The organism is Streptomyces sp. NPDC006384, assembly GCF_042870695.1.
Taxonomy (GTDB): Bacteria; Actinomycetota; Actinomycetes; order Streptomycetales; family Streptomycetaceae; genus Streptomyces.
The window spans coordinates 57,672-160,196 of the sequence record NZ_JBIAHR010000019.1; the positions used below are offsets into that span (position 1 = coordinate 57,672).

Annotated in this window: 80 protein-coding genes and 4 pseudogenes (1 of these 84 cut by a window edge); 32 read left to right on the forward strand and 52 right to left on the reverse strand. The window is 67.4% G+C overall.

The features are described from left to right. The 3 genes from ACFYOJ_RS24650 to ACFYOJ_RS24660 form a co-directional block, all read right to left on the reverse strand. Positions 1–13,906: the 5' portion of a hypothetical protein gene (locus ACFYOJ_RS24650; protein ID WP_356558225.1), read on the reverse strand. The gene continues 18,368 nt to the left of window position 1, outside the view; 13,906 of the gene's 32,274 nt are visible here — the first part of the coding sequence; its start codon is at positions 13,904–13,906; the stop codon falls past the left edge of the window. Between the two features lie 25 nt (positions 13,907–13,931). After that, positions 13,932–14,429, reverse strand: coding sequence for a hypothetical protein (locus ACFYOJ_RS24655; protein WP_356558224.1), 498 nt, complete (start codon positions 14,427–14,429; stop codon positions 13,932–13,934). Positions 14,430–14,585: 156 nt separating this feature from the next. Then, entirely contained in the window at positions 14,586–15,863 is a 1,278-nt protein-coding gene (locus ACFYOJ_RS24660) for an MFS transporter (RefSeq protein WP_356558223.1), read from the reverse strand. A gap of 1,319 nt (positions 15,864–17,182) precedes the next feature. Between ACFYOJ_RS24660 and ACFYOJ_RS24665 the strand changes: the two genes are divergently transcribed. Next, positions 17,183–17,971: a helix-turn-helix domain-containing protein gene (locus ACFYOJ_RS24665; RefSeq protein WP_356558222.1), complete on the forward strand. Its 789-nt coding sequence runs from the start codon at positions 17,183–17,185 to the stop codon at positions 17,969–17,971. A gap of 66 nt (positions 17,972–18,037) precedes the next feature. Here the strand turns inward: ACFYOJ_RS24665 and ACFYOJ_RS24670 are convergent, their stop codons facing one another. After that, the gene (locus ACFYOJ_RS24670) at positions 18,038–19,024 is read right to left on the reverse strand and encodes a helix-turn-helix domain-containing protein (RefSeq protein WP_356558221.1); all 987 of its coding nucleotides are present in this window, start codon (positions 19,022–19,024) and stop codon (positions 18,038–18,040) included. Between the two features lie 649 nt (positions 19,025–19,673). Between ACFYOJ_RS24670 and ACFYOJ_RS24675 the strand changes: the two genes are divergently transcribed. The 5 genes from ACFYOJ_RS24675 (at position 19,674) to ACFYOJ_RS24695 (ending at position 24,857) form a co-directional block, all read left to right on the forward strand. Next, positions 19,674–20,444: a helix-turn-helix transcriptional regulator gene (locus tag ACFYOJ_RS24675; RefSeq protein WP_356558220.1), complete on the forward strand. Its 771-nt coding sequence runs from the start codon at positions 19,674–19,676 to the stop codon at positions 20,442–20,444. Positions 20,445–20,630: 186 nt separating this feature from the next. Beyond that, positions 20,631–21,170, forward strand: coding sequence for a ParH-like protein (locus ACFYOJ_RS24680; RefSeq protein WP_356558219.1), 540 nt, complete (start codon positions 20,631–20,633; stop codon positions 21,168–21,170). After that, the gene (locus ACFYOJ_RS24685) at positions 21,171–22,496 is read left to right on the forward strand and encodes an MAB_1171c family putative transporter (RefSeq protein ID WP_356558218.1); all 1,326 of its coding nucleotides are present in this window, start codon (positions 21,171–21,173) and stop codon (positions 22,494–22,496) included. Beyond that, on the forward strand, positions 22,493–23,698 hold the full coding sequence (locus tag ACFYOJ_RS24690) for a cytochrome P450 (protein WP_356558217.1): 1,206 nt from the start codon (positions 22,493–22,495) through the stop codon (positions 23,696–23,698). The genes ACFYOJ_RS24685 and ACFYOJ_RS24690 overlap by 4 nt, the downstream gene beginning before the upstream one ends. Positions 23,699–23,873: 175 nt before the next feature. After that, a complete protein-coding gene (locus ACFYOJ_RS24695) occupies positions 23,874–24,857 on the forward strand; it encodes an ATP-dependent DNA ligase (protein ID WP_356558216.1) in 984 nt (327 codons plus the stop codon). Between the two features lie 11 nt (positions 24,858–24,868). Here ACFYOJ_RS24695 and ACFYOJ_RS24700 read toward each other — a convergent pair whose 3' ends face one another. The 5 genes from ACFYOJ_RS24700 to ACFYOJ_RS24720 all read right to left on the reverse strand — a co-directional run bounded on the left by ACFYOJ_RS24700 (position 24,869) and on the right by ACFYOJ_RS24720 (position 29,288). Continuing rightward, positions 24,869–25,102: a hypothetical protein gene (locus tag ACFYOJ_RS24700; protein ID WP_388597858.1), complete on the reverse strand. Its 234-nt coding sequence runs from the start codon at positions 25,100–25,102 to the stop codon at positions 24,869–24,871. A 77-nt stretch (positions 25,103–25,179) separates the two neighbouring features. After that, positions 25,180–26,100 (reverse strand): hypothetical protein, encoded by a 921-nt coding sequence (locus ACFYOJ_RS24705; protein ID WP_356559280.1) that lies wholly within the window; start codon positions 26,098–26,100, stop codon positions 25,180–25,182. A 103-nt stretch (positions 26,101–26,203) separates the two neighbouring features. Then, positions 26,204–27,679: a hypothetical protein gene (locus ACFYOJ_RS24710; RefSeq protein WP_356559282.1), complete on the reverse strand. Its 1,476-nt coding sequence runs from the start codon at positions 27,677–27,679 to the stop codon at positions 26,204–26,206. 114 nt (positions 27,680–27,793) lie between these two features. After that, entirely contained in the window at positions 27,794–28,120 is a 327-nt protein-coding gene (locus ACFYOJ_RS24715) for a WhiB family transcriptional regulator (protein ID WP_356559284.1), read from the reverse strand. Between the two features lie 160 nt (positions 28,121–28,280). Next, the gene (locus tag ACFYOJ_RS24720; RefSeq protein ID WP_356559286.1) at positions 28,281–29,288 is read right to left on the reverse strand and encodes a hypothetical protein; all 1,008 of its coding nucleotides are present in this window, start codon (positions 29,286–29,288) and stop codon (positions 28,281–28,283) included. Positions 29,289–29,649: 361 nt separating this feature from the next. On the opposite strand from ACFYOJ_RS24720, the gene lexA (ACFYOJ_RS24725) reads away from it, so the two are divergent. Both lexA (ACFYOJ_RS24725) and ACFYOJ_RS24730 read left to right on the forward strand, forming a co-directional pair. Beyond that, entirely contained in the window at positions 29,650–30,354 is a 705-nt protein-coding gene (gene lexA / locus ACFYOJ_RS24725) for a transcriptional repressor LexA (protein ID WP_356559288.1), read from the forward strand. An 83-nt stretch (positions 30,355–30,437) separates the two neighbouring features. After that, positions 30,438–30,746 carry a hypothetical protein gene (locus tag ACFYOJ_RS24730; protein ID WP_356559290.1) on the forward strand — a complete coding sequence of 103 codons (309 nt, stop codon included), beginning with the start codon at positions 30,438–30,440 and terminating at the stop codon, positions 30,744–30,746. 502 nt (positions 30,747–31,248) lie between these two features. Here ACFYOJ_RS24730 and ACFYOJ_RS24735 read toward each other — a convergent pair. The 3 genes and pseudogenes from ACFYOJ_RS24735 to ACFYOJ_RS24745 form a co-directional block, all read right to left on the reverse strand. After that, positions 31,249–32,256, reverse strand: coding sequence for a hypothetical protein (locus tag ACFYOJ_RS24735; protein ID WP_388597862.1), 1,008 nt, complete (start codon positions 32,254–32,256; stop codon positions 31,249–31,251). Positions 32,257–32,274: 18 nt separating this feature from the next. After that, positions 32,275–32,589 (reverse strand): annotated as a pseudogene (locus ACFYOJ_RS24740) (hypothetical protein); the annotation flags it as partial. 179 nt (positions 32,590–32,768) lie between these two features. Beyond that, on the reverse strand, positions 32,769–33,314 hold the full coding sequence (locus ACFYOJ_RS24745) for a hypothetical protein (protein ID WP_356557424.1): 546 nt from the start codon (positions 33,312–33,314) through the stop codon (positions 32,769–32,771). A 431-nt stretch (positions 33,315–33,745) separates the two neighbouring features. Here ACFYOJ_RS24745 and ACFYOJ_RS24750 point away from each other — a divergent pair, with 431 nt between their 5' ends. Together ACFYOJ_RS24750 and ACFYOJ_RS24755 are read left to right on the forward strand one after the other, a co-directional pair. After that, positions 33,746–34,774, forward strand: a complete 1,029-nt coding sequence (locus ACFYOJ_RS24750; RefSeq protein ID WP_356557425.1) for a helix-turn-helix domain-containing protein — start codon at positions 33,746–33,748, stop codon at positions 34,772–34,774. A 1,476-nt stretch (positions 34,775–36,250) separates the two neighbouring features. Beyond that, a complete protein-coding gene (locus ACFYOJ_RS24755) occupies positions 36,251–36,448 on the forward strand; it encodes a hypothetical protein (protein ID WP_356557426.1) in 198 nt (65 codons plus the stop codon). An 843-nt stretch (positions 36,449–37,291) separates the two neighbouring features. Here the strand turns inward: ACFYOJ_RS24755 and ACFYOJ_RS24760 are convergent. After that, positions 37,292–37,648: a hypothetical protein gene (locus ACFYOJ_RS24760; RefSeq protein WP_388597866.1), complete on the reverse strand. Its 357-nt coding sequence runs from the start codon at positions 37,646–37,648 to the stop codon at positions 37,292–37,294. A gap of 1,991 nt (positions 37,649–39,639) precedes the next feature. Between ACFYOJ_RS24760 and ACFYOJ_RS24765 the strand changes: the two genes are divergently transcribed. Then, on the forward strand, positions 39,640–41,115 hold the full coding sequence (locus tag ACFYOJ_RS24765) for a hypothetical protein (RefSeq protein ID WP_356557428.1): 1,476 nt from the start codon (positions 39,640–39,642) through the stop codon (positions 41,113–41,115). Positions 41,116–41,210: 95 nt separating this feature from the next. Next, entirely contained in the window at positions 41,211–42,146 is a 936-nt protein-coding gene (locus tag ACFYOJ_RS24770; RefSeq protein ID WP_356557429.1) for a ParA family protein, read from the forward strand. 269 nt (positions 42,147–42,415) lie between these two features. On the opposite strand, the gene ACFYOJ_RS24775 is transcribed toward ACFYOJ_RS24770, so the two are convergent. After that, a complete protein-coding gene (locus tag ACFYOJ_RS24775; protein WP_356557430.1) occupies positions 42,416–43,711 on the reverse strand; it encodes a DUF2637 domain-containing protein in 1,296 nt (431 codons plus the stop codon). A gap of 711 nt (positions 43,712–44,422) precedes the next feature. On the opposite strand from ACFYOJ_RS24775, the gene ACFYOJ_RS24780 reads away from it, so the two are divergent. The 5 genes and pseudogenes from ACFYOJ_RS24780 (at position 44,423) to ACFYOJ_RS24800 (ending at position 48,295) form a co-directional block, all read left to right on the forward strand. Continuing rightward, positions 44,423–44,653 carry a hypothetical protein gene (locus ACFYOJ_RS24780; protein WP_356557431.1) on the forward strand — a complete coding sequence of 77 codons (231 nt, stop codon included), beginning with the start codon at positions 44,423–44,425 and terminating at the stop codon, positions 44,651–44,653. A gap of 247 nt (positions 44,654–44,900) precedes the next feature. Beyond that, positions 44,901–45,572, forward strand: a pseudogene (locus tag ACFYOJ_RS24785) (bifunctional DNA primase/polymerase); the annotation flags it as partial. Positions 45,573–45,821: 249 nt separating this feature from the next. Further along, positions 45,822–45,980: a hypothetical protein gene (locus ACFYOJ_RS24790; protein ID WP_356557483.1), complete on the forward strand. Its 159-nt coding sequence runs from the start codon at positions 45,822–45,824 to the stop codon at positions 45,978–45,980. Continuing rightward, the gene (locus ACFYOJ_RS24795; protein WP_356557432.1) at positions 45,980–47,512 is read left to right on the forward strand and encodes a phage/plasmid primase, P4 family; all 1,533 of its coding nucleotides are present in this window, start codon (positions 45,980–45,982) and stop codon (positions 47,510–47,512) included. The genes ACFYOJ_RS24790 and ACFYOJ_RS24795 overlap by 1 nt, the downstream gene beginning before the upstream one ends. A gap of 321 nt (positions 47,513–47,833) precedes the next feature. Further along, a complete protein-coding gene (locus ACFYOJ_RS24800) occupies positions 47,834–48,295 on the forward strand; it encodes a DUF6009 family protein (RefSeq protein ID WP_356557433.1) in 462 nt (153 codons plus the stop codon). A 236-nt stretch (positions 48,296–48,531) separates the two neighbouring features. Here ACFYOJ_RS24800 and lexA (ACFYOJ_RS24805) read toward each other — a convergent pair whose 3' ends face one another. The 22 genes from lexA (ACFYOJ_RS24805) to ACFYOJ_RS24910 form a co-directional block, all read right to left on the reverse strand. Next, complete coding sequence (gene lexA / locus ACFYOJ_RS24805) at positions 48,532–49,239, reverse strand: transcriptional repressor LexA (RefSeq protein WP_356557434.1); 708 nt, start codon at positions 49,237–49,239, stop codon at positions 48,532–48,534. A 97-nt stretch (positions 49,240–49,336) separates the two neighbouring features. Next, positions 49,337–49,831, reverse strand: coding sequence for an ATP-binding protein (locus ACFYOJ_RS24810; RefSeq protein WP_356557435.1), 495 nt, complete (start codon positions 49,829–49,831; stop codon positions 49,337–49,339). A gap of 160 nt (positions 49,832–49,991) precedes the next feature. Beyond that, positions 49,992–50,465, reverse strand: a complete 474-nt coding sequence (locus tag ACFYOJ_RS24815) for a hypothetical protein (RefSeq protein WP_356557436.1) — start codon at positions 50,463–50,465, stop codon at positions 49,992–49,994. A gap of 1,576 nt (positions 50,466–52,041) precedes the next feature. Further along, a complete protein-coding gene (locus ACFYOJ_RS24820) occupies positions 52,042–52,842 on the reverse strand; it encodes a hypothetical protein (RefSeq protein ID WP_356557437.1) in 801 nt (266 codons plus the stop codon). A 53-nt stretch (positions 52,843–52,895) separates the two neighbouring features. Then, positions 52,896–53,360, reverse strand: coding sequence for a hypothetical protein (locus ACFYOJ_RS24825; RefSeq protein WP_356557438.1), 465 nt, complete (start codon positions 53,358–53,360; stop codon positions 52,896–52,898). Positions 53,361–53,416: 56 nt separating this feature from the next. Continuing rightward, positions 53,417–53,674, reverse strand: coding sequence for a hypothetical protein (locus ACFYOJ_RS24830; RefSeq protein WP_356557439.1), 258 nt, complete (start codon positions 53,672–53,674; stop codon positions 53,417–53,419). 350 nt (positions 53,675–54,024) lie between these two features. Next, the gene (locus tag ACFYOJ_RS24835) at positions 54,025–54,762 is read right to left on the reverse strand and encodes a hypothetical protein (protein ID WP_356557440.1); all 738 of its coding nucleotides are present in this window, start codon (positions 54,760–54,762) and stop codon (positions 54,025–54,027) included. Further along, the gene (locus ACFYOJ_RS24840; protein WP_356557441.1) at positions 54,755–55,114 is read right to left on the reverse strand and encodes a hypothetical protein; all 360 of its coding nucleotides are present in this window, start codon (positions 55,112–55,114) and stop codon (positions 54,755–54,757) included. Before ACFYOJ_RS24840 ends, ACFYOJ_RS24835 begins: the two co-directional genes overlap by 8 nt. A gap of 74 nt (positions 55,115–55,188) precedes the next feature. Then, entirely contained in the window at positions 55,189–56,379 is a 1,191-nt protein-coding gene (locus ACFYOJ_RS24845) for a hypothetical protein (protein WP_356557442.1), read from the reverse strand. Further along, positions 56,379–56,579: a hypothetical protein gene (locus ACFYOJ_RS24850; RefSeq protein ID WP_356557443.1), complete on the reverse strand. Its 201-nt coding sequence runs from the start codon at positions 56,577–56,579 to the stop codon at positions 56,379–56,381. Before ACFYOJ_RS24850 ends, ACFYOJ_RS24845 begins: the two co-directional genes overlap by 1 nt. Before the next feature lie 103 nt (positions 56,580–56,682). Further along, positions 56,683–57,288 (reverse strand): hypothetical protein, encoded by a 606-nt coding sequence (locus ACFYOJ_RS24855; protein WP_356557444.1) that lies wholly within the window; start codon positions 57,286–57,288, stop codon positions 56,683–56,685. 103 nt (positions 57,289–57,391) lie between these two features. Continuing rightward, the gene (locus tag ACFYOJ_RS24860; RefSeq protein ID WP_356557445.1) at positions 57,392–59,482 is read right to left on the reverse strand and encodes a winged helix-turn-helix domain-containing protein; all 2,091 of its coding nucleotides are present in this window, start codon (positions 59,480–59,482) and stop codon (positions 57,392–57,394) included. 110 nt (positions 59,483–59,592) lie between these two features. After that, positions 59,593–59,727, reverse strand: a complete 135-nt coding sequence (locus tag ACFYOJ_RS24865) for a hypothetical protein (protein WP_356557446.1) — start codon at positions 59,725–59,727, stop codon at positions 59,593–59,595. Positions 59,728–59,823: 96 nt separating this feature from the next. Further along, positions 59,824–60,351, reverse strand: a complete 528-nt coding sequence (locus tag ACFYOJ_RS24870; RefSeq protein WP_356557447.1) for a hypothetical protein — start codon at positions 60,349–60,351, stop codon at positions 59,824–59,826. Between the two features lie 83 nt (positions 60,352–60,434). Beyond that, positions 60,435–61,022 carry a hypothetical protein gene (locus ACFYOJ_RS24875; protein ID WP_356557448.1) on the reverse strand — a complete coding sequence of 196 codons (588 nt, stop codon included), beginning with the start codon at positions 61,020–61,022 and terminating at the stop codon, positions 60,435–60,437. Between the two features lie 155 nt (positions 61,023–61,177). Continuing rightward, positions 61,178–61,576, reverse strand: coding sequence for a hypothetical protein (locus tag ACFYOJ_RS24880; RefSeq protein ID WP_356557449.1), 399 nt, complete (start codon positions 61,574–61,576; stop codon positions 61,178–61,180). Positions 61,577–61,590: 14 nt separating this feature from the next. After that, positions 61,591–62,091 (reverse strand): hypothetical protein, encoded by a 501-nt coding sequence (locus ACFYOJ_RS24885; protein WP_356557450.1) that lies wholly within the window; start codon positions 62,089–62,091, stop codon positions 61,591–61,593. A gap of 969 nt (positions 62,092–63,060) precedes the next feature. Then, a complete protein-coding gene (locus tag ACFYOJ_RS24890; RefSeq protein ID WP_356557451.1) occupies positions 63,061–63,504 on the reverse strand; it encodes a hypothetical protein in 444 nt (147 codons plus the stop codon). A 139-nt stretch (positions 63,505–63,643) separates the two neighbouring features. Continuing rightward, positions 63,644–63,973: a hypothetical protein gene (locus tag ACFYOJ_RS24895; RefSeq protein WP_356557452.1), complete on the reverse strand. Its 330-nt coding sequence runs from the start codon at positions 63,971–63,973 to the stop codon at positions 63,644–63,646. A 349-nt stretch (positions 63,974–64,322) separates the two neighbouring features. Further along, positions 64,323–65,966 carry a hypothetical protein gene (locus tag ACFYOJ_RS24900; protein ID WP_356557453.1) on the reverse strand — a complete coding sequence of 548 codons (1,644 nt, stop codon included), beginning with the start codon at positions 65,964–65,966 and terminating at the stop codon, positions 64,323–64,325. Positions 65,967–66,139: 173 nt separating this feature from the next. Then, positions 66,140–66,550, reverse strand: coding sequence for a hypothetical protein (locus ACFYOJ_RS24905; RefSeq protein WP_356557454.1), 411 nt, complete (start codon positions 66,548–66,550; stop codon positions 66,140–66,142). A gap of 143 nt (positions 66,551–66,693) precedes the next feature. Then, positions 66,694–66,951: a WhiB family transcriptional regulator gene (locus ACFYOJ_RS24910; RefSeq protein WP_356557455.1), complete on the reverse strand. Its 258-nt coding sequence runs from the start codon at positions 66,949–66,951 to the stop codon at positions 66,694–66,696. Positions 66,952–67,984: 1,033 nt separating this feature from the next. On the opposite strand from ACFYOJ_RS24910, the gene ACFYOJ_RS24915 reads away from it, so the two are divergent. From ACFYOJ_RS24915 to ACFYOJ_RS24935, 5 genes are all read left to right on the forward strand, one after another. Further along, positions 67,985–68,449 (forward strand): winged helix-turn-helix domain-containing protein, encoded by a 465-nt coding sequence (locus tag ACFYOJ_RS24915; RefSeq protein WP_356557456.1) that lies wholly within the window; start codon positions 67,985–67,987, stop codon positions 68,447–68,449. Positions 68,450–68,479: 30 nt separating this feature from the next. Then, positions 68,480–69,328 (forward strand): DUF5919 domain-containing protein, encoded by an 849-nt coding sequence (locus ACFYOJ_RS24920; protein WP_356557457.1) that lies wholly within the window; start codon positions 68,480–68,482, stop codon positions 69,326–69,328. Beyond that, on the forward strand, positions 69,325–70,152 hold the full coding sequence (locus ACFYOJ_RS24925; RefSeq protein WP_356557458.1) for an inositol monophosphatase family protein: 828 nt from the start codon (positions 69,325–69,327) through the stop codon (positions 70,150–70,152). The genes ACFYOJ_RS24920 and ACFYOJ_RS24925 overlap by 4 nt, the downstream gene beginning before the upstream one ends. 1,716 nt (positions 70,153–71,868) lie before the next feature. Next, positions 71,869–72,405, forward strand: a complete 537-nt coding sequence (locus ACFYOJ_RS24930) for a hypothetical protein (protein ID WP_356557459.1) — start codon at positions 71,869–71,871, stop codon at positions 72,403–72,405. Continuing rightward, on the forward strand, positions 72,402–73,247 hold the full coding sequence (locus tag ACFYOJ_RS24935) for a DUF721 domain-containing protein (protein ID WP_356557460.1): 846 nt from the start codon (positions 72,402–72,404) through the stop codon (positions 73,245–73,247). Before ACFYOJ_RS24930 ends, ACFYOJ_RS24935 begins: the two co-directional genes overlap by 4 nt. A gap of 46 nt (positions 73,248–73,293) precedes the next feature. Here the strand turns inward: ACFYOJ_RS24935 and ACFYOJ_RS24940 are convergent, their stop codons facing one another. From ACFYOJ_RS24940 to ACFYOJ_RS24950, 3 genes and pseudogenes are all read right to left on the reverse strand, one after another. Then, positions 73,294–73,653: a hypothetical protein gene (locus ACFYOJ_RS24940; protein WP_356557484.1), complete on the reverse strand. Its 360-nt coding sequence runs from the start codon at positions 73,651–73,653 to the stop codon at positions 73,294–73,296. Positions 73,654–73,697: 44 nt separating this feature from the next. Beyond that, a pseudogene (locus ACFYOJ_RS24945) lies at positions 73,698–74,105 on the reverse strand (hypothetical protein); the annotation flags it as partial. After that, positions 74,026–74,484: pseudogene (locus tag ACFYOJ_RS24950) on the reverse strand (hypothetical protein); the annotation flags it as partial. The pseudogenes ACFYOJ_RS24950 and ACFYOJ_RS24945, both read right to left, overlap by 80 nt. 203 nt (positions 74,485–74,687) lie before the next feature. On the opposite strand from ACFYOJ_RS24950, the gene ACFYOJ_RS24955 reads away from it, so the two are divergent. After that, the gene (locus ACFYOJ_RS24955; protein WP_356557461.1) at positions 74,688–74,927 is read left to right on the forward strand and encodes a hypothetical protein; all 240 of its coding nucleotides are present in this window, start codon (positions 74,688–74,690) and stop codon (positions 74,925–74,927) included. Then, positions 74,927–75,304 (forward strand): fic family toxin-antitoxin system, toxin component, encoded by a 378-nt coding sequence (locus tag ACFYOJ_RS24960; protein WP_356557462.1) that lies wholly within the window; start codon positions 74,927–74,929, stop codon positions 75,302–75,304. Before ACFYOJ_RS24955 ends, ACFYOJ_RS24960 begins: the two co-directional genes overlap by 1 nt. A gap of 299 nt (positions 75,305–75,603) precedes the next feature. Here the strand turns inward: ACFYOJ_RS24960 and ACFYOJ_RS24965 are convergent, their stop codons facing one another. Continuing rightward, positions 75,604–76,707, reverse strand: coding sequence for a hypothetical protein (locus ACFYOJ_RS24965; RefSeq protein WP_356557463.1), 1,104 nt, complete (start codon positions 76,705–76,707; stop codon positions 75,604–75,606). A gap of 252 nt (positions 76,708–76,959) precedes the next feature. Here ACFYOJ_RS24965 and ACFYOJ_RS24970 point away from each other — a divergent pair, with 252 nt between their 5' ends. From ACFYOJ_RS24970 to ACFYOJ_RS24980, 3 genes are all read left to right on the forward strand, one after another. After that, positions 76,960–77,403, forward strand: coding sequence for a hypothetical protein (locus ACFYOJ_RS24970; RefSeq protein ID WP_356557464.1), 444 nt, complete (start codon positions 76,960–76,962; stop codon positions 77,401–77,403). Continuing rightward, positions 77,400–78,413, forward strand: a complete 1,014-nt coding sequence (locus ACFYOJ_RS24975) for a hypothetical protein (protein ID WP_356557465.1) — start codon at positions 77,400–77,402, stop codon at positions 78,411–78,413. Before ACFYOJ_RS24970 ends, ACFYOJ_RS24975 begins: the two co-directional genes overlap by 4 nt. A gap of 724 nt (positions 78,414–79,137) precedes the next feature. Then, positions 79,138–79,899 carry a hypothetical protein gene (locus ACFYOJ_RS24980; RefSeq protein WP_356557466.1) on the forward strand — a complete coding sequence of 254 codons (762 nt, stop codon included), beginning with the start codon at positions 79,138–79,140 and terminating at the stop codon, positions 79,897–79,899. Between the two features lie 89 nt (positions 79,900–79,988). Here the strand turns inward: ACFYOJ_RS24980 and ACFYOJ_RS24985 are convergent, their stop codons facing one another. The 4 genes from ACFYOJ_RS24985 to ACFYOJ_RS25000 all read right to left on the reverse strand — a co-directional run bounded on the left by ACFYOJ_RS24985 (position 79,989) and on the right by ACFYOJ_RS25000 (position 84,048). Next, positions 79,989–81,272: a GNAT family N-acetyltransferase gene (locus ACFYOJ_RS24985; protein ID WP_356557467.1), complete on the reverse strand. Its 1,284-nt coding sequence runs from the start codon at positions 81,270–81,272 to the stop codon at positions 79,989–79,991. Then, positions 81,269–81,679 carry a hypothetical protein gene (locus ACFYOJ_RS24990; protein WP_356557468.1) on the reverse strand — a complete coding sequence of 137 codons (411 nt, stop codon included), beginning with the start codon at positions 81,677–81,679 and terminating at the stop codon, positions 81,269–81,271. The genes ACFYOJ_RS24985 and ACFYOJ_RS24990 overlap by 4 nt, the downstream gene beginning before the upstream one ends. Positions 81,680–82,626: 947 nt before the next feature. Next, a complete protein-coding gene (locus ACFYOJ_RS24995; protein ID WP_356557469.1) occupies positions 82,627–83,601 on the reverse strand; it encodes a hypothetical protein in 975 nt (324 codons plus the stop codon). A 6-nt stretch (positions 83,602–83,607) separates the two neighbouring features. Continuing rightward, the gene (locus tag ACFYOJ_RS25000; protein WP_356557470.1) at positions 83,608–84,048 is read right to left on the reverse strand and encodes a hypothetical protein; all 441 of its coding nucleotides are present in this window, start codon (positions 84,046–84,048) and stop codon (positions 83,608–83,610) included. A 527-nt stretch (positions 84,049–84,575) separates the two neighbouring features. On the opposite strand from ACFYOJ_RS25000, the gene ACFYOJ_RS25005 reads away from it, so the two are divergent. Beyond that, entirely contained in the window at positions 84,576–84,872 is a 297-nt protein-coding gene (locus ACFYOJ_RS25005) for a hypothetical protein (RefSeq protein WP_355933343.1), read from the forward strand. Between the two features lie 57 nt (positions 84,873–84,929). Here ACFYOJ_RS25005 and istB read toward each other — a convergent pair whose 3' ends face one another. Both istB and istA read right to left on the reverse strand, forming a co-directional pair. Beyond that, the gene (gene istB / locus ACFYOJ_RS25010) at positions 84,930–85,727 is read right to left on the reverse strand and encodes an IS21-like element helper ATPase IstB (RefSeq protein WP_356557471.1); all 798 of its coding nucleotides are present in this window, start codon (positions 85,725–85,727) and stop codon (positions 84,930–84,932) included. After that, on the reverse strand, positions 85,724–87,346 hold the full coding sequence (istA, locus tag ACFYOJ_RS25015; RefSeq protein WP_356557482.1) for an IS21 family transposase: 1,623 nt from the start codon (positions 87,344–87,346) through the stop codon (positions 85,724–85,726). The genes istB and istA overlap by 4 nt, the downstream gene beginning before the upstream one ends. Before the next feature lie 517 nt (positions 87,347–87,863). Between istA and ACFYOJ_RS25020 the strand changes: the two genes are divergently transcribed. After that, positions 87,864–88,373 (forward strand): hypothetical protein, encoded by a 510-nt coding sequence (locus ACFYOJ_RS25020; RefSeq protein WP_356557472.1) that lies wholly within the window; start codon positions 87,864–87,866, stop codon positions 88,371–88,373. Between the two features lie 86 nt (positions 88,374–88,459). On the opposite strand, the gene ACFYOJ_RS25025 is transcribed toward ACFYOJ_RS25020, so the two are convergent. After that, a complete protein-coding gene (locus tag ACFYOJ_RS25025) occupies positions 88,460–89,842 on the reverse strand; it encodes a hypothetical protein (RefSeq protein ID WP_356557473.1) in 1,383 nt (460 codons plus the stop codon). Positions 89,843–90,646: 804 nt separating this feature from the next. Then, positions 90,647–90,928 carry an HU family DNA-binding protein gene (locus ACFYOJ_RS25030; RefSeq protein ID WP_356557474.1) on the reverse strand — a complete coding sequence of 94 codons (282 nt, stop codon included), beginning with the start codon at positions 90,926–90,928 and terminating at the stop codon, positions 90,647–90,649. A gap of 411 nt (positions 90,929–91,339) precedes the next feature. Here ACFYOJ_RS25030 and ACFYOJ_RS25035 point away from each other — a divergent pair, with 411 nt between their 5' ends. Beyond that, a complete protein-coding gene (locus ACFYOJ_RS25035) occupies positions 91,340–92,062 on the forward strand; it encodes a hypothetical protein (RefSeq protein WP_356557475.1) in 723 nt (240 codons plus the stop codon). A 300-nt stretch (positions 92,063–92,362) separates the two neighbouring features. On the opposite strand, the gene ACFYOJ_RS25040 is transcribed toward ACFYOJ_RS25035, so the two are convergent. The 3 genes from ACFYOJ_RS25040 to ACFYOJ_RS25050 form a co-directional block, all read right to left on the reverse strand. Beyond that, positions 92,363–92,983, reverse strand: a complete 621-nt coding sequence (locus ACFYOJ_RS25040) for a hypothetical protein (protein WP_356557476.1) — start codon at positions 92,981–92,983, stop codon at positions 92,363–92,365. Positions 92,984–92,994: 11 nt separating this feature from the next. Further along, positions 92,995–95,223, reverse strand: coding sequence for a type II toxin-antitoxin system prevent-host-death family antitoxin (locus ACFYOJ_RS25045; protein ID WP_356557477.1), 2,229 nt, complete (start codon positions 95,221–95,223; stop codon positions 92,995–92,997). A 523-nt stretch (positions 95,224–95,746) separates the two neighbouring features. Next, the gene (locus tag ACFYOJ_RS25050) at positions 95,747–98,578 is read right to left on the reverse strand and encodes a hypothetical protein (RefSeq protein WP_356557478.1); all 2,832 of its coding nucleotides are present in this window, start codon (positions 98,576–98,578) and stop codon (positions 95,747–95,749) included. An 876-nt stretch (positions 98,579–99,454) separates the two neighbouring features. Between ACFYOJ_RS25050 and ACFYOJ_RS25055 the strand changes: the two genes are divergently transcribed. Together ACFYOJ_RS25055 and ACFYOJ_RS25060 are read left to right on the forward strand one after the other, a co-directional pair. Next, a complete protein-coding gene (locus ACFYOJ_RS25055) occupies positions 99,455–99,802 on the forward strand; it encodes a hypothetical protein (protein WP_356557479.1) in 348 nt (115 codons plus the stop codon). A 35-nt stretch (positions 99,803–99,837) separates the two neighbouring features. Next, positions 99,838–101,475 (forward strand): hypothetical protein, encoded by a 1,638-nt coding sequence (locus ACFYOJ_RS25060; RefSeq protein WP_356557480.1) that lies wholly within the window; start codon positions 99,838–99,840, stop codon positions 101,473–101,475. A gap of 362 nt (positions 101,476–101,837) precedes the next feature. Here ACFYOJ_RS25060 and ACFYOJ_RS25065 read toward each other — a convergent pair whose 3' ends face one another. After that, positions 101,838–102,203, reverse strand: coding sequence for a MazG-like family protein (locus ACFYOJ_RS25065; protein ID WP_356557481.1), 366 nt, complete (start codon positions 102,201–102,203; stop codon positions 101,838–101,840). Positions 102,204–102,525 lie beyond the last annotated feature (322 nt).

Genomic DNA, 102,525 nt, shown 5'->3' on the forward strand with positions numbered 1-102,525 from the left:
CTTGCCAGTGCCGGGCGGCTCGGCGGGCTGCGGCTTCGGGCGTGGGACCGGTCAGGGTGGCGTTGCCCATGTGGATCGCCCAGGAGCGGTCGCCCGCGCTCCCGGTGGCGATGATGGTGCTCTGGAAGCCGACAGTGAGTGTCTCGCGTCTCCAGGAGTAGTCGGCGCCGGGGCTGTCATCGCTCGTCACGCGGGTGGTCCACCAGAAGCCGGGCATCCCTTGGACAGCTGCGGCGCCCTTGGGAGCCTCCTCCGGTACGCCAGTCGTGGGCAGAACCGATGGTTCGACAGAGACCTGGTGTTCACCCTGTGGGGTCGGCGCGTCATCCGTGGCGAGTGAGGATGGGACGTGCCGTCCGCGGCTGGCCAGCAGTCCGGTCAGCCTCTCCACAGCCGCCTGGCGCTCTTCTTCGGATCCGGGGAAGTCCCAGTACAGGAACGGGCCCTTGCTCGCGCGGCCGCGCTTCTTGCCGGTCGGGGGGCCGTAGACAGGCCGAGCATGGCCAGCGATCTCGATTGCGCCTCGCGCCTCGAAATCATCCTGGCTGGTTCCGTATAGATGCGTGTGCTCGGGGGTGTGTTCGAGGCGCAGGGTATTTGTGGTGGGCGGCTGGGCCGGCCGGGTCAGATAGTGGTGGACGGTAGCGATGTGGGCGGCAGCGGCGCTGTCTGACCACTTCTGGGTGAGTTGGTCGTCTCCGAGGTAGCAGCGGAATCGAGTCTTGTCGCGTGCGGTGATGTAGCGCTCGGCGCGCCCGATGGGCTGGCCTTCGTGGTAGACGATGACGGTGTCGTCGCTGAGGTGCCATTGGTAACCGGGCAGATCAGCGATGGATGAGGCACCCGCGGGCTGTGTGGGCAGGTTCGGGGGCGTGTCCCATCGCGGGAGGTCCAGGTCCGCGGCGTCGGGCGTGGTGGCAGGCGCAGGTGTAGCGGGCATCGTGCGTGACGCGTCTGAGGTGGGAGGGGGTTGTTCTGTCTCGTCGGCGTCAGCCTGTGTCTCGGCAGGAGCGGGGACGGGGGGCAGAGCGGGCTGGTGGTCGGAGGGCGTCGGTGGCCCTGCCGGCTCGGTGGGGGCGACTGCGGAAGTGGCTGACGGCGTGACGGTGTGCCGTGGCTGGTCGGACTGTGAGTTGTCCGGGCTGTGGTCGGGGGGCAGGGTGCTGCGGGGCACCATGTGTGTGAAGGGTTGCTCCGGTGCGGGCTGTGACGCTGCTGCGTTCGTTGGGAGGACTTGGAGCAAGTCGGGGTCGGTGACAGTGGTGGCTTGAAGGGGCCTGGGCGCGGTGCGGGGGGGATTGCGTCGCTGGCCGGTTGCCATCTGGTGGTAGCTGCCGATGTGGCGCTCCAGTGCTTCCAGGCCGGCAGTATCGATGTCTTCCGGCAGGCTGGCCCGCAAGTCGGCGCAGATCTGTGCGAGGCGCACCATCGGGTAGAAGTACTGCTGTCGGGCGAGAGGCAGTGTCAGGTCTTCGGAGTCTGCGAGGCTGTCGCCAGTCCAGGAGGCCAGGAAGCTCTCGGCACGCAGTCGGGCGGGGTGGGTGAATGGCAGGCGCTGCAGCAGGCGGCTGAGGTCTTCGTCGGCGACCAGCATCGGGATCTGGGCGCGCAGGGTTGCCAGGTCGACGGCGGTGGCCGGCGCATCGGCAAGTGACGTCTCGTGGAGCTGGCTGCGCAGGGCGTCGAGCGTAGGGGCGCTGTTGTCAGGATTACGGACGGTGGCCAGGGCGCGCAGGGCGTGGTAGCGGGCGAGCTGAGCAAGTGCGGTCGCTTCGTCCGCAAGGCCCACATGGTGAGCCGCGAGGCGCTCGGCCGCCTCGTATAGATGCGACAGTGCATCGATCGTGGCGGGAAGCCTGAGAAGAATGTCGCGGGAGTATGCGTAGGCCGCGGTCACGTCTGTGAAGAGAGCCACGTGGACGGAGTGGTCGAGCAAGCCGGGCTGGGTGGCCGCGTGATGAAGTTGCATCCAGCCGGCGTGCAGTTCTGTCAGGGCTTCCCGTAGCTCGCTTGCCCGGCGGTAGGGCATGACGCCGTCGAGAGGAGCCTTCGTCAGAGGCGACGCACTGGTGGTGAATGTGTTCGCGCTGGCTGCCCAGCGCTTCTGCTGATACGCCGCCACGCCTTCGAGTGTCCTGAGGTCAGCCGAGAGCTGGCGGTTGCCCGGGCGGAAGCTTTGGGACAGCGTGCCGTGGAGCTTCTGAGTAGCCCGGATTGCGGAGGACAGGGCCTTGGCGTCTTCGGTCCGCCTGCTTGAGATATAGGGCGAGAACGCAGCCCACTTTCTCGAGAAGTCCCGGTAGTCCCATGCCGGGCTCTTCGGATCGCGTGCGCGAAGCGCACTTCGGGCCGCACCCTGCAGGAACTCGACCGCTGCCCGGTGCTCGGCATAGCTCCGGTACGGCTCGCTGGAGGCGTTCAGCGTATGGCGGATCCCCGCCCGCAGTGCGGCGACCGGGCCGGGCAGGGCTTCACCGATTCGCGCCGCGAGGTGTGTTGCCGGCACGAGCGGACTGGGCATCTGTACCGAGCTGGTCAGCCAGGTGTCGAGGGTTTCGTCCCAAGTGTCGCTGTCACGAGCGCGTCGGAGGTTGTCCTCGGCCAGAGCGTGCTTCTGGATCGAGGCGAGTGTTGCCCGAGATGGAGCGGGTCCGGGCGTTTCGTGGCGGACGGATCGGATCAGGTGGGCGGTGTAGGTCCTTGTGACGCGAGTAAGTACTTCGGCCGCATCCAGGATGGTGCGGTGTGCCTGGCCCACATCCGTGGAGTAGCGGTGCGCAATGCGATGCGCCGTGCTAGCCAGAGAAGCCAGGCGGTTGAGGTGTTCGGGGGTGGAGCGAGGCTGCGTGAGAGCCCAGGCCGCCAAGTCGAGATCAAGGCGCAGGTCGGCATCGGCAGTTGGGTGCGCCAAGGCCTGCTGGCAGGCATGCAGGGCGGTCGACAGTTCTTGCTCGGTCACGGGGGCCGGATTCTGTGCAGCCTGCTCTGCGATGGCCGCCAGTTCGGTGTTCAGGTTGAGATCGGTCCCGCGAGAGGCCTCCAGCCGCTGGAGGTGGCGGTCGAGATGGGACTGGAGGGTGCCGAGGCCCTGCTGAAGTTCCCTATGGCGGGCGTCGGGGCCTTCCTGATTGTCCAGCCAGCGCCTCATGGCTCGTACTCGGTCAACCAGTTCGATGTAGTGGACGTGGAGGGCGCCCCCATCGGGGTCCGTGGCGTACCACGGTGCCGTGCGGGCTGTCTCCCATCCCTTCTTGAATCTGCTCCAGGCGGTCGAGCGTTCGTTTACATAGCCCTTGGCCTGCTGATTCCACTGGTCAGCAAGAGCGCCAAGGTGAGCGCGCGCGTCGGCAAGCGCCTGATGACTGTTGTACGCGATGTGGCCTGGAGGCGGCTGCGGAACGGACTGGTCAAGCAGGGTGAGCAGTTCCTTCTCACCGAGGCCGATGAAGTCACTCCGATAGCGAGGGTGGGCTATCCAGTCAGCGCGCAGGTCGGGGTGCATGTGGGGGTGACCGATGCGGGCTTGCCGGCTGAGCCAGGTGGCGAACGGGGCCGCGCCGCCTTGCGCAACGTGGCTTCGCACTTCGGGGTCGGTGGCGGCAAGAAGGACAAGGGCCTGTTGGTTAGCCGCCTCCGCAATGCTTTTCGCGTCGTGGACCTTCATCCACATGCCCGGGTCGATCTCGGTGGCCGAGGACGGTTCGGTGTAGTCGGGGTGGAAGACGAGCGGGTCACGATCACCGGCCATGGCCCGCGCGTAGTGGACTTCCAGCGTGCCGTCGTCGCGCCAGGTCGCTCGGTTGTCAAGGCGGCTTCGAGGTCCGTCACGTCCGGTCAGCAGGGCTTGGTGCGCGAAGCGGAAGACGGTAGAGGGGGCGAAGATGCGTCCGGCGCGGTCTCCCTCGAACCGGAACGTTCGTACCGCGTGCTGGCTCGTAGCAGTAGCGCTGGTGCCCGGCTGAGGCGTTGGTGCATCGAAGGCGGCCTCGGCCGTGCCGGGGAAAGCCAGGGCCGGGTGAAGCGTCGCGGGCAGCTGCTCGATGAGCTGGCCCTCGGGCAGGAAGAGTTCGGCAGGGCCTTCCGCTGTATCGACGCGCAGTAGCGTGCCGCGTTGGTGGGTACCGTCCAGCACGCGCACGTGATAGGTGGCGCTGCGAAGGGCTCCCGTGGCGGTGAGTGCTTCGTCGCCGTCCGGGAGGTTGCCGGTGGCTACGACGGTGGTGCCGGCGTCGGCCTGCCACGGGTGGAGGCGTACTCCGCCGAGGGGCCCTGTGGCGAGCGGCGATGGAGGGATGTCTTCGTCGGGGTGAAGGCGATGGTCCGCGATGGTCGAATCATGCGCTGGGGAGCGGAGGTTTTGCAGGAGCTTCTCGCGCAGGATCCGTGCCTTGGCCGAGGCGTCGGCGAAGGTAGCGCTTTTCGGGTGGTCCTCCCCGCGGTCGTAGGCGGCGGCCAGAAGTTGGAGATCACTGGCGATGCGGAGGAAGTCTTCACGAACGCTGCCGCTTTGGCACTGTCCATCTTGGAGGGACTTCATCGCGGTGCGGGCGCGCTTGAAGATGTCGGCGGCGCGGGGCTCCCCTGCGGGTCGACCTGTGTCGACGCCGCTCGGTGGCTTGGGCCAGGTCTCGTTGTAGTAGAAGGTCCGGGCCAGGTCCCTAGCGTTCGGAGGGACATCCGGTTGGCTGCGGAAGTTTCTCGGCAGCGGAAGCCGTGGGGCGTCGCGGCCGTCTATGGAACTGCTGTCGTCGAACGTGCCACTACGCCCGTCGTCTGCATGCCAGGTCGCCAACTGGACGATGATGCGGTGGGAAAGAACGGGTGCCTGACCGTCGCCGGGGTCGTACTCGTACAGGTCGTTGGCGTCCACACGCGTGAAGGCGGTTCCGCGGACTGTGATCTGCTGTTGAAGGAGGTCCGCGTTGTCGGGGCCCATGGCCTCGGCCAGGGCGCGCGTGACCTGGAGCGGAAAGGAGACCTGTGGGTGCCGGCGGGCCTCGTCGCTGTAGAAGGCTCGACGGGCCGGTTCCAGGAGGTAGCCGTCTGCCAGGTCTCGTTCCCGCAGGACCTGTTCGCGGGCTTTGGCATGGAGCCGTTCGTCGGCCGCCCTTCGGTGGTGGCCCTGGGGGTCGCACGCTGGATTTGAGGCGAGGGCATGTTCGACGGCGTCCTCGAGGCTCCGGTGATCGTGTGCGCGCCACAGGCGGGAGAGGGGGCCGGCGAGGGGAGCGTCCCAGGGGAAGGGGTGTCCGTCCCGGTCGATAATCTGCTGCACAGTTCGTGCGGCCTCGCGAGCTTGGTCCTGGGTCGCGAATCCCTCAGTGTGCTGGCCCGGCAGCGGGGTGAGGTTTCCGGGGTAGTAGAGGTGCCAACGAGTGCTATCGGCTGCTCGCACGAGCAGGATGCGCTCCTGCAGCAGGAGTTCGCCGTCGGTGAGCAGGCGCTCCAGGCGCGCACGGTGTGCGTCGGCGGCCTGCTCGTCGTCTTGTGGACTGGCCAGTTCGAGCGAGCCTGAGCGGGCATGGGCGGCGATGGAATCGGTGTCGGGAAAGCGTGGATGCCGTGGGTCAACCGGAGTCGGTGCCGTGGCGTAGTGCGGCAGTTGTGCGAAGTAGGCGAGCGCTGCTTCACCCGTGAGGCGGGTCAGGTGGATGGGGTAGCCGTCGGCCTTGGTGTGCAGGACCAGTGATCCGTCGGCTTCTTCAGCCACGAGGGAGCCGGCTGCAACCAGTCCTCTCAGTCGGCGGGATACCTCATCGCCGGTGAGGATGTCGTTGTTGTAGAGCTGGTAGGCAGTCCAGGGGTCGAAGCGCAGGGTTCGTGCGCGCTCCGCGGCCCGAGCGAACCGCGCCGGGCGATTCTGGCGTTCTTCGCTGCGCCGTAGCCCGCGGTCGCGTTCCTGGCGTACCGGCTCCCAGCTCCCCGGGACGCGGGCGAGGATCTTCAGGTAGCGGTTCAGGTGGTGCAGTGTCGAGGTGGCTCGCTCGACGGTGGCGGTGAATTCCTCTGCCCACTGGCTCTGCTCGGTGAAGTCAGCGAGCACGCGGGCTGCTTGCAGCACGCCTTCGCACTGCAGGACCAGGCCTTCCGGCGTGCCGCTGGCCCAGTCGGCCCGCAGCAGTGACTTGTCTGCTCGCTCCAGGGTGGCCCACTCCAGTGGGTGGCTCTGCCTGAAGGCGGACTTCCACGCCTGTTCCGTCTTGGGCGTGGAGGCTTTGCGGTATCCGTCGGTGATCCCTCCGCGCAGCGGGATGACGAAGTTGTCGAGGGCGCGCTCCCTTGCGGACCGCCGCTCGCTGCGTCGGGGACTGCGATGGTCCTCGCCGATCGCAGCGTCCCATATCTGGTTGAAGAAGTTCGTGAGGGCCGGCCCAGGTGTGGTGACGGACAATGAGTGCAGGGCGTGTTCGCGCAGCGCCGCGCTGTCGTCGCCTGCGGAGAGGAGCCCGCCCCCAACGAGCCAGTCAATGACTCCTGAGGTGACCAGTGCGGTGGGGATGTCATCGGGATCTGTGGCGGGCATCGCCTCGCGGACCGTGGTCAGGAGGTCGCTGTCCTGTAGGGCTCGCTGGGCCGCACGTGCGTAGAGGGCGTTGAGAGCTTCCGCCTGCGGGTCGTCGGTCGGGGCGGGCACGGCGTCCGCCTGAAGTGACGGTGTGAGGGTCGGAGTGCCGAGGGTGGGGTCCTGCCCCGCCCGGATCAGGGCCTCGTAGGCGTGTACGCGGAATGCCTGGCGGAACTCCTTCTGGATGCGCGGGTTGCTCGCAAGAACATCACGCAGGCCTGCGGAGGCGTCGGCAAGGTGTTCGGTGAGCCACTGGTTGATCGCCTCTTTCTGACCGAATCCTCCGTGTTCGCCGCTGCGGAGCATGGCGTTCAGGAGGCCCGCGACTTCCTCGATGTGGGGCTCGATGAGAGCCGGGAAGCGCTCATTCAGCGGGGTGGCGACGATGGTGCTGCGTGAGCCGGTGATGCGGAAGCCGCCGTCGGGCTCGTTGCGCACGATTACCCGCTGCGGGCCGTTCTCGGTGGCCTGTTTCACCATGGCCAGCAGCTTGTTGAGGTCCGATCCGAGCAAGTCGGCGACGCCGCCGCCAGCCTTAGTGTGCTCGTACCAGGTGTTCGCCTCGAACGGGTAGGGCGACAGGTTCTCAGCCATTTCATGGTGGCGAGCCCAGATGTTCTGTTCGATGCCGGCCGGGCGAGGGCTGGTGGAGGCCGCCAGCATCCAGCCGTAGTCGGTGAGGATCGCTTCGGCTCGGGTACGGTCACGGCCGTCGGTGGCATCGCCCAGTTGTTTGATACGGAAGAAGGCGCGGCGCAGGAGTTCGCTGGTACCGCTCTGTTCGATGTCGTTGGTGGCGAGCTGGTCGAGGACCTGGTGCAGGGAGCGGTACTCGGCGGTGTGTCGCAGCGTACTCGTGGGTTCGATGTCCCACTGGCTGACGAGCTGGTGCAGGATGTGTCCGGCTTCACGGGGGCGCATGCTGGCGCGGGCACGGTGGAATGCCTGCTGGGTGATCAGCTCGACGGCCGCCGACATCGTGGTGGTGGACTTTTCGGCCCGAAGGCCGGTAAGGGCGTCGAAGGCGTCAGGGTGTACGGCGAGCCATGCAGCGGTCTCGCGGCGGAAGTCTGTGTGACTGGCCAGGTGAGCGGCACGCCGCAGATTGGCGTCGTCAGCGAGTCGGTGCGCGATGTCGTGTGTGGCTTGGCGGGCAGCCTGGAGTTGCTGCACCTGGCCGGGTGCGAGTTCGATCTCAAGCTGGGTCCACGTATGTGATGTAGGGGTCAGAGCGCGGATGCGGGGGTTGTCGGCGTCGTGGCGCCTGACGCGGCCGCCGTTCTCTTTGAGGGCGAGGAGGGCGTAGTGCAGTTCGGCGCCGGTCAGCGCCTGTGTGTCGGTGACTCCGGTCAGGAGATAGACGCGATGGATCTTGTCGGTGTCGCCTCCCCAGGGGTTGCCGCGCATCGGCTCCGGCAGGCCGGCCAGAGGGCTGGGGCGGCTGTCGTTCCAGCGCTCGTGAAGGCTCTCGTCGCTCATCAGGCGGCCGAGGCGTTCCAGGTGGGTCTGCGCCTCGTCGAGGATGTGCTCGGCAAGTGCCGCAGTTCCAGGATCCGGGTGCCCGGCAACGGCACGCGCGAGGCGGGCGAGTTCCTGGAAGTAGGTGGCGCGCGCGGCGACCTGCTCGAGGGTCGGGCCGCGGTCGCGGAGGTCGTAGCGCTCGGTTGTGAGCGTAGTGAGTGACGTTGTCCAGGCGTGAAGGGCCTGCTCCTCCGTAGTGCCCGGGTGCGGGGCTGCAAGCTTCCACTGGGCGTAGCGGATCAGAACGGCGTCTTCGCCGAGGTAGGTGTCGGCGAGGCTGTCGTACGGCAGCGCCCGTGCGGGCACATCCGGCTGCGGCGTGAGGGTGGTGCGGGTGCCGCGGGATCCGGTGATGGTCCAGCTACCGTCGGCACCGCGCTCGGCGATGAGCTGGGCGGCGCGCATCGTCGCGGCTTGATGTGCCCATTGGGGGGAGTACTGGGCGAAGTTCTGCACTTCCTTGCTGACGGCGGCGCTGGCTTCCTCGTAGCCCCGGTCCAGAAGGGCCGCGATCTCCCGGCCTGTGCTCTGGCCGATGTGCTGGCCGCCGCGCGAGAGCTTGTAAACAAGGTTGGCGCCGAGTTCGGCAAGAGCGGGTGGCCTGGGCAGGTCGGGGACGATGTTGTCGTCTTCGCTGGGGATGTCGAGCTCGTCCTCCTCGGCGCGATGGTCGGGCTCGCCGGTCCTTGGTCCCCCTCCCCCGCCAGTGCGGGTGCTGCCCCGGCTGGTGGAAGTCTCCTGCTCGTCCTCATCAGCAAGCAGGGAGTCGACCAGGTCCTGCATCTCCTGGTCGGTCGCTTCCTTGGTGTCCCTGGGATCGTCGTCGCGGTCGGGGGTGTTCGCGGCGGCCTCAGCGGCGATCAGGTCGGCCAAGCGCGCCTGCTCGGCGCGGGCGGAGGTCAGCGCCTCTGCCTGGTCAAAGGGCAGGTCTACCAGTCGGTGGGCGCGCTCGACACTCGTCTTACGTCCGGCCAGCTCGTCATGCGCGGCCTGCAACGCGCCATCGAGCGTGCCCAGCATCTTGGTCAGCCGTGCGTTCCAGGTTCCGGTCGGCGCGGGGTGTTCCTTCGTGCCGAGGGTCACAAGAACCTCTTCGCCGGGAACGCCCTCCATGGTGAACACCGCGGTGCCGGCTTCGGGAAGCATGCTGACGCTGAGGGGCACCCCGTCGAGGGTGGCGATGTTGCGGCGCTCCAGGCCGCCGGCGTCAAGCAGGAGATCACGCAGCTGTGTCGCGGTGGCGGGTGCCTTCGTGTCACTGAGACGCAGACCTCGCAGGGTGCTGTTGTCCCGACGGTTGAGCAGGTCGTTCACGTGGTCGACGCTGCGCTGGCCAGCGGCGATGACCTGATCGGCGTTGGCGATGATGCTGCGCTGGTGCTCGCGGGTCCGCCGCCACCGGGACTCGGCGGCCTCCAGACGGCGGACCTTCTTGTCGATGCGGTGCTTGTCGAGGAGCATCTGCTGGCCGGCTGCCATCGCCTTGAGCTCGGCGATGTCGAAGGTGCTCTTGTTGAGGTCGAGCTCCATCTCGTCGATCTGATTCATGTCGATGTGGCCGGTTTTGTACTGGGCGATGAAGCGGGCCTTGCGCTCGCAGTGCTGCAGACGCAGCGCCATCGCCGACATGTCCTTGACGTACTGGTGGATCTGGATGACGCGGTGCTGGTTGCCGGGACGCCAGACGCGCCACTGCTCTTGTTCGATCTCGTCCGGGCGCCATCCGAAGGTGACCTGGTGCGCGGCGATGGCCCGGTCGGGTGCGTCGACTGCGACACCGGCGGTACCGCTGGAGCCGATCAGGACGCGGATCTCACCGGTGCGGAACTTTTCGAGGAGTGCTTCCTTCTTTGCCGCGTTGTCGCCGGCGTCCTGCATGTAGGCGATCTTCTCTGCCGGCATGCCTCCGGCGATGAGGCGATCGCGCATGTAGTCGTAGGCGGTCCACTTGCCCTTGCGGCGGTTGTCGGCGTTGCTGACGCCGAGGCTGCAGAAGATGAACTGGCCGGCCCCGGGGTTGGGGTGGAGAGGTGAATCCGGGTCACTGCTGTCGGTGCGGTAGCGGCGGTCCTTGTAGGCATGGTCGATGCGCAGGACGTTGTCGACGACCGCGTCCAGGACTGTGGGACCATCGGCTTCCTCACCGACCAACTTGGGGTGAATGGCGTGCATCACCGCGTCGCTGATGATGCTCGGCATGATGTCGCCCTCGTCGGGCTCGCCTGCCTCGAAGCGCTCAATGCGACCGAGCCAGTTGGTGCTCATCCATTCGGATTCGCCCTCAGTACGCGGTATGACGTGGATCTGCGGTTTGCCGCCAGCGATGACCGGGCGGCCCTTGATCTTCACGTCGTGCTGGGTCCGTACGTCGGCCATGACGTGGTGCAGGCGCACGTAGGTGTTGAGGTTCGTTTCTCGGAAGGCTCCGGGGCGTTCCTTGAAGCGGATCTCGCGATTGGGTGCGATCTCGGGTTCCAGAGTCGTTTCGATGAACGCGCCGCGGAAGCTGTCGAGGTCGTTGATGGCGGCTTGAGGAAGCAGGTCGGGCTTGAAGAGGTCGAAGAGTCGGTACGACTGGGCGAGGTTGTTGCGGATCGGGGTGCCGGACGCACCGATGATGACGGCGGTCTCGGGGTGGGCCCGTCGTACGGCCCATGCCTTCATCTCGAGGTCGTAGGCGCGGGCAGCGGGAGCAAGACCGAGTTCGCGCAGGCGCGTGGGGTAGGCAATGCCGAGGAAGTTCTGCACTTCGTCGATGAAGAGCCCGTCGATGCCAATGCGTTCGAAGGGCAGGCCCACGTCGCGATGGATGAGGGCGTTCTTGCGGAGCTGCTCCACGAGCTTGGTCAGCAGGGTGCGCAGCCGCTTGACCGTGCGGGCACTGGGGCGATCGTCGGTGATGTCGCCCATGCCGGCCAGAGCGAGGTCGTCCCCGAGGATCTCGGCGACGAGGGGGTCGCGCAGGTCGTCGAGCAGTTCCTGCTCAAGGACGTCGCGCTCGGGGCTGCGGCCGCGGCTCTGCAGTTCGACAAAGGCCCTCAGGCGGGCGGAGGCCGCTTCCAGGTAGAGCTGCTGGGACTCGGCTGAAAGCGGGATCCGCTCGAAGACCGTGTACGGGACGATGACCGCGTCGAAGCTGCCGTTGGCGATCTTTCCGATGAACGCTTGGCGGCGCGCCCGGGTCTCGGCTGCGCCGCCTTGGCTGTTGAAGTCCTCTTGCGAGCAGACGAGGATCTTGGCGTCCTTGTACGCCCAACGTGCTGCCCGCTCCCACTGTCCCAGGGCATTGTTGGGCACGACGATCATGGGTTTGCGCGACAAGCCGAGCTGCTTGCGCTTCATGACGGTCATGAGGATCGACAGCGTCTTGCCGAAGCCGCCGTCGTGCTCCATGAGGTAGGACTCGACCAGGCCGCGGGCGACGGCGTCTTTCTGGTAGTCGCGGGGCGTGACCTCAGGGTTGAGGCCGGGGAAGGTCAGGTGGGCGCCGCTGGGCCGGTAGGTGACGTGCGAGCGGTAGTACCAGTTGTAGAGGCGAACGAGTTCCTCGCCGCGGGCGGGTTCTTCCCACATGTAGTCGGCGAAGAGCCTGTTGATCTCATCGGCGCGGGCCTGGACGTCCTCGGTCGCCGATGCGCTGGGAGTCTTGCCGTCACCGGTTTTGGTGGGGGTTTCCTCTTCGTCCTTGGTGGGGGGAACGAGGAGGCTGGCGCGTCGCAGCATCCGTTCGACGATGGTGATGGCGTCCCACCGCGGCGTGCCGTAGGTTTCGCGGTTGGTGCTGAGCTTGCGGGCATCGGAGGATGCCTCGATGCGCCAGTCCCCACCGACGGCCCGGCTGACGTAGATCTCCCGGTGGCCGACGAGGGTGCGCAGGAAGCCTTCAACCCATTCGGGCCGCAGCATGGGGTCGCCGAGTTCGACGTCGATGTCGCCGGCTTCGGCATCGGAGGGGACGGCCGCCTTGAGGGCTTCGATGTTCGCCCGGAAACGGTCGTCGCCTGCGTCCCGGTTCGCGCTCTCGGCGATGTGGAGCTTTCCGCGAACGTGACCGGACAGGTAGCGGTCAGCCGGGATGAGGTCGCCGGTCTTCGGGTCGTCGAAGGCAAGGGTTCCGAGCTGGGTCCGGGCCTGGTCTGCGGGGATGTCGAGGAGTTCGGCGATGTAGGCGAGGTCGGCGGTGCCGCGCTGGTTCAGGCTGATGGCCAGGGCTTCGGCCGGTGTGCTTGCGCGGGTGGGTGTGTCGCTGAGCCGCTCCTCGTGCTCGAAGATATTGCTCTTGCTGGCGGTGCCCTTCTTGCGGTCGTAGACCTCCAGCGCCATGACGGCTGGTCCGAGCGGGTCGAGCCGGAAGTGCCAGCGGGCGCTGCGCGGCTTCATTGCCCGGTTGAGCGGGCCGTGGTAAGCGACGTAGTGGTCGTAGGCGTCGTTGAGCTGCGCCCTGGCCGCTTCCAGTGCCTCGGGTTGCGCTTCGTCGGTGGCCTGGAGATCAACGAGCGTGCGGTACTGGTCGCGCAGTGCGAGGAGGTCCTGGAGTTCGGCGCGCTCGGCCGGATCGTGCTCGAAGGGCACTATTTGTCCGCCGCGCAGTGTCAGGAAGGCGTCGTTCTCCTGGATGATGGAGCCCTCGTGGGCGCTGAGGTCGGCGCCGAACCGCTCGATGGCCTGCTGGATCCGCTCGGCTTCGGCATCCACGGCGGCCCGCTGAGCTGGGTCGGCGGGCTGGTAGGTCAGCTGGGACGCCTGGGCCTGTTCGATGATGCGCTGGGCAGCCTCAGTGACCTTTCGGGGTGTGTGGGCGAGGTCATCGGGGATGACACTGAGTTCAGGGCCGTACTGGCCCGAGACCATCGCGTGGGTGCCCAGGACTTGCTCGGGATGCCGGGCGAAGTAGCTGCTGATCCTGGCGCTGCCGCCCTCCAGGGGCACGATCTGTGTCGGAACGGGGTCCCAGCCGGCCGTTTCCGTGCCCGGTTCCCGGACGCGGAGGAAGAGGATGTCGCCGACGGCCTGGGTCCCCGCGCTGCCGGCGAAGGCCCCGGCGGGCAGCCGGATGGCGCCGAGGAAGTCGGCGCGCCTGACCATCTCGCGGCGGGCTTCGTCCTTGAGGCTGTCGAGAGTCCACCGCGAGGTGATGACGGCGATGATGCCGCCGGGACGGACGTGGGCGAGCAGCCAGTTCAGAGCGTGGTTATGGATCGACAGGCCGAGGGGGTTGAGGGCCGGGTCGGTCAGTGTGTAGTCGCCGAAGGGCAGGTTGCCGAGCGCGCCGTCGGCGTAGTCGCGGGGCAGCCGGACGTCCACGAAGGAGGAGGGGTGGACGGTCGATTGCGGGTTCAGGAGCTGGGCGATGCGCGCGCTGGTCGGTTCGAGTTCGATGCCGACCATTCCGGGGGACAGGAAGGTGCCGGTGCCACAGCCGAGTTCGAGGAGGCGGGCGTCATTGGGTACGCCGAGGGCGTTGGCCGCGGCGCGTATCGCGTCGGCGATCGCCGGGTCGGTGAAGTGGGCGTTGGGGGTCGAGGCGGCCGCGGAGTCGTACTCGTCTGCGCTGAGCAGCTTGCGCAGTTCAGTGCGGACTCCTTGGTGCTCGGGCTTGGCTTCGTTGAAGACCTCCGAGACGCCGGTCGCGCCCCAGGAGGTGTATCCCGCAAGGACCTGCTGCTGTTTCTCAGTCAGCGGCTGATCGTCGGGGAGCTGAGAGAGGAGGCGCAGCGCGTCCAGGTTGCGGGCGATGCGTAGATGCGCCGGGACCGGCTGCTGGAGGGGGCGGTGTGGGGTGCCCTGGGGCTGGTCGTCGAGGACGGAGTTGGTAGGCAACCCTGCGCTCCTTTCCAGGGTGTCGTCAGAGGGCGCGGCCGAGGACGCGGAGTTCGTCCAGTGAGGTGCCGAGCGCGGCAAGAAGTTCCGGCATGAGCTGGAGGGCCTGGAGGAGTTCGGTGTCGCTGGTCTCGCTGATGGTGCGGTCGCCGTCGAGAAGGGTGCGGATGGTTTCCTGCTGCTGCGCGAGGCGGGTGTCGAAGTCGGTCAGGCGTGCCTGGTGTGCGGTGGGCTCGGCGTGGGGCTGCGCGGTGTCCGCTTCGGGGGGCATCTGGACCAAGGCCTGCATCACGGTGTGCTCGGCTTCCCGGCGCAGGAGTTGGAGGAGGCCGGCTCGCTTGGAGTGGTCGGTGATGTCCGGGGTGAGGTGAATCTCAATGAGGGCGTCCCAGACGGTGATGACGCGGTCCTGTACGTCCTCGCCGAGCTGTTGGTAGAAGGTGTCGGGGTCGGCGAAATTGGCGTGGGTGTGCGGGAGCCAGCGGCGCCAGTAGGCCTGGGCTTCGAGTGCGTAGTTGCTCACGGCTGTGGCTCCTCTGGGCTGCGTGGTGATGTGAGGGTGTCAGGGTTCGTCATCTGATTCCCGGGTGCTTCCCGTGGGGCGGGAGGAACGCGGTTTTTTCTTCTGAGTGGGTCGCCAGGCGGGAAGGGCGCCTGGCTGCGCAGTTGTGGGGGTGGGTCACACGGGTTCGGGGGTGCGGGCTTGGTTCTTGTCCCGTGCTGACGTGAGCACTGGGGCTGAGAGTTTCGGTGCCGGTGCGGGGTGGTCGGCCTGGGCGGGATGCTGGTGCCAGTACCGCGCAAGCTGTCGGCCGCCGAGAACGATGACCAGGCCCATGGTGATGCCGCAGACGGCGAATACGGCGGGTAGGACGGTCAGCGGGACGACGGCCACGACCAGTCCGGCCAGAGGGTAGGGGAGCAGGCCGATGACCCACAGCACGCTGACCGTGGCGCCGAGGGCGTGTCCGGGGATGACGAGCGTTCTCATCGTGCGCAAGACGACGTTGGCCGCGCACTCCCCCGCCACGATGGCGGTAGCGGCTACCGCGAAGGCGGCGAAGGTCCCGACCGTAGCGGCCATAACGGAGGCAGCGGCGAGGAGGAGACCGCTGGGGATGAGTAGCGGGGCCATCCCCCAGCGGTCGATTCCTCGGCGGGTGACGGATGTCGCCAGGAGGGTTACCACCGCTGCCGCGGTCCACATAGTGCCCAGGTCGGTCTCGGCCTTCTGGTACTGGTGAAGGGCGACGCCGGGCGCGGCGGCGAGCAGCAGGGCGACCAGGATCTGGACAGCGCCCATGACGACCGCGATCCAGGCGACGACGGGTGTGCGCAGCATGCGCCACCCCACGGCCATCGACTTCAGCGGGCTCTGCGGTGGCTTCTCCGCGTCGAGCTGGGGACGCCCGACCGTGAGCAGGGGCGCACCGCACGTGGTGGCCAAGGAGAGGAATGCGACCGCCACGAGAGCGGCAACTGGGTGCTGGGCGACGAGAGCGGCGGCGCAGAGGGGGCCTATGAGCAGAGCCGCTTGGTCGATCTGCATCTGGCGTGCCTGAACGCGGTGGACATCATGGCCGGGTTGCACCTGAGTACCGATGACCTCGCAGGACAGGAAGGAGAACTCGGCAAGGACTCCCCCGACTGCCCCGAAGACGATTACGGTCCACCACTGCTGCGGGTACAGCAGGAGGAGCCCCACGGCCCCCAGGGTAAGAACGGCCCGAAGCAGTGAGGCGATAAGGAGGACGATGCGTCCTCCGATGCGGTCGACCAGCGCGCCGGCCACGGGGAGGATCGCGATGCGGGGCAGCCACTCGGCGATAAATGCGATGCCGGAGTGGCTCACGCTGCCGGTGATGGCGAGAACGATCAAGGGCAGCGCGTACTGGGCGATGGCGGTGCCGAGCGCGTCAGTGGCGCGGAGCAGGTTGGTGCGGTGGAGTTCACGCATGGTGTGACGCGTACGGCCGGGACGGGCGCACGCTCGTCCCTTTCTGTGGACGGGAGGGTTGCAGATGCCGGGAGGGGTGGTGGGGCAGCTGGCGTCAGCCGCTTCAGCGTTTGCGGGCCTCTCGGGACGTGGGACGTGCGGGTTCAGCTGCGGTGCTAGGCGGAGGCGGCGTGCCAGTCGCGGCCTGCGTGGTGACGGCGGCTCTCGTGGGCCTGAGGGTGTCTCCAAACGCGGACGTGTAGAACCATCGGCCGGCGCTCATGTGGGTTTGCCTCCTGGGGTCAGCGGCCCGCGGCGGGGCTGGGCGGATTCACCGTCTTCAGCACGTGAGCTGCAGGCAACCGTGTGCGGGGCAATCTGTGCTGGCTTCCCGCCTGGCGAGCAGAGAGTTTCTCTGTGTCTCGCTGGGCGGGACAGCGCGTCGACGAGTGTGCGCCGAGATGAGTGTCAAGGCTGCCAATAGTTGATCTTGAAGATCCCCGCGGCCGGACTCGCCGCCCGCCCGCCTGCGGTCGCCGCTGACCATCGAGGACCATGGGCAGGGATTTCCGACTCGGGCGCCGAGGCCGCGAGTGAGTGGGCGAGACTGGCCCCCGCCCGGCGGCCGGGTCCGTGTCCGGCCCACGCTGCCGCCGGGCATCCACCACTCCCAGATGTGGACTTAACCGCTGGTCGCGGGTTCTCCTGGAGACACACCCCGTCCGCATCGCTGACGGGGGGCACCGTGTACGACACGCTCCGCGTCGCAGTGGACCCGACCGGGCCCGGTGGCTGCCGGATGACTGTGGTCGGGGATCTCGACGTGGTCAGCGCCTGCTGGCGGAGTTGGTCCTCACATCCACCCCGAGAAAGGGGCACAGGGGCAGGGGCGGCGAGCCCACCCCCACGTGGCGGTGCAGGAAACGACGTGGTTGGGTGTGCTGGCCGACGGTGAGCGGCAAGGATGGTCCCAGGACGGGAAGCGCATGGGGGCGTATCCCGCCCACCGGGCCCGGTGCGTATTCGCTGAGGCAGGTGGCGCCTGCTCGCTTCCCTTCTGGCGGGAAGCTGAGACGAAGTTGACCGCCAGGCGGTAACCTCCGTGGCGAATCTTCGAGCAGCGACAGGTGCCGTCCGTTGCGCTCCGTGTCCACACAGAGGGCACCTCCCGCCGTTGACGTGCAGGAATGAACAACCAGTCAGCCGACGTTGGCAGTTCTTCGAGATAGTCGACTACTAAGCGTGTCCGGAAATTTGACCTCCGGTGCCCATTTCTTCTAGATCCACGGTCGAGATGCGACAACGATGGAGGGCACACAGCGAGCCGCTCGCATATGCAGGTGGCCGTGTTCTCGGGGAGGCTGACAGTGAAGGAAGCGGTCGATCGCGCGACAGGTGCCTCGGCTCACGCGAAGGTGTTCCGAGTTCTCACCGCCCTGGAGGAACTCGGACCCGGCGCTCACGAGTTGCGGCGGATCACATCTAAGTCAGGCCTTCCCCGCTCCACCGTCCAGCGCATCCTCGCCTGCGGAGTTGAGGAAGGGCAGATCGAACTTCGCGGCCAGGGTCTGTACAGCATCACCCCGCACAGTGGGGCGCTTCGGGGTCTGAGGCTGCCGCAGGTTGCTTCCCAGGGCGCCGATCCCGACCTGACCCAGCTGCAGCGGCAAACCGCGCAGGTTGTCCTGCTGTTCGTTACCGTTCCGCTGGCACGCCGCCTGTGGGTGGACACTGTCTACGGGCGGCGCTACGACTTCGTGGAGGCCCTGACCTCCGAGGACAGCGCGGCGCTCGAGCTCTCTGCCCTGTCGGCCGACGCTGCTGGACTGGTGATCAGCGCGCACAGCGAGGACGAGACGGTCAGCAGCCGCTTCCGGGAGATCCAGGAACTGGGGACGTGCTTCACCCGGTCCCCGCTGCCGGGCTGGTCAATGATCGCTGCCCCGGTGTACGGGAGGGCGGGCCATGTCGAAGGGGCGCTGGCCCTGCTCGGCCAGCACCCCAGGATGTTTTCGGAGAAGACCCGTTTCTCCTACGAAGTGCTGCGTACAGCTGCCCGGGTCAGCCGACGCTCGGAGAACGCACTACGGCCCGTTCGCTCGTCATCGCAGCTTGCGCCGGTCGCCTGAGCAAAGAACGGCCGGGGGAGCTGCAACCCGACACGATCCACGCCCCGAAGCGAGTAGCCGCCCCGGTCACCAACCGTGGTGGGAGTGCTGGCGGACCGCTCTGATGTCATGGGACTCGGTGTCGGCCGCACCGCCGCGAGCGATGACCGACATGGTCACAGCGCGGAAGCCATGGTCCCGCGCGTGGGAAGGAATGGCAGTGGTCAGCAGGACGGACGCGTAGCCCTCCACCCCCACGAGGATCTCTCGCACGACTCCATCCTCATCATCTGGGTACTCAGTCGGCTGCGCCAGGAGGTCAGGGACCTTGCGCAGATATGCCTCCTCAAAGCCCGGGTGGCGTGCAACCTCCTCACGGATGCGTCGCAGCTGCGGATCGGCCTGATTGTTCTGGAAGGCCAGAGCGAACTGCGAGAGAGTCGGCAGCATCCAGGAGTCACGCCAGTTCCCCAGCATGTGCGGAGCGTCCGGGTGGAACAGCGTCCATCGCAGGGTGTTCACCGTCGGATGGTTGAGTGGGTGCGGCGACACGGTTTCGAACAGACGGAAGTACGCATCGTTGGCGGCGATCACGTTCCATGCGCCGTCAGTAAGGCAAGCCGGGTCGCTCTGGCGGTGGATGTGAACGTTCGCCCACCGCTCAGTCAGTTCCAGCAGGCGGGCATTGCCCGAGAGCGCACCAGGCAGGGGTACCAAGTGACCGGTCAGTCGGTAGAGCTGCCGGCGACCGACCTCGTCGAGGCGCAGAGCCCGAGCGAGATCGTCCAGGCGATTCTGCGGAATCGCCTGCCGCGCGCTCTCCCAGACCCTGTACTGGCGGTCGCTCATGTTCAGTTCGAGCGCAGTCTCCTCCTGCCCCATGCCGCGCGCGTCCCGCGCATTCACCAAGAACGCGGTAAGGCCGGGAGCCAGCGGCAGCTCGTTCTGTTCTTCCCGGCGCTCGTCGGAGCTGCGGGGCGTGCACCGGCCGGCTGCGGAGCGCATCATCGGGACGCGCACAGCCGATGCTGCGCGCGGTGATTGGCTTTTGGTGAGAACTGAACTTGAAGACATGCTTCCCCCTGTGCTGGTGCCGCATCACGGCGGCGTGGCGACTCGGCGCAACGTGTGCGTCAAGCGCCGATGTCGGCGGCTGCTCCGTCCACGTGGTCATGGCGGGACCGTGATGCACCGGGGTACTCAGAGCAACCGCGCGCCCGTCGGAGATTGCTACATCTCCAACGGCCGTCAATGGCCGGATGACCATGGCGGCTTTCGTTCCTGAGCCAGATGCCCCGGTGCTCCTGGGCCTCGGCTGGCAGTGAAGTGGACCGAGCAACTCCGTAGGCGAAGCTGCGAAAGCCGCATCGGCTGATGGCTGGCGGGGCGGCTGCCCCGGCAGCCGTGCTACGGCACTCCCCCGCGGTCCCGGAGCCAGTCTGACCGTGAGCCTTCTGGCTCTGTCGACTACTCCAACCGCTTGGGTAGCTCCGTGCCACCTGTATCGCGTCCTTCGGTCCTCACTGGGCTAGAGGGCCACCCGCCGCACGGGGGCACCTCATCAAGTCCATTGGATGGGGCGAGTTTGACCTTATGCGGACCCATCCCAAGCTTGTCAAGTACGTTAGATGGCGAAGGGCGTTGGTGATCCGACGTCTAACCAAGTAGATTTGTGTGGGGCACAACGGCTGCTGTCCCTGGCAAGGAGTAGTGATCCAACGAGATGGGTGACGCACCCACCAGCCGCAGCTCACTTGCTGAGCGGCTAACTTGGCTGTTCGAGACTCGGCATCCGGACGGCGAGGGTCCCAAAACTTATGAAGCGGTCGCGGAGCGCAGCAAGGAGCTTGCGTCGGGCGAGGTGACGGGTGTCAGTCATCAGACTGTCCTGAACATCGCATCCGGCGCGGTCCGCAACCCGGGCATGAACACGATCCTGTCACTGGCCCGAGTCTTCCGGGTCCGCCCCAGTTACCTCATGGGCGAGACGGACGAGTTGAAGGTCGTACCCCTCCCCGGCGAGCCGGACGAGCCGGCCTCTGATCACGGCGTCCAGAGCCCGGGGCGGGCCTCCGACACACAAGTGTCGGTGGAGCACGTGGCGCGGCAACTCGACCGGCTCTTCATCTCAGTCGTCCCCAGAGGCCGCGGGCCTTTCAGCGAGGCGGAGGTGGCAGACGCCCTGACGAAGGGCGGCTGCCCCGTCACGGCATCCGAGATCGCGGCACTGCGGACCGGCCAGGGCACGGCCGTTCCCTCGCGCGATCTCTTGGAGGCACTCGCCAAGTTCTTCATGATGCCTGTTGCATACTTCGAGGACGCGGCCGTCGGCAAGGTCTCTGAAGAGGATCTGAAGGTCTTGGACGCGCTCAGAAGCGTCGGAGCCCGCGAGATCGCGATGCGTGCCATGGCCGAGCTGCCCGAAGAAGCATGCCAGGCTCTCGTTCCGATGATCGAGCACCTGAGCCGGGCCGGCCGACGGCAGCGGATGTAACGCCGAAGGGCTGGGCGGTTACCTCAAACCGCCTGCCCTCTTCCAGCCATCACGGCTGATATAGGCTCTCCTGTCTCGTGTTTCCCAGCGCGCTGACGGCAAGAGCCACCGCAGCCGGAAGACAACGGGGACGACATGGAATTTGTGCGCTGGCAGTGGTCGGCTACGCGCCCGGGGGGAGCGGGGATGGACGACAAGGCACTTCTGCGTTACTGCGCTGAGGTGGTCGAACAAGTCGAGATCCCCGCACCGTACGACGCGAACGCCATGGTCGACGCGCTCGAGCGGATCCGGCAGCGCGAGATCTCGCTGGTGCCGATGGCCATGCCGACACGGCCCGGCAGTCCGTGCGGGCTGTGGATCGCCACTGACGACGTGGACTACATCCTGTACCAGGCGAACACCAGCAAAGCTCACAGTGCCCACATCGTGCGGCACGAAGGCGGTCACATGCTGCTCGGACACACCTCGACGCCGGCCCACCAGGACGAGGTGGCGCAGCTCCTGATGCCCAGTCTCAACCCAGCTCTCGTACGTACGGTCCTGGGGCGCACGATCTATACGAGCGAAGAAGAGCGGGCCGCGGAGATGGTGGCCTCGGTGCTGTCCATCAACGCCAGCAAGGGCGCCAATCAGGCAGCCCGCCGCCGAGACCTCTCCCCCGCCGAGTCAAACTTGGTAAGCCATCTGGAGCGCTCCCTGGAGCGCAACGCCCGGAGGATATAGGTGCTCCACAACGTCGTCTACGGCATCTTGGCTGTCATCACATGGAGCGCCTTCGTCTACAAGGCCAAGGATCTGCGCAAGGACTGGCGCAACCCTGAGTTGCAGCTGCTCTGTCTGGCCATCGCCTCCTTCGCCACCCCGTTCGTCCTGGCCGCGCCCTGGCTCTACGTCCGGCTCGACGCCTGGTTGGGCTACCCGAATTTGATGACCCTCCCGGTCTATGTGTCTGTCGCCACGTGCCTCACTTCGTTTCTGGCCTTGCTCGTCAGCTGGTCCTCCGCCCAGTCGAAGGTGCGCCTGCGGCACAGGCTCCTCGTCGGCTACGCGGTCCTATCGGTCATCGCCATGATCGTCCTGTTCCTGAAGGGCGACGTCAGCGATGGTGAGCACCCCGTCGACTTCGACGCCTACTACGCCCACACGCCGTACATCTCAGAGTTCCTGCTCGTATATGCCCTGCTCTTTGCTGTCAGCATGTCGGGGCTACTGCGCCTGTGCTGGCAGTACGCCAAGGCCGTGGACAAGCCTTGGCTGCGTCGAGGCCTGCGGGTGGTTGCAGTAGGAGCGGGGTTCGGCCTCGGCTACGCGGTGCCGAAAATGATCTCGCTGTTGTGGGACTCCGGGCTCACCGATGTGCTCAACAGCTACGTGGCTCCCATGTCCGCCAGCATCGCCGCCGCTCTGTTCGCTGTGGGGTTCACGATGCCGGCTTGGGGCGTTGGGCTGGACCGAGCCCGCCAGTTCAAGGCCGACGCCTATGCCTATCGCACGCTCTATCCGCTGTGGAGTGCTGTGGCAGAAGCGTTTCCGCAGTCGGTGCTCATCAAGCCCCCAGCGCCGCGTACCAGGCACTGGAGCCTGCGCAATCTGCATTGCCTCTTCGGGCGTCTGGTCATCGAGGTCCGCGACGGTTGCCTCGCCCTGAGACGGCACGATGATCCCGAAGTGGCGCATACATCCAGTGATCTCAAGCTGCTTGTCAGCCGCCAGATCACCGAGATCCGTGACGGGCAGCTCCTCCTTCTCCCTTACTACCAGTCGCAGGTCGCAGCTGAGGCTCGCGCCCGTGCACAGGCCGCAGGGCTCAAGACCGACGACGAGCTGGCCGTTGTGGAGGCGGCTCAGATCGCGGCCGCACTGCAGGCATTTACCTCCGGCCGTCCGCGCCCAGCACAGGCCCCAGAAACACCGATGGATCCGGCAGACGGGGACATCGAAGCAGAACAGGCATGGCTCATGCGGGTAGCGTCGGCATACCTCTCCTCCCCGATCGTCAAGGACTTCCGATCTTCTGACGGCCGCTCCGCGGACCCTGCTGCGGCATGAGCGTCGCCAGTCTGTTCAGCGACGCCCTGATGTCGAGCCCCCACGAGGAGTTCCGCCGGCTACGCGCCGCCGCAGCGGTACACGAAGACCGGACCCCGGACGGCGAGCCAGTGTGGGTGATCACCCGCTACGCCGAAGCCCGCGACGCGCTGGCGGACCAGCGGCTGTCGCTGAACAAGGCAAACGCACGTACTAGCGGCCAGTACCAGTCCTCCATGCCGCCGGAGCTTGACGCCCACCTCCTCAACATGGACGCCCCGGACCACACGCGACTGCGGCGACTGGTCTCGAAGGCCTTCACACCACGTCGGGTCGACGGGCTGCGCTTCCGCATCCAGCAGCGCGTGGATGAGCTTCTCGACGCGTGTCCTCGGCCTGCTTTCGACCTCATGTCGGCACTGGCCGAACCGCTTCCCATGACGGTGATCTGCGACCTTCTCGGAATCCCTGCCGAAGATCGGCGTGACTTTCGTGCTTGGACCAGTTCCCTCATGTCCCCGCGTCCGGGCGCAGCCGCTGAGTCACGGGCCGCCATGCGGGACATGTATGAATTCCTCCTTGGCATTCTGGCGCACAAGCGGCTCCATCCCACAGACGATCTGCTGTCCGACCTACTGGCTTCCCACGACGAGCACGACCGGCTCACTGAAGCGGAACTCGTTTCGTTGAGCTTCCTTCTCCTGTTCGCCGGCTACGACAACGCCGTCCACCTCATCGGCAATGCGGTCCTCGGACTCCTACTGCAGCCGGAACACTGGAAGGCTTTGGGGTGCGGGGGCCTCCCTCCCCGCCTCGTCATCGAGGAAACACTGCGCTGGAACCCACCCTTCCCGCTGGCAGTACGGCGCTTCGCCCTGCAGGACCTCGCGATCGATGGAGTCTCCATACCTGCGGGAGGACGAATCTGGGTGGCTCTGATCTCTGCAAATCGAGATGAGGCACAGTTTGAGTCGCCAGACGAATTCAACCCATACCGGACCGCAGCACATCTCAGCTTCGGCCACGGCGCCCACTACTGCCTTGGCGCTCCCCTGGCACGTCTTGAAGCGGAGATCGCCCTCACCACGCTCGTGCGCCGCCGTCCCGACCTGGCCCTCGCCGCACATCCGGACGAGCTCAGGTGGTGGCCGTCATTTCACAAGCGGGGGCTACAGGAGCTTCCCGCCCGCTGGTCATGCTCGCCACGCCGGCAGCGTCGCTAAGGAAACGAGGGGCCAGGAGGACGCCGTCGGGCTGGAGACCGCTCCACGATGACCTACGACCGGCTCAACCGGCCGCTGTCGGCGCAAACCGTGGGCGGCGCGAGGGCGTCTGCGCGACTCGGGACCGTCCGATCCGTGTGGTGAGAGGGCGGCTGGTTGGTGGAAGGCATCCGCCATGCCGTGGACGCTGCCGGAGCCGATGCTGACCACTGCCGTGCCCCAGCCTGATCTACCACCGGGCTTCGCGGGCGAGCCCAAGTGGGACGGGTTCCGCGCGCTGGTCTCCGTCGATGCGGGTCGGGTGGTGCTGCGCTCGCGGCGGGGCAGCGACATGGGCCCGGCGTTCCCGGAGATCGTGGCCGGGACCGTGCAGCTGCCGGGTCGGACCGCGCTCGACGGTGAGCTGGTCGTGTGGGACGCCGCAGGGCGGCTCGCGTTCGAGCGACTGCAGAACCGACTCACCCGGCGTGGCGCGGGAGCAGCGCGGGCGGCGGGCGAGTGGCCAGCGCACTTCGTGGCGTTCGATGTGCTGCGGCAGTCCGGGACGGATACGACCGGGTGGCCGTACCGGCGGCGTAGGGCGGCGTTGGAGTCGTTGTTCGCTGAACGCGGGTTGTCGGCGCCGTGGGCGCTGTGCCCGTCGACCACCGACCCGGACACCGTGCGCGAGTGGCTGACCTGGGGATCGGTCGGCCTGGAGGGCGTGGTCTTCAAACGGCTCGATGACGTCTACCGGCCCGCCGCCCGGGGCGGCTGGCTCAAGTACAAGGTGAGGGAGACGACAGAGGCGATTGTCGGCGGGGTCGCCGGCTCGCTGGCCGGTCCCCGCACGCTGCTGCTCGGCCGGTACGACAGCACCGACAACCTGCAGTACGTCGGCCGCACCACCACTCTGGCCCGGATTGCGGGCGCCGCGGTCGCCGGGCTGCTCACCGAGGCGGCGGCCGGTCATCCGTGGACGGGCTGGTTGTTCTCCGCAGGATGGGGCAGTCGCGAGACGCTGCACGTGACGCTCGTGGAGCCCGAGCTGGTGGTGGAGGTCGGCGTCGACGTCGCGCGGGACGCCTCCGGCCGGTGGCGCCACCCCGCACGCTGGCATCGTGCTCGCCCCGACCTGACCCCCAGCGATGTTTCCCGCCTGAGCCCGTCGCCGCTCTGACGCGGCCGGTGCTACGAGGCGCGGGGGAAGGCCGCGGCGGGGCCGATGATGTAGGGGCCGAACTTGTCCCGGACGCGGTCGACCGCCTGCTCCGCGACGAGCCGGGCCTCGCGGCCGATATCAAGGCTGATCTGCTCGGCGACCTGGTCCGCGTCGATCAGGTCCTCGCCCCGCAGGGTGATGCCGGTCAGGCGGCCGCGCTGGAGTCCTGCGGCGTCCATGAGCTGGTAGGCGAGTATGCGCAAGTCCTCCTCGTGCGCGGAGGACTCGGCCAGGCGGCGGGTCTTGCGAGGGCTTGCTGATGGCGCCGTCTGTCGTCGCGTCAGCCGGCCGGGCCGGCCAGCCACAACATGGGGGCGCGGCCGGTGTCCTGGGCCTTGGCAGGCGGCCAGTCGGCCGTGGGCTCGGTCCCGGCCAAGACGGCTGCGTCGAACGTCGTGGGGCGATCGGAGGCCAGCCAGTCGGCTGCCGCCACCCAGAAGGCGTTCTTCTTGGCGATCATCCTGGCTGCATCGTCGACGGCGCTGCCCGGCGAGATATCGGGGAGCGTCTCGGTGCCGAGGACGGTGTCGACGCCGGCCTGGAATGACAGCACGGTTCGGCGGGCGGCCTCGGTCACGGTGCCGCCTTCAAGGTGCAAGGGTTGAACAGGGATACGGTCGAGGGAGGCAGTGGGGGCGGTATCCGGGGCGATGCGCAGTTCGGCGCGCTGCTCGATTTCGTTCCACTCGAGGTGGAGGAAGGCGCCCAAGGCTCCGTTGGGTGCCTCAGAGACGACATAGAGGCCATGCAGGGGCCAGCGCTGAGGGATGTCCGAGGGCATCCGGTCGCCCGCCTCCCGCAGCTCGAGAATTGTGCGGTCGTGGATGTTGACCATGTGTCGTCCGGCAGATCGCCATGCTCCGATCGCCTGCAGCCTGGCTGCGTCGCCGGCCGCCATGACGGCGAGTCCTTGGCGGATCGCGCCGGAAGCTCGGGTGGTGCGGTGGGCGTAGTGGTCGGCAAGAACCTGCTGGACCTGGGCCACTGGCAGCCAGCACCAAGTCGGGATGGTGTCGCCGGCGGCGTCGCGCTCCTGCTCCAGGCGGTCGAAGACGCCGGGGAACTGTCGTTCGGCCTGCCGCTCCAGCTTCTCCAGCCGTGACGCTGCGGCCCGGTACATCCTGGGCACCCACCGGAACATCTCGGCCCACTCGCCGTCTCGGCGCTTGGTGAAGCTCTTGGCGTAGGTGTCGCGATCCATCACTGCCCTCGTGCTCGGTGTGGGACGGAGTCAGAACGGCTCCGCTCCGCCACTGTGCCGTACGCCACTGACACCGGAGGTACCTTCCCGCCAGTTCGCGCCGTCAGTCGGAGGTCGGGTACTCAGCTCGCAGGTCGGCGATCAGCTGGGCGCGCTGCTCGGTCAGCGGCATCCGCCGGGCGATGAAGCGGCCGAAGTTGTTCGCGGACCAGTTGTCGCCGTCGGCCCCGTTGTAGCGAAGGAACCAGGCAGTGCCTGACTGCTCGTCGACGTGTAGCTCGTCGTCGGGCCAGTGCTGGTGCAGGGAGCGTCGGGCACCGAAGTCGATCAGGACGGTGCCGGTTAGATCGACCGTGTCGGGGATGTCGCTGTCGTCGGGGTGCTCGAACAGATGGCGGCGTCGCTCGGCCAGGGCGGCTCGGCGGCGCGCGGTGTCCTCCTCGGCCAGGATGTCCGCGGCCTCCTCGGCGGTGGCCGGACGTACGAGGATCCGGAAGAACCAGCCGTCGTCTCCGATGAGGCAGCTGGGGTTGTTCCCGTCCTCGTCGCGGCAGTACTCGGGAGTCCGTTCCCGCACGGTCGCGACGATGGCGCTGACCTCTCCCGTACGCAGGCGTCGGAAGCCCGGCGCGTCCGTGGGGAACGGTCGGTCGTGGTCGTAGACGGTGCTGCGCAGCACGGTGCCGGGTGCGGCCCAGCGGTCGGGGCGGGGGTGGAAGCGGCCGGGCTCGCCGCGGGTGATCTCCCACAGCTCCTCGTTGGACGGGCAGGTGCCCTCGGGATGCCGGACCTGCCAGACCGGGCCGTGGCGTTCCAGGAGTCCGGCGCCCGCGGGGACCAGGTTCCCGCAGAGCCGGCAGTCCTGTTCGCGCGCGTTCGCGCGCGGCGTCGGCGGTGGCGGGGCGAGGCGTTCCTCGGGAGGAGGGCAGTCCTGGGCGTGGCGTGCCTTGAGCAGGGGCTTGCCGTACGCGCCGAGGGCGGGTACGGCCGTGTACAGCACGCCCTGACCGGCTTCGAGCCAGCCGCCGCACAGACCGCAGACCTGGGCGTAGTCGTTGGTGCGCGGGGGCGGTGGCGGGCACTGACCAGGACGGTGGCGCGGGTCCATGTAACCGCGGTGGTTGCGTTCGAGGATGCCCGCGCGGGCCGGAAGCGGCTGGTGGCACTGTGAGCAGGTGCCGTCGCGGTCGTTGACGCGCGGCGCAGCCGCGGTGATCTGGCGCGCCGCTGCTTTCTGCGGTGGGTGCTGGCTGATCAGGCGCCGCAGCGTACCCCGCACCGAGGTTCCGAAGGCGTTCGACGACCCGAGCGTGGAGTCCCGCTCCTCCTTGATCGTGCCGTCCTTCTTGACCCGCCAGATCCGGACCCTCTTCCTGGCGCCCCCGGGCAGCGGGTCGCACAGGACAACCAGCGTCCCCACCGGCAGCTGGTACATGGCACCGGCCTCCAGCCAGTCCCCTTCGCAACTCATCGCACCCGGCTGGGACTCGTCCAGGCCCGTCAGCCGCTTGCGCCAGGGTTTGACCGCTCCCTCGTCCGGCGCGGGGATCTCGACGGCGCACTCCGGCGCGTTGCTCATGGTCTTGCTCCTGACCGTGACAGAGCCGTTGAAGTCTCATCGCCAGCATCGCGCACAGCACTGACAACGCGGCCGCCCCGGCGGTGACCCTCCTCTCGGGGCGGCTGCGGACGGTCATCCGGTGGCGTCCCAAGCCTGGTCTTCGTCGGTACTGGTGAGCCGCTGGTGTTCCGATCGGGCGGCTTCGAGCAGGCGGCGCCATGACGTGACCAACGGGCGCCTCCGTAGCAGAGCCCGCCGTTCCCGCTCGGTCATCCCGCCCCAGATGCCGTGCTCGATGCGGTGATCGAGCGCATGAGCCAGGCACTCGGTGCGCACCGGACAGCCCGTGCACACGGCCTTGGCCTTGTTCTGTGCCGCGCCCTCGACGAACAGCTCGTCTGGGTCAGCGGTGCGGCAGGCCGCTCTCTGACCCCAGATCTCCTGGTCATCCCCGACCACCCCGATGCCGTCCTCTCCCCGGTCCGGCAGTCTGCCCTCCCCCGGGCAGATGCAGTCCCGAAACGGTACGGCACGAACACGGGGAGTTGGAGATCGCCGAGTGACGGCAATCCGTTCGGGTGATGGGGACTTGACGGCGGTCTCGGTGGGGTGTGGCGTCTTAGCCGGTGGCCGAGCAGCCGGGCATCGCCGGGAGCGGGGCCTCGCCCGTCACGGCGCTGATCCGCCGCCGGATCGCGGCGAACATCTCGGCCCGCTCGGGCTTGACCGGGTAGTCGAAACGGTCGTAGCGCAGCTGGAGGGTGGCGGTGTCGTCCGGGGACTTCAGGAGGACCAGGCCGAAGCTCCCACCGGGTGTCAGGTCCCGGTGTCCGCGCAGTTCCAGCGGCAGACCGTGCTCAGGGTCGGTGAGGGCCTGGACCAACTCGGCACGGCGCAGGCCGGTATCGGCGTCATGGTCCAGCTGCAAAATCCACCACTCCCCCAGCCGGGCCTCGTGGCCGGTGACGACCTGGGGCACGGCGACGGTGTGCAGGAGGCCGAGGCGGCGCAGCAGCCCACTGGGGAGCCAGGCCGCGTCACGCCAGGTGGATTCGTAGGGCAGCGGCTGGCGCTCGTCTTCCCACCGGCGTTCATGGGCGGTCCAGGTGTCGCCGGCGAGCCAACTGGCCTCGCCTCCGTGGTCGCGGATGCGCTCGGCGAGAGTGGCTTCGGCCTTCTGGAAGGCGCGGCGGGAAGGGCCGGTGAGCCGGATGCTGGTCGGCTGCCCGAGGCGGCGGAGCTCGATGCCGCGGTCGCTACGTGCCATGATCCGGCACCCATTGAGCCCGTGGATCTCGCCGTCACCGCTGCCTACGAGCACGCGTCCGGGCAGCACGCCGGCCAGGAGGCTGTCGAGGCTCGCGTTGCTCTCCAGATGGAGCCTGATGCCCTCCGTGGTGGGCTGCACGTACTGGATACCGAAGGGGAATTCGGAGAAGTTCCGCTGCGAGCTGAGGACCCAGTAGAACAACTCGGATTCGAGCAGGAGCTGCTCATGGTGGACGGGGGCCGGGATGAGGGGGGCGTTCCGGGGAAGGCCGGCGACGACCTCACAGGCGAGTTGGTGGGGAGCACCGGTGTACAGCGCGTACGTCCGGGCGCGGCTGCTGGTCTTGGTGGTCGGCATGGCAAGCACCTTTCACTCCACTCCGTCGGCCCGCGGAGCGTGAGGAACAGGCACTGGTGTGCGGCATCGCGTGTGGGTGAGTTGGGTCGGGCCGGAGCCGAGCTTCTTCACCTCCGCCTTGAACCAGTGGGCCGAGGTTCGCGCAGGAGCAGCAGGCCGATGCCGCGGCGACACTATAGCGGCGAGGTGGAGGCATGGCGGCGCGCCGCGCCGGGCCCTTCGTGCAGTCCTCGGTTGTGGTGTCGGCCGGACGCGGAACGGGCTCCCCTCCTTGATCACGAGATGAAGGTCGAATACCTGTGCCGATTTCCGGAATCCCGGTTTACGGTGCGAGTCTGTACGAGCACCGAGGGGGGACATCATGGAGGCCATCGCATCGTCCCGGTTCGTCGGACGCCCGCCGGGCATCGTGACCCGAGAAAACGGACTGACCGACCGGCAGCACCGGATCGTCGACGCCATCCGGTCCAGCATCCGGGAGCGTGGCTACCCGCCGTCGATGCGGGAACTCGGGCAAGCCGCCGGGCTCGCCAGCACCTCGTCCGTCGCGCATCAGATCGGCGCCCTAGTGAAGAAGGGTGTCCTGAGGCAGGACCCAAAGCGCCCTCGTGCCTACGTTCCCACCACATCCGTCGGCCCCGAGGCCGACCTCGCCGTGCCCCAGGACCTGGGCGATGCCGCGTCCGACGCCTCGGTGGTGCCCACCCCGCTTGTCGGGCGTATCGCCGCCGGCGTTCCCATCACAGCCGAGAAGCAGGTCGAGGACGTGCTCGCGCTGCCGAAGCAGCTCGTCGGCAACGGGCGGATGTTCGCGCTCACGGTCTGCGGTGATTCGATGATCGAGGCGCACATCATGGACGGCGACACGGTCGCCGTCAGGGTGCAGCCGGACGCCGAGAACGGCGAGATCGTCGCGGCCATGATCGATGGCGAGGCGACGGTGAAGCGTCTCAAGCGGGATGGCTCGACGGTATGGCTCATGCCGGAAAACGAGGCTTACGAGCCGATCCGTGGCGATGCGGCCTCCATCCTCGGCAAGGTCGTGGCGGTCATGCGCCGCCTGTGAGCACACGTGTTGGGGATTTCGGCGGGTCAGCGAGCGGCCGGCTGCTGTGGTTGACTCCTGCTCTCACTGAAATGGGGGAATGCATGAGCGATGAGGCTGACGTGACGTGGGAAGAGATCACGGCCAGCTGGCGGCTGGACGAGCTGGTCGAGGGCCATATGCAGCCCACCACGGGCGAAGACGTTCTGACGCTGATGACGATCGGAGCGCTGCGTCCTCGGCAGCCGCTGAATGAGGCCGCGCGGCGAAGGGCCCTCGACGCCATGTTGGCGCGTGAGGGCGGCGCGGAGGCTGCGGAGGACCACACTTCACGAGATCCGGCCCGGATCGAGCAGACTCTCCAGGCCACGCTGCAGGCCTTCGAGAAGGCCCGGCAGCAACGCGCGGAGTGACCAGGCCCAGGCGCCCAGCCGCAGAACCGCCACGAGGCGCGAACAAGGGTGCCTTCGAGTCGAGCACCATCGTTGACGCTGGCATGAGCGTTCGAAACCTCCTCGATACCGCCTTCGCGCGGCCGGCTGCCCATGACACACGTGAGGGAGGCTTCACCTTCACTGCTCTGACCTCGAGCCCTTGGAAGGAGTTCCTTCTCGGTCCCGGTACCGGGCCGGGCAGATCAGGGTCTTGGGACGAACACCTGGCGGTGCTGTGGAAGCGGGTGGTCGAAGAATGCGGCGAGGCACAGCGACTCGCGGATCCGAGCTGACGTCGCAAGTCGCTTGGTCTTGATGGCAGCCCGGCCAGCAGGCCGTACGGAGAGCTCACCGCGGCCAATCAGAGGACCCTCTTGTATGCCGGGCGGTCGATGTCGGTCCGGGAAATCACCACGGCCCCTGGGACGACCCCCAGCGATGTTTCCCGCCTGAGCCCGTCGCCGCTCTGACGCGGCCGGTGCTACGAGGCGCGGGGGAAGGCCGCGGCGGGGCCGATGATGTCGGGGCCGAACTTGTCCCGGACGCGGTCGACCGCCTGCTCCGCGACGAGCCGGGCCTCGCGGCCGATATCAAGGCTGATCTGCTCGGCGACCTGGTCCGCGTCGATCAGGTCCTCGCCCCGCAGGGTGATGCCGGTCAGGCGGCCGCGCTGGAGTCCTGCGGCGTCCATGAGCTGGTAGGCGAGTATGCGCAAGTCCTCCTCGTGCGCGGAGGACTCGGCCAGGCGGCGGGTCTTCTCCCACTGGCCGCCTCCGGCGAAGGCGAGCTGGAGGGTGAGGGCGCGGGCGGCCTGGCCGCGGCGACGCAGCAGCAGACCGAGGTCGACGACGAGGATGAGGAGGGCGGCGCGGACGTCGGCGCCGTCCAGGACATGCCGCTCGAAGCGGTGCCGGACGCTGGCGGAGGCGGGGAGGGCGCGAGGGACGACGGGCCGTAGGTCAATGCCGCGGGCGCGGTCGGAGGCCATGCGGCCAGCGCGGCCGCCCAGCAGCCGCTGCACCGTCGCCCGGGACACTGCGGCGAGCAGCCCGACCGAGTGGATGCCGTAGTCGTGCAGCACGGCCGCCTGGACGGGGCCGATGCCGTGCAGGGCCTCCACCGGCAGCCCGCTTAGCCAGTCCACGGACTGGTCGGGCGCGACGGCGATGACCCCGCCGGGCTCGCTGATCTGGGCGGAGGCTGTGGCAGCGACGGTGATCGACGGGCCGACACCAATGCGGACATCGACGCCGAGGCGGGAGAGCGCGCGCACCCGCAGCATCTCCCCCAGGTGGCGGGCGTCCGTGCCGTGGTAGCGCAAGGCCCCTTTCAGCTCGACCAGGGCCGCGGTGGGCGGCAGGGCCTGCACCACCGGGGAGAGACCGGCGAGCAGCTCCAGCAGGTGCCGGTAAGTCTCCTCCGGCAACCGATCTGGGCCTCGCACGTGCATCACCGTCGCCACCTGCCGCACCTGATCCCTGCTGGTCATTGCCGTCACCTCCCACCCTCACCGTACTCGAACTAAAATCGAACACGCGAGAGCGCGACAAGCGCGACCGAGTGCTGGTGTGGGGTGGTCGAGGAGCGGGGCGTAGGGCCGGGTGCCCCAGCCGGGGGCGCCGGGGGGACAGACCAGCACCCAGCACGCGGTCCTCACTGGCCCCGACCTCGCCGCCAACCACCTCGCCGCCGCGCCTCCACGCCGCCGTCGGTCGGGCCGGGTGGGGCTGAGGATGAGCAGAGTCGGCTGGTGGCCCATTTCGTCGAGGCGCCACAGAACCGTGGTCGGTGGCGTGTCCGGTGGGAGGCGGGGGAAGGCGGCTTCGACGGCGGCGCAGCGCCGCTGTCGGAGTGAACACCTGCTGGCTCCCGCGGTTCTGCCTTACTGGATCCTGCGCGCTCTCACGGCCAAGGCGTTACGCGAGGCAGTGCTCGAGGTCAAGCAGCGACCGATCGGTAACCAGTCGGACCGTTCGGATACCCGGCAACGGACCCGCACTGTCAGCGGCGACGATGAACGGCGGACGCCGGTGAGAGAGGAAGGCCTACGTCCATCAGCACTCCGTCCGGGACGCCGTGCCGCATCCACGCCTCGGTCGTTGCTGACACCAGGCCCTCCGCCGCGAACAGCACCGACCACGTCCCGTTGTCGTCCATGAACGACTGGGCGGCTTCCGGCTGGAGGGGAAGACCGATGTAAGCCAGGCCGACTGGGTCCCAAGTGCGGTCGATCACCCTGGCATCTGTCCGGGAACACCATGCATGCGGAGTCCGCGCGGCGAAGAGATCGTCGGCGAACCCTTCCACGTAGGCGACCTCATGAGGGCGTTGCTTGAGAGCCCAGGTCACAGAGTCTCGGTAGCACTTCCCAGGCTCCCCTGGCGCTACGTCGGACGGCAAGGGGTGGGGGGTGAACCATCGTCCGTGCGCCAGCAGCAATGCATCAAGGTTCGCGTACTGCCAGCCCTCACGTACCGCCTCGCGCCTGGGGAGCAGCCACCCCAAGTCGAATTGCTTCTTGTGAAAGTGCTCTTGCTGCATGGGCATGCCTGGAGCCTACTGACTCACTGTTCGTCGCGGACCAACTCGGTCAGCGATGACGGGAGGTGAGGCGCGCAGTCCGGGCACTGACCTTGCGCCTCACCACCTGACGGCTGCTGACCAACTCCTGGCGCCGGGCCTGGAGTCGTCTGGCTTCTTGAGCCTGGCTCAGTCGTCCTGATCTTTCTACCGTCCGCTTCCGGAACTTCCGGATGCTGGTGTAGGGGGTAATGCGACATATTGAGGTGGATAACATACTTAAAGGGGCTCGTGCGAGGACGCTCCAGGTGACCCGAAGGCCGGAAGTGCAGTGGGCTAGACCTCTGGGAGCCGGGTTGAGCTGGCCGCAGTTGTGCCGCACCCGCAGCGCCATCTGCTTCTGACCTGGGATGTCGCCTCCGTGAGGGGCTCGCCAGGTGGGCTCTACGCGTGACGATGTGTCGACATTCGTGCTGGAAAATTTCAAGTCGGTACACACCCGCTCGCAGCTACCGTTTATGCAGGTCAGAGGCACTCAGGCCATGAACTTGCCTCTGAGACAAAGCGTCGCAGGCCCCCACCGGAAGTTGAACTTCCTGGTCATCTGCCATCGACCTCAGGTACTGATCAGTTATCAGGCAGTTACGGGGTATGACGGGCACAACCTCCGCACCGCCACAGGATCTAGTGTCAGGGGGTTGCATTCGATGTCCGTCGGCCAGCTGGTCTCCTCTCAGCACAGCGCCGTCGAGCGAACTTACGGGGTTCTGCGTGCCCTGATCCGGCTCGGTCACGGCCCACACCAGCCACGGGACATCGTGGAAGTGTGCGGTCTGCCGCGCCGGCTGGTGTACCGACGCCTGCAGCAGCTCATCGAGGCTGGCCTCGTCCGCCGCTCCCCCGGTTTGTACGGCCATTACGAACTGGTGCCGTTGGCTCTGCAGATCCACCGTGGCCAGAGCCTGATCGCGCCGGTCTCCGGCACTGCCGAGGTGCAGAGCGTTTTGGAGTCACTCCACGAAGCGACCGGCGAAGTGGTCATGTTCCACGCGTTCTTGTCGCTCGGCGCGACCCGCGTCTGCACAGACCTGGTGGGCGAGTCAATGGCTCTTCGCCGCGCTGTGCTGCGCGATCCAGCCGGGGCCTCCGCACTGCGGGAGGCGCCTCTTGAGTCGGATGCACCTGGACGCGTCATCTTGGCCCACATGGCTGGGACCGATGCTGACCAGCCGGAGCTCACGATGATCCAGCAGACCGGTGTTGCGCGGTCCGCCGCGCCGCTACCGGGCTGGAACTGGGTCTCTGCCGCGGTCCCTCCGCAATCGGGAACGACGCCCGAAGTTGTGAGCCCCATCCTCGGTGCGGTCAGTCTGCTGCTGCCCGCAAACAGTCCTCGGAACGTGTCCTACGGGCGGCTTCTGCGTGAAGCCACCCAGCCCCTCGCTTCGGCATCTCCTCAGCGCCACCTGGAGCTGGCATGCGCATGAGTTCGCGCCTAGCACCTGGGCTCCACAATCAGGGTGTGTTCACCGAACCGCCTCGCGATGCGGTCGCTCAGGCTGAGATCTTCCAGCCCTGCTTGATGACGCCCCTCAGGTCAGGCAGCGAGATGTCCCCGACTGGTGCGGGGATCACGGGAGTCTTCCTCGTAGCTGTTGGGAGGTGGCGGATCATGTAACCGCTGTATGGCGGCGGGCGTTTGCGAGACGCTCGATCCGCCGGCCTGCACCCTCACATCGGTGTTGCGAGCACCTCTTGTGAGATCACAGGCCCGGTGCCATCGCCCGGTTTGCCGACCGTGCGAGTCCTGACGTCCGGGTGCGAACCGGACGATCAGGCGAACTTCCCCTCAAATGCAGTACGCGCCCGGCGGGGCTTCGTGCTGCCCTGATCACGACTCGAATCAGGTGAACATCACTATGCAGCAGAGTGCTGCCCCTTGTCACCCTTTCCCTGCCCAACTTCATGAAATTCGGAAGGCAACTGGGACGCCAGGTGTCACAGTTCCCCACACCAGCCCTGAACACGGCATCGCCGAGCCTGCCCAATGGCTCGCGCAGAGCCCGTGCCGAGATGCCCGCTCGCCCTACGCGTGGATGCAGGCTGTTCTCTGGGCTAGGACCGTACGTCTTCACCCCCGCTTCAACGACATCACCGTGCAACTTGCAGCGGTGCTGGCCGAGCTGACTCCTTGCCGACCTGGCGTGGAGTACCTGATGCGCCGGCTAAGCCGTTCACGTCGCTGCGTCCAGTACCACCTCAACTGCCTCCGCGAGACCGGTCTCCTTGTCTACGTGATCAAGGGGACCCGTCGACGCGGGATGTCGCCGTTGGCGTCGGAGTTCCGCCGGTCCATCCCTCCTGCCTTCGATCGCGCTGTGGGTGTCATAACGAGCGGATTCGGGTTCGAGAGGCGGGTGACCGGCTGCCCGGCGCCTGGGCGCAAGCTCCTGGGCAAGCTGGGCACGAAGGCCAAGCGCTGGCTCCGACGTCGCCGCAGGCCGTGCACCCCAATGGGAGGTACTACAGGTAGATCTTTTACTGCGGGACTTACTAGTACCCCTCTGAAGGGAACCAGCTCCACCACACCACCGAACTCTCCCCGCCTCTCAGGCTCCCCAGTACGCCGACGATTCCGGCTGGCGACACAGCTCATCGAGCGCGTCCCCTGGCTCCACCGTGCTGCTCTCCCCCGCATCGCCTGGGTTGTCAGCGCAGTTGCAGATGCTGGCTGGACAGTCGACGAAGTCGTAGCGTGGCTCAATCTCCAGACCTCTCCAGAACGCGTCACCCGCCCATCTGGCTTTCTCGCCCGTCGGCTGGAGGGCGCCACTGTCATCTGGCCGACGGAGGCCGGTCGTCAACGCGCTGTCGAGGCAGACCGTGACTCCGCGAGGTCCAGGCGTAACCGTCAGGCCGACTATGGCTACCGCCACGACACGCATCATCTACCGAGCACGCTCGTGTCACTCGTAGCCGACGGCATCCGCCAAGGCCGGGCCAAGCTCGCCCAGCAGCAGGCTCATAACGGGTTGGACGTGCTCGATCTCGACATCTTGTCGGCCACGCGCCTTAACCTGCCGGTCCCTGAGGGCGACTGGGGTGCCACTGCCCTTGCCTTCGAGGCGGCACTTGCCCTCAAAGGGGCAGAGGTCTCATGACGGGAGCAGCGACCTCGCCGGTTGCCCTGGACAGCGACGCGGCCAGCCACTCCCCCGCGGGCACATCAGGCGCGTGGCACAACGAACAGGGCAGCACGACCTCCAGTCCCGACCTAGCCCGAATAGCACTGCGCCAATGGATCGCCACCGCCCGCTCCGCGCCACCCACCGCTACACGCCGGCGACCTCCGCGGTCATCGGAAGCCGCTAGCGGACGTGACCCAGTGGGGTTGGGCGCAGCGGTGGGCTCCTTGGCAACCAGTCATGGCTGGTTGGATGGCCTTACTGGTGAGAGAGTCCGGAATCTCTGGACCGAGCTGTTCCCCGGGCTCCGAGAGCATGCCGTGGTTGCAGGCTTCGACGTGCAACAACGCCTCCTGATTCTGCGGCCCCTGACGCGGGCCGCAGCGGCGCACATACGGTTGCATGAGCGGCGACTACTGGATGTTCTTGCCGAGGCTGCGGGCGATCAGGTGAGAGGGCTGAAAGTGCTTCTGCCGGACGCTCGAGCAACAGCCAGCGGGGAGACGCCTCAACTAGCGGCTGCTTCGGAGGCCGAGCCCACCGTGACTACGGCATCCGTGCGACGACCCGGGTCCGAAGAGTATCTCCGTACCCGAGAAGCGCTGCGCGCACTTCGGTTGCCGCAGGCCGACATGGACGACGTGGGACCTGACCCATTCGCCTCGACTCGCAACACGCTCCGGGCGCCAGAGCCGCAGGAGCCTCCTCAGCGGAGCCCAGAGGCGCTGCGGCGGCGGCAGGCGGAACGGACACACCGCCTTGCTCTTGCCCGCGCCCGGGCCGAGCGCCAGCAGACGAGGGAAGCCATGTGATTCCACTTCAGGGATCGTTTCGGCGTCTATACCCGCCGATCAGGCGACGCACGGTCTTTAGCGCCACTCTGGCTTCGGGGGTACGTGCAGGCATCTCGTCGACCTCCTCGGCAACGCGATCGATCTCCTCCACAGCGAAGCGGAGATGGGTGATGATGCCTGCCTCGCAGGTCGGGCTTACTGGTTCATCGAGCAGCTCCCCTAGGTCATTGAGCCACTCGTCGGCCTCATCGTCGGCCGTTAGCCCTTCTCGGTGGCGAAGAAGTTCAGTGGAGGCGCGGCGGACGCGTTCATGGTTCAGAGCGACCCAGCTGCTGCGGCTGTCCTCAGCCTCGGCTTCGCCTCTCTCGTGTGCTCGCAGCACGTACGGTGCTCGCAGGGCTGCCGGCCCGAGCTCCACGGCGACCCGTAGCCGTTGCATCCCGCTGGACGGTGCCGTTCTTCGTGGTAATACCCAAGGGATCACCCATCTGCCGCCAGGTGGCTCCGGCTTCGCTTCCCTCCAGGAGCGCAGCTAGCTCTTCGCGATCGAGTAGGAGTCGGAGCTGTTGAATGAGGACCAGGCGGTCGATGGCCTCTGCACGCCGGGCAAGGCGTGGGAGGGCCTTCCTATGGTTACGTGCGAAGAAGACGACAGCGAGCTCGGCCCCTGGGGCCTCGAGATCGGGGAACTCATCCCGTCGAGGATTATCGGCTGTTCTGTGCCGCTTCTCGAAACGTGCCATGACGCGCCTGGTGTCTGCAGGCGTGGGCCGGAGCCGCTTGGGAGTCTTCTTCTGCCCCATGAGGGTCCTTGAGAATGGGCGACACTCTGTTGCCGGGGGGCTACGGCTACTCCCCCAAACTTCTCTCACCTCTCCCCCTCTCTCACGCTAAAACCGCAGGTCAATGGCTCTTTCTGCTCAGTTGCTCCTGGAGTCGGACGGCCTAGCTGCCCCTCCCACCTCCGCGTGTTCCAGGAAGCAGAACAGCCACGGCTTCGTCGGCGAAACCAACCGCTCTCGTCAAATGAGAGGACAGGGCAGCAAGACCCGCATCATTGGCATCCGTTCGTTGGTGCGCTTGGTGTTTCGTTGACGAAACTCCAAGCGCATCTCGGAAGCCACTCGCAGGACATTCAGCGACAGCTGTCCTGTCTCATCGGACTTTGATTTACTTCAGCTTCGATGACGAGGCTGGACCGCTCGGTCTGAGCCCGCCGTGTTGCTGCGCCTATGTCCGGTTGCACCGAGATGGAGAGATGCTCCCGGATGGACCTGGGGAACTTCAAGGGAGCATCGATGACCACCGGGAGAGCGTGCCCGTCCGGCGACGCGACCGCGCGACCTGAGCGCTTGTCTCGCTCCAGCCGGACTGCCATCCGGGGCGCGGTGCTGGCCCGACTCGTAGTGCTCTTCCAGGGGACCGTACTGCGGCCTGCCTGGTCAGAGGGTACTAAGCTGATCCGCTCGGCCCCCTTTTCTGCGCAGCCCTGAGCAGCTCTCGCTGGCCGGCGCCTCCGTCACGGACCTGCATTGGCGAGCTGTCCGCCAGCCAAGAGCGCACAAGCTGTTGTGCGGAGAGCGGTTAGACATAGCTGTCAACGGTCAACTTTCGGTGAGACGGGACAGTAGCGACACCTCCGCGCATTGAGCGGCCTCTCTTGGCTCACACACCTGGGACCCGCTGAAGCACGTCACTGCGATAGGGCGGTGAGGCGACGATGCACTCCGTGGGCGCGACCTGGATCCAGCCGCGATCTCGACCGCTTCTTGGCAGGCCCTCGTGCACCTCTACCCGCACAGCCCTGCTTAGGCCCATGCCGCATAGGTGTCGAGACAACACGAACACCGCACCTCCCTTCTAGCCAGCCAATCGACCTGCAGCGGGTCAGTGACAGCGTCACCAAGGGGCGAGTTTCGTCGCCGAAACCTTGCCAGCCTTCCGACCTCGCAGCCTGTCCTCGCGGTCATTTCGCTCCCGGGAGAGTCCACGCAGCCCTCCGATCTCGGGCGTGTCCACGCTCCCTGGGGTCGGGTTTCATCAACGAAACCCAGTCCCAGGCATCGAGACTCTCCTGCTGTTTCCAGCCAGTGCAAGGTGGTGCTTCGCCCTCGCTCAGGCGAGTTTCGTCGGCGAAACCCGACAGCCCTGGCTGCCCTCCTTAGTCGACCCGGTAGCAACCGGTATGCGAAGTTCGCGAGGCCAAGCCAGGGCGGTTTGCCGCAGACGTCGTGATCAACACGCTATGGTTCTGGCGAACCGCATCACGTCGAGCTTGGAGTCTGCATGCCACGCGACAGGAAGAACAAGGTCCCCGCAGCACCCCCGCCGCGGCCAGCAGCGGCAGGAGCACCTGCCTCAGGTAACCCCTCCATGGCTCCCCGCGGACAGTTCAACCGGCGACAGGAAGGTCAGCGATTCCTCACTCCCCTGGAGTCGATTGCTGCGAATCCTCGCAACCTGCGTGAGGAGTGGGAGTACGAGACTGACGAGTTTGAGGAGTTCAAGAACAACGTCGCGAACACCGAGCTCATCCAGGACCCGGCGGTCTGCTCGGTGGACGCCTTTACCGCGAAGTACCCGGAGCACGCGAACGCTTTCGGCCCGAAGGTCGAGTGGGTCCTGCTGGCTGGTGAGCGGCGCTACAGGGCTCTCCTCGGCAATAAGAGCCTCACCGAGACCGTGCCTGTCGTGCTGCGCGACACACTCCTGGAGAAGGGAGACTTCGTCCTTCTCAGCGAGAACAACTTCCGCAAGGGGTGGGACCCGATTCAGGAGGCGATGCTTCTTGATCGGATCCGGCGGGAGGAGAATCTCACCTACGACGAGATCTTGGCGAAGCTCGGGGGAGAGCAGAGCACTCAGAGCGGCATCAAGCGGCGTTCCGACATCTCAAAGCGCATCAAGCTCCTCGAGCTGCAGGACGGTCCTCTGCGGCGGGCGATCCGCGAAGGCAAGATCGGTTTGGAGCCGGCCTACACGTTGGTGAGCCGCTTGAAGGAACCCGAGCTGATCGAACGAGGCTGGACCTTGATGCAGGAGGACGAGGTCACGGCGAAGGTCGCATGTGACACCCTTCTGGGTAAATCCCAGACGGTGGCCCCTGACCCGAGTGCGACCGACGTCAAGAAGATCGCCGAACTCCCGGAAGGGGGCCCGGTGTCATCTGCTCCTGCTGAAGGTGATGACACCCCAGAACAGCCTGCGGAGCGGAGCACAGAGACCGCACCGGATGATGGAGAGCAGCAGTCGGCTGACGAGCGCGAGATCGCGCCGCCGCCTGCGGCTCTCGAGCCGGCGACCCCCGCGAGTTTCGCCGACGAAACTGTTCGTACCGACGACGTCAGAGTGCCGGCTCAGCAGAGTTCCGACAGCGGTCTACCGCCTGCACATGGTTCACCTTCGTCTGCGGACGCCGACAAGCCCGTCGGTAATGCTGATGCGGTCGACGAGCAGGACGTCAACGCGCGATTGCAGGCTTGCACGAAGGTGTTGTCTTCTGCCACGTGGTCCACCCCAGATGCCGCCACGCGGAGGATCGCTGTGCACACGCTCTTGGAGACACCACAGCAGGCCTTGGACCTCGCTACACAAATCGCTGAGCAGGTCGGGCTGACGGACGGCGACCGCTTCCGGTATGTTGCAGCTCTTGAAGCGGCAGACGACAGCGACGTCCTCACGATGGCGTACGCGGTCGCGCTCGCGACCGACGAGCTGCACCTGCGCAGCGTCGGGGACCACCTTGACGCCCGTGCCGCCGACTACCTGAAGCACCTTCATGACAGTGCTGGTTACGACGTCACGGGATACCAGTCAGCCCTTGAGGCGATTTCGTCAGCGAAACTTTGAGCTCTGGAGCGTCCGTGACTCAACCGTCCCGCCCACCCATCGATCTGCCTCCGCAGCTGCCACTCACTCGGCGTCTCTACCCGGACGGCCCGCTCGTGGTCGACTACGCCAACGAGGGAGGTGGAACGAGGAAGACCACCGACGTCGTGAACACTGCGGTCAGCTTGGGCAAAGAAGGGCTCAAGGTAGGCATCGCAGACTGCGACCAGACGATGGCCGCTTCCACCTACCTCGGATACGGCGTCACCAACAGGAAGTACTACCCCCAGCGCACGGAGCTGACCTACTCGCGCCTTGCCCAGATGCCCAACATCTACGGGGTTCTCACAGGCGAGTGTGAGCTCAAGGACGCTATGGTTCCCGCGCGCACGCGCATCGTGCCCGTCACGCGCGGCGACAACAATGAGCTCCTGGACGACGAGCGCTGGGACACCGATGAGTGCTTCGAAGTCATTCCGAACGTCAGTTTGATCCTCGGATCTCGTGACATGGCGATCGCCTCTGAGGACATTCGCAACGCGGGCCGCCCTGGATCGCGATCGAAGGCAGGACTCCACTGGCTCAGGAAGTCTATCGAGGCCTTGCCTGCAGGCACTCTCGATGTTCTCCTCATCGACAGTCGGGGTACCTTCGACACACTCGAACTCACTGAGCTCGGCGCATCTGACTATGTCGTCGGCTGCGTCAAGCCGGACACCAAGGACGACGACACCCTGCATGGCCTGAAGGCACTGATCGCCACGGCGCAGGAGCAGTTCGAGTTCTCAGGTGGAGCTGCGGATCTCCGCTACATTCTCTTCAACGGCTACGTGAAGAACCGCGGCAAGTTCTACATGGAGATGTACGAGGAGCTCAAAGCCTTCTACGGCGACATGCTCCTCCCGTACGTCTCTGAGAATGTGCAGGTCGCCGAGAGCGTCAAGGCGCAGGAGCCCATCCACTACTGGATGCAGGGGCAGGATCCGCTGATCGTGGAGCAGTTCGACGCGATTGGGAGGGTCATCGCACGCGACATGCGCCTCGCTGCGTAGGGGTTTCGTCGACGAAACCCGGCACATCTCGCTGGGCCTGGTCCATTGGTGGACCAGGCCCAGCGAGCTTTCCGGCACCTGCTGTCGTTGGGTGCCGATGGCGGCGCTGCTGGATGAAGTGGACGACAGAGAGCGCGCTTGCTGCCCAGCCTCTGCTGGCTCTGAACTGCTATGTCAGTAGGCCTGAAAACAACAGGTTTCACAAACGCACTATGTGCTCGCGGGCGTTATGGCCGGGGCGGGACCTACCGGGGCGCACTCCTCACGGCCTAGGAGGCCACGCCTACCGTCTCCCTCTCATAGCGGGAGATCCATTCGGGGCGATACCTCCGCAAGCTCTCCGCACTCATCGGCCGTCCCTTCCTCCCCGTGATGCCATGCTCCTCAAACAGGACCTTCGATAGAACGGGCATGCTGGGATACTTTCCGGCCCGGTCTGTAAGGCCGGCGAACACGGCATAGATGGCCTCGGCCCGCGTCGCACCCGTGCTACCGACGATGCTGCCTTCTCTCCGCGCCCGCGCCTTCGGTCCTGTCTCCGCCTTCGGGGTTGCTACGGCCCCAAGCCCTCGCTCGAGCTCGGGCTGAACCGCAGGCTCCGTCATGAGCGGCGAGGGACCAGCAGCGGACGTCGCGATGGCTGGTTCCACTGGCGTCCTCGTGCCGAAGAAGGGCGGTGCCCCGCCTACCCCCTCTGCTTCGCCGACCGGCGGCCCTGCGGCGATGGCATGATCAGAGGTCAGCGGTGGCATCGGCGCTCGGGCATCACGCGCAGGAGGAGGGGAGTCGCTCCTGGGGTTAGCGGAATGCTCAGGCCGCGCCATCGGAGGAAGCCGCTTGACTGCCAGGTCGTGGCGTGGTGGCTGTGGCGCGGCTGGGGGAGCGGTCTCCGGCTTCGCTGGCTCGGAGTTCTGGGGGAGTGGTACCCCGAGGGCCGCTAGTCGGAGGGGGAGGAGTTCCTCGACTGGCGCCTTGAAACGCCAGAAGGAACCGTGCCGTCGCTTGAGTTTGGCGATGTAGACGAGACGGTTCTGCTCTGCGGTGAGGGCTGTCTGGTAGGAGCGGCGGTTCCACAGTTGCATGCCGCGCCAGAGCCTGAAAGTGGGTACGGGGGAGAGGAGCCAGCGGGACAGACGGACGCTCTCGAAGGGTCTCGCCTCACTAAGGTCAGCGAGTCTGCCGACAGCATGGCGGGCGGCTTCCACCGAGACGGTGAAAATCACAGGGAGGGCGGCATGCATGGCGGTCCCCAACGGGTCCGGCCAGAGGAGTGCCGCGTTGAAGGCGATGGTCGCGGCTGTCAGAAGCCATGCGGTGTAGCGCAGCAGTGGGAAAGGGCACCGAAGCCAGGTTAGGAGGACGTCCAGGGCGAGAACGACGAGGATGCCGCAGTCGATGCCGATGGGGAACACGACCGAGAACGCCCCGAAGCCCTTGGCCTTCGCAAGCTGGTGAACTGCAGCGTAGGAGCCGACGAATGCGATGCCGGCGACAAGCAGGGCACCCACGACCACGAATGCGATGAGCAGGCGTTGGAGGGGAGTGGGTGATATCTGCTTGTGCACAGGTTGGTACCCCCTTGCGATGAGGTCGGCCTGGGCCGAGACGCAGCTGAAGGGGTACTCCAATGCCGAGTTCTCGGGCCTCCACGACGTACGACAGCGGTGATCGTGGACCGAAGTCTAGGCCGGGCCTGAGCTTAACTGGGTAGTGCTGGCCGAGGGTCACCCACATCGAAGGGGCAGACCTGTCGGGGCGGGTGGCAGGACTGCGTACCTGGGGCTCCGTGGGTACCTTGGGGGGCTCTTCCTGACCTGGGGATTTAGTGTGAAGCGGCCACTAGTCTGCTCGTCTGCGGCGTGTCGGGTGGGGCGTGTTTGACCAAGGTGCCGGGACTGGAGTTAAGTGTGGTCGCGGCTCCGGTGGTCGAGGCTCGTCCACCCGGGTCGCGGCCCGCACCTGTGCGGGGATTGTTGAGAGGTTCCCCAAGGGATTCTGGGAGCCGGCCCGCTTTCGAGTACCAGGGATAGTTGATGATCGATGTGGCGGCGCTGCGGCAGCCCCGGTCGCAGCACTGGGTGGCCGCGCAATCTGGCGTCGGTCGGCAGACTCTTCGGAATCTTTCCCGGATCGGCTTGTTGCCGCCGGCACGGCAGCTCACTGGGGCAGACGTTGTAATTGCCCGATGTGCTCATGCTCTTGGTGCTACGCGCTCGACCAATCGTCGGGCTCAGACTGGTGAGTGGACTGCGGCAGCACAGGAGCGCGATCGGAAGTTGATCGAGACGGTGCGGGGCCTTCTGAACTCAGGCGAGTTCGATGCCCGAACCACCGTCGTCGTGTACCCGGACAAGTGTGAAGCCACCGCGGCCCTTGAGGCGGTTTCCGAGTGGATGCACACGGGAGGGGCCACCGAGCATCTGGTGCTGCTGCCGCTGGGGAAGTGGGCACTGGCGGTGCCGGGTGCCGCAGACGAGGCGCCAGACCGGGGGGTGCTCGTGGCATAAAAAAAGCACCCTCATCTGCCGGAAACAGTGAGGGTGCCTTCACGCAGGCTGGGCCTCCGCTTGGTGCCGTTGAGGTTACCAGCCAGATCACGGACTGACCGGTTTCGCCAGGTCGACTATCCGTCCTTCTCTCTATCCTCGACATTCGTGAGCTGGTGATCATGACGGCGATCCGCCTCATTCAGTGGCCAAGCGAGCCTGCCGTGTCCCGCTTTCAACTCCGTGGCATGGCAGGGCTCTCACTTCGATGAAAGCTGCCGAACCCATCGACATCGCACGCTGGTGTGCGCGCCAGGGATGGCCTGTGCACCCGCTGCAGCCCATGGGCAAGATTCCGATGCCCGGGTGCTCCCGCTGCCGCGTCAGTCACCCCGATCACGTACCGCATGAGGTGCGAGAGTGTGAGTGCCTGGCTCGGGGACTGTGGTGCCACGGCTTCCACGCGGCAACACGAGAGCCCGCACTGATTGAGCAGTGGTGGGGGAGCAACCCGCGCATGGGCGTCGGGATCTCTACCGGGCCGGCCGAGCTGCTGGTGGTGGACCTGGACTGTCACACGGACACACCGCCCTCCGAGCTCTCACACGTGCTGCCTGCCTTCTCCGTACCCAAGGAACACCTCAGGGCGGTGCGCAATGGTCTGGACGCCTTCCGCGTCCTGAGCCAGTCTCTCGAAGGCGAGGACTTCAGTGACGGAGAGCGCACATTGGCCGTACGCACACCCAGCGGCGGGATGCACCTCTACTTCCGCACGCCGCGGCAGACTACGTGGCGGTGCTCCACGGGAGGCAACCGCAAGGGCGTCGCGCTGGGGTGGCAGTTGGACGTACGTGCTCACGGCGGCTACATCATCGCGCCAGGAACCCGTGTCGCTGCTGGAGGATACGAGCCGGTGGGGTCCTGCAGGCAGCCTGCTCGGTTGCCTGGATGGCTAGCGGGTGCGCTTGAGCGAACAGGGCATCTCCTTACGACCAGACCGCCGGCTCAGCGACATCCGCGCGTGCCCAATCGGGCTCGGATGGCCACGACTTCTCCTGCGACAACTAGCGCGTGGGCGGCGAGGGTTACTGCGACCTGCTTGGGGGACGTGGCAGACTGCGCTTCACTCAGTGAGGGCAGCGGCTGGCACTCCAAGGTGAATCGGGCCGCTTACACACTCGGTGGGTTGGTGGCTGCAGGGTTCATCGCCAGCCAGGCCGACGCCGAGGCCGCGCTCCTGGAGGCCGCGCTGCACGCCCGCCCAGAGCGCGAACGACAGGCACTGAGCATCATTCAATCTGGACTGGTCGCGGGACAGCGCCAGCCCCTCACTCCGAAAGACCGCTGATGAGCACCACGAGCAGGTCTGTGCCAACGAGCCGGGCTCCGGAGACCTACAGCGCCACAGCTGCGGCTCATGCACTCATCGGGCCCGACACCCCCGTCGAGGCCGCGCCCGTTGAAGTGCTCCTTCCGTCCTCGCTGACGGACTGGGGCATGGCCAACCTCTTCCTCAAGGTCTTCGGCGACGAGTACCGGTTCGTTCCCGAGCATGGCTGGTACAAGTGGGCGGGGCACCGCTGGCAACTGGATGCGAAGGCGAAAGCGATCCAGAACTCGGTGTTTCAGATGGCTGAGAGGATGCCCTATCCGGACCCTCGGGAGAATTCCCTTGTCCGGTTCCCGGACAGAGATCTGGCAAAGCACAGGAGGAAGTCACTCAGTATTGCGGGAGTGCGCGCACTCATCGCGACTGCGGAGAGTCTGCCGGATCTCATGCTCGAGTCTGATGAGCTCGATGCCGACCCTTATGCCCTGTGCACGCCGGCAGGGATCGCGAACCTGCGGACAGGTGGGTTCATCGAGCCGAGCCGCGATCAGGCCCACACGCGCTCCACGACGGTGGGGCCGCGGCGGATGCCCACGCCGATGTGGGACAAGTTCCTCGTCGACACGTTCGGGGACGACGCCGAGGGCCGCGAGATGATCGCCTACCTGCAGCGCCTGTGCGGCTACAGCATCTCCGGGGATGTCGACGCGCAGATCATGCCCTTCTTGTTCGGTGAGGGGCAGAACGGTAAGTCCGTGCTCGTTGCCGTGTTGCTGGCGATCCTCGGGGAGTACGCGGATACGGCCCCGCCTAACTTCCTCATGGCTCCGCTATACCCGGACCATCCCACAGAGATGGCGGATCTGCAGGGGCGCCGGCTGGTGTTCTGCAGTGAGATTGACCCGGGAGCGAAGTTCGACGAGGCCAAGATGAAGCTCCTCACTGGCGGGGATCAGATCAAGGCTCGGAGGATGCGGCAGAACTTCTTCACCTTCAGCCCGACTCACAAGCTCTGGCTGATCGGTAATCACCGACCCACGGTGGAGACCGGTGGTTTCTCCTTCTGGCGCCGTATGCGGATCATCCTATTCGCGCGCACGGTTCGAGACGAGGACGTGGTGGAGAACCTCGCGGCCAAGATGATCTCCAAGGAGGGGCCGGGCATTCTTCAGTGGCTCATCGATGGCGCCGTCGCGTACTTCGACGGCGATGACCGTAACTTGAAAGGCCCTGGCTCTGTCCGGCTGGCAACACAGGACTACGAGGAGAGCGAGGACAGTGTTGGCCAGTTCGTCCGCGATTGCTGTGTGGTTGGCCCTCACAACACCTACCGGGCCGAGCAGGCCCAGCTGCGGCGGGCCTACGAGGCGTGGTGCACCACCGCAGGCATGCGGCCCGTTCCGGTTCGGGAGTTCGGCAACGCCATCAGGCGCTTGGCCAAGATGAAGAGCGCGAAGGACATGCCGAAGAGCAACGGCCGGCGGTACTACGTGGGTATTGGTCTCATTGAGGGGTCCCAAGAAGAAGCCGAGAGGGCAGGGGCACAGTGATGAGCCAGGGACAAACGTCCTGCGTCGCTTCACGAGCGAAAAATACCTGGTCAGAGGCACTGTGGCCGCCGGATCAGGGACACACAGGGACACGCTTCCCCTATATGTCTTCGTTCTGGAACGCCTTCCTGTTCTCCCGACAAGCTAGAGAATCTGTCCCTAAGAGTCCCTGTGAGTCCCTCAATGCCTGCTGACATGCCGTCTGACCTGGTCTTTTCTGAGCAGGGACAGAGTTTCGCGTCCAGGGGCACACAGTGTCCCTCCACGCTGCCTGTCCCCAAGCCCCGTCATCACGCCCTGACCGAGGAAGGGGTCTCGTCGATGTCCGACACCTTGGCGCAAAAGATCACCGACGAGGTGGAGATCGTCTGGGTAGAGGGGGAGGAGGCCGTCATGGCGAGGTACGACTACGTGCGCCAGGATCTGGTGAAGACCGCGAAGAAGCGCGGTGTGCCCCGGATCACCTGGGATGCTCGGATCGTTGGATACGCCAACCTGCGTCCCGAAGCGGAGCCTCCTGCCCGCCTTGGTTCTGGTCGGTGGGAACGGCGGGTCTTCTATGTGACCCCGAGAGACCGTAGCGAGAGCGAGGCTGCTGGTGAGCGGGTTCTGTTCCAGGAGTCGACGCCGACGGAGGCTGTCGACCCGCGAACGGTGAGGCCTCGGGTGGTAGGGACCTTGACAGATCGCGCCCGCGGCAGGGCCTTGCCGCCAGAGGACACTGCTGCCCAGGCGAAGGAGGGGCCGACCCAGTCAGCGGAGGAGAACGGGATGCTCTTCTGAGCAAGGCTCCCCCCGAGCCCAGTCCCTTGCGAATACTGGGAACTCTGCCCCTGTCTGTCCCTAGGAAGGTGAACAGCAGAGCCCACCGGGTTTCTGACCTGCGGTTTTTCTTCACTGGGTGTGCAGGGACACTGTCCCTGCACACCCAGTGAAGGGCCTCTGAAGTAGCCGCGGCGCACAGCGCCTCGAGCATCTGGGCCCCAGAGTCCGGTTGTCGCCGCTCGCCGGGTGGCTCTCTACAAGCTGCGCACCACAGCGACGACCTTTCCCAGAATCGTCGCCTGGTCAGCTCGAATGGGAGCGAAGGCACTATTCTCCGGCATCAGCCAGGCGCTCTCACGGTCCAGCTTCAGGCGCTTCACCGTGGCCTCGTTGTCGAGCATTGCAGCGACGATCTCGCCGTTCTCCGCAGTTTGCTGGGCCCTGATGATGACCTGGTCCCCGCTGGTGATGTGAGCCCCAACCATCGAGTCGCCGACGACGGTGAGGGCGAAGAGGTCGCCATGCCCCACGAGCTGCCGGGGCAACGGCAGAAGGGCGTCCACATGTTCCACTGCGCTGATCGGGACGCCGGCGGCGATACGGCCGATGAGAGGAACCTCAGTCACAGCCGCAGCGCGTTCAGCCTCTGCCGCCCGGGCAGTGAGCTCGGCGTCGCTCGGATCGGGTTCAGGTGCCTGAACAGGGGCGTAGCAGCGCGGCCGGTGCGGGTCGCGTCGGAGCAGGCCTTTCTTCTCCAACGTCATCAGCTGATGAGCAACCGATGAGGTGCTCGAGAGGCCAGTTGCCTGGCCGATCTCCCTCATCGACGGAGGGTACCCCCGCCGTCGGACTGAGTCTGTGATGCAGGCAAGGACATCTCGCTGTCGGTCGGTAAGGCCGTCGGTTCCTGTGCGGATCCCGGGCGGCCGCCCGATGTGCTTGTGCTTGGCGATGGCCCCCATGCGGCCCCCCTCGTTCAGGTGCTTGGGGGCACGGTATCCCGCCTAGAGACCATCTCGCACTGGCATTCGATCAGCGAGTTTCGTGTGTTCTTTGAGGTCAGGAGGCTAGAGCGCGGGGTTCACTAACGGCCTCAGGAATGGTCAGGGTGAACCAGACACCGTTGTGGGGGTCAGCGCCCCAGGCCGCCGCCAGGGCTTGAACGAGGATCAGTCCTCGGCCGGATTCAGCGGTGGGCCTCGGGCAGCGCCTGGCGTCTCGGGTCGGGAGCGCCTTGGTCTGGCCAGTGATGGAGAACCGCACGGCGCGTCCGCTGGTGGCCAGGGTGAGGGTGAGAGCGGGTGCCTCGCCGTGCACGAGGACGTTGGTCGCGACTTCGGTGATGAGTAACTTGGCGTCGCCCTCCATGAGGTCGTAGGCGTGCGGGTCTGGGAGACAGGCCTCGAGGAGCTTTGCCCCCCTGTAGCGCAGTTCGCTGATCTGAGAGGTCTCGGCAGGGCAGGAAACAGAACTGTGCGGTGTCCACCGATGGTGGAGGTCGAGGTCGCCGGTTTCTGTAACCGGGTTCGTGATCTGGTGCGAGAACCTGGGCATGGGCGTCCTTACTGCCGATGATGGTGTCCGGTGGGGCAGAGGCCATGAATCTCGGACCGGGCGCTGACGTGGATGCAGCGGTGGTGCGGGCCGGGCTGGGGAGCGGGATAAGCCTCACCGGTGTGTCCCGGAGGGCTCGTCCAGCCCGAGATCTGCGGTCTTACGACCGGAGCTGCTGACTGCGGAGAGCGATGAGTCCTTCCGCAGTCAGCGCGGCGTTTGTGTCTGTGGGCAGGACGATCCACCCGTCGACGGCCAAGCGCTCCAGGGCTGCGGCTGTGTCGCCCATTCCCGAGGCCGGTTCAGCGCAGTGGCTGAGGCTAGGACCGTCCGCAGTCGCTTTGACGGCACCGTCGCGGACCAGGACTACGAGCCGGAGTTGATTGGGGGTCAGTCGCTCGGCAAGTCGGGCGGTGGCGTGGGCGTGCCCCTGGACCTCGTGCATGTGCTGGTCGAACGACTCGAGGTGGACGCGGAGCTCCCAGGGTTTGTCGTTGTGCCAGTGCCCGCAGGAACACATGGCTGTCATCAGCTGTGTGGGCCAACCAAGAAGGCTGGTGGACTGCCCAGCCGGCGTGGTCTTGAGCTGGTGGGCGGTGACATCGACCAAGGGGTCGTCGAAGTAATAGGTCATGGTTCTCGGCGGGTTCAGGTGAGCATGTAGAGCTCACGGATGTTGTTGAGGACCGACCCCGGTGGGGTCCACCAGCCTTGGGCTCCCTGGCCCTCTGCTCGCGTCGGAGGCGTGGTCAGGCAGTTCCTGGGCGGGCCGCGACAAGCCGGCTGCGTCCGGCGGAGGTCCTGGCGGCCGCCCGTGCCCGGGATGGTGAGGTTCGGCGGGGAGGTGTGCGCCGTCCGGGTTGGTGGGCAAACTATTGTCGCCGGAGGCCCCATTCAATGGCTGGGCCTCGGTGCTCCGTGGTCCCGTAGAAGAGGTGGCTGGCCCGGGGAGGAGGCCGAGCGTGGGCCGCCCGGCGTGGCGCGTGTACTGGCTGCGAATCCCTGCGATCCGCTGGAGGTAGCTGTCGTGCTGGTTAGTCAGCAGTGCCAGAAGCAACGGGGCGTCGATGACCGCGCGCCGGGCGTGCGGCCGCTTCGCCACGCTGAAGAGGACCTCGGCGTCCGCAGGCTCGGCCACCAGGAGGCCCCATCCGCTGGGGATCTCGTCCGCCGTCGTAATGCCTGGGCTGGCGGTGACGAACCAGCAGCGGGTGGCGTACGACACCCAGTCCTCGGGGGTTAGGGTGCGCTCGTGCGCCAGCCAGTCCGCCCTGTCAGCAGCCAGAAGGTAGACGTCAATCGTGGCGGCCGCGTCACTGCGGGATGACGCGGTGAAGTACACCGCATCCACTGCGGGCCCTTGCCCGCCGGGTGGCGCCACCCGGGTGAAGTAGAAGCTGGTCGCAGATGCGGCGCGCCCGGAGCGGAGATGGTCCTCGAGCCGTAGGGACAGGGCTTCGCGGTTCATGAGCTGTGCGGGCGCGCGGCCCACTCCTTTCGTGCGACGGACGAGGCGCGATTCTGTCGGCCAGGGCCCGGGGCGATGCGAGGTCGGGGCGTGCTTTACGCAGCCGAGCGGGTCGGTGCTCCCGGTCAAGCCGTTGTGGCGGTGGCCGACGGTGAGGCCCTCGGCAGACGGAGATCCCAGGCACGGGCGACAGCTTGGGCGCGTGTGTCGGCGTCGAGCGTTGCGTACAGGAGACGGGCTGCGGTCTTCACGGTGGCGGTCGCCAGGCGCAGCCGGTGAGCGATTTTCTCGTCGCTCCATCCGTGGGCGATGCCGATGAGCATTGGCGCGCGCCGGGAGCGGTGGCTCGGTTCGGCGTAGCGTGCTGAAGTCCTCGGTGGCGACGAGGTCGGGCGAGGCGGCGCCGATGGTGGCGCCCATCAGGTCCACGACCGCGCCGCGCGGCGCACCGCGACGACCTCACCGGCCTGCCCCAGCGCCGCGGCTTCGACCGCACCGCCCCCGGATACCAACGCAGCCCATGGCGGGCCGCCCTGTGGCGATGCGGTGGTATCGGTAGCAGGACAGGTCAATGGCCATCACCAACCGGGCCGCCCTCGTCGAAGACGATGGTGGTCGGCGGATCTTCGACCGGCGCTCCGCCGAGGGGCGCAGCTATCCGCTGCTGTACCAGGGCGACGGCCTGTCCTAGGCCGGCGGCCGGGGTGATGCCGGGGCTGGACATGGCTTCTCCCTCGGGTGATCAGGTGGCGGGCGAGGCGCTGGTCTGGGGTGCGGGGAGCGGCTCGTCGGCCGGTTCACTTGCCGGTGCGGGCGCCTCCTGGCCGCCGACGGTGTCGGAGGGCAGCTCGATCTCGCGCGGCGAGGAGTCGATCCCCAGCGCTTCGGCGGTCTCGGCCTCCGTGACGGACGTAGTGGCGGGCTCCGTGGTGTCCGCGTCGGCCGGGCCTTTGTGGGCCTCCTCGATGAGGTCCACCAGCCGGGCCATGGTGTGCACCTCGGTCGGTTCGTCCGTGCCCGGGCGTGTCAGCAGGTAGGTGTGGCGCACGTAGTTGTGCTCGGGGACCGTGACCGGACGGTAGGTGAGGGTGGTGCCTCCGGGCAGTTCAGCGGTGGCGGTCCCGTCCGGGTGCCCCTGCCACAGCTGCTCATTGGTGAGCAGCTTCCTGCCGGAGTCGAGGCTCGCGGCATGCATGGCGGCGTCCCCGCGGGCCGCGTGAACAGCGGCCGACCGCAGGCGGGCTAGCATCTGCGCGTCGGTGGTGGGAAGTGCCGCACCCCGGTTGGGGCTTGTGCAGCTGGCCCGCCGGAGCTCGCTCCTACGGGCGTCGACCAGGGTCTCAACCACACCATAGGTGGTGATGGCCGCGCCCAGTCCGGCCGCGAGCGCGAGGGGGGAGCGGCCACAGTGGTCGTGGACGACGCGGAAGGCCGCGGTGCCCCCGAAGATGGCGCTGATGACGGGGATGCCGTCGAGGATGCTTCCGGCGGTGGCGGCGCCCAGGGAACGCAGCTCGGTCCGGGAAGGGCGGGTCGTGTTCATGAATGGAGGTCTCCTTGAGAGGAGGTGCGGCGGGAGGCTTGGGCTGGCCGGGCTTAGTGGGTGATCGGCTCCATGCCCATGGCGTCGGCGTGGCCCTTGAGGAAGGCGTCGAGCTCCTCGGGAGCGTCGTCGCGCAGCTCGTGGAGTTCGGCGGCGACGGCTTCGGCACCGCTGGGGTCGAGGCGCAGGGCCAATTCCAGGAGGCGCAGCACGGCGCAGCTGAGGAACGTCGTCGTGGAGTGGGCGAGCAGGTCCTCGGCAGCCTTGGGCTGACAGCTGCGGGTGGCGATCACCTCGGCCTTGCGGTGCAGGGCGGAGCTTCCCAGCTCCAGGACCAGGCGACGCAGTTCCGCGGTTTCCGGTTCGGCGGCGCAGGCGCTGCACAGGTCGACCATGAGGTTGTTGGCGACCCATACGCAGCCTCCTGGGCAGGGCGCGTTGTCGGTGCATCCGCAGCGCGTGCACACCGCCTCAGCACTGTCGGAGGCCAGTTCGGGGCCGAAGTCGGTGACGGTCACAATGGGAGTCCTCAATCGATCTGTTGGGGTTTGGGTCAGTTACACGACTGCGCCGCTCATGCGCTGCGGCGCCGGCCAGCCTTCCGTGTGGCGAGCCAGGTGGTGACGGCCGCAGCGCCGACGCCGATGATCCGGTGCAGGGCGATCAGGACATCGGCCCAGGCCAACTGCAGGTCCTCGTCCCGCTTGGACATGTCGGGCCGCCCGTGGTACTCCACGAGCACGCCCAGGCCGCGGTCGTCGGCGAAGAGGCGATCCGTCTGCTGGAGCAACCTGTCCCGGGTGCCCGGGTGATGGGAGGTGGTGGCAAGCATGGCCACGTTCGACCTTCCGGGGGCGTTGAATTCAGTGCAGGCCTGGTGCCTCGGTGGTTGTGCTCCCGGATTCAGTGGCGCCAGGGCTGCGGGGGAAGCAGCCGGCGTGCCGGGCCGTGCGGCAACGCACAGGGGCCGGACCGAGGAGGGTACGCATCACCCGCCGTCTCGGTCCGGCCCCTGGTGTCGGTGTCGTGGTCAGATCCGGTGATACCCGGACCCGGTCCAGGCCGCATTCGTTCTTGGCGGCCTGGAAGCATTCCTCGATCGCCCAACGGCTGCCGGCGATGCGGGCGAGTTCGGGTAGTCCGATGTCGACGGCGCACTGGCGGATGGGTGGGCGCGCGGGGTTACGTCCGGGCGGGCTCCGGCGTGCCGACGGCGATACGGGCGCCGACCAACTGCCCGGCCTGGGCGGCGCTGCGCAGTGCCCTGGCGGTGGCCTTGCCGTTGTGGGCGCGAGGGTCGAGCCCGCCGACGTTGCCGACATAGAGCACGGCCCAGCCGTAGCGGGCGGCCTGGGCGAGCCAGCCGTCGGGGAGGTCGACGGACCCGGCGTAGAACTGCCCGCCTTCGGGGTCGAGAACCAGCAGGCCGTCCTCGCCCGCCGGACCGTGACCGAGCAGCAGCACGCCGATCCAGTCGGCGGCCTGCGGCGGGGCCTGGCGCAGCCGGGAGACCAGGTGGAAGCCGTTGCCCAGCAGGTGACTGGCGACCACGTTGGTCAGCTCGCCGGAGCCTTCGCTGACCACGTACGCCTTTCCGACGGTCTCGGCGACCAGGACGGGGAGGTCGGCGCCGCCGTGGTCGAGGACGGCGGCGGTCATCGTCATGGCGTAGCCGTCGGCGGGCGCGGCCGGGGTGAAGTCCTCGCCCATATGGATCACCTGGGAGGGTCCGCACCGGTCGTGGACGTACACGACGTGGGTGAAGGTGCCGCCCGTGCGCACCACCATGTTCACAGTTCCGGTCAGCGGCCGTTCGCAGACGACGCACTGACCGTGGGTCAGGGAGACCTCGGCGGCGCGGGCGAAGCCCTCGGGACCGAGCAGCGCGCGGACCTCGGGGCTCATGTGCAGGTCAACCACGGGCGTACTCCTGGTCGTGCTCGTCGAGGACGGCGGCGGCGTGCTCCTGGCGGGCGTAGCCGCGGGCGTCAGTGTCCCATCGGGGGTCGGCGGCCGGCACGGGGCCGCGGCCGGTGCCGTGGGCGCGGTCGTGCTCCAGCAGGCGGCGGGCGGTGTCCTCGGCGTCCTGCTCGCTGGTCGCCGGGTCCTCGACCTCGGCGAGGGCGGGCACGGCGCGGTCGGCGAGGGCGGCGCGGTGCACCAGATACGTGCGCTCGCGCTGCCGGTCGCCAGGGTGGACGGTCAGCTCGTCGTCCAGGCGCTGGACGGCGGCGGTCGCGCGCAGCAGGGCGAGGGGGTCGGTGGTGCTCATCAGGTCCTCTCGGGAGGCGAGGCGGTGGCCGGAGCCAGCTCGAATGGCTCCGGCCACCGCGGCGTTGGGGTCGGTCACGCCTGCGCGGGGTCGGTCTCGCTGTCGGTCTTGTCGCGCAGCTTGTTCACGGCCTGCTGTGACATGCGGGCCCGTCCGGCGATGTCGGAGTCGGCGTGGCCCCAGTAGATCGCGCGGGCGACCAGCTCGCGGCGCTCGGCGAGGTACTTCTCCAGCCGGGCGACCTCGGCGCCGACCACGGCGAGGCGGTCCCAGTCCTGCTCGCGCAGCCGGGCGCGGTGGCTGTAGGCGGCCTCCTTGGTGCCGAACAGGCGCACGCCCTGCTGCCCGGCGCGCAGTTCCTCGCGCTTGATCCAGGTGTCCAGGGCGGCGTCGGTTGTCTGGGAGGTGATCTCGCTGGCGGCCAGCGCCTTGTGCTCGACGTCCCAGTCGGCGAAGTCGCGCGGCGGCCGGGGGTCTCCGTCCATGAGGATGGTGCGGTACCAGGACCGCACGCCCAGCACCTGCAGGCCCACACCGGAGCCGTCGCGGTAGGGCTGGCCGAACACCTTCTTCACCTCCTCGTGCCAGTGCTCGTTCGCGCCGATGTACCGGGTCTGGTACTCGCAGCGCTCGGCCAGCTCATCGAGGGACAGGCCCAGCAGCTCGGGCCGGTAGACCTGGGGGAAGCGCGCGACGATGTCGGCGAAGTCGATCAGGTCGCCGTCGACCTCGCGCCGGTGGGCCTTGCGGTGACGGGAGGTCAGGCGGCACAGCTGGCGGCCGGCGTGCGCGGAAGCGGCCGACCAGTCCAGCTCGCCCCCGGCCTCGAAGAAGCCGTCCAGCAGGTCCTGCGCGTACGGCGCGACCAGCTCCAGCAGCGCGTTGGCGGCCTCGACGTCGAGGTACGGGTGACCGGGGACGTACTCGCCGGAGTCGACGGTCCAGCACAGCAGCTCGGGGACCGGCTCGAACCACATGTGCGGGCCGCTGCCTGGCAGGAAGAGCTTGCCCGGGTGCCAGCGCTTCCACGTCGACTTCGGGACGTCGTTGACGGCCTTCCAGCTCGGGTTCCAGGGCTCGCGGTGCTCGGTGCTCTCGTGGAAAGCCAGTTCGCCCGTGGCCGTGTCGAGCAGGACGTGCTGGTACGCCCCGGGCGCGTGGGCGCCGGCCACCGGCTCGGACGGGATCACCTCCGTCACGGGCGTGATGGTGACCCGGGGCGCCCGGTAGGTGGCCACCTTGACCTGCGGCACGGTCTCGTTCATCAGTTCTCCTCGTTGAGTTCGGTCTGACGTAGGTCGATCTCACGCTGCGAGTCGACGGCGACCGCCGCCAGGTTGACGTCGGTGCGGTGCGGTGCGGTGGGATGCGGTTCGGGCTCGCGGCCGTGCGGCGGCCAGCGGCAGCGGCGGTGATCTGCTCCATAGGTACTTCTGGCGTGAAGTCGCAGAGCGGTTCGGCGCACACGCGGGTGTGTCGCGGGTGCGGATCGGTTGGCCTGTCCGGCCTGCAGCGCCGTCGGGCGCGGTCCGCAGGCCGGACGGGCAAGCCGAGCCAGCCGAGGCTGTTCACTGCACGGTGATATTGCGGGCCTTGATCTTCATGCGGGCGCGATCACGGACCACGAGGTGGTTCTTGGGGCCGCTGCACCCGGAACCGTGGGCTCGGGTTGAAAAGGGGGGAACCGCTGAATCTGAGCCGCCGGAGGAGAGCTTGGTCCGGATGGTGGACAGCAGCGCTGCGCCGGAGATGAGGGCGGCGGAAAGCGCGTAGAACACGTTGTCCAGGTACTTCAGGCCAGGGGCGGCCCAGCCGATTCCAGCTCCCACACCCGCTCCGCAGACTCCTGTCGCGACCAGCAGCATCGAGGTGCCCTTGACCCAGGCTGGCACGGGTTGTGCCGCAGTGGACTGCGGCACCCCAGGATGGGCTGGGGGTGTGTTGATGTAACGGATCTGGAAGACGGGCGGGGCGGGGGCGAGCCCGGATTCCAGACGTCGTGCGGCCGCCAGCAACTGGGCCTCGTACATCTCGACGGCCTCGGCGGGCGTCAGCACCCGGATGAACCGGTTCTGATGGTCGAGCATGACGGCCGGCCGGGCCTGCGCCACATGGGCGAGCGTGGAGTCGACGTCGCCTGCCGGGAGTTGAGGACCAACGTGGTCGAGGGTCATGTGTCAAAGCTCCTATTCGCGGCAGCACCACGGGGGTGCCAGAACGCCGGTGGGGCGGCCTGGGCCAAGTGGCTGGGCCACCTCACCCGCGGATGGGCGGTGCTTACTGGCCGACGGCGGTCAGCATCTGCTCGCGCAACTCAACCGAGCCCCACTCGCCGTGGCCGTAGTCGATGACGAGCCCCTCCTCCGCGAGCCTGCGGAGCGTGGTGGAGATCGTCGACTTGGCACAGCCGGTGGCCTCGGCGACCAGCGCAGTCGTGGTGGTGGGTTGGGTGCGCACGAATGCGAGGATCGCGGCCTTCGCCACACCTCGCTGAGAGCCCTTGGCCGTCTTCGTGGTGGAGACGGCCGGGCCCTGGCCGGCGATCTCCTCGGACTCGGCGGGGGCTTCCGGCAGGTCGGTGACGCCGGGCACCGGGAGGATGATGCCCTTGCGGCGGGACGCCAGGCGCTGACGCCACTCCAGGTAGAACGGGCCGATCCGCTCTGCCCCCTCGCGGGAGAACTGCGGAGGGTTGCCAGTCTTGGCGTGCCGGGTTGCCTGCCTGCGGTTCAGGGGACGCCAGGAGCGGAAGACAGCTCCGCGGTCCTCGACGCCCGACAGATACCCCAGACCGCTGGTCGGCAGCAGGCTGCCGGGCCAGGCGCCCGGGAGGTCATAGGGGTCGGCGGGGAGGTTGACCATGTGCTGGGTCATCCGCGAGGTGTTCCGCAGCGCGATCACGTTGCCGGAGACCAGGGGCTGGCGCAGCTGCTCGGTTCCGATCGCCTCCAGGCCCACCAGATGGGAGGCCAGGCGCAGCTTGATCCCCAGCTTGCGGCCCAGGATCGCCGCGTCGACGGCAATATCGAGGGCCTCCGGATATTCCTGCCACACCTCCTGCCACTCGTCGATGGCCACGACCAGGCCAGGATTGTCCACGGTCGGCGTGAAGTCTCCGATGCCGTAGTAGACGTCCCCGTCCTCGTCCTCCCAGGTTTCGATGCTGGACTTCTCGGCGCGCCGGTGGAGTTCTTCGCGCACGGCGACGAGCAGACCCATGCACTCGTCCACACCGGAGGCGAAGCAGTCAAGGTGGTCCTGCCAGTACTCGAAGGACGCCCCGTACTGCGGATCGCCGCCCCAGCTGACGTAGATTCCGGTGTGCCGGTCAATCGCGAACAGCTGACGCAGCAGCTCGCTCTTACCCGAACCGGTCGACCCGGTGATCAGGTCGTGGACTGTGCCCCAGTCGGGCCGGTGATACCGGTACAGCGCCGGGGCGTTGTCGATGTGCAGGCCGATGTGCGCGATGCCGCTGACCGGGTCGAAGGTGGATTCGATACCCGGCCAGTGCGGCATGTCTTCCAGCGGGTTGCGCTCGTACACCTTCAGTGAGGCCAGGTTGGCGCTGCCGGAGGGGTGTTGGGTGACCGCGACTGATGAGATCGGCAGCCCGTAGGCGGAGGCGATCATCGGGGTGGCGGTCTTGGCATCCGAGTACTGCTGGCGGCCCGGGGAGAGCACGATCGTGCCGCCCCACGCCTTGCCGTCCAGGCCAGGCAGGTCCTCCGCCGCGGTGAGCGTCGCTCCATACAGGCGACCGCCGGTGCCACCGAGCCGCTCGTTGAAGACTTCCTCTCTGCTGAGTTCGTCCTCAACCTCAGGCATCTCGCGGATCCGCCGCAGCCACCACCAGGGCACTCCGGTCGCTGCCAGCCATGCCAGATAGAAGCCCACCGGCACATCGGCGGAGGCTGCGGTCTGTAGGAGCGCGGCCGCCGAACCCGTGGAGGCCAGCAGCCGTCCCAGCTCCGAGCGGGTCATGGGGTTGGCGCGGCGCTGGGGCAGGGCGCCGTGCCGTGCGAGCCACTGTGCGGTTCGGGTCCGGTAGTTTGCGCGTCGCCGCCAGCGCCAGCGTCCGTAGACACCGGCGGCGATCGCGGCGTTCGCTATCAGCGCGCCGCCCCATCCAGCGGGCGCGTCCTGGAAGGCCGCACCGGCGATGTACAGGGCGGTCGCGGCAGCCGGCGGGCTGAGTCTGCGCCGGTTGCGGTAGCTCCAGCGCACAGTCCGGCCCGTGGCCATCATCAGCCGCACCGGGCGTGAGCGGCGGCGGCGCGGGCGCTCGGGTTCGAGCACCATCGCGGCTTCCGCATCCGCCAGGGCCTCAGTGCCCTGGGCAGTGGTGATCGAATCCGGCCTTGCCATGGAGTACGTGTTCCTTTCACGAACGCTGCCCGGCCGCCGCATGCCGGTGAAGTAGATCTGGACGTACGGAGTCCCGTGTCAGGAGGGCGGCGCGCGTAGACCTTCTATGCCTATTCCTTCACCGGCAGGTCTCGCCCTTGGGGCTGGGTGGCGTGCTCACAAGCCAGACACGCCCCGGCGAGCAGCGCTGCGGACGGCAGACGACCGCCGTACAGCCACACCCGCACGGCCTGGTTCAGCGGCATCGTGGGACCGAAGTCCCACACGCCGCAGGCCGGGCACTGGAAGCGGAAGCAGCCATCGGGAAGCCGCTCGAAGTGTGTCAGCAGTCCTGTACGCGTTCATGACCACCCGGCCAGGAAGGCGGACAGCCATGCCCGCCGGGACTGCCGGGCGGTGGGCTCCCGATCGTCGCCCGGCGGGCCGCTGCTTGCCGGGCCCTCGGTGACTGCCGTGTCCGTGCGGACGTCCGCATCCTGCTGAAGTACGTCGGAGCTGAGAAGATCGGTGCGGTCCAGGTCGTCCAAGTCGTAATGGACCGACACGACCAGGGGACGGTCGAGGGACTCGTACTGGGCAATCTCGTCGCCGGGGTGCAGCTGCAGCGACTCGGCGCGGATGAGGTTCCGGGCGGCCCTGACGATGTCCCGGGCGCCACCCAACGTCGTTGCACTCATCTCCTGATAGCGGGCCTCGTCGCCACGTGCGAAGTGAAGAGTCATCCGCAGCGGCAGACGCCTCGACTCATACTGCGCGTCGTCGTCACCCGGGCTGCGGCTCAGCTGGGCCGCATCGAGTTCGGCGGTCACCGCATTCATGAGGTCGCGGGCCTGTCGGGCAGTTTCCGACTCCAGATTCTTGGTGTTCACGCTCAACTCCTTCGCCCTGCGCGTGGCCGGGCAGATCGGGGTGCAAAGGGCACGCGGTGCGGCGTGCCGGGACGGATCTGCGGTCAGGCGCCAACGCGCTGGGCTATGGCCACCGTCTTGGCCACGAGGTGCGCGCGGCGGGCCTCCGCCTGCTCCAACTCGGCCAGCAACCGCTCGGCCTCCGTCGCGGGATTGCCCACGCCCAGCGGCTCGACCTCGGGATGCCCGTCCGCGATCAGCCGGTCGTAGGCGGCCTTGCGATTGGGGGCATCCCAGAGAAACGGGATCTCTTTGGCGGCCAACGCTCGATCCCGCCACACGCCGATGGCTGTCTTCGCCGCATCGACAGCGACCACATAGTTGTGGTGCGCAGCCAACCACGCCCGTGCGGAACGCAGCGCCTGCCAGCACGTTTCGACCGCCGCCAGGGCCTCATCGCGTGCGATCCGGGCCTCCAACTCCTCGGCCAGACGAGGCCGCAGCTGGTTATAGCGGCGCAGAACGTCGGTCAGCGCGACCAGCCGCAGGATTTCGTCACGGTCGTCCTCGCCGGGATGCGCCGTACGCCACCGGCTGAGCGCCGCCGTCCAGGCGGCGTCGCCGGCGGGTGTGCCCTCGTCGAGGCCATTGAAACCCTCGACGACCACGGGGGTGATCTGATCAGTGGACACCACATGCTCCAGAGTCTCGGAAACGGAAGGAATCGCGTTGCGGCCTTCGGCGCAGCGCCGACCGCGCGCGGTGTGCACCGGGCGCGGCCGTGGGCGGGGTGCGGGGTGCCGGATCAGCACGCCACACCCCGCGGGTGGCCCGGCAGGCGGGCCTGCTACGGCGCGCCACCGAGGAAAGCGCGCTTGGGCATGGGCACCCCGGCGCTGTGGCGGGCGGTGTTGAGCTGCCCCATCAGCGACTGGTGGTAGCGCTTGAGCGCTGCGGTCTCATCGACGATGGCCTTGGCCTGGGCGGAGCGATCGGCAGCGGCCTTCGCTCGCTGCCCGTAGGACTCGGCGATGGCGCCGACGTTGCGCTGCACCGAGGTATGGACCTCGAACTCCTGGAGCCCGCCGACAACTTCGTTTGCTTTTGCAGCCTTTGCAGAATGGCGCTCGGCGGTCTGTCGGCACACCAAGGCCGATTGCTCCACGAGCAACACGAACTCTAGGAGGATCCTCTGCGCGCGCTCGTAGTTGTTGCCGCCCGAGGCGGCGAGGACGGGCTGGTTCACCGGTTCTCCTCCGATCAGTTGAAGTGAGTGTTCTCAGCGACCAGGCCGCGGGCGACCACGACCGCCTCCCACATCCCCAAGTAGGTGTCGCGGGCGTGGTAGGCGCTGCCGCGCGACACCTCGGCGGCGTTCGTCGCCATATCGGCCTGGAGGGTGTGCGCGCGGTCGAGGAGCTTCATCTTGGCGCGCAGGTCCGCGATGGTGTTCGTGATCGCGACCGGCACCTTGTCATCGGCCAGCGAGCCCTCGAAGCGGGTCAACGCCGCCTCGAGCTCGCGGATCCAGCTCGCCTCCGCCTCCGAGTTCTGCGCTTCCATCTGTGCGTCCTGGAACGTCAGCGCGAACCAGATCAGCAGCGAGGGCAGGTCACTCACGGTGTGCGTCAGCACCGGTGTCTCGGGCACGGAAACAGGTCCTTCCGGGGTGTTGATCACGATGGTGCGGCCCACCTCGGCGCCAGGCGCTGGGGCATTTTCCGGCGCCCCGCCCTGGCCGGAGCCGGCCACCCCGACCACGGCGCCCCCTCCCTGTGGCGGGACCGCGATGACCCGGGCGGGCTCCGACGCCTCTGGAGCCGTCGGCGGCTCCGCCGACGCGGCAGGCGGAACCGGAACCGGAACGGGACCGGTCGGCGCGGCCGGGGGTGCCGTAGTCACCGGGGCGGGCGGCGCCGGGGGTGCCGGAGGCGGGGGCGGCGCTGCGGGAGGAGTCACCGCAGGAGGCGTCGGCGCGGCCGGAGGCGATGGAGGAGTAGCGGGCGGCACTGGGGGTGCCGGAGGGGGCGGTGACACCGGGCCCGGCGCCGCAGGCGTGGGTGCTCCTGCCGCAGGCCTCGGCGGAGTCGCCGACGGGGCGGGGGGCGCCGGGGGCACGGCCGGCGGAGGCGGCGCAGGAGTGCCGGGGACGGGGGCCGGGGGCGACTCCGCTGCTCCGGCCGCAGCGGCGGCGCGCTCGGCGCGCCGTGCCTTGATGCGTCGCCGCGCCTGCCGCCGCACCCGCTTGCTGCGGGCTGTGCGATAACCCTCCTGGGCACCACGGCCGAAGCCGATGGTCCCGTCGTAGAGGGCCAGGGCCGTCGTGGTGCCCAGGGCGCCCGCGTAGCCGCCGAGCTTGCCGCTCACACCTACCGGGCCCTTCTTGCCCTTGGCCTTGCGGCGCTTGGCCGCGCGTTTGCGGGCTGCCTTCACTCGGGCCTGGTGGTTGCCTGCGATGTTCCTGCCGATGGACAGCGTGCCCTCGACGATGGCGTAGGCGCAGTACCACAAAAAGAGCAGCTCAAGCATGAGGTCCTTCCAGAAGGTCACGGGAGAGAAGGGCTGTGGCGCGCTGCCTGTGCCAAGACCCGGGGAAACAGCAGGAGTTGCGAGGTGCTCAGTGGCTCTCAGAGCGCCTGCAGCGCCTCGGACGCCCCAGTGGGTGTCCGAGGCGCTGCGGAGGCCCTGGATGCCTCGTGAGGCGCCCTGGCGGGCGCCCGCTGAAGTCGGTCAGAACCAGCTCGTGATCAGCCCGGCGAACTCGGTGCCGCCGTTGTAGTAGGCCTCGGCGATGAAGGCTCCGACCGTGCCGGGGATGAACACTGCGGTGTACGGCAGCAGGCTGATCGCGCCGAGGACCTGTGTGCTGGCATTGCCGTCGGCTGCCTGAGCCACGCAGAAGGCCAGCAGGCCCAGGGCGACGATCACCATCAGCGGGACTCCGAGCCAGCCGACGAACCTCGCGATCAGGTTGTCATTCAGCCACGTGATCATGCTGTTGACGAGCATTCCGAGGCCGGTGCCCGCGGTGAACAGCGAGGCGAAGAACATCAGCACGCACTGCCCGATGGGCAGCGCGAGCCTCCTGGTCCGCTGGCCTCGTCCGAGCATCTGCAGCGCGACGATGAGGCCGAAGCAGGCAGCCGCGGCACCACCGTTCGCCAAGGTTTGCATATCTGGTCATTCCTCTCTCTTGGGGCGGGTGGTTTGCGATTACGGAAAGTGGTTGCTATCTCGCGCGCGTCGCGCGCGTCGCGCCTCCGCGTGAGGTCCCGTGAAGTTCACGGAGCATGTGAAATTCGCCTTGTGAATCTCACGCTGCGTCACGATGGCGGCCTCGACGGCGAAGTTCGAACTCATGGACCTCGAGGAGCTCGCCGGCCCGCTTCCATACGTCGTTGCGCTGCTCGTCCGGCCAGCTCTTAACCGCCGCCCGGACCGCGTCCCACAATGCGACGGCGCGCCGGTCCAACCCCCTCTTCTCGGCCTTGGCGACCTTCGAGTCGCGGGCGCCCCGGGCCGCCTCGCTGGGGGTCGATTCCGGCCACCGGAGCTGGGACTCCAGCTGCTCCAGCAAGGTGCCCAGCTCCTTCCAGGCCGTCGGCTGCACCCGGGGAGGTAGGTCCTTGAGCGCTGCGCGCACGAGGTCCCAATGGACGCCCGCGATGCGTTCGAGGCCCTCCGGGCGGGCCTTCTGGAGCTTCTCGGCGCGCGCAATTTGGTATGAAATGCTCCTTCGGTTACGCCGCTGCCGGGCGGTCGTTGACCGCTTCGACGGACGCTTCCACGGGGCCAGAGGAGAGGACACGAACGCTCCAGCGCGATGGGAAAAAAGGGGAGGAAACAGGCACCTGATTGGAGCTGGCGCCAAGGGCTGACAAGCTGACAAAGGCGCTACGGCGCCGACACCGCGGTCCCGGGGTGGCCTCAACATCCCGGGACTGCGGTGAAACCCGCCGAACGCGAACAAAACTGCAGGCCAGAGGGCTCGCCTAGCCTGCAGAGCGCTGCTGTGGAGCCTTGATCCCAGGGACTCGGGCGTGCACCTTCGGGTAGATCCGGGTACGCCAGCGATCGCTGTTGCCGCCGAACTCCTTCTGCAGCGTGTTGAGACCGATCTCACCGGCAGGGCGCCCGGAGTCAATCAGCGCCTTAGCGAACTCGACCGCACGGTCGACCATTTCCTCGTCCGGAACACGTGGCCGCCGCCCCAACTGGACGACCTTCCCGCGCGACCCATCCGTGTCGACCGAATGCGCCGGATCCGTCTTGTCGACCGGACCTCGCCGCTCCTCGTCCCCGACCGTGCCGCTCGACCGCTCGACCGCTTCCTTCGGAACGGCCGCACCGACGGTCGACGTCTCGATCAGAACCTCGGTCGAGGTCTCACCGGTCGACGCGCTTTCGATCGAAGGAGCCTTGGTCGAGGGCGCCGGAGGAGCGGTCGACGGCTCGACCGTAGAACCGGTCGATGCCTCGACCGCACCATCGGTCGATCCCGCCGAGCGGTCGACCTCGACCGAACCACTACGGTCGATCTCATCGGACACCTCGGGATGCCCCCGGGTCTCCGCCGCAGCGGGCAGCCGCATACTCGCCCGCGGTCCGACCGAAGAACGCGCAGCTGAGATGCCCTCACCGAGCCTCTCGACCGAACCGGGACGCACCGGCTCGACCGGCGGCTCAACCACACGATCATGCTGCTCGACCGTGCTGCTCGACCGGTTGACCGTTTCACCTGCGCCGGCCAGACCAGCGGTCGACGTCTCGATCGGAACCTCGGTCGAGGTCTCACCGGTCGACGCGCTTTCGGTCGAAGGAGCCTTGGTCGAGGGCGCCGGAGGAGCGGTCGACGGCTCGACCGTAGAACCGGTCGATGCCTCGACCGCACCATCGGTCGATCCCGTCGAACGGTCGACCTCGACCGAACCACTACGGTCGAGCAGCATCCTCGACCGACCATCGACCGAAGCGCCGGTCGATCCCGCCGAACGGTCAACCTCGGCCACAACCGAGCCCGACCACAACCAGCGCCACGCGCGCGGCACCAGCCCACGCCGCACCCGCTTCACGGTCGACCCGCGCAGACGCCTGTACTGCTCCACGCACATCGCCTTCGACCACGGGTACATCCGCTTCCGCGTCACGATGAACCACGCCTCGCCCGGATCCACGAACCAGTGCACGAAGTGAACCTGGTCCAGCTCCTCGCCCGTCAGCTTCCGCGCGAACGACGCGATCAGCCAGGACAGGATCTCCACGCCGACGACGTAACAGATCGGCCCGACCGAATGCAGCACCACCTGCGGCCAGTCACCGACAAGTAGCGGAGGCACCACGTTGTTCACCACGATCAGGCCCGACAGGCCCCAGATCGTCGGCCGAAGCCACATCGGGATCTTCGAGATCCTCCCGAACAGCGCCACCAGGTAGGCCGCAGTCGCCATCGCCAGCAACGTCTCGGCGGCCACTGCAGGCACCCAGGACCAGTTCGTGATCCCGTTCTCCCGCGCGTACGCAACCACCGAGTACATGTTGCTGACCAATGTAATCGCGATCACGAAGACTAGACCGGTCACCAAGAAGACCAGCGCCCACCGAACCCACTCCGGTAGATCGCTCAGCCGGGGCGTCACGGCACCCCGGTCACCCGGCCCCAGGGCGCCAGGCCCTGCACCAGAACCAGGCGGCCCCGACGTTCCAGGACGCGCCACCAAAAGCCTCCTCACTCAACGGCGGCACCCGGTCGGTGCCGCACACGAAAATCGGCCCGCACCCTCTCGCTAGCTAGCTAAGCGGAATCAATCCCTCATCGACCCGCGAGCTTGAGGGGCAACGCGATCTCCACCCCTCCGCCAAACGCGAAGGGAGACAGAGCAACCACCTGCGGTTGGGTCTTCTCCACCACAGCCCGCAGCTCGGTGCCGACCATCAAGGCCAGGCCCATCAGATGTTCCGGGTCATCCCCGGCACCCACTCGGGCCACCGCCTCTCGGCCGTGATCGAGCATCGCCCGCAACTGCATCCCCGCATCCGTCGGTGCCGCCAGGGCCACATCGCCCATACACGCGGTCGACCACGGCTCACGCAGGGCCTCCAGCAGTCGCCGCGCACTGCGTAGCACTCCCACCGCGGCCACCTCACTGATTTCCAGCCGCCCGGCCACCAGACGACGCAACTCGTCATCCCCGAGCTCCTCATGCTCGAGAACCATGGCCATGGCCCTTACCGGACCCAGCAGGTCCGGCTCATACACCGGCCCCGCCTCATCCACGCCCGCCACAGGGGCGGGTGGGACAGCGATCCTCCGCCGACGGCCGATCAGCCGCCACCTCAGATCCCGCTTCACCGCCCACTCCCTTCTCAGGCCGACGCGTTCCGGGCCCGGTTCCGCGCGGCACGCCGCTTCATCGCGCGCCGCTCGTCCTCGCTCAGTCCGCCCCAGACACCGGAGTCCTGGCCGGACTCCAGCGCCCAGTGCAGGCACTGCTCCATCACCGGACACCGGCGACAGACAGCCTTCGCTTCCTCGATCTGCAACAGCGCCGGACCCGTGTTCCCGATCGGGAAGAACAACTCCGGGTCCTCCTCGCGGCACTCTGCGTTGTGACGCCAGTCCATGACAGACCTCCTCAGTCAGACGAACAAGGGGACATGAATGCGGGTGAGGCCGGCGTAGCTCTCTCCACGCCGACCCACCCGCCGCACAACCAGAAGCCATCAGGGCCTCCGGGAACATCTGGAACACACGCACCGCGCGCTCCCTGCCGCCGCCGGCCACACCCGCTCACAAACCACGAGGCAGGCCAGCGACGCCCAGGCAACCCACAGGGCTGCAAACGAAGTTGGAAAACTCGGCACAGCCGCAGCCGCACCGACCGCCAGCTCTCGCCCTGGCCAGCGCACCATCGTCACGCTCTGGTGAAACGGGCGGCCGCACCGGTGGTCTCGTAGAGCCGGTACGTACGGCATGCCGCCAGACGTTGGTCACCCGGTCGCCGTCCGGGGGCGGTCTATCTCATCCCGCCACACGCATTGGGACTCCTGCTGGCTTGCTCCACTCATCCAAGCTGCCGCCAAAACGAACATAAGGCGCACAGCCCAGGTGAACGGTCCATCCCCCACACCCAGCCGAAGCCGGGCGACGTGCCACTGCGTAGGGGGGAGAGCACCCGCTCCGGCGGTTCGACCCGCCGCCCACAGGGGCCTTGGTTCGCCTGCCGATGCCGATCTGCTCTCGCGTCAGTCCCGCGCGATCACTGTGGAGTTGAGAAGTAGCACGGCCTTTCCCGGTCCACCCGCCGCAGCGAGCCTCACGAGGAGCCTTGATCCATCCGGGACCGGTCCTAGCCGGCCACTTGGAGGCGGTGTATCCGCCGAGGTCAGGGCCCTTCCGGACCCGGGGTGGTACGTGACGGAAGAGGAGTCGAGTGACTTGAGCGGTCACCTTCGCTTGCCTCAACCATGCATACAAGGTACGACCATGTATGTATAGTCTGTCAAGGAGGTGAGACAAGAAATGGCTGCTGACGTGGTGGTTCTGCTGGTTCCCCTAACGGGGTTGTGCTCCACTAGGGGGACCATGAACAACCATGCATATACGGGAGGCCGCTCAGTGGCTGATGAGGTCGGACAGCCGGAGTACCGCAGGGTCATGAACGCTCTGCGCAAGGGCATTGCCGACGAGAAGCTGAAGGTGGGGATGCCGATTCCCTCCACCGACAAGCTCATCGAGGAGCACGGCGTCTCGAAGACAGTCATTCGCCGTGCGGTGGATGAGCTCAAGGCTGAGGGGCTCCTGGAAGGGCGTCCTGGCAAGGGCGTCTATGTGAGGGCACGTCCCACAGACCTTCAGGGAGAGCATCAGTCTGTGCTGGAGTTGGCTGAAGGGCTAGAAGCAGTTCAGGCTCAGATTCGCGTCCTGCAGAGCACTGATGTCGAGATCCTCAACAAGGTCAACGAGGAGCTGCGGAAGTTGCGTGGCATCGTCGCTGTGCTCCAGGCGCAGCTCATGGATCTCTACGCGAGAGTTGGCCAGCCCTACCCGCGTGACGCTGCTCCGCTGAAGGCCGAAGATCATCAGGACATGTCGGGGGCGAATCACGCCTTCGGTGCCTGACAGCAGTACGGGACCATACGGAGGGGACAAGTGGGGCAGGAAGCAACCGTCGTCCAGCTGGGGAGCAGGGCGCACTACCGGCCTGACCTCGGACAACTCGCTCGCAGCCAGCTGGCCACCGCCCGCAGCCTCAAGGGGATGTCGCGTGGCGAGTTCGCCGGTCTGCTTTCGATCATGACGGGGTGGCCCGTCAGCGAGGAGTCAATCAAGGCATGGGAGGCAAACGCGACGCCGCCTGGTGATGTTGTGGTTGCGGCCGAGCTGATCGTTCGCCAGGCCGGCACGGGAGTGGGGGAGGGGCAGCCAAGAGACGTCCTCACTGAGATCGTCGGCAATCAGTTCGCCGACGTCACGGGCATCTACCCCAGCCGATCGGAATTCCAGGCGAAGGTCTCGGTAGCCGACCTCCTCGATGATGCGCGTGAAATCCGAGCCTGCGGTCTGTCTCTCAACATGCTGTGCCAGACCTACGCTGACACCCGGCTCCTGGAGATCATCGAAGGTGGGGCCACGCTCCACTGCCTCTTCCTGGAGCCGTACGGTCAGTTCATCAAACAGCGGGAGCAGGAAGAGGGCTACCCAGAAGGACAGCTGTCCGCGCTCACAGCCCTCAACCTCAGCATTATGAAGCGCGTCGCCGACAGGCTCTCAGCCGGGGCCGCGCCCCGGCTGAAATACGCCGTCTACGACGAGCCGCTGCACTTCAACATCTTCCTGATCGATGGGCAGCTGTGCGTTGCTCAGCCGTACCTGCCCCAGACCCGAGGCGTCGACTCCCCGACCTTCCTTGTCAGGAAGCGTCCATCCACAGGTGGCCTCTTCAGGACGTTCGAGCAGGTATTCAACTCGCTCTGGGAAAGGAACGGGGAGGACGCATGACCGATTTCACTGACCTGCTCCGCATCGCAGCGGCCGCTGTCGACGAGGCGGCCAGCCTCGTCAAGGAAATGGCGCTCGAGGCTGTGGATGCAAAGGGCGACCGAGACATGGTCACGAACATCGACCTCGCCGTCGAAGACCGCGTCCGGGCTTTCCTCGACAGGGAGACTCCCGAGATTGGGTTCTACGGCGAGGAGGGCGGCAATACCGGCACTCAAGGCAGTCCGCTGATGTGGGTTCTTGACCCGGTCGATGGCACTGCGAACCTGACGCACGGGATCAGGCTCTGTGGCGTGTCGCTAGGGCTCGTTCAGGGGCAAGATGCTGTCGCGGGCGTCATCGACCTGCCGTTCCTCGATGAGCGCTACTCGGCGGCCCAGGGGCTCGGTGCCGTCTCTCAAGGCCGGCAACTGCAGGCCCGGACGTCGGGCCGTCTTGATGAAGCGATCGTCGGCGTTGGCGACTACGCAGTGGGCCTCAACGCCGAGGAGAAGAACAAGCAGCGCTTCGCGTTGACTCAGCTGCTTGCCGAGGAAGTTCTGCGGATTCGGATGCTGGGGTCCGCAGCCATCGACCTCTGTTGGGCTGCCTCCGGCCGCCTGGACGCGTGCATCGCTCTTAGCAACCACCCGTGGGATGTGGCTGCTGGCGTCGTCATTGCCCGAGAGGCGGGTGCAGTCGTCATGGACCTGGACGGAAGCGAGCACAACCTAGCATCCACCGCGACCATCGCGGTTGCTCCCTCACTCCAAGGCCCCCTCATCAACCTGTTGGCAAGGCTCGAGTCTGCTTCTTCGAACGTCAACGACCGTTGTCGGCGATGAGAACTAGCGCGGACGCGCGTGAGGACCCCATCCTCCAGTTCCGCGGCAGGTGACCCGCCGCGGAGTCGTGGGCGTCTACCCGAACTCGAACTCGTCCGAGTTGATGGGTGTGCGAGTCCGGCACTCCACTCTTCGCCAGCCACCAGCCGCTTTCCGGAGGTCGACTTGGGGGCTGCTGCTATGCGCTTCAGCGTCCCCAACATGCTCGTGAATTCAGCATTCCGTGAGCCTTTCGCCCCAGTAGGGTTGCGTCGGAACATGCTGGCCTCTACAGACTCCGCGCCGTGGCCTTCCGGCTGGTCTGGCGCGGCGGCCTTCCGCGGCCGACTTGGGCCCCGACGTGTTGAGGCCCAGAGCAGAGCGACCTCGGGGATGTCCTCGGGAGAGATGCCTCTCCCAGGGGAGAGGAGTGAAATGCAGTAGCCACCAGGGCGGCGCCGGCTTCGCCGGGCTTCGAGCCGCCCCCGGTCATTGACGGTGTTGGCGCACCGTCTCCGACCATCACGTCACCGCTCGGCTGGAACCCGAGCGAAGGCCTCACGAGGCCAGCGGGAGCGCTGCCTCGCGGGGCGAGTTGATCCCCACAGGATCCGAAGCCCAGAGCGAGCTTCGTGTTGCCTGCAGATCGGAAGCTGAGGCACAACCCATGGTGCAGCATCGTGCTGCCAGTTGTCAGCCCAGGCATGCCCTGTTCGCCGAGAATGTGACTGCTTTCTCGCCAGGAGGCGCTTGCGTGCCGCTGGGTGTACACCGCAACGACCGGCATTCGTCCCTTTCCTGCCGGAATAGCCCCATTGGGCAGAGTAGAGCAGCGAACCGGGCTGCAGACCATGCAGCCACGCCGTGCCGGGAAGAGTCGGTCCCTGAAAAGAGGGTCCGGTGAGATCTCTTTGCCCCTCGCCAGCACTGCATGAGGATTCTCAGGTCGCCACCATGCCTGCGCGCCTGTTCGTCTCGGACCCGGAGCAGTGGCTCTCTACTACCTGCTCAAGAGTCGCGAGCGACGGGTACAGCTGGCTCCAGGCCGTCCACTGGGTAGCTGGCGCAGGCGTGTACGTACCTCGGCGCTCTCACGGCCCCCGGGAGTTCGGTGCGACAACGGTCCGGGTTGCCCGTGTGCTCGCCGAACTCACCCCGTGCCGCCCGGGCGTCCCTTACCTGGCACGGAAGTTGGAGCTGTCCAACCGCACGGTTGAGTACCAGCTGTCCATGCTGCGCGAGGCCGGGCTGTTGGCGTATGTGTCCAAGGGAGGCCGCGTGGCGGGGGAGGGGAAGCGGGCCTCAGAGTTCGTGCGCGTCATCCCGCCGGCCTTCGACGAGGCCCTGGGCATCCGGACGCTGGGAGTCGGGGCCGAGCGTCGACCTGTTGGCCTCGCGGAGGAGGCGCGGCCGGTGATGGCCCGGCTCGCTGCTGCGGCTGCCCGGAAAGTGCTACGGCGCCGCCACAGGCGATCCAAGTCTGCGTCTACTGCCGTGCCTTCGGGGAGTGGCCATTGCACCCCAATGGGGGGTAGCTCCTCAGGCTGTGAATCTGCGGGTACTAATTCCCTCCCCTCTGAGAGCAAGCTCGAAGGCGGGAAGCGCGCGAAGGGCCCGGTCGAGAGGGAGACTGCTCGTCGTGGGCTGAACCGCGTCGGCCGCAGGTATCGGCTGGCCGCGGAGCTGGTGCGGCAGGTGCCGTGGTTGCAGCGCGCCTCCGTGCCGAGGATCTCGTGGGTGATCCGTGATCTCTCAGACGCCGGATGGTCGTGTGAGGAGGTGCTGGCCTGGCTCCACATCCGTGGCGCAGCCGATCACGTGCGGCGTCCTTCCGGGCTGCTCGCGACCCTGTTGACCACGGCCCTGGATGTGCTCGACACGGAGACCAAGAGGCAGGCCGCCGTGGAGCAGTGGCGAGACTCGCGCCGCGCTGCGCGGGAGCGGCATGTGGAGTGGGAAGCACCCTGGAGGGCGCCGTCCAGTCATGCCCTCTCGCGGCAAGTCAGTGCCGCTGCCGACCAGATTCGTACTGGTCTGGCTTCGCCCGTTCTGGCCGAGGTCTGTCCTGGTCAGAAGATGGAGGTCGAGTTCCTCTCGAAGCAGGAGGTCCTGGAGTTGCGGGCCACGGCGGCGAAGGACCACGGGCTCGTCCTGCGCTGGCTTGACTTCGCCGGAGAGCTCACCACCCGCCGACTCTTCACCAGCGGCTTTGTCGACGACGTCCTCCGCCTTCGCGGCACCGGCCATCTCGTCCTTCACGGAGGTACTCGATGACCAGCAACACAGAACCGTCCGGTGCCGACCTTGCCAGGGTCGTCCTGCGCGCTGCCCAGGAAGCGGCCCGGCAGCGGGGCACAGAGCCCACCGCGCGGAAGCCGAAGCGCCGTGCGCGCACCGTGCCACGGGACGGCCGCGATCCCATCGGCCTCGGACAGGCCATCATGGGCTTGATCGCCGACCGCGCATGGGAGACCCCCGCCGCCGGCGGATCCGTACTTGACCAGTGGCCCGCCATCGCAGGCGACCTGGCGCGTTACGTTGTGGCCGTGCGTTTCGACCGCGAAACTGGGCGCCTCGACCTCCAGCCCGAATCTCCGGCCTATGCCACCCACCTGAAGTTCGAGGCCGACCGACTCATCAGCAAGGCCAACGAGACGGTGCGACCAGGCACCGTGAAGACCATCCGAATCCTGCGACCTGGGCCAGTCGGGCGGACGACAACTCGGCCAGGCACGGAGGCCGGTGCCTTGCCTGTATACCGGGGCCTCTCAGAGCCTTCAGCCCGAAGCGAGCCGCGCCGAGAACCACCCGCTGGCTACCTCGAAGCCGTCGAAGCGGCCCGCGCTCATCGGGCACCGTTGCAGGCCTCGACCGAGCTTGCTGCCATTACCGAGCGCCAGTCCCGTGACTCCCGGAAGCGAGGACGAGTACCGGGTCCCGAGACCAACGACATCGCGCCGACGCCTCAGCGTGAGACGACGGAGCAGAGCAGGCAGCGGGCGCTGCGACGTCTGGCCTTGGAACGTGCGGAGAAACCGCTGGGGAGGCAGCAGTCCGGCCTGCGTGCGGAGTCACCGGTCGGAGATGGCGAGCAGGTCAGAGCGCATGCTGGCTGACCGGGAGGGACCCAAGATTGCTCCGGGTCTCGTTCTGTTGCGTCGGTCATCGCCGTACGTTCAGGAGGGGGTCGGCGCCAGCGTCCAGCAGCTGCAGTCCTGCGCGCTGCCCGACGCTGATGGAATCGGCCGCGGGGCCGGCCGTGACGGTGCGAAGGGGAGTGCCGCCGGCTGGGTCGAGGACGACCGCGTACACCGTTACCTGCCCGGTTGCCTCGTCGAGGCTGGCGTGGACGGATGCGGCGGTCAGACAGCCGCTGCGCAGGGCAGCGAGGGCGGCGCGCTCGGCGTCCAGGAGGAGGCGGGTGGGGGCATGGGTGAGGCGGGCGAGGAACCGGCTGGCCGTGTGGTCGTCGGCGCGGTGCTCGATGAGAATGATCCCGGCGCCCGCGGTCGGCAGCCACATCGTGGGATCCAGGATTTGCGACGCCCGGTCCGCGGCCCGAGGCGGCGCAGTCCTGCGAGAGCGGCGATCATCGCGTCCGCCCCCAGGGTCCCGGCGTCCAGCGCGTTCATCCTGGTGTCGGCGTTCCCACGGATCGGCACCGGGACCAGCTGCGGGTAGAGGGCTCTCAGGAGGGCGGCGCGGCGCGGCGCGCTGGTGCCGACGCGCGTTCCGTGCGGCAGGTCGTCCAGGGTGTCCGGCGGGTGCCCGGCGGGCAGGACCAGCACGTCGCGGACATCCTCGCGGGGCAGGACCGCGCCGACCGTGTTCCCGGGGGCCCGGTCGTGGGGGCCGGGCCGTCTTTGGTACAGGCGATGTGGCCTGGACTTCTCCGGCGAGGAGGTGCTCGTCGGCGCGGCGGGTGAAGGCGCCCTTGCCTCCGATCTCGGCCAGGGGGCCGCGGTGCTGGTCACTCTGGGAGGTGATCTTCAGGATCTCGAGGTGGACATGCGGATGCAGGGACCGGAAGGCCATCTCAACCCGGCCGGTTTGCTCCATCGCCATCGGGCTGGGCCGGGTGCCCATCCGAAGCCGGCTGGTCGCGGTACGCGTGGTCATCGGGATCGCTTTCGGGGAAAGGGGTTGAGGGGCAGTTGGCGCGGAGGTAGGGGCCGTGAGGCAGACGATCACGCGCCCTCCCGTGTAGCGGCGACAGCCTCGCCCCGCGATCACCGGGGTCAGGAGGCGGGCGTCACGGCCCGGCCATTGGAACACCAGGCGACTGTGCCGCTTGTCGAGGGCGTGCCCGGTCGGCAGGAGGCGATCGGGGGTGCCGGCCGGGTGGACGGTCATGACCAGATTGCCGTCGCGTATGTCCCCGGCCCAGGCGCGGACCGTGGCCACCACCTGCTCCGCCGGTTAGTCCGCGAGTGCGCGGGGGACATACGCGTCGATGTCGTCGTTGGCGACCCGGCCGTCCGTTGGTGCCAACCCGGCCCCTGGACTGATCCTCGCAAGATGCTCCCCCGTATGGTAACAGGTGTTACCATCGAGTCATGGCGAAGACACAGCTAGGCGCGCGCGTCGATGGCGAGATCAAAGCGTTGGCCGAAGCCCGTGCCGCTGATCGCGGCCTGAGCCTCGGCGACTACATCGCCAGTCTTGTACGGGAAGACACGCAAGGGTTGAGGCAGCGGGGCCTGGACGCCGCCCGGCGCTTCCTCGACGAGCACCAGTCCGTCTTCGACGATGAGGAGAACGCGGACCACCACGCACCGGGGGCGCACGCCGCGTAATGGATCTGCATATCGATGTCCCCTGGATCCTCCAAGTTGCCGAGCTCGCAGGCGCAGGGGATCCCGCGCCCGACGATTACGGGGTACCGGTGGCAGCGGTTGCCTGCCACCGTGCCGAGCTTCTGGAAACAGCTGTATATGACGGCCCCTACGCCCGAGCCGCCGCCCTGGTGCACATCCTCGGCCGCTGTCAATGGCTGGAGCGTTCCAACCTTGCCGTCGCCGCCGCGACCGGCGTGATGTACCTGGAGGCTTCCGGCTTCCCGGTCAAGCCCACCCGCGAAGACGCCGTCGCTCTGCGCGACCTGCTACGCGATCCGGCCTGCACCGCCAAGAGGATCGCCACCTTGCTGCGTGGCTGGCCGCAGGCCACCTGACGACATTGCGACCGAGAGGAAGCCGGGGTGGCTTGCCAACTACCTTGGGCAGGCTCACTGATCGGCTGGGCGGCTTCGGCGGTGGCGGCTGCCGGGCCGGGCGGGGCCCAACCATGGTCGTCCGGCCCGGCAGCAGCGTGGGGTGCGGTCCGCAGGGAGCTGGTGGGCGTCACCGGATCAACGCCCCTGCTCGGGTGAGGTTACCGGGTGGGCGGTGGCGGCGCTGTGGTCGATCTCGCCTTCCGCGGAACGGCTCGGGCTGGCTTCCCGGCCCTGGCGCCCCGGCGCGACTGGGAAGTTCATCGCCGGGAGAGCTCGCGGCCGATGAGCGCGCGAAGCTCCTGGAAACCGGCCGACTGGTCGTCCTCCGCGGTCGGATCTTCAGTGGGAAGGAGCAGTGCGCCGGTCAGCGCTGCCTGCCAGTAGTAGGCGATGAAGCCCATCGCATTGACCGCCAGTACCGTGGGGTCCCCTTGCCCTGAGGCGGTGAGTGCCCGGGTGAACTCAAACAGGGACTGCTCACCGGCGACATGGGCGGCCGCGGTCTCCAGTACGGCTCCGATGTAGGAGTCCCCTTCAGCCTCGGCGTTCCCCGCCGCGCGGCGCAGGTTTGACGCGATCGCCGCGGCCACCACCGGCTGGCTGAGTTCGGGGCAGCGCGACAGGGTGAGGGCGGCCTGCTCCAGAGCGTCCAGGAAGCAGTCGGGGTCCGTCTCTCGCCACTCGGTGGGGTCATAGGCAGCCGGGGCGTCCCACAGCGAGCCGGTGATGGCCTTCCACTCGTTCGAAGGGCCGCCAGCCGGCGGGGTGATCTCGACAGCCATCCGGGCCGCCGATGCTGCTGGATCAAAGGGTCCGCCCGGGCTGATGAGCAGGGTGGGGCGCTGCCGCTGGGGCAGGCCGCTGCCGACGGGTTCTACCCGCCAGCGGGCAGCCGCGGCCAGGGGGGATTCAGGCGCACCGTGCTCGATCACCTCCCGCGGCTGGTGCACTCCGACCAGGACGGATCCGCCGTAGCTTGCCAGCGCGCACAGCAGGTGGCACACCATGTCGTTGTCGGCCTCGACTCCGGGGGAGCCGTCGTCATGCCGGTGGATGCGCATGCCGGCGAACCAGCGGCCGGACGTGTCTGCGGCCGGGACGGTGGCGTAGAGCGGATGTACGGCGCAGGGCACGGCCGTGTCCACGGCATCCAGTTCGATCACCACCCAGATCGACGCGTCGGCCTCGGCTGGCAGGAGATCCATCAGCTCTTCATGCAACCGCTCGTGCATGGCCCGCAGTTCGTCGGTGTAGAGCTCATACACGCCCGGCCCGAACGTGTGGCTCACCCAGTGAGCCACCGAGTTCCCGACGATCTCTGCTGCAGCCGCGTCCAGGCCGCCGATGTGCGCGTCTTCCATGGGCACACGGTAGTTCAGCACCGTGTGCGACTTGGCCACAGCGGCCGAACCAGGGCCCCCCGATCTGCAGACGCTTCAGGACTCTCCCGGGGGGGCGGACCCCGCCCCGCCGCCCGCGCCTGCCCCGGCCGCCGTGGCGGTCGACCCCGGCACCGAGGTCGCTCTGCGCTGACCCGCTAATCTCAACTGCGGAATCCAGTAGCTACGGAAATCAGTATTTACTGAAATCCGCAACTGGGCTAGGGTTGTGGCATGGACCTCGACACCGCACTGAACAACTTCCTCGGAGAGCGGGAGCTCCTGATCCGGGGGATCGCCCGCGAGTACCGCAAGGGCACCCCAGCCCAGAAGATCGCCGAGAGGGTCCAGCGCGCCTTCGGCCGAGACCAGGTGCTCGAGTACCTCCGTGCCATCAAGATGCAGGACGCCGCCCGCAAGGCTCTGGCCGAGGCCGGCCTTGAGTGGTCGGCTGACGTGTCCGTGTTCGGAATCGACGCCCCGCGGGAAGCATGGATCCACCTCGCTGCGGACCCCGCCGAGACCCCCGACTTCCAGCATCTCCCGGGCCGCATCCGCGACGCCCTGGCGCCTTACCACCTCACCCTCGCACCTCCCGCCGATGAAGAGGGTGACGTCGACGAGAGGCTGTTCAACACCGAGAGGGTGCGCCTGGTTAAGGTACGGCCGCGCTCATGACTCTCATCGGCGAACGGACCTCCAGCAGCCCCGCACCGACAGCAGGGACCACCCTCCCCATCGGCGGACAGCGCAACGCCCTGGAGACGGAGACGCTGCCCCAACTCGTGCCCTATACGCCGCCCCTGGCCCGCGACACCCAACGCTGCCCCTGCGGTAGCTTGGGCCCCACTTGTGAGGAATCCATGTGCCGGCCCTGCCGTCGCCGCGCCGTCGCGGTGCACGGCGAGCGCCTCACAAGGCTCCTCAAGACCATCACCTACGACCACCACGGTGTAGAGCTGCTCTGGACGAAAGGGGGCAGCGACCCCACCGCGTTCACCCCTACGGTCGACTTCACCACTCCGGACGTCCATGACCCACACGGGGCCCCGGTCCGATTCCGATGGCTCGACCTCTGGGCGGATGACCAGCTCATCGCCGCCTGCGCCAGGGGAGGCAGCGACGACGAGGTTCTCGCCCTTGCGGTGGCCATGGCTCACTACGCCCTTTCCACGCTGGCTGTCCACGAGGTCGGGGAGTGGTACACCTACCGAGCCAGCCAGGTGTACCCCCCGCACCGGCCCGATCCCAACCTGCCGCACGAGGAGGATCACGGCCCCGATGGCAACGGGGAGGTCGTCCTCTGGCTCACCTACGGCAGACCGGTGTCTCCCGCAGCCGCCCAGACCTGGGCGGACACGCCCGTGAGGGGAACCCGCCTCCCCGTACGAAGGGAGGAACTCGGAACCCTACCGGGGCAGACACTGCACCTGAGCCCCAGAGGGATCACAGTGATCCCTCCCGCAGGCAGGTCCGTGACCACCAACGCCTGGTCGGCGCCCCGTGACGACGAGGACGCCGTCGCGGCCGCCCTGAGAGACATTCACTACGCAATGGCGATCTCAGAGCTTGCAGTGGTCGCGGAGCATTTGAATCTGTGCGGCCAGCCTGTCTTCGCATCCACACCCGGCTTCGCACAGCAGGGGAACTTCCTTCCCTGGGATGCCTACCTCAGTTACGACGGGTGATACAGGCTCTGCCATCAGACAATCACGCGGATCAGGCGGGTCGAACGGCGCTGCGGAGTGCCCTGGTTGCAGGGCTGGTGCTCAACACCACGAACGATGGCGATGAGGGAAGCGCGGCCCCTCTTACACGAGGACCAGTCCGCAGCCGCGGCCACAAGACCAACCAGGGTTGCCTCTTCACGCGAGGAAGTACTCGCCGCGGATGACCAACAGGGGGTAGGGATGGTCACGACGGCCATAGCAGGGGACCAGTGGACGGACCTGTGCGGACCGTCAGCGGTGAGGCTGTCACCGCCGTCGCAGTCGTGCTGGGCGCGCGCCACCAGATAGGTTGCGAGGACGCCGACGCCTTCTGGCTCAACGACACGGTGACCTCGCGCACCCTGGTCACCGTGCGCTGGAGGAGCGCGCCGCCAGCAGCTCCGTGCGCGCGGGGCCCCAGGTGCCGCCACTGGCCATAGGATCACTACAGATTGATGGCGGCGAGATGAGAAGCGACTCACCGCCCCCGCAGGCCGCCGTAGTTGCATTTCAGCAGTGCGACGGCGGCAACCAACGGAGCAGCTTGTCGGGCATCCGGCGGGTGCCGTGAGAGCTGGCGGCTTTGGGCCGGGCTGGTTGGTCTCGGTAGGGTTCTCACATGGGACGGGACAGGGCCAAAAAGCGGCGCCGCAGGTGTCCTGATGGATCAGCCCGGAGACAGGGCACGACACGGCCCACACTGGTGGTCGCGGCCAACGAGCGCGACTTCCGCTGCCTCCCACAGGCCGGCCGCTGGGACTCGTTTGCCGCTTACTGGTCCGAAATCTTGCTCCAGGTGAATCAGCGCCTCGATGAAGGCGGACGTCCATTGCTGCGTCCTCTCGTCCCCGAGGACTTCATTCTCTACTGCCGAGCAGCCGGCTTGTCGGAACGATCGCCGGAGTCCTTTGCCGCGTACGCGCGTCAAGAGGTGCCGGAGGACGAGTTGGTGGTCTTCCATGGCGAGCCGTCGGAGACGCTCCTGCACCTCATGGCACACGAGAGGGACGCCGTTGCGATGCTGGCCCGATGCCGCGCTGTCGTCGGTGCGGCCGTGGTCCAGTTCGGAACGGAGGCGCGGACTTGGGCCCACGGCTTCGCGTCGACGGTCCTTGATGCGGTGCTGGCGCAGACCGTGGAGGGAGACGAGGTCGTTCTGGTGGCGAAGGCCGGGGGCGGCCTGCCCATGGGCGCGTACGCGCTGTCCGTGCCTTGCCTGGGCCTAGAGGGTGAGCGCGATCGCATGCGCCTGACGACGCTCCTTTCAGCCGCGTTCCTAGCTGCGGCGAAGGGGGTGCTTGCCCTCCGGCGGCAGTCCGGAGAGGGCGTAGAGATCCAGGTGTGGGAGCTCGCCGACCAGCGGCTCACCCCGAGTGAACATGGCCAGTTGATCCTTGCCCGGGAGGGTGCAGACGGCGAGGCCGAGCGGTACGTGCCCGGCTTCGCGCTTCCGCAGCCGATGTAGCTCGTCAGCACGGCCGCGCTTTCGGCGTCGGCGAGCCGCAGCATCACGGAGCTGTGGCGCCGCATGGTGGCCGAGGGCTGCGCCTGGTGTCACCGCATGTGCGGGGCCGACGCGCGTCCGTTCGTCTGAAGGTGCTCCTGGGGTTGCTGTGCCTGCTGGGGAGTGGAGGGGGCATGTGTTGCTCTTGCCGGAGGTGACGGCCGGGCGGTGCGCTCGGCGACATCCTGTATGAGTTTGTCAGCCAGGGCGCGGATCCGCTCTCCCTGAGCGGCATGAGGTGGGGCAGCCTGGGGGACAGGCGCGGGTGCATCGTGGCGCAGTTTCCCGAGCAGGTCGTAGCGGGTCTGGTACTCGGGGGTGGGGTTGAGCGGGTCCAGAGGCGGAAGCGACGCCGGCACGGGCGTGCGGAATGTGGCGCTGTGCTGGTTCCAGGAGCGGGTGGGTGTGCGCCAGGACAGACCACTCAACTGCACAGGGATGTCGGCGGAATCTGTGTAGTGGACGTGGCTGCCAGCCGCGATGTAGGTCGGTGCGTCGCCGTCGAGGGGCAGGGCGTGGAACGCCACATGGGTGGAAGGCTGCGGAACCCTGTCGAGTTGGAAGGCCTCGGCGTGAGCAGCATCAGCGAGGGCAGCATCGAGAGAGGTGTTCCAGAAGCCGGTGAAGTCCTCCACCGAGCCCGCGCGGGGAAGGTTTCCGTGCCCGACGTGCTGCAGCAGAGCTTCGGCCCGCGCCGTGATGTCGCGGGTGCCGTCATGGATAAAGCGGTGCAGCCCGGGCGGCAGATACAGCAGCAGGCTGCCGTACAACGGCTGGACGGTCGGATCGGCGTAATTAGTGGTGGCCTCACGGAAGTGCCCGGCGTACTGCTGGGCTTCGGCCTCGGTGCGCTCGCCGTAGCGGTACTCGGCATCGCGATGCCCGTGTACGCCGGTGGTGCGGTTGCGGGCCGCATTGTCGGCTTTGTCGGCCATGACGTGCCGGGCATCAAAGTACTCGGCCCACTCCTGAGGCGGACGATTGTGGATGTTGCGTTCAGGGGCTGGCTCACTGTAGCGGTCCCACCACAGGATGCCGTCCGGCTCGCGTCGGGTGCCGTGGTCAATCCAGGCGGTGGGGTAGGAGGCATAGAGGGCATCCATGAGAACCGAGGCCAGGCCCTGGCCGCGGTGGGAGGGTGAGACCTCGAGCAGGAAAACGGACAGGGCTTGTCCGTCTGGGTGGACGAAGAAGTCCAAATGCCCGGCCATGGCCCCTCCCACCATGGCGATCAGGCGTTGACCTGACCAGGAATTCCCGAGGTCGTACTTGTAGCTGGTCTTCCACAGGGACAGTCCTGCTTCCGGGAGTCGCGCCTGAGCCGACCCCGTCACGGGTCACCGCCCTCGTCCGTGGCCGTCACCGCCGGGAGCGGCAGTACAGAGATCACCCGGCTGCGCGCCTCCTGTACACCGGGCAGGTTGCGCAACGCCGCGGTGGTCGTGGCCTCAAGCCGTTCGACGTTTGGAGCCGCAGACAGACCGGGCCAGGCGTCAGTGTCCACGTCGATGACTGCCTGCACAGTGACCGCCGCCGTGCGCGTGGGGACGGGCGATTCCTGACTACGGCCGCGGACCTGGACCAGGGCCGTGACCATGCCACGTGGATCGGGCTGCGAGCGGCTATCGAAGACGACCTCCGCGGTGCTGCCGATCAGGGCGACAAGACTGCTGATCTGGGCAGGGTCACCCGTCAGCTCGATCCGCGTGGACGACTGGCCGGAAGCGGAGGAGGCACTCATGAATCGTTCCTTCATCGTGTGGGCTGGAGAGGAGGATCAGGAAGCAGTGTCCCAACGGACCGGCCTCCGGTGGGGCACGGCTTCCAGCCGTGCCTAAGCTGCCAGGGACGCGGACTCTGCGAGAAGCGGAGCTCGCGCGGCGGGCCCCACCGACGTGAGGAGGTCGTCAGGCGGGCGGGCCCAACGGGCACTGCCCGCTGAGCGGGCAGAGGGATGGAGCGCGCAATTGTCGGAAGAAGGCGACGACGTGGGCGTCCATGGCACAGCGTGTCGACGGCAGCGCAGGTCCAGCTACCGGGCTGAGTTGCCAGGGCGCCGGAGACCAGCCCAGCACGGCGCCGCTGGCGATGCGGGCTTCGTCCAGGCATGCAGCCCTGCTTCGGGCCGCGAATGCAACCGTATGACCATCAGCCAATCCAGGACGGAGGCCCCCCTTGCGGCTGGACAAGGCGTCAACGGAGGCATTGCCCATCTCGAGCCCGCCGACCCGGCGTCTCGGAAGATCTCGACTGCCTACGACTGTTGACCGTGCTGGCACCGCAGCTATCGACGAGATCGTGACCGCACTCTGGCAGGCGCCTGGTCCGCCACACTGTCGGCCTCATCGAGGAAGCCCAACTCGACGGTGTAGAACGGTTCCAGGAAAAGGCCTTCATAGCGGGGGCGCGGGACGGCAGGCCGTCGCGTCGGCCTCACAGCAGCCCGCTGAGGCAGTCCCCGAACCGGAATGGTGGTCATGAGCATTCCCCTCACGCTCTCGTGTCCTCGGCCCGGTCGGGCCGGTCGGCCCGGCTGGCCCCGTACTGCGTATTCAGCAGAAGGATGGATGATCGGGCACCGAGATCATATGTTCGGGGCGCTCCGGATCGCCTCCCCGTATCTGGCGGCCACGTAGACACAGGAATGCGTTGACCAGGAGTAGTCGGCCGAGGCGAAGGGCACCGTGGTCATCGGGTCTGGCGCGGGTGCTGTGGCGGTGCGCCCTGTTGGTGCACACGCTGGCTGTCGGGGGCGGCCGGCCGTACCGGCTGCACAGGCGGCGGAGGGAGCGGCGGAGGTGGGGGAACCGCTGAAGGGTGCCGGCCTGCGAGTGCGGCCCGTGCCTCCGGCTCGGCCATCCGGGAGGGCAACGCCGTCCTCTGCCCTGGTGAAAGCGCCCTGAGCCTGTCGAGAGCGACATCCGCAGCACCCGGTTCCGGGCGCGGCCGCGGAAGACTGACCAGGACTCGCTCGGCCATGGCCCTGATCGTCGTCCGGATCTGCTCCACCTGCCCTTCGTCCACGTTCAGCCTTGCGAACTGGATATTGGGAACGTGCCGGATGTATAGCAGCGATCGGTGAAGCCGCAGGTAGGGTTCAACAGGGCTCAAGCGCGGCGACTGATCCTGCACGGCTCGCCGCAGGACCTGATCGGTCAGCTTGGCGAAGGCCTGTCGTCCCCAGTACTGCTCCTGCGCGGCCAAGTCGATGAAGTCGCGGGGATCCAGCCGAGACTGGACCGCCTGCAGAGTCTGGACGGACAAGGTCGTCATTGAGCTGACACGCAGCCCGTCAAGTTCAACGGGGGCGTTGTACTGGGGTTTCACCGAGATGGTGAGACGAACCGCGAGCGCGTCAGCTGTGCCCGGGGTGTCATCGGGAGGTAGGTATGTCATGGCCCGAAAGGGGCCTTGCTGCCCTCGGTTCTGCTCGACACGGACCCTGTACCCCAGATGTTCGAACGCGCCTTGCACCACGTCGCGGGACCGGTCCGTGCTGTGCGTCACCGGGGTAGTCAGCGAGATCTCTCTGGCCTGGCGCTGGAGAGCCAGGTGCCGGGCCAGAGCGACGTCACCGCCGACCTGAAACGGGATACCGGTCTGGTCAAGCGCCGCCAAGGCGATGTCGGCATCGCGTGCCGCGCGCTCGAGGTCCCAGATCACACTGCCTCACCACCGCATCGGGTCGAGTTCAGGGAAGCGCTGTTCCCAGACGTGCGCGATCGCTGCCGGTACGCCAGCGCGGATTTCCCTCCACAGAGCGACAAGCTGCTCGGCCGCGAGCACCGCTCGCTGGTCGTCCGTCGAACCGTGCATCAGGACCTGCCGGTACAGGTCGACCAGGTCCTCTTGCGTACCGTCATGGCCGGGGGCGTGCGTGGCCCAGCGAGGGGACTGTGCGCCGCCGGCACCATTCGCCGGGCCCTGGAGCTCCCGCAGTTCTTCCACGACCTGGAACGGTTGGGCGAGCAGCCAGTCGGGCGTTCCTGGCTGCTCCAGGGCCTGGAGGACATCCTCATCGAGTTGGCCTTGCAGGGTCTGAAGGATCTCGCCGCGGGTAGCAGCGGCTCCGTCGAAGTCGATGTCGATGTCGGCGTCACGCTCTGCCACGGTGGGTGCTTCCCTTCTGCGTCAACGGCCCCTGTGCCGCTGTCCAAGCATGGTTTCTGCCGACCTTACGAGGCCGGCTCCGTGTGCCGGCTCATCGGGGCGCCGCTCACCCAGCGGTCAAGAGCGACTCGGTGTGCATCACGTCTCCTGCTCAGCCTCGCGCCCGGCCCTCGCATTAGGCGTCGCTTCCGTCCAGGGTGCTGATCACCCAAGCCCACCGACGCCCGCCTCCCGCACGACGGGCCGACACCCAGGCCGGTCCGGCCTGACGGTCAAGCGAAGGCCAGCAGAAGCCCGCCCCCCGGGCGCCGCCCCGTCCTCGGACATCCCTGCCGCGTTTGTACACGGCCCCCGGGAGTTCTTGCCGTGGCTTCGTTCACTTCAAGCGGCAGCGTTTGTTCAGCAGTCTGGGAGGCAGTTGGTGATCCACTGGCTCGCTGATGTTCACGAGAAATGAAGGCGGTCTGATGTCCGAGCGTCCGGGATGATCGGGGAGGAGTTCGGATCCGCGAGGGAAGGAACGCGCGATGGCGATCAGAGGATGGAGCCCGGAGAGGACGGCCCGCCTTGAAGCGCTCGTCGACGAGTGCCGACCGCTGTTGGCCGGGGACGGCGGGATGGCTGCCGTGCAGCGGCTGCTGAGTGAGCGCCGGGTCGAGGTGCTTGATGCCGTGGTGATCACGCGTGAACTGCTGGGGGCGGGTCCCACGTCGCTCGCGGAGGCGAAGACCATCGTTCTGACGAGCCCAGGCAGAGGGCGTGAGCTGAGGGTGCACGAGCAGTTCATGGACGGCTTGGAACAGAACGGTGCCCTCGGCCAGTGACAACCGGCTGGTCAGCGCCCCGCCACCTGCGAAGGGTGGCGGGTTGAGAGGCAGCTGTCAGACGGCCTTGGCTGGTGCTTCGGCCCGGGCCCGAGTGGAGGCGAGCCGGAAGGAGTCGGTGCCAGTCTCGATGATCGTGCCGTTGAAGGTCAGGCGGTCCACGATGGCCGCGCAGAGCCGGGGGTCAGTGAACGTCTTCGTCCAGCCGCCGAAGGACTCGTTGGAGGCGATGGCGACGCTGTTCTTCTCCTCGCGCTCGGTCAGCACCTGGAAGAGTAGTTCGGCGCCGTGGCGGTCGAGTTCCATGTAGCCGAGTTCGTCGATGCAGAGCAGGTCGACGCGGCCGTAGCGGGCGATGGTCTTGTTCAGCTGCTTCTCGTCGGCGGCCTCGACCAGCTCGTTGACCAGCTTTGTCGCCAGCGTGTAGCGGACGCGGTAGCCCTTCATCGCGGCCTCCGTCCCGAGGGCGATGAGCATGTGGGACTTGCCGGTGCCGGAGTCACCGATCAGGCAGAGCGGCTGACTTTTCTTGATCCATTCGCAGGAGGCGAGGGTGTGGATGGTGGCGGGGTCGATGTTGGGGTTGGCGTTGTAGTCGAAGGTCCGCAGGGACTTCTCCCTGGGGAAGCCGGCTGCCTTGATCCGCCTCTCGGAGCGGCGGCGGGCCCGGTCGTCGCACTCGGCCATCAGAAGTTCGGCGAGGAAGCCGCGGTAGGTCATCTGGTCCTTCACCGCCCGGTCGGCGATGTCGGAGAACTCGTTGCGGATCGACGGAAGCCGCAGCATGCGGCAGGCGGTGTCGATGGCGGCGTCGGCGGCCTGTTCGGTCAAGCCTCGCTGGCGGGGCAGGGTCACTGGGCTTCTCCCTCTCGGTGGGCGCCGTCGCTGGCGCGACGACGTCGGAGCAACTGGTCATAGGGGGTCACCGAGGGCAGCGGCCTGGTGTCCGGCGGCAGATGGGCAAGACGCCACTCGTGCAGAAAGGTCACGTTTCCCGGTGTCTGTCCCGGACCGGTGACGGGCGGTTCGTCCTCGGCTTGGGCGGCCTTGCGGGCCTCCAGCGCGACCGCGTCCGAGGTCAGGGCCCCGGCCCGCAGGGCCGTGGCCAGCCCGGCGACGAGGTGCTCGTGCGGGATGTGCCGGCCCAGCAGAAGCACCTCGATCAGGGCCCGGGTGCCGTCCCGCTCGCCGTGGACCTTGCGGGCCTGGTCCCACCACGCGTCGTGGACGGGGGTGAACTTGCCTGCCGAGCGGGCCTGTTCGAGAGCGGTGGCGCCGGGGAAGGCGCCCGGCTTGCGGATCAGGGCTTCGAGGTAGTGGTCCAGCTCCAGGCGGCAGCTGGCCTTGGCGATCAGCCGCTCATGCCGGGCGACTTCCACATGCTGGTCGTAAACCACCAGGTGAGAGGCGTGCAGCACGACGCGGACCCGCTTGCCGATCAAGCGGACGGGCACCGAGTAGCGGTTGGTGCGGACGGTGATCTGGCTGTAGCGGTCGACCCTGGGAGTGAACACCCGCCCGGTCTCAAACGGCTCATCCGGCAGGGGCAGCAGCAGCGGCTGTTCGATGGCGAAGTACTCGTCGATGGTCCGCGGCCGCGAGCCGATCCGGCGCCGGCCGTCGTGCAGGTCCCACTGCTCGACCATCTCGTTCAGCTCCGCCAGCGAGGAAACCTCCGGCACCGGGGTGAAGTGGTTGCGGCGGAAGTAGCCGATCTGCCCCTCGACCCCGCCCTTCTCATGGGCGCCGTCGATGCCCGGACGGCAGTAGAAGCTCTCGATGCCGAAGTGCGACCGGAAAGCGATCCATCGGTCGGTTTCCACCCTCGCCCGGCTCAGCCCCAGCACCTGGGCGACGGCGGCCTTGAGGTTGTCGTAACGGACCCGGCCCCGCGGGACCCCACCCAGCACCCGCAGCGCGTGCACGTGGCCTTCGAAGAAGGCTTCCTGGCCGGCAGAGGCGAAGACCCGGTGGACGGCCTTGCCCGAATACGACAGGCGGAAGGAGAACAGGTAGCAGGTCACCAGCTCGCCGGCGAGCCGCACCGCCACGTCGCCGAAGTCGACTTCCGCCTCCATGCCCGGTGGGTGGGTCTGCGGGACGAACGCCTCGATGGGCGCCTTGCCCGCCTCCACCGCGATCTGCGGCTTCCGGTCGGCGACATAGCGCCTGACCATCGGATACGACACGTCGGCGCCGTGTTCTTCGACCAGCCGGTGGAAGATCCGAGTCACCGTGTGCCGCTGCTTGCGCGGCGCGTCCAGGTCCGCCCTCAGGATCCCGTCGATCACCGCCTTGTACGGATCCAACGCCGACGGCCGCGGCGGCAGCGGCTTGCGCGGCTCCGGCCAGGCCGAGTCCAGGGCCTTGCGCACCGTCCGCCAGGCGACGTTGTACTTGCGCTCCAACTCCCGCATCGCCAGGCCGGCCCGGTGGTCCCGCCGGATCGCCGCGTACAGCTCGACCTTCGACATCGGCGGCATGACCAGGACCTTTCACCGGGAACACCCCGATGCTGTCCTGGCAAGTACCTCGGTGCTGACAAAACTCGTGAACATCACCCGACCGTGGATCTGGGTGCCTCCCAAACCCGTGTACAACCGCCGTCACGACTCGTGAATAAAGCCATTGCCGGGCCCGCACAGCGGGAGCGGCAACAGCAGATCTGCTCGCCACACGGGCCAGTCCAGCTCAGCCTTCCCGTCACAAGAGCCACCGACCACACCTACAAGGCGTGCTCCACAGACTGGCTTTGCGCACTGGACCCCGACGCCGGCAGCACCAAGAATCCGAGGAAACCTTGTCCATGCATGTCCTCCCCGAGGAACTCATCCGGGCAGACCACGCCGAACGCCTGCGCCGAGCCCAGCGCGAACGGCTAGCGGCCCGCGTGGCAGCCACAGCCCGCCGTAAGCGCCGTGCAGACCGGGCGAGGCGCTCCTCACGACGCCCTTGGACCCACATCCTTCCGGCCCGTAAGCGAGACTCACGATGACCTCCCTTGCCCAAGCCGTCGACCTCCCCGATGCGCTCTTCCGCCGCTACACCGCCATTCGCGAAGTCGGCCACGCACTCACCGCAGTGGCCACGGGTCAGGCGCGCGTCATCGAGTGTGCCCTCGAGCCGGGAACCGCCCCCGATGGCACCAGCTTCGACGCCTTCACCGAGGTGCGCTGGCAAACCCCGCACGCCTACCTCACCCTGCTCCAGGCTGGGGCGATGGCACAGGAACGGTGGCTCCGAGAGCAGGGACTGTGGACCCCGCGACGGAACCTCGTCACCCAAGTCGCGGCACGGCACAGCAGGGCCGCCGTCTGGGCGACAGCCACCAGCGCTGACCAGATCGAAAAGGCGGCCACCTGGGCCCAGGCACTCCTTGACCGTCATTGGCAGCTGCTGCTGCACTGCGCGGCTCTTCTCGACCGGCGCGGTCATCTCTACGGATCCCATCTGCGCAGAGCTCTCCGCGAAGAGGCGCAGGGGTCCGGACAGGCCCTATGAGCAGACTGGACCCCGGGCGTCTGGTGCGACGCCGGGGGCCCCTGACCACTCCGACGACCCTATGCGATCGTCGCCACCGAAGCGAACTAACGCATGCGGCGGAGGCACACCTGCACCTGGTCCGCCCCATCTCGGCGGACAATCAGGCCGCTGTCCCCCGCGTGGGTGATCGGAACCTCGGTGCCAATCTTGAGTACTGACGAGGCGCCGGTCTTCAGCACGATCTCGGCGAGGACGGGATCGGACGGATCCGAGGCATCCGCTGCTTCGACGGCCCCGTATGCGACGCCGGCATCGTTGATCGAAGCGACGTTGATCGTCTTGCGGTTACCGTCGCCCTGCAGGCACACGCCCTTCTTCGTCTCCATATCGAAGGCAACCGGCCCGGCCGCCAGGTAGCGCCCGTTGGGAGAGGACACCACCGCGTAGGAGTTCCCAGCCGATCCTTGCGACTCGTTCGCGGCACATGCCATCTGCGCCTTGATCCGTCCGTCCGCCGTGTCGTGCACCGTCCATACCGGGGTCGAATCGCCGTACTTGCCAGTGCGCCATGAAGCGAGGAGGTCGGTACCCGACACACCATAGGCCCGCCCGTTCAAAGCCCCCAGGAAGCCCGACTTGGCGGAGACTCCATCTGGCGTCACGCTGCTGCTCAGCCAGCCGCCAGGAACACCGAACCCGCCGCTGCCCATCGCGACCACCGGACCCTGCGAGGTAGCCGACAGCACTGTGCTGCCAGAGCAGCCCGTGGTATCGGCGCACTGCGGAAGGAGGGCGTCGGCCTTCCCAAAGGACGAAACGGTCCCCGTCGAGACGTCTACTTTGGCAGCCGAAGTGCCGTAGAGGCCGTCGCCGCCCCACGAGACGAGCAGAGATCCTTCTGCTCCGCTCACATGCACCTGCCCGGGACGGGCGCTGACGGGAACGGAGATCTCGCGTGCCGGCGTGACCTCCTGGCCCTTGCTGTCTGCGGGATAGGCAACCAAGACGACGACCTCACGACCGTTGTGTAGCTGGTCCTTGCCCTGCATGCCGTGCGCCCACGCCACGACGTACTCGCGTCCTCCTGCCGTCACCGCGGTCACATCCGGGATCTCAGCAGCCTCACCGCCATCCCCCTCCGCTCCCGACAACTCGGCAGGGGGAGTCCAAGGCTTGCCCGACCAGCGGATGGCGCCGGTGGAGGCCTCGTGAACGCGGACCGAATACCCGCCGGAGGCCGCCTGAAGAATTGCCACACCATCAGACTTGACGGGGGCGACCGGAATCGATGCCACCTTCGGCGGCAGCCAGGGGAGTACCGCGTCCCATCCGCGCCTGGCGTCGTAGCCTGACGGAAGAGCCAGCTTCGCCAAAGCGTCCTGCTCGGACCGTTCCGGCTGCCCCGGCTTCCCGCTCGACTCCCTGGCATCGCTGCATGCGGACAGCAGGCTCGCGGCCAGCACCATTCCGACGGCAGCCCCCGTCATGCCATGCCTACGCAACACCACTGCGCCCCCTGCCGACCCGCACGTCTCTGTGATCTCCAGCGCCCTGGAGACTAACAGCAGACCCTGACGTGCCCATGCTCCACCGGCACCAACAGCGGCAGACCTACTGCGTTTTGGCCACCTACACGCCGCATTCCAGACGCCCCGACGAGCTTCGCGTCTACCTCGCTCCAGGTGCCGACGCAGCACTCGACACCTTCCGGCGCTGCGGGCTGGCTACTCCCTACGGAACACCGCCGAGCGGGACGCGACAGAGCGCGCGGCCCGTCACACGGGCGCGCCGGTGCCGCGAAGCGAACGGAACGCGAGCCTGTAGACCCCTTGGTGTCCTTGCTCTCCCGGTCACCCCCCAACTCTGGAGGCTGCTCGTGTCCCACCTCCGCCTCGTGCGCACAGCGACTGCTTCCTCCGCAGCCGCCACCTTGAGCCCCGTCTCGGCTCCGCTCACGAGCGATACCTGGTACGTCATCCGTGACTACGTCACTGTCCGCTCCGGCCCAGGCACGATGTGCCCAGTCGTCGGACACCTGCACTACCTCGACAGCGGAACCCAGCTGAGTGAGACGGCCAACTGGGTTCATCTCCGCCTGCGCAGCCGTTCAGCCTCCGGTCTAGCGGCCGGCTGCACGGCATGGGTCGCCAAGACCCATGCCGCCGTAAGGCCCCGCAACTGAACCAGCCATCCCTGATCTTGTTGGAGGCCCCTCGTCACACCCCGGCTTCAGCCGGGGAGGGGAACGCATCCTCGGGTCGCAGGTGAGCAGCGCCAGAGTGCGCTTGGTCCTACTTCCCCTTGGCCGCTTCCTTGAGCTTGGAGCCCGCGGAGACCTTCACGCTGTAGCCAGCCGGGATCTCGATCGGGGAACCGGTCTGCGGGTTGCGGGCGGTGCGGGAGGCACGATGCGTGCGCTCGAAGGAGAGGAAGCCGGGGATGGTGACCTTTTCGTCCCCCCTGGCGACGACCTCGCCGACAGTGACGGCGAGCGCGGTCAGAACGGCGTCGGCGTCCTTGCGGGTCACCTCGGCGCGCTCGGCCAACGCGGCCACCAACTCGGTGCGATTCATTCTTTCTCTCCGTTTTCCTTGTTCTACCGCCGTGCGGCGTAACGACTGAATCACCCCAGATCCTGCCATCTGGCGGCGACAACTCTGTGCGTGCGCCACCGCGACAAGGCTAAGCAGGGCAGGGCCAGGGAGTAGGACGGCGCCCACACAGCGCCGACGTGCTCCGAGGGACGCCGAGACGAGGTCCGCGAGCCTACGACATCTGGCTGCTCAGGATGGCCGGTTGCTCCGAAATGAGGGGGTGTACACGAGGGCGATTTCCAATGCCTGCAGCGATGGCATCCAATCGCCATGTCAGTGTGCCGACTTCCTGGTGCTCGTGGGTGTTGGATTGTCGCGGTAAGCGGTGCGCAGGTGACTGCGGTGAGTAGCATCCCGGATCAACACCACTCGGACGAATGGAGACAGCAGGTGTCTGAACCGACGGAGAGCGCCACCCTCTACACCCAGTACACGTCCAAGGTCGAAGAAGACCTGGCGGCTCTCGAGAAGGAGCACACGGCGCTGGTTGTGCGCCTGGCGCAGGTGGAGCGCGACCTCGAACTGCTGAGGAAGGTGAAGGCGGTGATCTCCTCGGGCGAGGGCGGCTCGCCGTCCCAGCCAGGTGCCGAGGTGCTGCAGGAAGAGGGTGCGCAGAGCTCGGAACAGATGGAAGCCCATACGGCGACGCCCGGCGAGCACAGGAAAACGTCCGCCGCCCCTGCCGGCGAGCAAGGCGCCCTGCAGGCGCCCGCCCAGAAGGCCGCGGCGAAGACAACGGCGAAGAAGGCCACAGCGAAGAAGACGACGGCGAAGAAGACGACGGCGAAGAAGACGACGGCGAAGAAGGCGGCAGCTAAGAAGACCGCCGAGAATCAGGCTGAGCCGGGGCCGAGCCGACGAAAGCTGATCCTGGACTACTTCGCAGAGGTCGGCCAGCCGCGCTCGAGCGCCGAGGTCACGAAGGAACTCACCCAGCGCCATCCCGAGTTCACCTCAAGCGTCGCGGCCACCCGTGAGGCTCTCGAAGCGCTCGTCGCACGGAGCAAGCTGGAGCGGACGACTCAGGGGCGAAGCGTCTACTACGGTCCTGTCACCCCGACCAGCGAGGGTGCGGGAGGGACAGACGAGACGAAGGAAAAGGAGGCGTCGTGACTCCAGCGAGAGGTACCTGGGGGCCACCTTGCGCTATTCGCACGGATCGCCGGTGGGCTGGGAGTCGCAGGAAACCCCGACAGTACTTGTCGCGGCAGCATTGAGCCAGTGATGGGGTTGGTGCGGCGCGACGGGGGGCGCGCCGCACCAGGTCCCTAACAGTAGCGAGCACGGGGCTGCTGTGAGGGTGGAAACCGAGAACCAGCCGTCGCCTGATCCGGTTCAGCCCAGTTTGCTGGCGGACTATAGCGCTTTCGGAGGCTCGGTACGATGGCAGTACATCATCGGAGGGGTTGCACATCAGGCCCCGATGAGACCGACGTGGGACACATAGGTGTACGCCGCCCAGTCGGAGTCGATGTCGCGGATGAAAGCCTCCCAGCGTGCTTCCAGCTCCGTTTCGTTGCCGTCCTGGAACGCGTCGATGAAGGCCGGCCACTCTCGACGGGCTCTCTTGGTACGGACGTTGAGGTCGCGGCGGTATTTGTTCCGCACCGTAGCCTGGTCTACTGGGTAGATCTCCAGGGTGATTCCGCGTCCCTTGTTGTCCAAGTGCCTCTTCAGCCAGCCCAGATTGCGCATCATGTTGTGGCCGCGCAGGGTCCAGTAAGCGGAGTCTACGAGCTCCCGGTTGGCCGCGCCGGGCCGCTGAACGCGATTGAACCAGCGGCGGATGGTGCCATCCGTGACGGCCACACCTGCCTGACGCAACGCCCTCATGCCACCCTCGTGCGTTGCCAGGTACTTGAGGCGGCCGTTAAGGCCCCGCGTGGAGGCGACGGGGGACTTGATACCTCTGTCTCGCAGGAACCGCAGGACCAATTCCTCCAGGGAGCGGGCCAGAGCGAGGCCTCCGTGTACGTTCTGCGGCATACCGTCGGCCCCGTAAAGCCCGAAGCGCTGCCATCCAGTGTCTGCCATCGGTCAGCTCCCTAACTGAGGTACTGGGCCTTGTCGGTGTCGAAGACATAGCCCTCCTCGGGCTTGTCTTTCATCTCATTGAGCCTGCGGCCTTGGGGAATGATCTCGCGCCAGTCGCGGTTCCCGGCGACGTGGATCTCGTCGGTGCCCATCATCTGAACTAGCGTGAGACCGCCTTGGTGCAGCTTGTATCCACGCAGCCAGAGCGCAGCGAATGCCTGGGAACGAACGGTGTGCATCCAGTCCGGGCGAAACAGCTCACGGTTGTAACGTGAGTTGCCCATGGTCGAGGCGAACTTGGCGTACATGTCCTTGAGGTAGATGCTGATGAGCGGCTGATCCAGCTCGTAGGCGGCGAGGCGGAGAGCGTCCAAGGACCGGCGCAGTTTGGCCAGCAGGTATTCCGTTGCTCCAGAGGTCCACGACTCGGAGATCCGCGGCGCATCGCAGAGCTTCTTCTCATGGCAGTTGATGAGCAGCTTCACGGTGGCGGTGTTCAGAAGCAGCGGCCCGGGCTCTTCACGATGCCCGATAGGGTTCGGCAGATCCGGGTGGTGCCACTCCGGCTGCTCCGTGAGATAGATGCCAGCTCTGCCCTTCTGGAATCCGCCGTTCCGGTCATGCTCCAACTTTCCAGTCGGGAGCCAGGTATTGAAGGCGTTCAGATAGGCCGCGTTCATATCCAAAACCGTGACAGGCAGGCCAGAGACGGCACCGGACCGAACCCCGTCGATAACCCGCGCGTTGACCCACTTGTGACGACCCTCCCAGGTCTCGTCCGGCTCCTTCGGACCCTTGGCCTTCAAGAACGGCGGAGTCGGGGGCATCGCCGTGTGCTCATAGCGCGCGCTGACGCGGGAAAGGTTGAACAGGTCGACGACGTCTTCAATGGCGTGGTCCGCCAACACCTTGGGCAGCGCTTCCAGGTCGCCGCCAGCCTCGGCGAACCGCTCCTCGGTTCGCAGGGTGAAGGCCTTGAGAAGCTCGACATCCTCCGGTTTGCATCGCTCCCTGGCCTTCGTCAGGAGTTCGACGAGATTCGGGTCGTCTGGGTTTCCGGATGTCGCGGGCTGGATGGCCGGTGCGGGCCCGCGGGAAGCACGGCGGCTTGGCGCCGGCTGCTGTACCTCCCGCTGAGCATTCGTGGGTGCTGGAGGTGCAGAGGGTGCAGCGGACGGCGCACTGGGTACGTCGCCGTTCTCGGCAGCAGGGTCGAGGAAGCGTGCGTTGCCCAAATCCGGGGTCAGGATGACCGAACCGAGCTGCCCAAGATCGCGGTCGACCACGTCGATGCGGGCATTGTGGTCGCTGCGGCTGACAATTAGTGCCAGCGCGGGATCCAGGGCGCGGATGGCTGCACTGTCATCGGTGTCCAGCGCTGCGATCACCGGCACCCCAAGGTCGGCCGCGAGTCGCGACAGGGTGTGTCCCTCGCTCGCCAAGCGCGGGCCGGACAGGGGCACGCCGTCCTTCGCCGCGTGCTGCAGCCGGTCGACGACCACCAGGCCGACGCCCTCCAGCGAGGCAGCCGCATGGCGAATGTCCTCGGCGGACAGGCCTGGGCGGTCGAAGATCGACAGCTGCGCGGCGGCGAGCTTCTTGGTCGCGACCTGAACGAGCGTCTGTTGCGAGGAGGACAGTTGCCCAGCCCGCAAGCCCTGGTAGGGGATGCCAGCCTCCCCCGCGATGAGGCGAGGGGTGATCTCCGTGCGGGTCAGTCCCGACGCTGCATACAGCACAGCGTGTCCCGAGGCCATGGCGGTGGTTCGGGCCGCGGCCATGGGGAGCAGCGTGCCGCCGACGTGCGGCGCCGCAGCGACCACGATCAGCTGAGCCCCCAGAAGGCCGTTGGTAGCTGAGTCCAAGGACGGCAGACCGAACGAAACCGGGAGAGGGCCGGTCGAAGTCAGGGCATCGCTGATCGAGACCAGCTCCGAGGGGGAGGTCCGGTTCACGGCCGCGTGCGCGATCAAGATGGCCACGGGGGTGCCGTGCCGAGTGAGCACCTGCGGTGTACCGGCGCTCGCCTGGCGGACGAGGTCACCGAACACGGCCCGTGCCTGGGTGATGGGCGTCCGGGTGAACGCCGGGAGAGCATGCTCCAGATCAGGTCCGAGCCCTTTGAGGGAGGACAGGACAGCGGCGTCACCGATGACTGTGGGGGTCCCCGCGATCGCCCGGTCCACCACGTCCTTGAACGAGGCCCGCGCCGCGTCCACTCCCATGCGCTGCGGATCCACGTTGCACCTCCAGAGTTGTAAGCATTCCTTACGTTCGTGCTACAGATCCTTACAGAGTGCGGGCTGCCATTCAAGGCGGTGAGGCGGAGGTGAGTGACGGACCGCACTGGCTGGCGAAGGCGAAGGTGAGGCGGCGCGCACCGTCGATCAGCTGAAGCACAGCTCGCAACCTTGCTCGGCCGGTGTTCCTCAGCCCTTATCAGCACACCTCCCGACCCCATGTCGGACCTGAGCCATCGATGAGAGCTTCGGCTGCCCGGAAAGAAAAATGCCACCGTCATGGGCAGCACGTACTGTCGGAGCATGGGCGGGGGGAGCGCAGATGAGCTGGGTGCACGAGTGGCGAAGGCGCTGCAGCAGGATCCGAACTGGGTAAGGTGCGCCGATTGTCGGGAGTCACTGCGTGTTGAAGTGACGGAAGACGCTACCTCCGGCAACGCTCGCAGGCTTCCCGACCTCACCGTTCGGCTCTGGTGCCCTTCTTGCTGCGTTGCTGACACCCCGCCTGCTGCCCAGCAGTCGGCTAGCCTCCAGCAGAGCCGTCCCCGTCCTCTCTAGGGGCCGACGACGTCCCGGTAGTCGTGGACACGAGTGGGCCACGGTCGTCAACGAGGCTGGCTGCCTGTTGCCGACACAGAGCCGAGAGCGAGCCGCGGGCTTCACGGACGGACTGCCGCAGCTCGGTTATGGCCTGCTCGGGGTATCCCCCATTGACGTACAGCGTCAACAGTGCAGCAGCCTGGGAAAGAGCCTCGGCAGCCTGGAAGGCACGGTCGGCTTCGTGGGGCGTCCGCCTCTGCACTTCAATGGCCCGCGCCAGCATCCTCGATGGCATCGCGGGCAGTTCCGTCAGGTCCGTGGCTCCTTCCCCGAATCTGGCAACTGCTCGATATGCGGCGCCAAGGGCCGGCGCCCCTGAGTGCTGTGCGATGAATCCGATGCGCCGCGCGACGACCCAGAAGGGGTCGCGCTGGTCGAGGTTGTCGTTCTTCTGAGCGACCAGGTCCACAGGCAGCAGCCTGTCCAGGTAGGCACGGGAGGGGCCTACCGCTTCGTCCCATGTTGCTGCTGCGGCAGTCAGGAGAAGCCAGCCGCTGCGGCTATCCGCCGCTGAGGTCTCGACCTGCAGCTGTGCCACAGCAGTGGCGACCGTCCGCGCCGCCGCTTGCACCGTCTCGCCCGGGAGTCCAAGGCCCCTGAGCTCGTCAACCACCCTTTCGGGCATAGGCGCGCGAAACACCAGGCCCCAAGCCCACCCGGCACGCATCCAGGCGATCGAGTCATTTTCTTCCAGCACGCCGAGTGCAGTCGACCGCGCCTGTTGGTGGACCCAGGAGGCCAACGCCGCCACCACCAGGGAGTCACAGGCGCTGGTGCCTTGCTGGCCGGGGTCGATGAGATCGGCTACCGGCACTTCGGGCAGGTGCAGGATACGGCGGCCAGGAACGCCAATCTCGCCCGCCATAATGACGAAGCGCTCGTCAGGGCGGTCCCGCTGGGCCCAAGCACACAGTGCGTCAGCCAGGCCGAGGTGGACCTCTCCTGGACCGGAGAGATCTGTGGACGAGCCCACCTCGTACCAGCGGTCCAGCGCACCACGTTCGTCGGACTGCTGCCCACGTGAGATCAACTGAATGAGTTGGTGCCACGCCTGCTCGGCTGCCTCGCTGTACTGAGCCAGGGTGGCCTGGCCGCTCTCGTATTCCTCCTCGATGTCATGCAGGTAGGACACCCACGGGGCCTGCTCGGCCCGTCCCGTCCGCAACGCAAACGCTGCTGTCTCGTCGGCCACAACCTGCCGCTCCACCTGGGTTCGCTGAGCTTCTGGACTTCCGGACACCCGCTCCACCACCGCAGCGAAGAGCCGGGAGGTGTCCACCGTGTTGCTGTCCGCGAGTATCACGCCTTCACCCGAAGGTCGGATCACGGCGACGACAGTGCGACTACTCTCGCGCAGGGCGGCGTGGAGGTAGCACGCGTCTCCAGCCTGAGCGGACTCCAACAGAACCGTATGGGAAACCTCGGAAGGCCGATCAGCGAAGGCCGCGGTCCCGCCGCCCACAGTCGCGGTTTCGCCGGGATGGGACAGGGATCCTTCGCAGGCGCCTGCCAGGGACGCGCTCTGCTGGAGGGTGGCCACGTCCCCCGCCTTGCCGTTGCCAAGAGCCCGAACCCGGGTGAGGACGGACACGCGCGGCGAGGCGTCGGACAACACTTCGGTCCATCGCCGGCCCATGTGGTGCCAGTCGGTTCTGTCCCCGGAAATCTCTCCTTCTGCCAGGAGCCAGACGGCGAGCGCACCATCCAACTCAGCGCGATCCTGGGTGCTCAACGCCGCGAAGGAGATACGCCGCAGCAGCAAGCGAATGCTGAGCATCTGCCACCGGCCGAGCGCGTTCGAGCACGACAACGTGACCCGACTTCCTGGCCGATCCCTGCGCAGCCACCAGAGGGCGGCGGCCAAGGGCCCACTGGTCACGCCGTCTTCTAGCTCACCGCGATCGACGGTGAGGCGATACAGCCTCGGAACGGACGGCTGCCACCGCCCCCAGCCAAGGCTAGGACTGGCCGACTCAGATGGGCTCCCCGGGAGCAAACCGCGCAAGGCCCCCCACGCCTGCTGCAGGGCCCGCCATTCGCTGGCGAATTCCGCGAACCCTTCCTCGCCTGACTCCAGAGCCGTGCCCACCCGGCTCAGAACGTTCTCGAGATCAACGGCTGCACGTTCCACGGAAGGGTAGGCCGCAAGGGCCAGCCGCTCTACCTCCTCACGGTGCCGGAGCCACTGGTCCCGGCCCGGGCCGCGGCGCACGGGACAGGGGGCCGTCAGTTCGACCTCGTACTCAGCGAGATATGCCCACAACGCAAATCGGGCCTGGCGCTGAGCCTCCGTGCTCTCTCGCTCCACTTGCCCTGCTGCCTGGCGCTCGCTGCCGACAGGGCCCCCGCGGCCGCATTGCGCAGACCAGGTGCCGAACAGGTGCCGCTCTCGCCGCGCGCTCGGGTGCTGATCCTGCCATTTCGCCGCCCTGCGCTGGTCGGCCGCGCTCAACTGTCGACCTGCCCGCCACCTAGCCGCACGCGCCTGTGCCGCCGCCACCGCCTCCGCATCTCCACCGAACCGGTCCTGCGCCCAGGCGTGCATGTCCTCACTCGCGGCCCCGACGAAGCCGGCAACCTCCGCCGCTTCCTGACTGCTGCGTACCGCCTGCAACAAGAAGAACTCAGCAGCCTGCCTCAGCTCAGGGGCCACGTCGCACGCCGCGCGGAGACGCTGAAACCCATTCATGTAGTACGAGAGCGGGCGCTCTCCGCCAGCCGGGCTTGTACTGGAATCCGAGCCGAAGCTGTCCATATGCCGCAGGAGGTCGATGAGCTCTGCACCCGTGGTACAGAACCTCTCCCAGCCAACGTCATCGGTGAGCCCTGCGAGAGTCCGAACCTCAGAGGACGGAAGCCCCGGGAAGTAGGAGGCCCACTTTGCCGCGGCTGCGTCCCACGAGGCAGGAGCGGCTTCCAGAGTCGAGGCTGCCGTCGTACTCAAGACGCTTGCCAGCCATCTCCCGGCCTCCGCATAAGGATCCGGCGCACCCGTTGCCCCATGAAGGGCGCCACCACCCGGCGATCCCGCCAGCGCTCGCGCCGTGACCTCGCGGGCTTCAAGAGGCACAGCGCCATCCTCGTCCAACTCCAGCACGAGGCCTCGAAGACCTGCGCGCTCACAGTCCAACACCTGTGTCAGGGCATCCGCGGCGTCCGCTGTCACCCACTGAGCCTTCACCTCGTCCGTGGGGGAGAGCCCCAGCACCGCGTAGTCCGGCGAGGGGAAGACTGGGGCGGCATGGGGCTGGCTCATCAGGTCGGCACTCCTCGGGACATCGAACGGTGCGCACCGATCACACGGCGCATCTCCACCCAGCCTGGGAACTCCACACCCAGTTGTCTCCCCTGCCCTGTGAAAAGGTCCACGGCTCCCGCCAGGCGCAACGTCATCGAGAAAAGCTGCCCGCCTCACGGGAAGCACCCCCTAGACCGACCACAGAAGAAGGCGGCTTAGACCGGCCGCCTCGCCGGCGTCCGGGGGCGCTGCCGTGCCCACTCCACGGGAGAGGCAGCAAGACCCCGCCCGCCTCACGGGAAGCGCAGACTCTCGATCCAAATAGCCCTTGTCCCCGTGCTCCCCACTCGCTCAGCGTGGCTCCTGGCCACTCCGCGATCACCAGGGGGCATGGTGTCCGAGCACACTGCGAATCCGCCAACACCAGCACAGCGTCTCCAAGCAGCTGCCCTGCAGCGCATCGTCGCCGCCCCCATCCCCGACGTGGCCATGCGGGAACTGACCGCGAAGGGCAAGGCACACGTCCTGGCGGACTTCACCGGCGCCCCCATCCGGTACGCGAGTCGCTGGTGGCGGCCCGACGAAGGGCAGTGGTACGCCCTAGACGAGGCTGGCAGCGCCCTCATCGACGCTCAGGCCGACCGTTGGCGCGCCGCGCACGCCGCAGGGGTGCCGGCGACCCACAGCGAACCCAACCCGACCTCGAACGTCACCACGGACCAAGCCGCCGGAGAGTCGTGATGAACGCCCCAGACGTCTCACGGCATGAAGCCCTCGTGATCAACGCGCTCTTGCAGGACCCCAGCTTCGTGCACTGGGGATTGACCAACCCGGCAGCCCCTAGCCACCCCTGGCTACAGCCAACAGACTTCCGCACCCCCTTGCTCGGAGACATGTACGAGGTACTCCGCAACGCAGCGCTGCAAGCACCCAACGGATACCTCGCCAAACCTCCGACAGTAGAGCTTTACCACGGACTCTGGAACCTGTACCAGGCGCGGGCAGCGCAAGGCGACCAAGCCGCACAAAGGCTCATCGCAGACCGGAACGCCTGGGAAGGACGAGGCGGGCTGTGGGAGTACATCAACCACCTCCAAGCTCCACAACACGGGCACCCATCTACCGCCTACGAGCACGCAGTCGAGGTCTGGAACGCCAGCCCCCGCCAGGAACCCCTGGCCCAGGCCCCGCCCTCCCCCGGAGACGTCCAAGCCGACATCCAGGCATGGGGTGCCCTGTCGATCGTGGGCGCCGTACTCAACGACCCGCGCAACGCCGAGGCCTTCCGCTACCAGCCCCAGGACCCGACAGCCTCCCCATACTGGCTACAGGGCGAGGACTTCGACGACCAGTTCCTCGACCTAGCCTGGCAGGCCCTCGTCACGGGCCCCGGCGCGGTCATCCATTCCGAAGCCGCACGTGATCCATACCTCGTCGGCGACGAAAGGGTCTTCACCCTCACCCGCCTAGCGGTCGACAACATGCAGGCCATCCTGGCGCAGCGAGCACCCACTGACCCTGCCGCGGCACAGGCTCTTAGCGACCCCACCTTCCAGGAGCGCGCTGAGCACCTCCTCCTCCAGGCCCAGAACCCCTCCCTGGCACAGCAATTCCCTCCCGACCAGATCGGCCGGCACGCCCGGGAACTCGTCCTTGACCCCCATATCCGGAACTACGTCGCCCAGCTTGGTGAACAGACCAACGCCGAGATCCGTGCCGCAGGTCCCGTAGGCCAAGGACTCCTCGCCACCCTGGCACGCTCCGTGGCTGCACTTCAGCGGCTACGGGAGCGCGTCAACGGCGCCGCAGCGCCAACGTCTCCTCAGAGCACACGAGTTCGTGTGACCCAGCCTGAGACGGCCTATGCCACCCCTGTACGAGAACGCGCGATCATCGACGCGGCACTTCAGAACCCGGACTTCATGCGAACCGAGCAGTACCGGGCGCTGCGCGGTGAAGATTTCACCGTCTCCGAACACCGAGCCCTCTTCGAGGCCATGCAGCGTCACCCCACCCCCTGGCACCCGCTGCTCTTGGTCCAAGAGGCGCACCTGACGAGCAGCAACGCGCAAGCTCTGAACGGCGACCTGATGGTCCAGATCGCCTCCGCCGCCTACGCGGACGCCCCGCGGATCGCCCCACCCACGGATGGAAGCCCGCAGGATCCCCGGGTGATGGCGCAGCAACTGGTCACAGTCACTCTGCGGCGATCGACGGAGCAGGCCAACACCGTGGTCACCAAGGCAGCCCACACGCCGCAACTGTCGACTGAAGCCATGCTCGGCATTGCCGCACAGCAGTACACGCAAGCGGCTCAGTCGGCACTCCGCTACAACCCGACTCCCGGCCAGACTCCTCGCCAACCGCAGCAACCTCAAAGTCCCCAGTCGCACGGCCAGTTCGCTGGGGTGTGAGTCCGTTCCGTATCAGTGCAGGCAGGAGTACCCGCACATGACCACTCTGCTCACTTTCATCACCCCGGTGCTCTTGCTCGCAGGCGCCTCAGCAGTGAACTGGGCCGTTCGACCAGGCCATGCGCGCGCCATCGATCCGCCAGCGCCGCTGGCGTCTCCGCATCACTGAACACACCGCGGGCGGTGCGCATGTGCGTCCTTTGCGCTCACGATTACCTTCGCCGGGACGTCCCTGTCGCCGCACTGCGAGGCATCGCCCAGGGCCCGTATCTCCTGCCCAGCCTCCCGCAGCGCGCCGCGGTCTGTGGGGTCCTCCGGCACGGTGCTCTGCGCGCGACAGCCAGCCGCAATGTCGCCATGGCTCACACCTCCTCGATGTGACTGTTCTGGGGGAGGAACTTCCCGGACTTTTGGGCGAGCACGTCGGCCAGGAACGTGGGTGCCTCGTCGCCGAGCATCCGATGCAGCGTGACCAGGCTGGTGATCGCGGTGTCGGCTACCTCTTCCTGAACGTGTCGCCACGTGTGGCTTTGTCCTTTCCGGGGGTTGGTGCCCCATGCGCCCACCACGGCCTGCGCGGACTCGCCGACCTCCTCGGTGAGCTTGAGGACCTGCAGAGTCCACTGCTGCTCTGGGGTCATTCCGCGTTCTGAGTCCAGGCCGGTGAAGAGGGCGGCGAGCCGGCCGATCACGTCCCACAGCGGTGTGGTCGACGGGTGTGCTGTCAACGGGTGCTCCTTGAGGGTTGGTGAAGGGGGTGGGTGTCGGCGTTGTCGGACAACAGAGGGAGTCAGGGCGTCAGATCCCCTTGCGGCCCGGGCGCGGGTGTGGTGTCCATGCGCGTGAACCACTCGGTGGCGAGGATCCGGTGCCGGGCGTCGGCGGTGAGGCCGGACAGAAGGGCTGGCAGAGGGCGCTGGCTCTCGACCTGGCTGCGGTGAGCAAGGATCGCGCGTTCCCTGTCAAGTTCTGCGTGTTGAACTCGAAGGGGGGACGTGGGCCAGGGGGCAACAGTCAGATCTGACTCGTCTCAGCGCTTGGGGAGCAGGG

Bases quoted from the DNA above. Each gene is read 5' to 3' on its own strand.
- ACFYOJ_RS24660 (WP_356558223.1), bottom strand. From the start codon at position 15,863: ATGCGTGAACTCCACCGCACCAACCTGCTCCGCGCCACTGACGCGCTC.
- ACFYOJ_RS24670 (WP_356558221.1), bottom strand. From the start codon at position 19,024: ATGTCTTCAAGTTCAGTTCTCACCAAAAGCCAATCACCGCGCGCAGCA.
- ACFYOJ_RS24675 (WP_356558220.1), top strand. From the start codon at position 19,674: ATGGGTGACGCACCCACCAGCCGCAGCTCACTTGCTGAGCGGCTAACT.
- ACFYOJ_RS24680 (WP_356558219.1), top strand. From the start codon at position 20,631: ATGGACGACAAGGCACTTCTGCGTTACTGCGCTGAGGTGGTCGAACAA.
- ACFYOJ_RS24690 (WP_356558217.1), top strand. From the start codon at position 22,493: ATGAGCGTCGCCAGTCTGTTCAGCGACGCCCTGATGTCGAGCCCCCAC.
- ACFYOJ_RS24695 (WP_356558216.1), top strand. From the start codon at position 23,874: ATGCCGTGGACGCTGCCGGAGCCGATGCTGACCACTGCCGTGCCCCAG.
- ACFYOJ_RS24705 (WP_356559280.1), bottom strand. From the start codon at position 26,100: ATGGATCGCGACACCTACGCCAAGAGCTTCACCAAGCGCCGAGACGGC.
- ACFYOJ_RS24710 (WP_356559282.1), bottom strand. From the start codon at position 27,679: ATGAGCAACGCGCCGGAGTGCGCCGTCGAGATCCCCGCGCCGGACGAG.
- ACFYOJ_RS24720 (WP_356559286.1), bottom strand. From the start codon at position 29,288: ATGCCGACCACCAAGACCAGCAGCCGCGCCCGGACGTACGCGCTGTAC.
- lexA (WP_356559288.1), top strand. From the start codon at position 29,650: ATGGAGGCCATCGCATCGTCCCGGTTCGTCGGACGCCCGCCGGGCATC.
- ACFYOJ_RS24730 (WP_356559290.1), top strand. From the start codon at position 30,438: ATGAGCGATGAGGCTGACGTGACGTGGGAAGAGATCACGGCCAGCTGG.
- ACFYOJ_RS24735 (WP_388597862.1), bottom strand. From the start codon at position 32,256: ATGACCAGCAGGGATCAGGTGCGGCAGGTGGCGACGGTGATGCACGTG.
- ACFYOJ_RS24745 (WP_356557424.1), bottom strand. From the start codon at position 33,314: ATGCCCATGCAGCAAGAGCACTTTCACAAGAAGCAATTCGACTTGGGG.
- ACFYOJ_RS24765 (WP_356557428.1), top strand. From the start codon at position 39,640: ATGGCTCCCCGCGGACAGTTCAACCGGCGACAGGAAGGTCAGCGATTC.
- ACFYOJ_RS24795 (WP_356557432.1), top strand. From the start codon at position 45,980: ATGAGCACCACGAGCAGGTCTGTGCCAACGAGCCGGGCTCCGGAGACC.
- ACFYOJ_RS24800 (WP_356557433.1), top strand. From the start codon at position 47,834: ATGTCCGACACCTTGGCGCAAAAGATCACCGACGAGGTGGAGATCGTC.
- lexA (WP_356557434.1), bottom strand. From the start codon at position 49,239: ATGGGGGCCATCGCCAAGCACAAGCACATCGGGCGGCCGCCCGGGATC.
- ACFYOJ_RS24810 (WP_356557435.1), bottom strand. From the start codon at position 49,831: ATGCCCAGGTTCTCGCACCAGATCACGAACCCGGTTACAGAAACCGGC.
- ACFYOJ_RS24815 (WP_356557436.1), bottom strand. From the start codon at position 50,465: ATGACCTATTACTTCGACGACCCCTTGGTCGATGTCACCGCCCACCAG.
- ACFYOJ_RS24820 (WP_356557437.1), bottom strand. From the start codon at position 52,842: ATGAACACGACCCGCCCTTCCCGGACCGAGCTGCGTTCCCTGGGCGCC.
- ACFYOJ_RS24830 (WP_356557439.1), bottom strand. From the start codon at position 53,674: ATGCTTGCCACCACCTCCCATCACCCGGGCACCCGGGACAGGTTGCTC.
- ACFYOJ_RS24840 (WP_356557441.1), bottom strand. From the start codon at position 55,114: ATGAGCACCACCGACCCCCTCGCCCTGCTGCGCGCGACCGCCGCCGTC.
- ACFYOJ_RS24845 (WP_356557442.1), bottom strand. From the start codon at position 56,379: ATGAACGAGACCGTGCCGCAGGTCAAGGTGGCCACCTACCGGGCGCCC.
- ACFYOJ_RS24855 (WP_356557444.1), bottom strand. From the start codon at position 57,288: ATGACCCTCGACCACGTTGGTCCTCAACTCCCGGCAGGCGACGTCGAC.
- ACFYOJ_RS24860 (WP_356557445.1), bottom strand. From the start codon at position 59,482: ATGGCAAGGCCGGATTCGATCACCACTGCCCAGGGCACTGAGGCCCTG.
- ACFYOJ_RS24865 (WP_356557446.1), bottom strand. From the start codon at position 59,727: ATGCCGCTGAACCAGGCCGTGCGGGTGTGGCTGTACGGCGGTCGTCTG.
- ACFYOJ_RS24890 (WP_356557451.1), bottom strand. From the start codon at position 63,504: ATGCAAACCTTGGCGAACGGTGGTGCCGCGGCTGCCTGCTTCGGCCTC.
- ACFYOJ_RS24905 (WP_356557454.1), bottom strand. From the start codon at position 66,550: ATGGCCATGGTTCTCGAGCATGAGGAGCTCGGGGATGACGAGTTGCGT.
- ACFYOJ_RS24910 (WP_356557455.1), bottom strand. From the start codon at position 66,951: ATGGACTGGCGTCACAACGCAGAGTGCCGCGAGGAGGACCCGGAGTTG.
- ACFYOJ_RS24915 (WP_356557456.1), top strand. From the start codon at position 67,985: ATGAACGCTCTGCGCAAGGGCATTGCCGACGAGAAGCTGAAGGTGGGG.
- ACFYOJ_RS24925 (WP_356557458.1), top strand. From the start codon at position 69,325: ATGACCGATTTCACTGACCTGCTCCGCATCGCAGCGGCCGCTGTCGAC.
- ACFYOJ_RS24935 (WP_356557460.1), top strand. From the start codon at position 72,402: ATGACCAGCAACACAGAACCGTCCGGTGCCGACCTTGCCAGGGTCGTC.
- ACFYOJ_RS24940 (WP_356557484.1), bottom strand. From the start codon at position 73,653: ATGTGGCTGCCGACCGCGGGCGCCGGGATCATTCTCATCGAGCACCGC.
- ACFYOJ_RS24955 (WP_356557461.1), top strand. From the start codon at position 74,688: ATGGCGAAGACACAGCTAGGCGCGCGCGTCGATGGCGAGATCAAAGCG.
- ACFYOJ_RS24960 (WP_356557462.1), top strand. From the start codon at position 74,927: ATGGATCTGCATATCGATGTCCCCTGGATCCTCCAAGTTGCCGAGCTC.
- ACFYOJ_RS24965 (WP_356557463.1), bottom strand. From the start codon at position 76,707: ATGGAAGACGCGCACATCGGCGGCCTGGACGCGGCTGCAGCAGAGATC.
- ACFYOJ_RS24970 (WP_356557464.1), top strand. From the start codon at position 76,960: ATGGACCTCGACACCGCACTGAACAACTTCCTCGGAGAGCGGGAGCTC.
- ACFYOJ_RS24975 (WP_356557465.1), top strand. From the start codon at position 77,400: ATGACTCTCATCGGCGAACGGACCTCCAGCAGCCCCGCACCGACAGCA.
- ACFYOJ_RS24990 (WP_356557468.1), bottom strand. From the start codon at position 81,679: ATGAGTGCCTCCTCCGCTTCCGGCCAGTCGTCCACGCGGATCGAGCTG.
- ACFYOJ_RS25005 (WP_355933343.1), top strand. From the start codon at position 84,576: ATGGCGATCAGAGGATGGAGCCCGGAGAGGACGGCCCGCCTTGAAGCG.
- istA (WP_356557482.1), bottom strand. From the start codon at position 87,346: ATGTCGAAGGTCGAGCTGTACGCGGCGATCCGGCGGGACCACCGGGCC.
- ACFYOJ_RS25020 (WP_356557472.1), top strand. From the start codon at position 87,864: ATGACCTCCCTTGCCCAAGCCGTCGACCTCCCCGATGCGCTCTTCCGC.
- ACFYOJ_RS25025 (WP_356557473.1), bottom strand. From the start codon at position 89,842: ATGACGGGGGCTGCCGTCGGAATGGTGCTGGCCGCGAGCCTGCTGTCC.
- ACFYOJ_RS25030 (WP_356557474.1), bottom strand. From the start codon at position 90,928: ATGAATCGCACCGAGTTGGTGGCCGCGTTGGCCGAGCGCGCCGAGGTG.
- ACFYOJ_RS25040 (WP_356557476.1), bottom strand. From the start codon at position 92,983: ATGGCAGACACTGGATGGCAGCGCTTCGGGCTTTACGGGGCCGACGGT.
- ACFYOJ_RS25050 (WP_356557478.1), bottom strand. From the start codon at position 98,578: ATGGACAGCTTCGGCTCGGATTCCAGTACAAGCCCGGCTGGCGGAGAG.